The organism is Paenibacillus sp. CF095 (assembly GCF_900101225.1).
Classification (GTDB): Bacteria; Bacillota; Bacilli; order Paenibacillales; family Paenibacillaceae; genus Paenibacillus.
In genome coordinates this window covers 4,267,687-4,383,029 of record NZ_FMZN01000001.1, presented here as the reverse complement: position 1 = coordinate 4,383,029, position 115,343 = coordinate 4,267,687, and the positions used below count along the sequence as shown (strand labels likewise).

Annotated in this window: 84 protein-coding genes and 2 riboswitches (2 of these 86 only partly in view); of the genes, 61 read left to right on the top strand and 23 right to left on the bottom strand. The window is 47.3% G+C overall.

Annotated features, from left to right (window positions below; genetic code table 11):
- On the bottom strand, nucleotides 1–309 hold the 5' end (the start) of the coding sequence (locus BLS69_RS19310) for an ABC transporter ATP-binding protein (protein ID WP_091034707.1). 456 nt of this gene lie to the left of the window's left edge; the window shows 309 of its 765 coding nt (coding positions 1–309); it begins with the start codon at nucleotides 307–309; the stop codon falls past the left edge of the window.
- Between the two features lie 270 nt (nucleotides 310–579).
- A riboswitch (TPP riboswitch) is annotated at nucleotides 580–683 on the bottom strand.
- A 182-nt stretch (nucleotides 684–865) separates the two neighbouring features.
- Here BLS69_RS19310 and BLS69_RS19305 point away from each other — a divergent pair.
- Complete coding sequence (locus BLS69_RS19305) at nucleotides 866–1,741, top strand: radical SAM/SPASM domain-containing protein (protein WP_091034703.1); 876 nt, start codon at nucleotides 866–868, stop codon at nucleotides 1,739–1,741.
- 349 nt (nucleotides 1,742–2,090) lie between these two features.
- Entirely contained in the window at nucleotides 2,091–2,759 is a 669-nt protein-coding gene (locus BLS69_RS19300) for a pectate lyase (RefSeq protein WP_091034701.1), read from the top strand.
- A gap of 180 nt (nucleotides 2,760–2,939) precedes the next feature.
- Here the strand turns inward: BLS69_RS19300 and BLS69_RS19295 are convergent, their stop codons facing one another.
- Nucleotides 2,940–3,893 (bottom strand): copper amine oxidase N-terminal domain-containing protein, encoded by a 954-nt coding sequence (locus tag BLS69_RS19295; RefSeq protein ID WP_091034698.1) that lies wholly within the window; start codon nucleotides 3,891–3,893, stop codon nucleotides 2,940–2,942.
- A 160-nt stretch (nucleotides 3,894–4,053) separates the two neighbouring features.
- Nucleotides 4,054–4,164: riboswitch (TPP riboswitch) on the top strand.
- Nucleotides 4,165–4,521: 357 nt separating this feature from the next.
- On the opposite strand from BLS69_RS19295, the gene BLS69_RS19290 reads away from it, so the two are divergent.
- The 10 genes from BLS69_RS19290 (at nucleotide 4,522) to BLS69_RS19245 (ending at nucleotide 18,504) form a co-directional block, all read left to right on the top strand.
- Entirely contained in the window at nucleotides 4,522–5,115 is a 594-nt protein-coding gene (locus tag BLS69_RS19290) for an ECF transporter S component (protein ID WP_036672660.1), read from the top strand.
- Complete coding sequence (locus tag BLS69_RS19285; RefSeq protein ID WP_091034695.1) at nucleotides 5,116–6,687, top strand: ABC transporter ATP-binding protein; 1,572 nt, start codon at nucleotides 5,116–5,118, stop codon at nucleotides 6,685–6,687.
- Nucleotides 6,662–7,456 (top strand): energy-coupling factor transporter transmembrane component T family protein, encoded by a 795-nt coding sequence (locus BLS69_RS19280; RefSeq protein ID WP_091034693.1) that lies wholly within the window; start codon nucleotides 6,662–6,664, stop codon nucleotides 7,454–7,456. Before BLS69_RS19285 ends, BLS69_RS19280 begins: the two co-directional genes overlap by 26 nt.
- Nucleotides 7,457–7,556: 100 nt before the next feature.
- On the top strand, nucleotides 7,557–9,860 hold the full coding sequence (locus BLS69_RS19275; protein ID WP_091034688.1) for an outer membrane protein assembly factor BamB family protein: 2,304 nt from the start codon (nucleotides 7,557–7,559) through the stop codon (nucleotides 9,858–9,860).
- A gap of 131 nt (nucleotides 9,861–9,991) precedes the next feature.
- Nucleotides 9,992–10,801, top strand: coding sequence for a methionine ABC transporter ATP-binding protein (locus BLS69_RS19270; protein WP_091034685.1), 810 nt, complete (start codon nucleotides 9,992–9,994; stop codon nucleotides 10,799–10,801).
- Nucleotides 10,798–11,469: a methionine ABC transporter permease gene (locus BLS69_RS19265; RefSeq protein WP_091034683.1), complete on the top strand. Its 672-nt coding sequence runs from the start codon at nucleotides 10,798–10,800 to the stop codon at nucleotides 11,467–11,469. Before BLS69_RS19270 ends, BLS69_RS19265 begins: the two co-directional genes overlap by 4 nt.
- Nucleotides 11,470–11,514: 45 nt before the next feature.
- The gene (locus tag BLS69_RS19260) at nucleotides 11,515–12,375 is read left to right on the top strand and encodes a MetQ/NlpA family ABC transporter substrate-binding protein (RefSeq protein WP_091034682.1); all 861 of its coding nucleotides are present in this window, start codon (nucleotides 11,515–11,517) and stop codon (nucleotides 12,373–12,375) included.
- Between the two features lie 374 nt (nucleotides 12,376–12,749).
- Complete coding sequence (locus BLS69_RS19255; RefSeq protein ID WP_176872869.1) at nucleotides 12,750–14,708, top strand: methyl-accepting chemotaxis protein; 1,959 nt, start codon at nucleotides 12,750–12,752, stop codon at nucleotides 14,706–14,708.
- 71 nt (nucleotides 14,709–14,779) lie between these two features.
- The gene (locus tag BLS69_RS19250; RefSeq protein ID WP_036672654.1) at nucleotides 14,780–15,085 is read left to right on the top strand and encodes a PAS domain-containing protein; all 306 of its coding nucleotides are present in this window, start codon (nucleotides 14,780–14,782) and stop codon (nucleotides 15,083–15,085) included.
- A 194-nt stretch (nucleotides 15,086–15,279) separates the two neighbouring features.
- A complete protein-coding gene (locus BLS69_RS19245; RefSeq protein WP_176872789.1) occupies nucleotides 15,280–18,504 on the top strand; it encodes a hybrid sensor histidine kinase/response regulator in 3,225 nt (1,074 codons plus the stop codon).
- Nucleotides 18,505–18,524: 20 nt separating this feature from the next.
- On the opposite strand, the gene BLS69_RS19240 is transcribed toward BLS69_RS19245, so the two are convergent.
- Nucleotides 18,525–19,199: a response regulator transcription factor gene (locus BLS69_RS19240; protein WP_091034665.1), complete on the bottom strand. Its 675-nt coding sequence runs from the start codon at nucleotides 19,197–19,199 to the stop codon at nucleotides 18,525–18,527.
- A 134-nt stretch (nucleotides 19,200–19,333) separates the two neighbouring features.
- Nucleotides 19,334–20,197, bottom strand: a complete 864-nt coding sequence (locus BLS69_RS19235) for a helix-turn-helix transcriptional regulator (protein ID WP_091034663.1) — start codon at nucleotides 20,195–20,197, stop codon at nucleotides 19,334–19,336.
- Between the two features lie 138 nt (nucleotides 20,198–20,335).
- On the opposite strand from BLS69_RS19235, the gene fabF reads away from it, so the two are divergent.
- Nucleotides 20,336–21,574 (top strand): beta-ketoacyl-ACP synthase II, encoded by a 1,239-nt coding sequence (gene fabF / locus BLS69_RS19230; RefSeq protein WP_091034660.1) that lies wholly within the window; start codon nucleotides 20,336–20,338, stop codon nucleotides 21,572–21,574.
- A 146-nt stretch (nucleotides 21,575–21,720) separates the two neighbouring features.
- Here the strand turns inward: fabF and BLS69_RS19225 are convergent, their stop codons facing one another.
- A complete protein-coding gene (locus tag BLS69_RS19225; RefSeq protein ID WP_076213570.1) occupies nucleotides 21,721–22,950 on the bottom strand; it encodes a nitrate/nitrite transporter in 1,230 nt (409 codons plus the stop codon).
- 425 nt (nucleotides 22,951–23,375) lie between these two features.
- Here BLS69_RS19225 and nirB point away from each other — a divergent pair, with 425 nt between their 5' ends.
- The 8 genes from nirB (at nucleotide 23,376) to BLS69_RS19185 (ending at nucleotide 40,125) form a co-directional block, all read left to right on the top strand.
- A complete protein-coding gene (gene nirB / locus BLS69_RS19220) occupies nucleotides 23,376–25,490 on the top strand; it encodes a nitrite reductase large subunit NirB (protein ID WP_091034656.1) in 2,115 nt (704 codons plus the stop codon).
- A 21-nt stretch (nucleotides 25,491–25,511) separates the two neighbouring features.
- The gene (locus tag BLS69_RS19215) at nucleotides 25,512–27,644 is read left to right on the top strand and encodes an assimilatory nitrate reductase catalytic subunit NasC (protein WP_091035168.1); all 2,133 of its coding nucleotides are present in this window, start codon (nucleotides 25,512–25,514) and stop codon (nucleotides 27,642–27,644) included.
- 343 nt (nucleotides 27,645–27,987) lie between these two features.
- Entirely contained in the window at nucleotides 27,988–28,407 is a 420-nt protein-coding gene (locus BLS69_RS19210; protein WP_091034653.1) for a hypothetical protein, read from the top strand.
- A 24-nt stretch (nucleotides 28,408–28,431) separates the two neighbouring features.
- Nucleotides 28,432–33,402, top strand: a complete 4,971-nt coding sequence (locus BLS69_RS19205) for a DUF4132 domain-containing protein (protein ID WP_091034651.1) — start codon at nucleotides 28,432–28,434, stop codon at nucleotides 33,400–33,402.
- A gap of 662 nt (nucleotides 33,403–34,064) precedes the next feature.
- A complete protein-coding gene (locus BLS69_RS19200) occupies nucleotides 34,065–36,764 on the top strand; it encodes a beta-glucosidase (RefSeq protein WP_091034649.1) in 2,700 nt (899 codons plus the stop codon).
- Between the two features lie 146 nt (nucleotides 36,765–36,910).
- The gene (locus tag BLS69_RS19195) at nucleotides 36,911–38,479 is read left to right on the top strand and encodes a glycoside hydrolase family 30 protein (protein ID WP_256332358.1); all 1,569 of its coding nucleotides are present in this window, start codon (nucleotides 36,911–36,913) and stop codon (nucleotides 38,477–38,479) included.
- Between the two features lie 148 nt (nucleotides 38,480–38,627).
- A complete protein-coding gene (locus BLS69_RS19190) occupies nucleotides 38,628–39,092 on the top strand; it encodes an acetyltransferase (protein WP_371129054.1) in 465 nt (154 codons plus the stop codon).
- Between the two features lie 46 nt (nucleotides 39,093–39,138).
- Nucleotides 39,139–40,125, top strand: a complete 987-nt coding sequence (locus tag BLS69_RS19185) for a WXG100 family type VII secretion target (RefSeq protein WP_091034643.1) — start codon at nucleotides 39,139–39,141, stop codon at nucleotides 40,123–40,125.
- Between the two features lie 269 nt (nucleotides 40,126–40,394).
- Here the strand turns inward: BLS69_RS19185 and BLS69_RS19180 are convergent, their stop codons facing one another.
- From BLS69_RS19180 to BLS69_RS19160, 4 genes are all read right to left on the bottom strand, one after another.
- The gene (locus BLS69_RS19180; RefSeq protein WP_017690511.1) at nucleotides 40,395–41,183 is read right to left on the bottom strand and encodes a formate/nitrite transporter family protein; all 789 of its coding nucleotides are present in this window, start codon (nucleotides 41,181–41,183) and stop codon (nucleotides 40,395–40,397) included.
- A 74-nt stretch (nucleotides 41,184–41,257) separates the two neighbouring features.
- Nucleotides 41,258–41,776: a hypothetical protein gene (locus BLS69_RS19175; protein ID WP_143023597.1), complete on the bottom strand. Its 519-nt coding sequence runs from the start codon at nucleotides 41,774–41,776 to the stop codon at nucleotides 41,258–41,260.
- Between the two features lie 36 nt (nucleotides 41,777–41,812).
- Nucleotides 41,813–42,031, bottom strand: a complete 219-nt coding sequence (locus tag BLS69_RS19170; RefSeq protein ID WP_091034637.1) for a bacteriocin immunity protein — start codon at nucleotides 42,029–42,031, stop codon at nucleotides 41,813–41,815.
- Between the two features lie 393 nt (nucleotides 42,032–42,424).
- Entirely contained in the window at nucleotides 42,425–43,414 is a 990-nt protein-coding gene (locus tag BLS69_RS19160) for a quinone oxidoreductase family protein (RefSeq protein WP_091034630.1), read from the bottom strand.
- A 181-nt stretch (nucleotides 43,415–43,595) separates the two neighbouring features.
- On the opposite strand from BLS69_RS19160, the gene BLS69_RS19155 reads away from it, so the two are divergent.
- The 4 genes from BLS69_RS19155 (at nucleotide 43,596) to BLS69_RS19140 (ending at nucleotide 47,113) form a co-directional block, all read left to right on the top strand.
- Nucleotides 43,596–44,456 (top strand): LysR family transcriptional regulator, encoded by an 861-nt coding sequence (locus BLS69_RS19155; protein WP_091034627.1) that lies wholly within the window; start codon nucleotides 43,596–43,598, stop codon nucleotides 44,454–44,456.
- A gap of 53 nt (nucleotides 44,457–44,509) precedes the next feature.
- Nucleotides 44,510–45,610 (top strand): threonine aldolase family protein, encoded by a 1,101-nt coding sequence (locus BLS69_RS19150; protein WP_256332324.1) that lies wholly within the window; start codon nucleotides 44,510–44,512, stop codon nucleotides 45,608–45,610.
- 113 nt (nucleotides 45,611–45,723) lie between these two features.
- A complete protein-coding gene (locus BLS69_RS19145) occupies nucleotides 45,724–46,194 on the top strand; it encodes an SMI1/KNR4 family protein (RefSeq protein ID WP_091034621.1) in 471 nt (156 codons plus the stop codon).
- A gap of 31 nt (nucleotides 46,195–46,225) precedes the next feature.
- The gene (locus BLS69_RS19140; protein ID WP_091034619.1) at nucleotides 46,226–47,113 is read left to right on the top strand and encodes a LysR family transcriptional regulator; all 888 of its coding nucleotides are present in this window, start codon (nucleotides 46,226–46,228) and stop codon (nucleotides 47,111–47,113) included.
- Between the two features lie 235 nt (nucleotides 47,114–47,348).
- Here BLS69_RS19140 and BLS69_RS19135 read toward each other — a convergent pair whose 3' ends face one another.
- Nucleotides 47,349–48,338, bottom strand: a complete 990-nt coding sequence (locus BLS69_RS19135) for an aldo/keto reductase family protein (protein WP_091034616.1) — start codon at nucleotides 48,336–48,338, stop codon at nucleotides 47,349–47,351.
- Between the two features lie 105 nt (nucleotides 48,339–48,443).
- Nucleotides 48,444–49,478 carry a PocR ligand-binding domain-containing protein gene (locus BLS69_RS19130; RefSeq protein WP_091034613.1) on the bottom strand — a complete coding sequence of 345 codons (1,035 nt, stop codon included), beginning with the start codon at nucleotides 49,476–49,478 and terminating at the stop codon, nucleotides 48,444–48,446.
- A 305-nt stretch (nucleotides 49,479–49,783) separates the two neighbouring features.
- Between BLS69_RS19130 and BLS69_RS19125 the strand changes: the two genes are divergently transcribed.
- From BLS69_RS19125 to BLS69_RS19110, 4 genes are all read left to right on the top strand, one after another.
- A complete protein-coding gene (locus BLS69_RS19125; RefSeq protein WP_091034611.1) occupies nucleotides 49,784–50,926 on the top strand; it encodes a glycerol dehydrogenase in 1,143 nt (380 codons plus the stop codon).
- Nucleotides 50,926–52,695, top strand: a complete 1,770-nt coding sequence (gene dhaK / locus BLS69_RS19120; protein ID WP_091034608.1) for a dihydroxyacetone kinase subunit DhaK — start codon at nucleotides 50,926–50,928, stop codon at nucleotides 52,693–52,695. Before BLS69_RS19125 ends, dhaK begins: the two co-directional genes overlap by 1 nt.
- A gap of 228 nt (nucleotides 52,696–52,923) precedes the next feature.
- Entirely contained in the window at nucleotides 52,924–54,102 is a 1,179-nt protein-coding gene (locus tag BLS69_RS19115; protein ID WP_091034605.1) for an alanyl-tRNA editing protein, read from the top strand.
- A 106-nt stretch (nucleotides 54,103–54,208) separates the two neighbouring features.
- The gene (locus tag BLS69_RS19110; RefSeq protein ID WP_091034602.1) at nucleotides 54,209–55,513 is read left to right on the top strand and encodes a DUF1963 domain-containing protein; all 1,305 of its coding nucleotides are present in this window, start codon (nucleotides 54,209–54,211) and stop codon (nucleotides 55,511–55,513) included.
- 477 nt (nucleotides 55,514–55,990) lie between these two features.
- Here the strand turns inward: BLS69_RS19110 and BLS69_RS19105 are convergent, their stop codons facing one another.
- Complete coding sequence (locus tag BLS69_RS19105) at nucleotides 55,991–56,338, bottom strand: DUF1801 domain-containing protein (RefSeq protein WP_091034600.1); 348 nt, start codon at nucleotides 56,336–56,338, stop codon at nucleotides 55,991–55,993.
- Nucleotides 56,335–56,910, bottom strand: coding sequence for a GNAT family N-acetyltransferase (locus BLS69_RS19100; protein WP_176872787.1), 576 nt, complete (start codon nucleotides 56,908–56,910; stop codon nucleotides 56,335–56,337). Before BLS69_RS19100 ends, BLS69_RS19105 begins: the two co-directional genes overlap by 4 nt.
- A gap of 255 nt (nucleotides 56,911–57,165) precedes the next feature.
- Here BLS69_RS19100 and BLS69_RS19095 point away from each other — a divergent pair, with 255 nt between their 5' ends.
- The 6 genes from BLS69_RS19095 (at nucleotide 57,166) to BLS69_RS19070 (ending at nucleotide 63,518) form a co-directional block, all read left to right on the top strand.
- Nucleotides 57,166–57,621 carry a GNAT family N-acetyltransferase gene (locus BLS69_RS19095; RefSeq protein ID WP_091034597.1) on the top strand — a complete coding sequence of 152 codons (456 nt, stop codon included), beginning with the start codon at nucleotides 57,166–57,168 and terminating at the stop codon, nucleotides 57,619–57,621.
- Nucleotides 57,622–57,776: 155 nt separating this feature from the next.
- Nucleotides 57,777–58,058 carry a hypothetical protein gene (locus tag BLS69_RS19090; RefSeq protein WP_091034594.1) on the top strand — a complete coding sequence of 94 codons (282 nt, stop codon included), beginning with the start codon at nucleotides 57,777–57,779 and terminating at the stop codon, nucleotides 58,056–58,058.
- Between the two features lie 137 nt (nucleotides 58,059–58,195).
- Nucleotides 58,196–59,548, top strand: a complete 1,353-nt coding sequence (locus tag BLS69_RS19085; protein ID WP_143023596.1) for an amino acid permease — start codon at nucleotides 58,196–58,198, stop codon at nucleotides 59,546–59,548.
- A 290-nt stretch (nucleotides 59,549–59,838) separates the two neighbouring features.
- Nucleotides 59,839–61,164 carry a WXG100 family type VII secretion target gene (locus BLS69_RS19080; protein ID WP_091034592.1) on the top strand — a complete coding sequence of 442 codons (1,326 nt, stop codon included), beginning with the start codon at nucleotides 59,839–59,841 and terminating at the stop codon, nucleotides 61,162–61,164.
- Nucleotides 61,165–61,185: 21 nt separating this feature from the next.
- Nucleotides 61,186–61,518, top strand: coding sequence for a hypothetical protein (locus BLS69_RS19075; RefSeq protein WP_091034589.1), 333 nt, complete (start codon nucleotides 61,186–61,188; stop codon nucleotides 61,516–61,518).
- Between the two features lie 245 nt (nucleotides 61,519–61,763).
- Nucleotides 61,764–63,518, top strand: coding sequence for a methyl-accepting chemotaxis protein (locus tag BLS69_RS19070; RefSeq protein ID WP_091034586.1), 1,755 nt, complete (start codon nucleotides 61,764–61,766; stop codon nucleotides 63,516–63,518).
- A 114-nt stretch (nucleotides 63,519–63,632) separates the two neighbouring features.
- On the opposite strand, the gene BLS69_RS19065 is transcribed toward BLS69_RS19070, so the two are convergent.
- Nucleotides 63,633–64,544: a LysR family transcriptional regulator gene (locus tag BLS69_RS19065; protein WP_091034584.1), complete on the bottom strand. Its 912-nt coding sequence runs from the start codon at nucleotides 64,542–64,544 to the stop codon at nucleotides 63,633–63,635.
- 332 nt (nucleotides 64,545–64,876) lie between these two features.
- On the opposite strand from BLS69_RS19065, the gene BLS69_RS19060 reads away from it, so the two are divergent.
- On the top strand, nucleotides 64,877–65,920 hold the full coding sequence (locus BLS69_RS19060) for a 2,3-butanediol dehydrogenase (RefSeq protein WP_091034582.1): 1,044 nt from the start codon (nucleotides 64,877–64,879) through the stop codon (nucleotides 65,918–65,920).
- A 134-nt stretch (nucleotides 65,921–66,054) separates the two neighbouring features.
- Here the strand turns inward: BLS69_RS19060 and BLS69_RS19055 are convergent, their stop codons facing one another.
- Both BLS69_RS19055 and BLS69_RS19050 read right to left on the bottom strand, forming a co-directional pair.
- The gene (locus tag BLS69_RS19055) at nucleotides 66,055–66,567 is read right to left on the bottom strand and encodes a GNAT family N-acetyltransferase (RefSeq protein ID WP_091034581.1); all 513 of its coding nucleotides are present in this window, start codon (nucleotides 66,565–66,567) and stop codon (nucleotides 66,055–66,057) included.
- 129 nt (nucleotides 66,568–66,696) lie between these two features.
- Nucleotides 66,697–67,461: a helix-turn-helix transcriptional regulator gene (locus tag BLS69_RS19050; RefSeq protein ID WP_143023595.1), complete on the bottom strand. Its 765-nt coding sequence runs from the start codon at nucleotides 67,459–67,461 to the stop codon at nucleotides 66,697–66,699.
- Nucleotides 67,462–67,643: 182 nt separating this feature from the next.
- On the opposite strand from BLS69_RS19050, the gene BLS69_RS19045 reads away from it, so the two are divergent.
- The 4 genes from BLS69_RS19045 (at nucleotide 67,644) to BLS69_RS19030 (ending at nucleotide 74,210) form a co-directional block, all read left to right on the top strand.
- Nucleotides 67,644–69,965, top strand: a complete 2,322-nt coding sequence (locus BLS69_RS19045; RefSeq protein ID WP_091034578.1) for a beta-L-arabinofuranosidase domain-containing protein — start codon at nucleotides 67,644–67,646, stop codon at nucleotides 69,963–69,965.
- Nucleotides 69,966–70,618: 653 nt separating this feature from the next.
- On the top strand, nucleotides 70,619–71,350 hold the full coding sequence (locus tag BLS69_RS19040; RefSeq protein ID WP_091035155.1) for a hypothetical protein: 732 nt from the start codon (nucleotides 70,619–70,621) through the stop codon (nucleotides 71,348–71,350).
- A gap of 12 nt (nucleotides 71,351–71,362) precedes the next feature.
- Nucleotides 71,363–73,051 (top strand): vWA domain-containing protein, encoded by a 1,689-nt coding sequence (locus BLS69_RS19035; protein WP_091034576.1) that lies wholly within the window; start codon nucleotides 71,363–71,365, stop codon nucleotides 73,049–73,051.
- A 19-nt stretch (nucleotides 73,052–73,070) separates the two neighbouring features.
- Nucleotides 73,071–74,210, top strand: a complete 1,140-nt coding sequence (locus BLS69_RS19030; protein ID WP_091034573.1) for a toxic anion resistance protein — start codon at nucleotides 73,071–73,073, stop codon at nucleotides 74,208–74,210.
- Between the two features lie 121 nt (nucleotides 74,211–74,331).
- On the opposite strand, the gene BLS69_RS19025 is transcribed toward BLS69_RS19030, so the two are convergent.
- Both BLS69_RS19025 and BLS69_RS19020 read right to left on the bottom strand, forming a co-directional pair.
- Nucleotides 74,332–74,949 (bottom strand): hypothetical protein, encoded by a 618-nt coding sequence (locus BLS69_RS19025; protein WP_091034571.1) that lies wholly within the window; start codon nucleotides 74,947–74,949, stop codon nucleotides 74,332–74,334.
- Between the two features lie 156 nt (nucleotides 74,950–75,105).
- The gene (locus BLS69_RS19020) at nucleotides 75,106–75,699 is read right to left on the bottom strand and encodes a TetR/AcrR family transcriptional regulator (protein ID WP_091034568.1); all 594 of its coding nucleotides are present in this window, start codon (nucleotides 75,697–75,699) and stop codon (nucleotides 75,106–75,108) included.
- A gap of 192 nt (nucleotides 75,700–75,891) precedes the next feature.
- Between BLS69_RS19020 and BLS69_RS19015 the strand changes: the two genes are divergently transcribed.
- Nucleotides 75,892–76,650, top strand: coding sequence for an SDR family oxidoreductase (locus BLS69_RS19015; RefSeq protein ID WP_091034565.1), 759 nt, complete (start codon nucleotides 75,892–75,894; stop codon nucleotides 76,648–76,650).
- A 172-nt stretch (nucleotides 76,651–76,822) separates the two neighbouring features.
- Here BLS69_RS19015 and BLS69_RS19010 read toward each other — a convergent pair whose 3' ends face one another.
- Entirely contained in the window at nucleotides 76,823–77,857 is a 1,035-nt protein-coding gene (locus tag BLS69_RS19010; protein WP_091034562.1) for a LacI family DNA-binding transcriptional regulator, read from the bottom strand.
- Nucleotides 77,858–78,302: 445 nt separating this feature from the next.
- On the opposite strand from BLS69_RS19010, the gene BLS69_RS19005 reads away from it, so the two are divergent.
- The 4 genes from BLS69_RS19005 to BLS69_RS18990 all read left to right on the top strand — a co-directional run bounded on the left by BLS69_RS19005 (nucleotide 78,303) and on the right by BLS69_RS18990 (nucleotide 83,482).
- A complete protein-coding gene (locus BLS69_RS19005) occupies nucleotides 78,303–79,589 on the top strand; it encodes a sugar ABC transporter substrate-binding protein (protein WP_091034558.1) in 1,287 nt (428 codons plus the stop codon).
- A 218-nt stretch (nucleotides 79,590–79,807) separates the two neighbouring features.
- Nucleotides 79,808–81,163, top strand: a complete 1,356-nt coding sequence (locus tag BLS69_RS19000; RefSeq protein WP_091034554.1) for a sugar ABC transporter permease — start codon at nucleotides 79,808–79,810, stop codon at nucleotides 81,161–81,163.
- Nucleotides 81,160–81,996 carry a sugar ABC transporter permease gene (locus BLS69_RS18995; protein ID WP_017690474.1) on the top strand — a complete coding sequence of 279 codons (837 nt, stop codon included), beginning with the start codon at nucleotides 81,160–81,162 and terminating at the stop codon, nucleotides 81,994–81,996. Before BLS69_RS19000 ends, BLS69_RS18995 begins: the two co-directional genes overlap by 4 nt.
- Before the next feature lie 199 nt (nucleotides 81,997–82,195).
- The gene (locus BLS69_RS18990) at nucleotides 82,196–83,482 is read left to right on the top strand and encodes an MFS transporter (RefSeq protein ID WP_091034551.1); all 1,287 of its coding nucleotides are present in this window, start codon (nucleotides 82,196–82,198) and stop codon (nucleotides 83,480–83,482) included.
- A 157-nt stretch (nucleotides 83,483–83,639) separates the two neighbouring features.
- Here BLS69_RS18990 and BLS69_RS18985 read toward each other — a convergent pair whose 3' ends face one another.
- Complete coding sequence (locus BLS69_RS18985; RefSeq protein WP_091034548.1) at nucleotides 83,640–85,796, bottom strand: alpha-amylase family glycosyl hydrolase; 2,157 nt, start codon at nucleotides 85,794–85,796, stop codon at nucleotides 83,640–83,642.
- A 451-nt stretch (nucleotides 85,797–86,247) separates the two neighbouring features.
- Between BLS69_RS18985 and BLS69_RS18980 the strand changes: the two genes are divergently transcribed.
- The 3 genes from BLS69_RS18980 to BLS69_RS18970 are packed head-to-tail and all read left to right on the top strand — an operon-like array spanning nucleotide 86,248 to nucleotide 90,415.
- Nucleotides 86,248–87,627 (top strand): alpha/beta hydrolase, encoded by a 1,380-nt coding sequence (locus tag BLS69_RS18980; protein ID WP_091034545.1) that lies wholly within the window; start codon nucleotides 86,248–86,250, stop codon nucleotides 87,625–87,627.
- Entirely contained in the window at nucleotides 87,624–89,042 is a 1,419-nt protein-coding gene (locus tag BLS69_RS18975) for a cysteine peptidase family C39 domain-containing protein (RefSeq protein WP_091034541.1), read from the top strand. The genes BLS69_RS18980 and BLS69_RS18975 overlap by 4 nt, the downstream gene beginning before the upstream one ends.
- On the top strand, nucleotides 89,036–90,415 hold the full coding sequence (locus BLS69_RS18970) for an ANL family adenylate-forming protein (RefSeq protein ID WP_091034538.1): 1,380 nt from the start codon (nucleotides 89,036–89,038) through the stop codon (nucleotides 90,413–90,415). The genes BLS69_RS18975 and BLS69_RS18970 overlap by 7 nt, the downstream gene beginning before the upstream one ends.
- Before the next feature lie 358 nt (nucleotides 90,416–90,773).
- Here BLS69_RS18970 and BLS69_RS18965 read toward each other — a convergent pair whose 3' ends face one another.
- The gene (locus BLS69_RS18965; protein WP_091034536.1) at nucleotides 90,774–92,546 is read right to left on the bottom strand and encodes an alpha-glycosidase; all 1,773 of its coding nucleotides are present in this window, start codon (nucleotides 92,544–92,546) and stop codon (nucleotides 90,774–90,776) included.
- A 221-nt stretch (nucleotides 92,547–92,767) separates the two neighbouring features.
- Nucleotides 92,768–93,349, bottom strand: a complete 582-nt coding sequence (locus BLS69_RS18960) for a hypothetical protein (RefSeq protein WP_091034533.1) — start codon at nucleotides 93,347–93,349, stop codon at nucleotides 92,768–92,770.
- A gap of 425 nt (nucleotides 93,350–93,774) precedes the next feature.
- On the opposite strand from BLS69_RS18960, the gene BLS69_RS18955 reads away from it, so the two are divergent.
- The 13 genes from BLS69_RS18955 (at nucleotide 93,775) to BLS69_RS18895 (ending at nucleotide 113,794) form a co-directional block, all read left to right on the top strand.
- Nucleotides 93,775–94,788: an ABC transporter substrate-binding protein gene (locus BLS69_RS18955; RefSeq protein WP_091034532.1), complete on the top strand. Its 1,014-nt coding sequence runs from the start codon at nucleotides 93,775–93,777 to the stop codon at nucleotides 94,786–94,788.
- 97 nt (nucleotides 94,789–94,885) lie between these two features.
- The gene (locus BLS69_RS18950; protein WP_091034529.1) at nucleotides 94,886–95,899 is read left to right on the top strand and encodes a FecCD family ABC transporter permease; all 1,014 of its coding nucleotides are present in this window, start codon (nucleotides 94,886–94,888) and stop codon (nucleotides 95,897–95,899) included.
- Nucleotides 95,896–96,939: a FecCD family ABC transporter permease gene (locus BLS69_RS18945; RefSeq protein ID WP_091034526.1), complete on the top strand. Its 1,044-nt coding sequence runs from the start codon at nucleotides 95,896–95,898 to the stop codon at nucleotides 96,937–96,939. Before BLS69_RS18950 ends, BLS69_RS18945 begins: the two co-directional genes overlap by 4 nt.
- A 13-nt stretch (nucleotides 96,940–96,952) precedes the next feature.
- Nucleotides 96,953–97,774: an ABC transporter ATP-binding protein gene (locus BLS69_RS18940; RefSeq protein ID WP_091034523.1), complete on the top strand. Its 822-nt coding sequence runs from the start codon at nucleotides 96,953–96,955 to the stop codon at nucleotides 97,772–97,774.
- A gap of 537 nt (nucleotides 97,775–98,311) precedes the next feature.
- Nucleotides 98,312–99,334, top strand: coding sequence for an ATP-grasp domain-containing protein (locus BLS69_RS18935; protein WP_091034521.1), 1,023 nt, complete (start codon nucleotides 98,312–98,314; stop codon nucleotides 99,332–99,334).
- A 167-nt stretch (nucleotides 99,335–99,501) separates the two neighbouring features.
- Nucleotides 99,502–100,857 carry a diaminobutyrate--2-oxoglutarate transaminase gene (locus tag BLS69_RS18930; RefSeq protein ID WP_091034518.1) on the top strand — a complete coding sequence of 452 codons (1,356 nt, stop codon included), beginning with the start codon at nucleotides 99,502–99,504 and terminating at the stop codon, nucleotides 100,855–100,857.
- Between the two features lie 11 nt (nucleotides 100,858–100,868).
- Complete coding sequence (locus tag BLS69_RS18925) at nucleotides 100,869–102,284, top strand: MFS transporter (RefSeq protein ID WP_091035153.1); 1,416 nt, start codon at nucleotides 100,869–100,871, stop codon at nucleotides 102,282–102,284.
- Entirely contained in the window at nucleotides 102,262–104,049 is a 1,788-nt protein-coding gene (locus BLS69_RS18920) for an IucA/IucC family protein (protein WP_256332357.1), read from the top strand. Before BLS69_RS18925 ends, BLS69_RS18920 begins: the two co-directional genes overlap by 23 nt.
- Nucleotides 104,024–106,027 (top strand): IucA/IucC family protein, encoded by a 2,004-nt coding sequence (locus BLS69_RS18915; RefSeq protein WP_091034514.1) that lies wholly within the window; start codon nucleotides 104,024–104,026, stop codon nucleotides 106,025–106,027. Before BLS69_RS18920 ends, BLS69_RS18915 begins: the two co-directional genes overlap by 26 nt.
- The gene (locus tag BLS69_RS18910; protein ID WP_091034512.1) at nucleotides 106,024–106,800 is read left to right on the top strand and encodes an HpcH/HpaI aldolase family protein; all 777 of its coding nucleotides are present in this window, start codon (nucleotides 106,024–106,026) and stop codon (nucleotides 106,798–106,800) included. The genes BLS69_RS18915 and BLS69_RS18910 overlap by 4 nt, the downstream gene beginning before the upstream one ends.
- Nucleotides 106,797–108,188, top strand: coding sequence for a type III PLP-dependent enzyme (locus BLS69_RS18905; RefSeq protein WP_091034510.1), 1,392 nt, complete (start codon nucleotides 106,797–106,799; stop codon nucleotides 108,186–108,188). Before BLS69_RS18910 ends, BLS69_RS18905 begins: the two co-directional genes overlap by 4 nt.
- The gene (locus tag BLS69_RS18900) at nucleotides 108,148–109,995 is read left to right on the top strand and encodes an IucA/IucC family protein (protein ID WP_091034508.1); all 1,848 of its coding nucleotides are present in this window, start codon (nucleotides 108,148–108,150) and stop codon (nucleotides 109,993–109,995) included. The genes BLS69_RS18905 and BLS69_RS18900 overlap by 41 nt, the downstream gene beginning before the upstream one ends.
- Before the next feature lie 316 nt (nucleotides 109,996–110,311).
- Nucleotides 110,312–113,794, top strand: coding sequence for a glycoside hydrolase family 2 TIM barrel-domain containing protein (locus BLS69_RS18895; protein ID WP_091034505.1), 3,483 nt, complete (start codon nucleotides 110,312–110,314; stop codon nucleotides 113,792–113,794).
- Nucleotides 113,795–113,973: 179 nt separating this feature from the next.
- On the opposite strand, the gene BLS69_RS18890 is transcribed toward BLS69_RS18895, so the two are convergent.
- Nucleotides 113,974–115,343 carry the 3' portion of a stalk domain-containing protein gene (locus tag BLS69_RS18890; RefSeq protein ID WP_091034501.1) on the bottom strand. The gene runs 184 nt beyond the window's last position, so 1,370 of the gene's 1,554 nt are visible here — the last part of the coding sequence; the start codon falls outside the window, past its right edge; it ends in the stop codon at nucleotides 113,974–113,976.

Below are 115,343 nucleotides of genomic sequence, written 5' to 3'. Positions count from 1 at the left end.
CAGCTCGGCAGGCAGCATGCAGTTCTCCATGACGGTACGCCAGGATAACAGCAGGTCTTTCTGCGGCATATAGGCGACTCGTCCGAGCCGTTGTCCTTGCGGTACATCAGCAATATCGATGGTGCCGACGGTAGGCTCATGCAAGCCTGCGAGCAGCTTGAAAAGCGTGCTTTTACCTGATCCGCTTGAGCCGATGAGCGAGACAAATTCCCCTTGTTGAACCTGAAGCGACACATTGGAGAGTACGGGGGAATCCATTTTTTCCGGAAAAGCGAAGCTTATGTTGTGAATGGTTACATGGTTGGTCATCTGATCCTCACCCCCTTGATATCAGACTGCTGGAATAACAACGGCATCTTGTGCTTTGCAGAAGTAACATAAGAAAAACGTCTATCGACGTACTTTTCGAGAAGACAGACCGCGTTTAGCTGAAGTGGTTTTTACGATATCGATTGATTCAGCTTCGCTGAAAACTTATAAATCTACATAAAAAAGACCCACCCATTTCCGGAGAAATGAGTGGGTCTGTAAGTTAAATTCGCAATTTATCTTCACATACATTGAGAAAATTCCGCTTACTAAAAGGCCGCTCCACTTCCCTCCGCTGGTATGATCCAGATCAGGTTCAAAGGGTCCGAATAAGTCATATTCGTCTCAGCCGCAAGGCTCCCCTAGTGCAAAAGTTCAAGATATGCAGTTGTGTGTTCAGCATATATCACTTGAACATGAACTGTAAAGAGGCAGCATGATAACTGAACAATTTACCTCGGCTCAGGAACCCGATATAATAAGGATGGCCCGTATTGGCCGGATCACAAAATGCAGGTGGGATTGTTCTCCCTCCTAGGCAGAATGGGGACCCGAGTTGAAAACGTTCAAAAAAGTATATATTGAGATCACGAGTATCTGCAATCTGGCTTGCAGCTTCTGTCCGCAGACACAGCGTGCCAAAGGATTCATTGACCCTGAAGTCTTCAACAATATACTGGAACAAGTTAAACCACACACCAATCATATTTATCTACATGTCAAAGGCGAACCCTTGTTGCATCCCAAAATAGATCTGTTACTCGATTCCGCACATGAGAAGGGACTCAAGGTGAACATTACAACGAATGGTACACTGCTGCCCAAGACTCAGCATAAATTGCTTGGCAAACCGGCGCTGCGACAGATGAATTTCTCCCTGCACAGCTTCGATGGGCATGAAGGTTCAACCGACCGTGACGGATACCTGCGTCATATTTTGTCCTTTGTACACGAGGCCGTTAAGCACAATGTCATCATTTCATTCCGACTGTGGAATCTGACGCAGGATAACTTCACAAATGCTCAGATGAATCGAAATCGGGAGACCCTTGAAGTATTGGAACGTGAGTTCAATCTGGACTTCTGCATTGAGGAAAAAGTAGTTCCAGGCAGCGGGGTCAAAATTGCCCCGAATGTATACCTGAATCAGGACCATGAGTTCCAGTGGCCAAGTCTGGATGCACCTGAAGATGACGGCAAAGGCTTCTGCCATGCATTGCGTGGTCAGGCAGCTGTGCTTGTGGATGGAACGGTGGTTCCATGCTGTCTCGATGGCGAGGGTGTAATTAACCTGGGTAATGTGCACGAGAAGTCATTCTCGGAGATTATTGAGGGTGAGCGAGCGAACAATCTGGTATATGGCTTCTCCAGGCGGGAAGCTGTGGAAGAGTTGTGTCGAAAGTGCGGTTATCGTCAGAGATTCGGAGCCTGATATCTTATATCAGCAAGCCAGAAGACATTCAAGATCACACATTTGGAGATAAATGTTGTGGTCTTTCTTTGTTATCGGGGATTAAAGTTAGGGATACAAACGTTACAAATGAGCATACCTGAGGTTGATATCAGCATATTGCTTGAGGGACCTGGTATGCAAAAAATGCCGATATGACAGGGATTGTGCGATGTCATGATATATCTGATCTAATGATTATTCTAGTTACCTTCCTTATTTGGTAGGATTAGGTTGTGAGTTGGGCAGAGGTGCACCTCTGGCGAACTTCCAGTACAAGCCCAGACTTGTACACTACCAAAAAACGAGAGAATAAGGGAGGAATTAAGTTATGAAAAAAATATTGACGTTGTTGCTGTCCGCTGGTTTGGTTGCTTCTATATTTGGTGCCGTTCCGGCTGCGGCTGCACCTACCGTTGTAAATTCAACCATTGTGGTTCCAAAGGGCACGACCTATGACGGCCAAGGTAAAACATTTGTAGCCAATCCTTCCACACTGGGCGACGGATCTCAAGCTGAGGGTCAGAAACCAGTCTTCCGCCTGGAGGCAGGGGCCACACTCAAAAATGTAAATATTGGATCACCTGCTGCCGATGGTGTTCACTGTTATGGTAGCTGTAATATTTCGAATGTAGTCTGGGAGGACGTGGGCGAGGATGCTCTGACATTGAAGTCCGCCGGAACGGTTAACATTACCGGTGGGGCAGCGTACAAGGCCTATGATAAAGTGTTCCAGATGAATGCAGCTGGAACAATTAACATCAAAAACTTCCGTGCGGATGATATTGGCAAACTGGTTCGCCAAAATGGTGGAACTTCCTTTGCAGTTAACATGACGCTGGATAACTCCAACATTTCCAATGTGAAAGATTCGATTATGCGTACAGACAGCAGTACATCACAAGGCAAAATTACGAATACCCGTTATTCCAAAGTACCAACGTTGTTCAAGGGGTTTGCTTCAGGAAAAACGAGCCAGTCTGGGAACACGCAATATTAGACAGGAGATTGGATCCCTGGAGTTGGTAAAAGTTTAAGCTTTGCTTGTAACTCGAAGTTAAAATATAACGCCAAAAAGAGCGTCCCAAGGTCATTGCCACAATGACTTTGAGTGCGCTCTTTGTAATGCAGATGTCATAGTATAGTTTTGCTGAGTGATGTTTTATAGAGGATGCTCAAATTATTTCTCTCCCGGAACTTCAACGATGACTTTGCCTTTCTCGGGGACAACAGAACCGGTATCAATAGAGCCCAATTTGTTCATGATTTCGTAAAAGGTTTCTTCAAGCATGCGAGAGTACTTGAATGATACGAGTGTTTGACCTGCTACGGAAGGACGAGTCCCTGCTTCAGCAACGGCTTTGGTTTTAATAAAGAACAGGTCACCGATGGTTCCGGCACTTTTGCTGATGTTGGCCTGCCACTGTAGCAAGGCACTTCCATTTTTAAGGATATAATAACTGATCAGATCGTTATCCTCAACAACGAAGAAACGATCTTTTTTGTCTTGTTCAAAAATGTATTCAATGGATGAATCCACCGGACCCAAAGGGTTGCGAATGTCCAGACGTGCTTGTCCCAGTTCAGAAAAGCGGGGCAGATGCAGTGCGGCTTCACGCGCCACAGTCAGATCGGAACTGTTATATTCTTTTACAATCGTAGCATCGGTAGTGTAAATGTAGGCTTCCTTGGCCTTCTGGTTCCACTGCACCTTGGCACCAAAAGCTTCACCGATGGCACGGAGCGGAAGCATCGCTTTACCATTCACCAAAATCGGCGCGGAGGATAATGTCGCATTCTGACCGTTTTTCTTCATTGTTTTGCTGTTAGGTGTAAGGACATACTTATCGCTGCCTGTGTTAATGCTGATCTCTTTTGTTTTGTTATTGTAACCAAACGTATAGTTGCCGAGGAATTGAAGCTCCGTCAATGCCACGTACGTAATACCCTGCCGTATGACAACATCATATTGAGCTTGAACATTGTTAATATAAGCTGTCGGTTTAGGTTTGGTTGCTGCGGCTTCCGCCACAGTGGATGAGAGTAAGGCAGGTGCCGTGCCTGCGGTGAGTATCGAAGCGGCAAGGACCATTTTCCATGTTTTAAGCTGCCAAACAGAGTTGTAATCTTTCATCACTATCAATCTCCCTTCTAATGTTTAAGACGGACTACATAACCTAAATGTTTCATATTATGGAAAGTGAACCATCCGATGTCCTTTTCCCTGTTACCCCAAATAAAGCTTTTTCTAGGGATTGCCACAAATACCCATCTGATGTACATTAGAAGCAATGAAATAAGTGAACCGGGAGCTCAATGAAGTTGGGCTGAGAGAGTGGCCTTGTGCCGCTGACCGTACATCTGATCTGGGTAATGCCAGCGTAGAGAACATGGATTTGCGATATGTAAGGGTGAATTGTGGGAATGAACGTGGATGAACAACAGACCTCTTTGAACTGTGGTGATGTATCTGCCAGGGCGGAGGGGTGCTGGTTGATATTCCGTATTTATTTTCGACATCCATCCATTACATCATTGTGAGGATTGTACACTGTACGTAAGGCCTGCCCGGAACCGGGGAGGCTTTTTCGTTTATTTTTTAGAGGTTGTTCAAAAAGTCTGCTTTTGACTACGAAGGGTGCCTGACGGCATCATCAGCATCGAATATGGAATTTATCCCATCTTCTTGGTACTGAAAACCAGTCTTTTTGAACACACACTTTTACAACCCCCACAGGGAACAAAGGAAGGACGTAGAGAACATGGCAACAACAGCAGGCAACAAGCGATTGAAACTAACGGATATTCTGGTAACCATCGTGATCGCAGTGGTGTTTGGGGTGATTTACAAGATATGGGGACCTACATATGACTTGATGAAACCATTTGGCGTTCATGCGGAGCAGATGATCTACGGCATGTGGTTTATGGCGGGCACGTTTGCTTTTGTTATCATTCGTAAACCAGGCGTGGCTATTCTTGCTGAAGTTGCGGCTTCAACGGTAAGTGCTTTTCTGGGTAGTGAATGGGGCATGTCCACACTTGTATACGGTCTGTTGCAAGGATTGGGAGCCGAGATATTCTTCGCCGCATTTTTGTATCGAAAAACCAATCTGTTTGTCACCTGTCTTGCAGCCATAGGAGCCGCAGCGGCTTCGCTTTTGCTGGATTATCAATACGGGTATATTGATTCACTCTCGGCCTGGAATTATACGTTATTTATCGGATTCCGCTTCATTGGAAGCATCTTGATTGCCGGAGTGTTTGCTTATTATCTCGCCAAAGCATTGGAACTGACCGGTGTAACACGCTCCCTCAGACCGGTATCCAAACAGGATTATGAGGCGTTGGATTAGATGAGCGGAGAGGGGAATTCGCAAGCGGTAAGTGTGACAAATCTAAGATGCAAGTTCCCGGGAGAGAAAGCCTTGGTATTTCAAGGCTTGTCTCTTTCTGTGCGTCAAGGAGAGAAAGTGCTGTTGCTTGGCCCGAGTGGCTCCGGTAAATCGACGTTATTGCAAATTCTGAGCGGTCTGATACCACGTTCGGTTGAGATTCCGATGAAATGTGATGATATTCAGGTTCCCGCCAAAGCAGGAGTGGTCTTTCAAGATCCGGATACCCAGTTCTGTATGTCCTTTACGGATGAAGAGATCGCATTTGTTCTGGAAAACCGAAATATTCCGCGTGAAGAGATGCCTACTCTAATTGAATATTATCTGAAACAAGTGGGGTTATCCTTTGAACAGAATCGTATATTGATCCAGTCCATGTCTCAGGGGATGAAGCAGCGTCTTGCGATTGCTTCGATGCTTGCCATGGACCCGGAGGTATTGTTTTTGGATGAACCCACTGCACTGCTGGATGATGAGGGGACTTCCCAGGTGTGGGATACCGTCAAACGGATCGCCAGTGACAAAACGATCATCATTGTTGAACACAAAATTAATGAGATTGTGGATATGGTCGACCGAATTATTGTGTTATCACCTGAAGGAAAGATCGTGGCGGATGGGCCAGCACAGCAGGTATTTACGGATGAACGGTGCAAGCTGAAGGCTTATGGAATCTGGTATCCGGGTGTGTGGGATGAGCACGAGCAGGCAGCTAAGGAAGAAGAGGGAAGTGCTTTTGGAGAGCTTCAAGTGTGTGTGGATCACGGCATCTCAAACTTGGAAGCACAGCAACCGTCTGGCTTATCCGATACACCGGGTATATCCCCCATATCTCACGTCTCATCCTTATCGCCTGTATCACCCACCTATCAGCCTGCACTGGACTTGAAGCAGTTCACCGGATGGCGTGGGAAAACACCCTTCATTCAGGTGGAGCAGGCCGAAGTATGGCATGGAGACTGGATTGGTATTGTCGGTGCTAATGGAGCTGGAAAGAGTTCATTGTTGTTATCTCTGATGAATATCCTGAAAACAACTGGTCATTATGAGGTTGAAGGCCAGCCTTTTGGCAAAACGGAGCAGCTTGCAGATCAAATCGCGTTTGTATTTCAGAACCCGGAGTTTCAATTTGTGACTAACACAGTCGCGGAAGAAGTGGAATTCTCATTGCTGGGGGGCAGGCTTACAACGGAAGAAAGACTTGTCAGGACTGATCATATGTTGAATCAATTTGGACTAATCGACCTCTCCGAGCGCCATCCCTACCAATTATCGATGGGGCAGAAACGACGCTTAAGCGTTGCCTCTGCACTGGTGAGAGAGCAGCGAATACTGCTGTTGGATGAACCTACTTTTGGACAGGATGCCCGCAATACGTTTGCCATGTTAGCACAGCTGGAGCAATTGCGGAGAGAGGGAACAGCTATTGTTATGGTTACCCATGATCGTGAAATTGTCAAAAGATATTGCACCCGAATCTGGACGGTAGATGAGGGGAGGTTATCTGATGCAACTGTCGTTTCCTCACCGTGAAACCTGGCTTCATAACGTCAATCCGGGATTAAAGATGATCATTCTGACGATGATGTTTGTCATCGTTATCCTTATTCACAATCTGAATGTAATGGCCAACGTTGCGTTGGCGATGATGTTGTTACTGTGCTGGACAGGTCATCCGTGGTATAGATTGATGCTGTACGCATCACCATTCATTCTGGTGTTTATCTCCACGTCTACAGGCATGATGATGTTTGGTAAGGGCGAGACCACATGGTATAAGTGGGGACTGATCCACATAACCGAAGAGAGCTTTTATCGCGGTCTACACTTGGGTTTTCGCTCGCTGACTATGGCAGCGGCTGGGTTACTCTTTGGTCTTACGACGAAGCCGGTACGGCTGTTTTATTCCCTGATGCAGCAATGGAAGCTTCCTGCAAAATATGCCTATAGCTTTCTGGCCGCGATGCGCATGATCCCGATTTTGCTGGATGAATTCCAGACGCTCCGTTACGCTATTCGTATACGTGGAACACGGCAACGTGGCTCTCGCTGGAACGTGTATGGTACACTCAAGCGTTACGCTATTCCGCTGCTGGCACAGAGCATTCGCCGTGCACAGCGAATGGCGGTAGCGATGGAAGCGAAAGGGTTCATAGATGGCGCGAGCCGCACGTATTACATTCAGATTGGCTATTCGCGAGCTGATCTGTGGTTTGTATTTTATTATATCCTCACCTTAACAGCTGCTTATTACATCGGGGTTACCTTTCCTTATCATGCTACGATGGTGGATGTAAGGTAATACGGGGAGATAGAGAGAAATATATTGAGGTAACCGGTAACTTTTTCCTGTTTACGGCGTCTATATGGAAATAACTTCTAATGGATGGGGATGAACGAGAGTGAAGACGGGTCCTGACTGGCAGAGAACGGGGTACAAATGGATTACCATGACTGGATTATCAGCTATGCTGTTGACGGGATGGATGCTGCTGGATTCCAAAATGGTCGCCTTTGGAGGACAAGCTTTGGCTACAACGCCACAAGCCTTGGGTGCAAGTTCCCAAGCCTCATCAACACAGTTGGCCTACAAACAAGGAGATACCGTTACACTCATGAATGACATACCTTTGTTCAAAAACAGAAGGGACGGCAGTGTGGCTGCTGACCAGCTGGGGATTGAATACTACACAACAAAAAACGAAAAGTATACGTTGGCCTCGGTTCGAGGCGAGTGGGTGCAGCTTAAGTCAACCGATCATGGAGACTTCTGGCTGCCAAGTTGGTATGCACTGAAGGAGAGCAGAAGCATGATGGAAACAGCTCCCCAAAGCTTCACACTCCAATCAGGCAGTAAGCTGTATCTGGCTCCAGATAGTTCTACAACCTGGTCTTTTGAAGAAGCGCTAACGGATAAGGCTGTTATTGTTGCAAAGTGGAAAGGATGGTATGGGGTCTCCATTGCCCCACGAGTCTGGAATAAAGAATCCTTCACGTATCGGCCAGGACTCTTCTGGATCAAGGCACAGGCTATAGAACAGCGGATGAATGTGGCGGATGGTTGGTTCCAACAGGATGCATCGGTGCCAACTTCGGTTATACGCCATCTGGCAGATATTAAGCTGAACAAGGCAACCACCTCCAAACAAGTGGCTGGGTGGTTAGGCGAGCCGGATTGGAAAGAGAGTTCAAGCAATCTAAATTTCACGGGTTATTCAATGAGTATTGGACAGACCTGGAGATATGAGCGGGAAGATGCGCAATTTCTGGTCACATTCAACAAGAATGGCAGACTGGTCAGAACACGCTGGAATTTAGCACAGGATAATCGAAATGCTGTTGTTTCCGATTGGAACATCAGTCGGGCGGATGAATATGGGTTCACAACAAAAATCTATGGCACAACACTGCCAACGACAATCCCTTGGAAACCGGTATGGACCAACCAGGGGGATATTAACTACACTTTTTTACAAGTAGCCACGGATGATGTGCTCCTGATGAAAGGGGATGACGGTGGATTTAGCGGGGATTACTACGAAGGTTCCATATATGCCCTTGACCGACATTCCGGCCAGCAATTATGGGGGATCAATGGGGGCTTTGGAAGACAGCAGGCAGAGGTGGATGCAGAGCGTAAATACGTTACAATCTACACCGATTATGACCCTGATAAGAAAAAATACGTGGATCGTATTCGTCATCTGAACTTGAAGAACGGAAAGGTCACATGGACGTACACTCCTAAGCAAAATTTTAGACTAAATGGCATCACCGCTGCGAAGAACGTTGTGGTTGTGGATAACCCGGTTGTTGAGAGCTCAAGCAACAGTTGGTTAACGGTTCTGGACAGTGCAAACGGAAAAACATTGTGGACGCGAAAACTGGCTACGGGTTATGAATTATTGAACAAGAGTGCAGATGACCCCTATGTGTTGTATTGGGAAAAGAATAAGCTGGTTGCAGTCGATCCGCAATCAGCGCGAACCGTATGGAGCTTAAAGGGCAAACGATCCACCATAGAACAATTTTGGAATGATCCATATACTGGTGGAATTGAACGTCTTGATCCCTTTGCAACCACGAATGCTGAAAGATGGCTATCACTAGATAATCAGTGGTTTCTGCTTGATCTGAACACGGGGAAAAAGCTTGCCCAATTTCCTGCTCGGGTAGGACAGCGATTTGAGGAGTTGAATGATGGCATGCTGTTGATCCGTGAGAACAAAAACGGAAATCATTACGGCGAATATGAAGATTTTACAACCATCCTGTATGATGCCAAGACAGGCAAAACACGCTGGACACTCAAGGGCAAGATTGAACGAGGACTGGTGGAAGAGGATCAGTTGTATGTGATTAAGAATGGCTACCCGGCGGCTGTGGATTATAAAACGGGGGAGACGCGTTGGAATGCCAAAGATACGATTGCAACACTAAGGCATCCGACGAATCAGGGAAGTTATCTGGTCATTGATGATCAGTTGCTGTTGCCCATGGACGAGAATTTGCTCGTAATGAACAAAAAGAATGGAGCACTGTTAGGTCGTGTACATGATGTTGTGATGGGAAACCCGGAGCATCGCGACCGGGATGCGAAGAATGGAACGATCAACCGGATCGACAATGAAGTGTACGTGGGTTCGTCCAACGGACGTTTTCGTGTATATGAAGCCAGCCGCCTACAGGAGGCAATCTCACCTTAAAAGCTTGTCTCATCAGGGATGTTGATTTATTATAAATGAACAGGATTGCTCGCGCTCCGGTTATCGGCTGTGCGGGCTTTCTTCATGTGTTCTTGAAGAACCATGCATGATCATTCACGGGAGGACTCTCCATGATCTCATTATATGGTGTAAGCAAACGTTATAACGAGCGCGGTTCCCGTGCAGATCAGGGATTCGAAGCATTAAGCTCGGTGTCCCTCGAAGTGGGACAAGGCGAAATACATGGCATCATAGGTTCGAGTGGCGCAGGCAAATCCACGCTTCTGCGGATGCTCAATGGTTTGGAAAAGCCGGATGATGGTGAGGTTGTTGTGAATGGGCAGCACCTGACTCAGATGAATGAACAGAGTCTGCGTCAGGCAAGAAGATCCATTGGCATGATCTTTCAACACTTCAATCTGGTCAGTAATCGAACGGTGAGTGGCAATGTCTGCATGCCATTGGAACTGGCGGGTGTATCTCGTGCGCAGCGAGTTAAACGTGGACTTGAGGTACTGCGGTTTGTTGGACTGGAAGACAAGGCAGATCAATATCCTGCTCAGCTTAGCGGAGGACAGAAGCAGCGTGTGGCGATTGCACGAGCGCTGGCCAGTCGTCCGGATGTGCTGCTCTGTGATGAACCGACCTCTTCGCTTGATCCACAGACCACGAACGGTATCCTGGATGTGCTACGTCATATCAATGAAACGCTGGGCGTGACCATTGTTGTAGTGACGCATGAGATGGAAGTGGCTCGCAGACTATGTCACAGGATATCCGTCATGAAGGATGGGCGGCTCGTTCGTACGTTGTCTAAAGCGGAAGTGAGCAGTATCCCTGCTCCGCAGCCTGATCTGCTGACCTCCTTGCTTGCAGGTGACGAATACGGGATGGCAGGTTCGTCTTTGTTCCGTCAGGCAGAACAGGAGGACAAGTCATGAAGTTACCTGAGTCTGTGCTGAAGTATCAGCATGAGATATGGCAGGCGATCGGAGAGACTTTTGTCATGGTGGGCATCTCCATTGCGGCAGCTGTTCTGATCGGGTTACCTCTTGGTACACTGCTGTACTTATTCCGAAGAGGACAACGGTATCAGAATCAAACGCTGTCCTTTGTACTCGGCAGTGTTGTCAACATCGTTCGTTCGTTTCCGTTCTTACTGCTGGTTGTATTCATGATTCCATTCACACGGATTGTCGTGGGAACGTCCATAGGTACGCTGGCGGCAACCGTGCCACTCTCGGTTATTGCGATTGCCTACTACGCCAGACTGGTGGAACAAGCGTTGCTGGATGTACCGAGGGGAGTAGTTGAAGCTGCTGCTTCCATGGGGGCATCGACGATGCAACTTGTGGTGAAATTCTTGTACGTGGAGGCACGATCTGGCCTTGTACTGGGACTCACGACAGCTACAATTAGCTTCATCTCCTACTCGACGGTGATGGGCATTGTAGGTGGCGGAGGGGTTGGCGATTTTGCCATTCGCTACGGTTATCAGCGCTTCGAAACGGAGATTATGGTATTTACGATCATCATTATGATTATCCTGGTACAGATGATCCAATTCACAGGCAGCAGACTGTCCCACTGGCTGGATCGCAGATCTTAAGCGGATGACAGAGCAGTATCAAGAATAACCAATACAGATTATACGATGAGGGGTAGACATGAAATGAAAGCAAAAATGATGATGCTTATGTTGCTTGCAGTAATGCTGGTTGTAGCTGCTTGTGGCAAAAAAGAAGAAACACCTGCGGCTGAAGGAACGAAGGAAGACACACAAGCTGCACAAGAAGTTACGCTGAAAGTAGCTACGTTGATTCCGCCGATGACAGATGTGCTGGATATTGTTAAACCACTTTTGAAGGAAGATGGCGTCAACCTGGAAGTTGTTGTGTTGTCGGATAACGTTCAACCAAATACGGCACTCGCGAATAAGGAAGTGGATGCAAACTTCTTCCAACACGTGCCTTACATGACTCAGTATAATGAAGCGAACAATGCCAATCTGGTGGCTGTACAGCCTATCTATAATGCCATCTATGGCGGCTACTCCAAAAAGTACAAAACGATTGAGGAATTGCCAGAAGGTGCAACGATTGCAATTGCAAACGATCCTTCCAACATTGGTCGCTCTCTTGTGATGCTGGAGCAGAACGGATTGATTAAGCTGAAAGAGGGCGTAGGTTTTAACGCCACACAGGCAGACATCACCGAGAATACAAAGAACTTCAAGTTTGAGGAAGTGGACTTGTTGATGCTGGCTCGCATGATGGATGATGCTGATCTGGTAGCCATGACACCTGCATATGCGAGTCCGCTCGGTCTTACACCGAAAAAGGATGCACTGTTAACCGAGAAGGATGATTCCCATTTTGCGATTACCCTGGTTGCTCGTGAGGATAATAAGGATTCCGAAGCGATCCAGAAGCTGGCTAAACGTATGGCGGGTCCAGAGGTCAAAGCTTTCTTCGAAGAGAAATACGCAGATATTGCGATCCCGGCATTTAAATAGAGAATACGTTGGTCCAATGTAAATAACCTTTAGATCTGAGCGATAACGCTTGGATCTTTTTTTTGTCATCTGCATGCTTATTAATAAGTATTTAGAAAGTTAACAATTTGGTCATATCCCCGGAACACTTTATTTAATAGTTTTTTCGTATAATTTGTTTGAAAATAGTTCTTTAGGATTATAAATTAAGAGATTTGTTCGAGTTTCTTAGTGTAAAAAGTGTTTTTTACAAGAAGTGAGACCTAGTTTTTTTAAAAGATGGTTTACAATCTATGAGAGCTTTACAAGAGCTAGATCAAGTAAATCTAAAATTAATCTGGAAGAGGTAGAGAAATTTGTCCCAAAAAAATAGCAAATCGAATTGGTTCAACAAGATGCATAATAACTTTAAGACGAAGTTGATCGTGTCCTTTATTGCTTTCCTGGCCATTCCATCGTTCAGTATTGGAGTTTTATCGTATAACAGTGCAAAAGATGAAGTGGAGAAGCAAATTTTACATAGTGCGATGGAAAACGTGAACCTTGCCAGTGCAACGATTGATCTTTCGATCAATGCCAAGCGGAATCATATTGAATACTATGCGAATACACTTGCAGAGCAATTACGTCAAGATGATGCTGAGGTTCGGGTTGTGAACGAATTGAAGGGGTACGCTGCACAGAACACAGATATCATCACCATAGGTGTGGGCACAGAAGCCGGTGTGTATCTGATGTCCTCTGATGCAGAGATGCCCAAGGATTACGATCCCCGAGTAAGACCATGGTATACCGAAGCAATGGGAAATCCAGAGCAGGTCATTGTTACAGACCCTTATATTTCTGCCGAGACAAACGAGATCACCATCACCATCGCCAAGGCACTGGAAGACCAATCTGGTGTGGTCCAATTGGATCTCAATCTGGCGGACATTAGTCAATTGGTTAGCGGAATTAAAGTAGGAGAAAAGGGACATCTGATTCTGCTGGATGCCAGCGAAAAGTATATCTATCATCCGACGATGCAACCTGGAACAGATGCAACAGAAGATTTTTGGACACAAGTGTATACGAATGAATCCGGTAACTTCAACTATACCTTTGATCAGGTTGATAAGGTCATGTATTACGCCACGAATGCATCCACGGGATGGAAGGTTGCAGGTACCATGTTCTCTTCTGAAGTAGAGGATGCGGCTGCGCCTATTCTGAATCGAACAATTATGGTGATCGTTTCCTGTCTTGTCATCGGAATTTTGATCATCTGGCTGGTGATGCGATCGATTGTTAAACCGATTCGTCAGTTGAAGGATCAGGCGATTCAGGTGAGTGAAGGGGATCTAACCCAGACCATAACAAGTACAAGCCATGATGAGATTGGTGAACTGAGTGATGCCTTTGGCAAAATGCAGCACAATCTGCGTGTGCTGATTCAAAATGTGGAGAACAGCGCCAGTCAGGTAGTCATCTCATCGGATGAAATGACTCAGAGTGCGGAATCAACCAGTGCAGCCAGTGAGCAGGTAGCGCGAGCCATTCAGGAAATTGCGAGTGGAGCGGAGAAACAGACCGAAGGTATTGAACATAACCATCAGGCCATGAATGAAATTACGATTGGGATTACAAGAATCGCCGAACGTTCCATACATGTCGCTGATTTGGCGAAACATACAACCGTACAAGCAGAAGAAGGTGGCAACACCGTCAAGCAGACGGTGAGTCAGATGCAATCGATTCAAGAGACGGTAGAACAGACAAACCAATTGATTCAGGCGTTATATGAACGATCACACCAAATTTCAGCGATCACGGAGTTAATCGGAAATATAGCCAAACAGACAAACCTGCTCGCGCTGAACGCATCCATTGAAGCTGCACGTGCAGGTACACATGGCAATGGATTCGCCGTTGTAGCAGCAGAGGTTCGCAAGTTGGCAGAGCAATCCGGGCAGTCCGTCAATGAAATCACCGTGCTGACTACGGCGGTTCAGGAAGATATGGCTGCTTCCGTTCGCATGATGGAGAAGGTGACTTCAGAGGTTGGAGAGGGCATGGACATCTCCACAGAAGCGATTCGGAAGTTTGAACGTATTCTGGATAGCATGCGGGAAACGACACCTCAGATTGAAGAAATTGCTGCCACGTCGCAAGAGATCACAGCAGGTGTACAGGAAGTATCTGCTGTATCCAATGAGTTGGCAGGCATTGCGTCAGGCAACGCCGCAACTTCCGAAGAAGTGGCCGCTTCCTCAGAGGAACAACTGGCAGCGATGGAGCAGATTTCTTCATCGGCTCGTGGCTTGTCTACCCTGGCTGAAGAGCTGCAGCGCCTGATTAGACAGTTTAAGTATTAAACGGGATCGTAGAAGAGAGTATCACACAGCGACAGCATCATATCATGTTTCATTAGAGGGAGTGGACAACCATGCAACTGGAACTCAAAGCCTTCTTACTGCTAACGGATGCGGTCATGATTACAGATGAGGAGGGTGTGATTCTGGATGTGAATTCCGTTTATGTAACCAAAACAGGATTCTCACGGGAGAGCACCATAGGTCAGCCTGCCCGATTGCTAATGGATACCCACTGGAGAGGAAATCAGACCTGGTCCGGCGTAGCCAAACTGATGAAGGCCGATCAGGAAGTGTGGGAAGCCCAAGTTACGATTACATCGGTTCATTTGGATGATTCTCTTTTTTATATCAGCATATTTAATGATGAATTTTCATGAAAAAAAATCGTTGTTTGGTGATAAGGGTATGTTAGCTGAAAGTAGTAATTATTTTCAAAAAAATGGTCAATATCGTCAATTGAATAAGGGAGTCCGGCATACTATGATTTGTGTACTGGGGAACTGCGACCATGAATCTGACAACATTCATTGAATGCATGAAATCCTGAAGTCGTAATGTGGACGGTGACCATTTGCTACGCGATCTTGTATTAAATTTCACGCTAATTTTGATCTTTGTTTTCCTAATTCATCACTATCTGAACCATACAAATGCTACCCGTTCAACATCCATCACGACTCGGATCATTATTGGTATTACGCTGAGCATGTTGGGCACGGCGCTCTATTATTTCTCTATTGTGCTTGAGGATGGTACATTGTTGAATTTCCGGGCCAGTGTGTATCTACTCGCCGCTTATTTTGGTGGGACTGGCTCTGCATTCGTTACTTTTGCATTCATGTGGATGTTTCGGATTAATATGGGGCGTAATCCCTTGTTGGAGAACTGGCAGTATGCGTTGACAGAGTTGTTATTTGTTGTAGCCATATGTCTGATCTTTAAGTATATCAGGGGATTTATGCAGAAGTGGTTGTCCGGAGCGTTGCTGCTGATTACTGTGTATGAACTTTCTGTACTAAAGACACATTCCCCTTCTCTGCTAATGATGGGGCAGATTCTCCTTTTTCAATGTATCTGCCTGCTGTCCGTTATATTATTCCTGTATTATCTGAACCAAAATCATCGATATAGGAGATTGGTCATTCAGAGGGATCAGGAAATGCTGGAGATGCTTCGTATGCAGCCGGGTTTTACTTTTAAAATCCGAAAACAGAACGGAAAATTCGAGTATCTTGTGCTTGAAGGAGAGATGCTCTCCCAACTGGGCTTGGATATGAGTAGTCTGAAGCGAGATTACAAACTGGGCACATTGGATATTTTACCTCAGGAAAAGGTAGAATTTCTGCGAAAGCAGTTTAACCGGGCATGGGAAGGGGAATCTTTTTTTTACGAGATTGAGCATGAAGGGTACTATTCGCTGGTGAAAGTTCGCCCTCTGCGAGAAGAGGGTGTGGTGAAATATGTCGTGGGATATGGACTTGATATTACGGAACACAGAGCAGTTAAACGAATGATTCAAGAAAGTGAAGAGCGATATCGAACACTTGAGCGAGTGTCGGCAGACTGGTTTGTCGGTTTGGATAACAATAGAAGTATTGTGTCGGTTAATCAGAAATTTCTGGATGTTCTCGGTCTCGGCAGGCAGGAAGTGATTGGGCGTCAGCTTGAAGAATTGTTGTTCATTGAGCAGCTGGAGAACTGGTTGTTCGTTTTCCAAAAAGCCTTACATCACAATATAGCACAGGATACGGAACTGAGTTTCATTGTTGGAGAAGGTCATGAGCAGCATGTTCGGGTTCACCTATACCCTGTTAAAGTATTAAACTCGAGTGAGAAAATTAAGGCAGTCATTCGAGACATTTCGGATCACTATAGACGTGTTAAGGCCGACAAAGCAAGCCAGGCGAAGAGTGAGTTTCTCGCATTCATGAGCCACGAGATTCGTACCCCACTGAGCGGCATTATCAGCTTTTCGTTGTTGCTTCAACGAACAGATCTATCTCCACAACAAAAGGATTATTTGAGTAAAATCAACGCGTCTTCCCAAACCTTGCTTGCCCTCGTAAATGAAATTCTTGATTTTTCGAAAATTGAGGCAGGCAAGCTGATTTTGGAGAAGGTCTCTTTTTCACCAGAGGATGTGATCAAACGTGTGGCAGATCAGATCGGTGTAGCCATCGGGCACAAAGATATCGAAGTGATCTTTACAACCGATCCCGATCTGCCGTTAACGGTGATTGGTGATCCGTTCCGGCTTGAACAGGTGTTATTGAATCTGCTCAGTAATGCGATTAAATTTACGGAGCATGGATATGTAACGTTGCAGGCAGAGGTGCTTTCATTGGAGGCGGAGCGAGTTCAGATCCGTTTTGAAGTAGAGGATACGGGAATTGGAATGTCACCTGAACAATTGGAACGGCTTTTTGTCCCGTTTACTCAAGCGGAACCTTCAACGTATCGAACATATGGTGGTTCTGGTCTTGGGTTGGTCATCTGTTATCTTCTGGTGACCTCCTTGGGAGGGAACTTGCGGGTGGATAGTGTGCTGGGAGAGTACAGTCTGTTCTCATTCGACTTGATATTTGAACTTGCAGATTCGGAAGAAGAAAGTTCCTTCCTGCAAACATACCCTCTTCTATATTGTGCGGATGAGGTGGTTATCGTTGAAGAAGATGAACGGATGGGCGCAAATCTGAAGCAGATACTCTACTCATTCGGAATGAAGCCGAAGCTGTATCCTTCGTTGAACCATATGATGGAAAGTGATTGGTGTGTCTCTCATGTAGATGGGGCAAGTTCCATGTTGATGATGATGGATATGGATGCAGAGGACACCGTCAACGGATCGTTATGGGAAAGTTTCATGAAGCGATTGAACCGAACCAAATTTCAAATGGTGGGTTATACCCATGCCTTTAGTGAAAATGCCCTGTGGAGTGAAGAGAGATCCTTTCGCCCGGATCTCATGATGATCAAACCGATTACACGTCTGGGATTGTTCGAAGTGTTACTTGCACTTCAGGGTGAAGGGCCATTGGAGAAAAAGCGGATGATAGAAGGTGATGAATCTTATTTGCTTAAATCCAAAGGGCACATTCTGATCGCTGAAGATCATGAAATCAATCAACTGGTCATTCGGGCCATGCTGGAACATACCGGATTCAAGGTGACGCTGGCAGACAGTGGCACGGAGGTTTTGAAGAAATTGGATGAACAAACATGGGAACTGATTCTGATGGATCTCTATATGCCAGCTATGAACGGAATTGATGCAGCGCGACACATTCGCAAGATGAGGAAATATGATCGTACACCTATTATTGCGCTTACAGCGAATGGTTTAAAAAGCGAACATGAATTATATCTTGAAGCAGGCATGAATGCCATCCTGACTAAGCCTATACATGAACAACAGCTCGCAGACATTTTGGAAATATGGATTGATCTAAAAGGCATAAGGGAGATCAATGGAATTGATGCAGATAAGGCGATCAGACAGATGGACGGCAAGCCACATATTCTGCAATATGCGCTCACGAAATTCAGAATGGAGTATGGCTCGTTTCAGAAAAAACTGGCGATTCAGCTTCAGCAACAGCAGATTGCTGATGTCATTCGTAGTGTTCATTCTCTTCGAGGCGTAGCTGCGAATCTGCATGCAGTGGACCTGATGTGTGCGGTTCTCCAATTGGAATCGCTCTTGTCCCGTCCGTTATTCAAAGAAGAGGATCTGCGTTCGGCATTGGAGAAGGTACAACAGGAAATTGATAAAATTACCGAGTCCCTGCCATGGTGATCGAATGAAGCTGTGTGGTTTTAAGGTGTGAACTTATATCCGACCCCCCAGATGGTTTGAATGTATTGGGGGTTTTTTGGATTGTCCTCAATTTTTTTGCGAAGCTTGGTAATGTGCACATCGATGGTGCGATCATTAATGTACGCATCAATACCACGAATGGCTTCAATCAGGGCATACCTACTGTAGACCTTGCCAGGATTGAGAATAAACAGCTTCATGATCTCAAATTCGGAAAACGTCATCTCTACGCGCTGGTTATTCAACAGAACAGTTCTTCGGGCCAGATCGAGAGATATTCCGGATTCCTGTTCAGTGACAACAGAGCTGTTCAATATAGAGTAGCGGCGCAATACGGCCTCAATACGTGCCTTCAGCTCCTGCATGCTGAAAGGCTTACATACATAGTCATCAGCCCCATCTGTTAATGATCGAATCCGCTCAGAAACCTCGGTTAATGAAGAGATGACAATAATGGGGATTGCCGTATGTTGGCGCATGAGAGAACAAGGATTCTTATTACCCGAATCAGGGAGCATCAAGTCAAGAAGCAGGATATCAGGCCGCGCTTGAAGCTGTAGAAGACCATCTCTTGCGTTATCGACACGAATAACATCATACCCTTCACCTTGCAAATACAAGGATAATGTATCGCCTAACATGTTGTCGTCCTCTATGATAAGCACTTTCGTCATGATATTCCTTTCTGAACCCCCTTCTTGTAGAAGGACTAAGATCCATGAATTACTTAATATACCTGATATTTAAAACATGTAACATGAAGATGTCAAGACGCTAACATGACTCCAAGAAGGTGAGAGACTCCGATTTAATGCTTGCCAAGATGTGGATCAGCTTCACGCTCGATCAGGCGCATCAGTTTGCGCTCGGTAGCGCTCTCTGGCGCAGGAGTGTAGACACTGCAACGCAGATCGGAACTGCCCTGAACCTGCAACGAAGTCAGATCAAACAACATTTTGCCTGCTTTGGAATGCCTGAATTCGATTAATACGTCCGGGGCACTGCTGACACTGCTTTGTTTCCAAAGGGTATGAAAATCGGGATGTCTGTTCATCATGTCATCCAGAAATAAATTATACCATTCATCATCAACATACTGGCCATAGTAAGCACGAAAAATCGCCAGAAATCCGCTAACAAAATCCTCCCAGTTCACCGCGAGCCTGCGAAACTCCTTTCGATCAAATAACAGACTGATCATATTCCGCTGTTCGGGGGCAATCTGTTCAAAATCCATAAAAACATGCCGGGCTGCATCATTCCAGCCGACAATGTAACAACGCCGATCCGAGATCACGGTAGGGCAGTGATGAAGTTCTTGCAAAATTTTCTGCAAGGAAGGGTGAAGTTGAACCGGTTCTTCTTCCAGTGTGGGCAGCTCTGTATGATGCTCCATGGCGAGCGAAAACAGATACTTTCGTTCATCTGCAGTAAGCCTCAGTGCTGAAGCAATGTTATCCAACACAGAATGGGATACCTGAATATCCCGACCTTGTTCAAGCCAGGTATACCATGTTGTACTCACTCCTGCCAGTTGGGAAACCTCTTCTCTTCTCAGCCCAGGCGTTCTTCTCCGACTTCCAGTGGGTAAACCGACCGATTCGGGAGAAATTTTGGAACGCTGTGTTTTCAGAAAAGTGGACAATGCCTGTAACCTGACATCGTAGTTCAATCCATCACCTTCAATCCTCGTTATCATGGTAGTCATTATACTATTATAATTGACAACTTGTAATAGGATATTCAAAAGTGCACTATTAGTGGCAGAGCGTAAGATTAAGGTAGACAACAGCGCTGAAGGAGGATGGACATGGAACGAGTCGTGATTACAGGTATGGGGGTCATCTCTCCTTTGGGAAATGATGTACATACATTCTGGAATGGATTAATTGAAGGTAGATCAGGTGTATCACATATAGAACATTTTGATACAGCTTCGTACAAAACCAGAATCGCTGGTGTGGTCCGTGATTTTGATGGTGAAGAGCGTTTTGGACGCAAGGAAGCAAGGCGTATGGATCGATTCGTTCAATTTGCTGTTGCTGCTGCGGACCAGGCTGTATCGCAATCGGGTCTTGTGATGGATGAACTGGACCGTGAACGGGTAGGTGTATATATTGGTTCAGGCATAGGCGGAATCCAGACATTGATGGAACAAGGCAAGGTCCTGTCAGATCGGGGACCTGCGCGAGTCAGCCCAACACTGGTACCTATGATGATATCCAATATGGCTGCGGCTATGGTCAGTATGAGGTTTGGTTGCTGGGGACCGACATTATCGCCAGTAACAGCTTGTTCCATTGGAAATACAGCCATTGGAGAGGCTTTTCGGTTAATTCGTCATGGCGGAGCCGATGTCATTATTGCTGGCGGGACAGAAGCGGCTGTAACCGAAGTGTCGCTGGCAAGCTTTGGTAATGCGACAGCGTTATCAACAAGAAATGAAGCCTTCCAAACAGCAAGTCGTCCATTTGATGCGGGAAGAGACGGTTTTGTCATGGCGGAGGGCGCTGGAATTCTGGTTGTGGAATCACTGTCTCATGCACTGGGAAGAGGGGCGAATATTCTTGCCGAAGTGATTGGATATGGTGCCAGTTCAGATGCGTATCATATGGTAGCTACCCACCCGGAAGGACGGGGGGCATATCTGGCGATGAAAGCAGCACTGAAAGAAGCACAGATTGAGCCTGAAGACATTGATGTGATTAACGCTCATGCCACCAGTACGGAGGCGGGTGACCTCTCTGAGACGAGAGCGATTAAGCAACTTTTTGGGACAGGTGCCTATGATATTCCGGTCACAGCGAATAAGTCCATGACGGGACATATGCTTGGTGCAGCTGGTGGTGCGGAGGCGATCTCACTTATCCAAAGTCTGCGGCATGGCATCATTCCTCCAACCATAAACCAGGAGCAGAAGGACCCCGAATGTGATCTGGATTATGTACCAAATGAGGCAAGAAAAGCAGAGTTGCGGATTGGGATGTCTAATTCCTTTGGTTTTGGCGGTCATAATGCGGTTATTGTTCTTCAAAAATATTCTTCTTAAGCCAAAAAGAAAAAGCAGCTTTAAGCAGAAAGAAAGCCGTAACCAAAGAAACAGCGCTGCCTGATGGGGCTGCGCTGTTTCTTTGGTTACTTATGGATCACTCGAAAAACACTGTACCTTGGTTAGCGGCCAAGTGGTTGTACGCCTCAGGAAGAGAGGGATGTTGATTCCGCCATGCCTTTGTTACCTCGGCTCAGCCAGCTTACACGCCAGCGGGATTGCATGAAGAGAACCAGGAACAGGGAAGCTGCTGCAATCAGGCTAAGAATGACAAAACCTGGTGTATAAGATTGATAGCTGCTATACAGTTGACCGAGAATCAGCGGCAGTGCATACCCGCCCAATCCGCCAGCGGCACCCACAATACCTGTCATCAGGCCAATCTCATTGCCAAAACGTTGGGGAACCAGTTGGAACACGGAGCCATTTCCGGCTCCCAGACACATCATACCGAGGAACAACATGACTACTACCACAGGAAGTGGTGGCATGAAGGATACTCCGATCAACATGATGCAGGCTCCTGTGTACAGGAAAGTCAGCATGCGGGTTCCGCCAATTTTGTCTGCCAGGTAACCCCCGACAGGCCGGAAGAAACTGCCTGCGATTACACAGAAGGTGGTAATGTCTGCGGCACGAACAGGAGAGAGCCCATACTGGGTGTTGAAGAAGATGGTGAGATAGTTACATAATCCAACGAAACCACCAAAAGTTACACAATAGAAGGCACAGAATACCCAAGCATCTTTTTGTTTAAGCAGACTTCCGTATTGGGATAATTTCTTGGGTTCAGGCCGGTTAGGGCTATTCTTGGCAAAGATAGAAAAGAGGATGAATACAATAGCGATTGGTATAATAGCAAGTCCGAACACAACTTCCCAGCTGCCAAAATGCGTAGCCAAGCGATTGGCAAACAATGTCGCGAGTACGGTTCCACTGTTACCCGCCCCGGCAATACCCATGGCCAGACCCTGATGCTCCTTGCCATACCATTGGCCTGCCAGAGGTAGCGCAGCAGCAAAGGAAGCGCCTGCGACACCAAGCAAGAGTGCCACCACGTACAGTTGGCTTAAAGAGTCGACCCATAACCAGCCGAGTAATAAAGGAACTAAGGTGACGAGCATCCCGATCTGTGCGGTCAGTTTCGGACCAATATAATCAGACATGAAGCCAAGCACAAGGCGCAGGATGGAGCCGCCGAGAATAGGCAATGCGACCAGATTGGCCTTTTCCAGCGGAGTCATCGGATAATCCAACGCTATGACAACTGCGAGCGGACCAAGCATCCCCCATATCATAAAACTGATGTCAAAATACATAAACGCCCCGAAGAGGGTGGGCTTATGCCCGCTTTTCCAAAAACTTTTGCTCTCCATCATCCATCATCGCTCCTCATCCAATTGAGATCTTCGTGATTTGTCTATGTGCGTGTTAAGGCAGAAAAAGGCCGCAATTCGTCCAGTTAAGAACGATTTGCGGCCCCGTTGCCGACAGGCGGTACACGTCATTGTGTTCCCGCATCTGAGTTGATCACAGCACTGTGATTTTGATTCAAATTATAATCAAGAGAAAATAGGTATGTCAACAAAAATTACATGTAATTTTAAATAATTCATTTTTTATTGTATTCCGGAGTTTTGGTGTTAATTATGTTGACATTATATTCCGATTCCCTTAATCTGAATCTAATATGAATCCACACAAAGGCGTGTGGATTCCGGAGGCAACGGTGCCCTTTTCCGAATCATGGAGAAGGGATTTTTCTGTTTATTTTCAGGTGAGAGAGATAGGGGGGCAGCCCATGAGTAGAAGCAAACTGGTGATTATCGGGAATGGCATGGCTGGAGTGAAGTGTGTCGAAGAGATTATCGCACTGGAGCCTGATACGTATGAGATTGTCATCTACGGCAATGAACCCCGTCCCAACTACAATCGGATCATGTTATCGAAAGTGTTGCAGGGTGAGCATTCGTTACAGGATATCATTATCAATGATTGGACTTGGTATGCCGAGCATCATATACGGCTATGTACAGGTGAAACGGTACACCGCATTGATACCCGTGGAAAATATATAGAGACAGAATCCGGACTAAAAGAAACCTATGATGTCCTGATTCTGGCGACAGGGTCTTCACCTTTTATCCCACCGATTCCGGGGATTGATAAAGAGCGGGTCATGTCCTTCCGAACGATTGATGATTGTACGCGCATGTCTGATTATTCTAAAACCTATCGCAAGGCCGCCGTCATTGGTGGCGGATTACTTGGGCTGGAGGCTGCGCGCGGGTTGCTGCATCTGGGCATGGAAGCTGTGGTGGTCCATAACGCACCTTACATTATGAACCGGCAGTTGGATCAGAAGGCTGCCGCGATGCTTCAACAGGAACTTGAAGCGCAGGGCATGTCTTTTCTTTTGACCAAAAATACGCAGAAAATTACCGGGCGATCGCAGGCCCAGGGGTTGCTATTCACAGATGGTTCCAAGCTTGAAGCTCAGGTTGTCATTGTCGCTGTAGGGATTCGGCCAAATGTGGATCTGGCCAGACGAAGCGGGATCGCCACCAATCGGGCCATTATGGTAGATGACTATATGCGCACCAGTGTACCGGATATATATGCAGTTGGGGAATGTGCCGAACATCGGGGAATCAGTTATGGTCTGGTGGCCCCCTTATACGAACAGGGGAAGGTGCTCGCACGTACGCTCTGTGGACAGGAAACGCCTGAATACAAAGGATCTATTCCCTACTCACAGTTGAAGGTATCGGGGGTTGATGTTTTCTCGGCGGGTGAGATCAGTGGGGAAGGCATGCAGACCGCAATTCAACATCTGGATGGCATTCAAGGCACATACAAAAAAGTGCTGATGCAGGCTGGCAAAGTGCGTGGAGCCATTTTATTTGGAGATACAACCGAAGGAACGGCATTGCTTGGACTTGTGCAACGAGGTGCAGATGTGGCGGAATTGGCTCCGCGTGAAGGCGCCCCCGACCCTGCTGAGATGGCTGCTGCGGCATTATCGGCTCAGGAGACTGTCTGTGCCTGCAACAATGTGACCAAGGCTGCGATAATGAAGGCCATTCAGGAACTGGGTCTGGAAACGGCAGATCAGGTGAAGGAGCAGACCAAGGCGTCAGGTTCATGCGGTGGCTGTCGCCCGATGGTGGCTGCTCTATTGAAACATACGCATAACCTGAAAAATAACGGGGGTACTGGCGTGGTCGCCACACCGGATAAACCTGCTCCAATGCCTGTATGCAGTTGTACGGATCTTGGGCACGCAGAGCTGAGGGAAATCCTGGCTGACATCGATGTTCTGGAGACAGGGCTACCAGACATATCTTTGATCTTGCAAAAGCTGGGTTGGGGTTCGGAGCTTGGTTGCTCGGTATGTCGCCCCGTAATTCATTATTACTTACAGGTATCCGGTGGAACGATGATTGTTCGAGAGATCGAGGCTCACTCAGAGGTTCAGGTGCGCTGGGATGATCAGATCCCGATATCATCCTATGCGAGGGATGCGGGTGGCTTGGCTGCACAACTTCGTGCGCGTTGGATCGACGCAGCGATGCCGTCGCCGGTGAATATGGGAGTCGCACCAGGACCCGGGTCATTGGTGAGCGCACTAGTGCAGGATATCGGCTTGCTGGCTTCACCGGCTGGATGGGAGATATACGCAGGCGGTCACGCAGAACATCCGGTCAAGCAAGGTGGCTTGATTGGGGTGGCTGAAACAGAGATACAAGCGGCAGCACTCGCATCAGCCTGCCTTCAGTGGTATCGCCAAACCGCTTGGTATGATGAGCCGTTATGGGCATGGACGGAACGATTGGGGTTCATGACGATTCGGGAAACGCTGCTGGATGACCAGTTACAGAAGGAACTTGCAGCTACACTTCAAGCTGATATATAGATGAAAGGCGGGGATGGAAAGATGGGATTATCCGTGAGTTCAGAACCAACAGCCTCCAAGCTCTATGTAAAGGAAACCCAGTGTCCGTATTGCAGTGTGCAGTGCAAGATGACTGTTGAAGAACTGGCTGCACCTGTTGCAGGCCAGCATCGTGGTGAGTATAGGGTTCAGGGTGTCCCGAATGAAGCCTCTCAGGGCAGGTTATGTGTGAAGGGCATGAATGCGCATCAACATGCGCTCAGTGGTCAACGATTAATGCATCCGCTCATTCGTCGTAATGGCGAGCTTGAACCCTGTTCCTGGAAGGAGGCCATTCAGACCATCGCAGAGCGGTTTCAGGACTTGAGGGATTCATACGGAGCAGATACGGTCGGAGTCTACGGAGGCGGATCTTTGACAAATGAAACAGCCTATTTGCTCGGTAAGTTCGCCAGAGTTGCATTGGGGACAAAATATATCGACTATAATGGACGGTTCTGCATGTCAGCTGCGGCTTCAGCTGGCAGTAAAGTATTCGGGATGGATCGTGGATTGACGTTCCGTCTGTCCGATATTCCCAATGCAGGTTGTATAGTACTCGCAGGTACCAATATTGCAGAATGCCAACCTACCCTTCTGCCATACTTCAATCAAGCGAAGGAGAATGGAGCCTTCATTATCGTTATTGATCCACGTAAGACGGCAACCGCAGCCATTGCCGATCTTCACTTGCAGGTGAAGCCTGGCAAGGATGCCTTGTTGGCGGATAGCATGTTGAAGGTGATTATGGATGCCGGATTGGTGGCCCCTCATTTTATAGGCGAACGAACGCATGGTTACGAGCAATTGATACAAGGGTTGGCTGATCTGCAACTCGAACAGGCGGCACAAGCGTGCGGGGTTGATCTGGCGCTGATTCGTCAGGCGGCGATGGCTTACGGTGAGGCAGAGACAGGCATGATCATGACAGCACGTGGTGTGGAGCAGCAGACGGATGGGCATATGGCCGTCAGGCACTTTCTGAACTTGGTGCTCGCGACTGGCAAAATTGGTAGAAAAGGCTGCGGATATGGTGCCATCACAGGTCAAGGCAATGGGCAGGGCGGACGGGAGCATGGGCAGAAGGCTGACCAGCTGCCGGGCTATCGATCCATTGAAAATGAAGCCGATCGTGCCTATGTGGCATCCGTCTGGGGTGTGGACCCTGCAAGTTTGCCAGGCAAAGGGGTATCTGCCTACGAGATGATGGAGAAGGTCCATGATCAGGAGATTCGGGCGTTGCTTGTAATGGGCTCCAACCCGGTCGTATCCAACCCCAATGTGCGTTTGGTGGAAGAAGGTCTGCGCAAGCTGGACTTTCTGATCGTGGCAGACTTGTTTCTGTCCGAGACAGCGCGAATGGCTGATCTGGTTCTGCCGGTTACATCTTATATGGAGAATGAAGGTACATTGACCAATCTGGAGGGGCGTGTTCTGCTCCGTGAAAAGGGGCAGCCTGCGCCGGGAGAAACGCTCGATGATTGGGATATATTATGCCGGATTGCCGCACAATTGGGTAAAGCTTCTTATTTTGAATATGAAACTGCTGAGGATATCTTTAATGAGCTTCGGGTGGCGAGTCGTGGCGGAGTGGCTGATTACTATGGCATTACCTATGAGCGTTTGCGTAACGAGAAAGGGGTATACTGGCCGTGTTCTGCCCTGGAGGATCAGGGAGAAGGACTGCTGTTCGGTGAACGATTTGCTCACCCGGATGGCAAAGCGGCATTCACATTTGAATCCAGCCCGGGCTGGAGTGATATATCTTCGGAGTTCCCCTTAATTCTCACCAATGGGCGTGTGCTGCCTCATTATCTTACAGGGGTGCAGACACATCGCAGTCCGGCACTGGCAGCTCGTGAATTGGAGAACTTTGTTGAACTTCACCCGGCTACCGCTGCCCGTTATCGTATTCACGATGGAGAGTGGGTAGAGATTCAATCGACGTACGGAAGCTTCACGGTTCGTTCGCGCATCAAGGATTCGATTCGGGAGGATACCTTGTTCGTGCCGATGCATTGGGGCGGCATTCAGAATGTGAATCGGGCCACCAGACCAGAGTTAGATCCGTTCTGCCGGATGCCTGGGTTCAAGACAGCAGCTGTAACCATTCGACCGTTGCGTCTGGCGAGATGATTCATGCAGGTTTCAGTTTATAAAGGTTCTCAGGCGACATAAACTGTTCTAATGGTAGCTTAGCGGCTGCGCAGTCCATATTTATATGAGACTGTGCAGCTTTTTTTGCGTATATGTACGCAAGTAGGCCATAGTTCCGTGGTTCCACGTAAACATGAGGATTGGCTCATGAATATGGATTGAATTTTAGTTATGATGTTTATTAGGGGTACATATGTACGTATTTTTGATTATATTTTGAGGCCGACAACAGTTTCGAGTTTAGGTTATTACGCATCATGGTATAGATATCGGGGCTTATGGAAGCTTCTTCAAATAGGGCAGGACATAGGGAGGGAACACGGTGAACATATGGATAACGGTAAAAAGTCTGGGTAAGCGCAAGCCGGCACTTGCCAAACAAGCTGCCGAACTTCCGGAAACAACACATACGCTGAGGCAGCTCATTGAGAACATGGTGGCTCTGCAAGTGAAAGTCCTTCAGGACAAGAAGCAACAGGCAGAATTACTCGCCTTCCTCATGCCGGATGAGATTGAGACGCAGGGAGCGACGGGGAAAGTCGGGTTTGGCGCAGTATACAATGAGGGCGCTCCTGATCTGAATAGTGCGATGGAGACAGCTATAACCGCCTATGAGGATGGGTTGTACAAAGTGTTTCTCAACGATGAAGAATTGCAGGAACTGGACAATTCCGTGGTTATACAGGACGGCGACAACGTGGTGTTTGTTCGTTTTACAATGCTTGCCGGACGTCTGTGGTAGAGAACGATGAAGGAGGAGAACAGGATGAATCAGGAAGAACAAGTACAGGTGTATATGGATGAATTGCAGGATAGAGCCAAGTCGTTAACAGGGGTACAGCTTGAGCTGGCAAACTATGTTGTGGAGATCGCCGGGTCTACGTATTTGCGTGGAGATGAAAAGATGTTTTTGAATACAGAAAAATTGCTTGGAAGGCTGGCTGCAGAAACGCAACAACCATTATTCCAGCCACTATTGGATGTGCTCCAGCATCTGGCGAGCGAGTCATTGGTTGCACGATTCCGTTATATCGCTGAGCGTGCGACTCGTTTCCCATATAGTAACAACTATGAACGCCGACCTTTTCGCACATCCGATCCGGAGCAGCATGTAGCACAGGTCATCCGCAAACTGATGGGATTGTTCCGAATGGAGATGAAGAATTTCTCCCTGAGTGAATATGTGTCACTTCGTGAGTACAAGCTGGATTATCTGCATGAGATCCGTTGGGTTCTGGCGGATTGTATCGCATATGAACTGGATCATCAGGGCGGAGATATGAAGCAGGCATTGCACGATATTATCTATGGTGACAATCAGACGGCGCTGTTAACCTATGAAATGATCAAAGGCATATTCATGAGCGATCAGGCAGATGCCTATCAGATGGTGGGTGAGTTGCTCGTTGCAGCAAGGTTGCAGGAAGGGCTGCGCCAAAGCATTGTGGAGCGGATGGATGAAGGAACACTGGAAGCCTATATTTACATATTAAAAATCATCATCGACAACAACCTGATCCGTTTCAGTTCGGTGGTAAGAGCACTCGCCGTATGGACGGGAATTGGCATAGAAGCAGCCAATCAGCGTGTTGCTGCACAGCTGATTGAACAGGCGTATGAGGCGCTTGTGCAACCAGAAGTGCGCGAATCCTGGCAGCAGGAAGCGAACGCCAACAAGCTCTTTATCAGCCTGTGGGCGACAGCGGTCATTGAAGAGAATGAACTGACGAGCAAGATCATCGAGATTATGGATCAAGGCCAATTATATCAGAAGATTGTTGCCCAATACGTACTGGCTAACAGCCAGAACAGGGAGCTTCGTTTGCACATTGCACGTCGTTATCTGGAGGCGCAGGATACCGAGTTGATGCACTGGATTGTGACCAACTATGATGCCATGTATATGTACAACTGGAGTTTCGAGAATGGAGAGAATCAGCGTAGTGTCTACGTGTGGCCATTGCCTGCGCTTGAAGATAAGGCATTGAGACGTCAGGACTTTGATCAATTCAAACAGATGTTGGCTGTCATTCCAAAAGGCGGATCAGGTGGACCATCGGTTGTACTTGAGTATGTTCACTACCGGATTGATACAGATGATGTAGTGAAGAAAATGTTATATCTGGCCGCTTATGATATGGACCCGGAATGGATCGGCGAAGTCATCGCAATCAAGGACCGTTTGAGCCCAGAACTGCGCGGGGAACTGTTGTCCCAGTTTGTTCAGCATCCCGATAATGAGGTGCAAAGACAGTTTGTGTTTGAGAGTTTGTCTGATAAAAGCATCAGTAATCGGGAAAGTGCGCTCTCCAAGGCGAAGCAGCTCACGTTGACGGTTGAAGAGATGAAACAGATGGAGGCGCTGATGAAGCTCAAGACAGGCTCACTTCGTCAGAAGGTTATCCATGTATTGTTACTACAACCCGTGGACCAATTGACGGTTTCACTGAAGCGACTTTTGCAGGCCAAGAGTGAGTTGCAGCGTCTAGGCGCGCTCGAATTGTTGACCGAGATTGCGGCAGATCCGGATCGGGCAGATCAGCAGGAGCAATTGCAGCCATTGGCACAGCTGATTGAGACGCCAACCGCGAAGGAACAGAAGTTGCTCGACAAGCTGACGGATCAGGGGAGTCGCTATACGGCCGCTAATGGGTTTAATTTATTCGATCCGAAGCGACGTGAGCCATTGCTGGATGAGAAGCGTGACCTCAAAGGCCACAGTCCGAAGGATATCTTTACACTTTCTCTGGATAAGACCAGACCATTCCTGCAGGGGCTCGATGAATTAGTGCATGAACACAGGGATCATGAGTATGAAGTGGAGTACTATGCTGGCTATAAAGACACGTTGTTAGTCGGAGCGAGTCTTCGCTCCAAGGTTCCGTATGGAGAGCGGAATGAAATGAAGCAGATGGAACAGTTCCCGCTTCATGACGTATGGGAGAACTATATTCAACATGCTGGGTTTAGCAGTGTGGAACTGATGCAGTTGTATATGGGTATACAGCTCCGGGATTTCAATGGCAAATTGAGTGACCATTACAGTTACTTCCATGATCAGTATGACTATGAAGAACTGCAAAAGATTCCGTTATTGGAAGGCTGGCGCAAGTCGTTTGCCGACCAGATCTATCCTCTGGATGACATCGAAAAGCTACAGCAGATGCTGGATTCGTTAACGTATAAGGATCAGGTAGTGGCACTGATATCGGCGGCATTTCTGGATAGCGATCCGATCGACACGTTTGAAATAGCTGAGAAAACCTGGGCCTCCATCATCGCGAGTATGCCTGCTGATCGACTCGAGAAAGAGTCAGGCATGCTTCATATTCTGACTGGACCTTGGAATTATGTGGTTCGTGGCAAAATCCATGACGATAACAGCTTCAAACGTTTCTTCCAGACAGCCTACCAGTTCGCCAGTCTTGTAGAAAATAGTCAACCGTTGTCCTTGCTGTCACTTGAAGATTTCCTGCGCGCGTACCAGCTGAACCTGATTGATGAACAGGAGATATATCGACAGGTTCTGGTCGGTGGGAATCGTCTGTTGTTTATTCGGGACTTAACATCCACTCGTACAGAAGTGATCGCAAGTGATCCCAAGCTGATTCATTTACGGGATACGGTCGTTAATCGGATTCTGGAGATCGAGCTGACCCGGGGAGAACTCTCTACAGAAGTAAGTACACTTGCCATGAAACTGGAACGAATTGAAGGCATGGAACACTGGGTACATCTGGTCTCGGCGATGGATCAGGATACATTTGTCCGTGGATATATCTACAGTTATGGGGACAACACAACACGTAAAGAGACGTTTAGCTATCTAATTCAGAATTGTCATCCACGGGATGGAGAAGATGAGAAGCGTCTTGGAGAATTACTCCAGAAGTATCCGGTGAATGAGAAAAAATTGCTGGAAGCGGCTATGTACGCCCCGCAGTGGATGGAGATTGTTGCAAAACATCTGGGATGGGAAGGTCTCCGCAGTGCGGCATGGTACTTCCATGCCCATATCAATGAACGCTTTACTGCGGAGAAAGAAACCATCGTGGCCCACTATTCTCCAATCTCACCACAGGACTTTAATGAAGGTGCGTTTGATATCGCTTGGTTTGAAGAAGCCTATGCTGCTGTCGGGGAGGAACGGTTCAATCTTTTATACGATTGCGCCAAGTACATTTCCGGGGGAGCTAACCACCGCAGATCCCAATTGTTCGCAGATGCTGCACTGGGCAAGCTTCGATTGGACGATATGCGTGATTCCGTGTCAGACAAGAGAAACAAGGATCATTTGTTAACCTACAGTTTGATCCCATTCGCCGTAAATCGGGAACAGGATCTGCGTGAGCGATACGACTTCATTCAGAAGTTTCTGTTGCAGAGCAAGCAATTCGGTGCACAACGCCGTGCCAGTGAAGGTGTAGCATCACAGATTGCACTGGGCAATCTCGCTCGTAATGCAGGTTATGCTGATGTTACGCGGCTGATGTGGGACATGGAAGCACGTAAGTTGGATGAGATGAAATCCTTCTTTGAACCTCATGTATTGGATGCTGACACGACAGCACAATTGGTCATTGATGAGGAAGGCCAACCCGAAATGGTTATCGTTAGCAAAGGCAAGACACTCAAATCTGTACCTGCCCGGTTCAAAAAAGATGGATATATCGCTGAACTGAAAGAGCTCAAATCGGATCTGGTGGATCAGTATCGCCGGGCACGGCAGGAGCTGGAACGTTCGATGACTGCTGGAACATCCTTTACACGTGAGGAAATTACCAGTCTGATGCAAAATCCGGTTATACATCCGCTGGTAAGAACGCTTATATTCCAGTCAGGTGACAAGACGGGACGATTCGATGTATCATCCAATGGTTTGGTTGCTCCTGGGCCGGAGGGTACGAACCATGCACTATCGGAACAGGATCAACTGTTGATTGCTCATCCGCTTCATCTGTATCAGAGCGGAAGATGGAGTGAATTCCAGCGGGATCTGTTCACCCGTCAGGAGCGTCAGCCCTTCAAGCAGGTATTCCGTGAGCTGTATCTTCCTAACGAGGACGAATTGGCTAATGGTACGGTGTCTCGTCGATACGCCGGATATCAGATTCAACCGAAAAAAGCAGTAGCTCTGCTTAAAGGACGCCAATGGACTGTCAGTTATGAGGAAGGTCTGCAGAAGGTAAGTTACGAGCACAATCTGATTGCGAATCTCTATGCCATGGCAGATTGGTTCTCACCAGCAGATACGGAGGCACCTACCTTGGAGACGGTGCAGTTCTACGATCGTAAGAGCTACAAACCTGTAGCGCTGCAAGATGTGCCGCTGACGTTCTTCTCGGAAGTTATGCGTGATATCGATCTGGTGGTCAGCGTTGCACATGTGGGAGGCGTAGATCCGGAAGCCAGCCTGACAACAATCGAGATGCGTCACGTCATTGTGAACGAGTCGTTGCGTCTGCTGAAGATCGACAATGTACGTTTGGACGGGAATTACGCACGAATTGATGGTGAATTGGGTGAGTATGCTGTTCATCTGGGGAGTGGTAATGTGTTCAAACAAGCTACAGGTGCACTTCATATTGTTCCGGTGCACAGTCAGCATCGGGGTCGAATCTTCCTGCCATTCCTGGATGAAGATCCGAGAACAGCTGAGATTTTGTCCAAGGTGATGTTGCTCGCCGAAGATAAAAAGATCAAGGACCCGCAGATTCTTGCACAATTACAGAACTAGAAGTGATTGAACAGAAGTGAGCCGCCCCTCTTGGGGCGGTTTTTTATTTGCTACTCCGATTTTAATGTAACTTCGAATCTCAATATAACGAGTGTAGAACAAGAATCATGGATGGGAAGTGGACAATGTGGAGCAATTTCAACATAAAGGCAGCTGAAGAACCTGTTAAAAGGGACCTTAGTTGCTTTTATATTTTTGGATATTTCAATGGACCGGATTGGTTCCGTTTTCAAATAGACTTAGGACCCAGAGTGTGTCGACATATTCCTTAATCTGATAATTAATTGCATTAATTGGTTTATCGGGAGTGGGTCGAACCGACTGTTTTTAAAAGTAAAGAATTTGTTCGAAAGTAGTTACGGAAATGTAAATAATTCGTTTTCTTGTTTTGTTATCTGAATTGTTAATATGGTGATTCCAAAGAACTAGGCTTGTTCTAATCGGTCATTTACCAAATTTAAGGGGATGTAATTCATGATCATGTCGGCTATCGTTAGGAAGCGAAATCTGCTGACTTGCTTGCAGGCTGCAGTTTCAGAAGCCATGTGCAGGACGACCTGAATGCTTGAAAGACTGGGATCAAGCCAGTTTGCATTCCCTTGTATACATGTATTCAATATGTGCACAAGAAAAATGATCAAGAGAGAAGGAGAACTTACAACATGAACAGAAGACTCAATCTGATTTTCCTCAAACGATGGTTTATGTTATTAATCATCGTGGCGGTTGCGGCTATGCCGCTGCACGCCTTCGCCGCGGAGGCGGAATCTGGGGCCAATCGTCCTTGGATGAACAAATCCTTGTCTGCGGAGGAACGCACCGAGCTGCTGCTCAAGGAGATGACGCTGGAGGAGAAAGTTGGATTCGTAACCGGTAAAGTAAATAACTATTATGGTTTCTATAATGATGGATTGGAGCGCCTCGGCATTCCGGCATTACAGATGGCAGACGGACCTGCAGGGGTACGTGTGGCTAACCCGGATGTGCAGGACAAAAAGTCCACGGCACTGCCTGCACCCATCGCGCTTGCCGCTTCCTGGGATACCAATCTGGCCAAGAAATATGGCGATCTGATCGGTCAGGAAGCACACGATACAACACATAATGTAGTGCTCGGCCCTGGGCTGGATATTGCACGTACACCATGGGGTTCCCGGAACTTCGAATCTCTCGGGGAAGATCCGCTACTGGCTTCGGGCATGGGTGCAGCGTATGTGAACGGGATTCAAAGTAATCCGGTTATCGCTACAGCGAAACACTATATCCTGAACAACCAGGAGACGGAACGTTTCACGACCAATGCAACAGCCAGCGAACGTGCCATTCAGGAAGTCTATGCACGTCCATTCCAAGCGATGGTTGAAAAAGCGGATCTTGGTTCTGCAATGTGTTCATTTAACCAGGTGAACGGTACATACGCTTGTGAGAACAAGAAGATGCTGACCGATGTCCTCAAGGACCAGTTCGGCTTCGAAGGGTTTGTCATGAGTGACTACGGTGCAAACTTCAGCACAGCCAAATCCGCCAATGCGGGTCTGGATCTGGAGACACCTGGAGAGCCGTATGGCAAATGGGGAGACAAATTGCTGGAAGCCGTGAACAATGGCGAAGTCAGCGAGCAAACCATTGATGAGAAGGTTAGACGCATTTTGCTTCAAATGTTCGATAAAGGGCTGTTCGATAACCCTGTAACGAATACACAAATCAATGCCAAGAAAGACGGCAAACAGGCACGTGAAATTGCAGAAGAGAGCATGGTTCTTTTGCAAAACAACGATAATGTATTGCCGCTGTCCAAGAAAAACGTGAAATCCATCGCTGTCATCGGACCGGATGCAGATAACGCATCTGCTGCTGGTGGAGGTAGCAGTCTCGTTAATCCGACGTATACGGTGAGCCCGCTTGAAGGGATTCGTAACCGTGCAGGAAACGGTGTAGATGTGCAATATGCAGCCGGAACCGATCCAATCTCGGCAGGAGATGCGTTTAACGGACCGTCCGCGGTACCATCCACGCTCTTGTCTCCAGCGGGTGTTAACGAAAGTGGTTCAGACAATGCGAAAAACGGACTGCATGCCGAATATTGGACGAACAAGGACATGGAGGGCAATCCTGAACTGGTCCGCACGGATAATCAGGTGAACATGAATCTTGGATTTTACAACTATGAAGGCTTCAATGCACAGTCGTCTAAACTTCCGGTGACGCCAACGAAGTTTAATAGCAAAATGTCCGCTCGTTGGACAGGTTCCATTACGGCACCGAAAACAGGTGATTACAAACTGTCTCTGACCAGTCTGGGTTCTGCAAAACTATACGTGGATGATCAGCTGCTGGTAGACAATCAAGGTGCAACACTGAGCACTACAAAGAAAGAAATCACGCTTAAAGAAGGCGAGTCTCACAACATTCGGATTGAATATCGTACAGATTTCCCGGTACAAACCAGTCATGATATGGGAGCTCAGGTTCGTTTCGGCTGGGAAGCTCCAGAAGATGCTGTTGATGCCAAGATGCAAAAAGCAGTTGAGTTGGCGAAAAAATCCGATGTTGCCGTTGTGGTAACTCGCACGTATGACAGTGAAGGTTACGTAGACCGTTCCGACCTGGAACTGCCGAATAACCAGGAGCAGCTGATCCGCAAGGTAGCGGCAGCCAATCCAAAAACGATCGTGGTTCAAATGAGTGGTCGCGCTGTTGAAATGGATTCCTGGCAAAAAGAAGTGCCATCCATCGTTCAGGCTTGGTATGCAGGTCAGGAACAAGGTAATGCAGTGGCACGTGTTCTGTTCGGCGATGTGAATCCATCCGGTAAGTTGCCGGTGACGTTCCCATCAGATGATTCCCAAACTCCGGTATCCACTGCGGAACAATTCCCGGGTGTGAATGGGGTGGGCAACTACTCCGAAGGTATCTTTGTAGGGTATAAAGGATATGACAAAGAAGGCATGACACCGGCGTTTGCCTTTGGACACGGACTGTCTTATACCGATTTTAATTATCGTAATCTGCATGTGAAAAACACAGGCAAAGGCGACAAAGCAACCGTAGAAGTATCCCTGAACTTACGTAACACCGGTAAAGTTGCCGGTGCGGAAGTTGTACAGGTCTATGTCGGCAACCTGCCAACCAAAGTTGAAACGCCAGAGAAGCAGCTTGCTGGCTGGGCGAAGGTTGATCTGAAAGCAGGCAAGCAGCAACGGGTCAACATTCAACTGGATCGCAGCGCATTGTCCTACTGGGATGAAACATCGCATGAATGGGTAATGCCTAAGGGTAAAGTCCAAGTGTATGTTGGCAGTGCATCGGATGATATCCGTCTGACAGGCAGTGTGAATATCGGAAGCAAGTCCGGTAAATAAAATTGCAATCAGGGAGATTGGAAGGTTGTTCTCCCAGTGAAGTTATTTTCGTCAAATGCAGTTTGTTCTAATTCATATAGATTAGGAAAATGAGTCGTGGCCTAGTGGCCGCGGCTTTTTCCACAATGGAAGGAGAGTGAAGCGTGATGAACATAGGCTGGGGAGAGTATCCCAAACGATGGATAATCCTATTGATCGCAGCTGTTTGTTGTGTCGGTATAGGAAGCTGGCTTATCTTCAACCGAAGTGAACAACCCGCTCCGCCACCGGTTATGGACAAACAGAGAACGGCCGAAGTCTGGTTAACCACGGGAGATCAGCAAAATCTGCTTACACCACAGAAACCCATTCCAATTACAGATCAACATGATGCAGACACAAGCTCTTCAGATTCTACAACGCAGGAGTCTGATACTTCCCCGTCGGAGTTTAGCATACAGATTGATCCGGACAAGAACTACCAGACCATGGATGGTTTCGGCGCAGCGATGACGGGTTCATCTGCGCATCTGATTAATCAGCTTCCAGAGGAGCAGCAAGAGCAACTGCTGAAGGAACTGTTTACGACGAAAGGCTTGAATATGGATATGGTGCGTCACACGATTGGTGCCTCCGATTATTCGGTAGATGAATCAGGCGCGGCTTCAAGTTATACCTATGATGATATCGAGTCCGGCACGGATTATGACATGGAACACTTTTCGATCGATAAAGATCAGGAAGTTGTGAATATGCTGAAGAGTGTGACTGAGCTGAAACCGGATCTTAACGTACTGGGCACACCGTGGACGGCTCCGGCCTGGATGAAGTATGGGGAGAAGACCACGAACGGTTGGTATCTGGATTACAACGATCCTCAGGTGTACGAAGCGTACGCAAGATATTTTGTGAAATATATCAAAGCTTATCAGACAAAGGGCATTCCCATCTACGGGATCACGTTGCAAAATGAACCGGAGTTCACCTCGGACAAATATCCGAGTATGAGTATGGGAGCTGAAGAACAAGCGATGTTCATACGGGATTATCTAGGCCCTGCGCTACAGGATGCGGGACTGGATACGCGAATCATCGCGTATGATCATAACTGGGATCAGGCGGTTGAATATACCAGCAAGGTGCTCGGTGATGAGCAGGCTGCTGTCTACATCGATGGATCTGCTTTCCACTGTTATGCAGGTGATCCATCGGCCATGTCGGAAGTGCATGAGCGCTTCCCGGACAAAAATATCTATTTTACCGAATGTAGTGGTGGGGAGTGGAGTCCTGATTTTGGCGAGAATCTGAGCTGGCAGATGTCCAATCTCATCATTGGTGCACCTCGCAACTGGGCGAAAAATGTTCTGCTCTGGAACATCGTACTCGATCCGCAAGGTGGACCTACGAATGGTGGCTGTGAGAACTGTCGTGGGGTTGTGACAATTGACCCGGACAGTGATGAAATCACTAGAAATGTCGAGTATTATGCGTTAGGCCACATCAGCCGTTATGTACGTCCGGGAGCTGTGAGAGTTGCTTCCACGCAAGAACAGGGCAAGATCGAGAACGTAACCTTCCGCAATCCGGATGGAACGATGGTGCTAGTTGCGGCTAACACGGGCGAGGCAGAAGTTTCCTTTGATGTAGTCATAGATGGAGATTTATTTCGATATATACTGCCATCCCAATCGGCAGCAACCTTCCGTTGGAAGCCAAAAACGGAGGTAGAACGTTGACTCAAGATTGGAAATTATGGGTACAGATTGAATGATGGACATGGTAAAATAAACGTAGAGTTATTTCAAATTTGATCTATCAAACAAGTCCGATCCCAAGATCGGACTTTTACATAACCTTTTACTAGAAAAGGAGAATACGTTGGACATGTTAGTCGTTGCATATCGGGAACAGGATCATGACAAGTTGGTTGGAATCTGGGAGAGTGCTGTGCGGGCAACCCATACGTTTTTGGAAGAGCATCACATTCAGTTCTATAAAAAAGTGGTGAGTGATGTGTTGCAGCACAGGCAAGTCGAGGTTTGGGAAGCGCTGAATACAGAGCAACAACCCGTAGGTTTTATTGGTTTGGATGATAACTTTATCGAAATGTTGTTTGTAGATCCGAGTCAACACGGACAGGGTCTGGGACGTCTGCTCATAGACCATACCTTCAAAATCAAAGGCCGTCACCTCAAGGTGGATGTTAATGAGCAGAATACTGGAGCAGCCCGATTCTATGAAAAAATGGGATTTGTACAGACAGGTCGTTCCGAATTGGACGGTTCCGGTAATCCGTTTCCGCTGTTGCATCTGGAGATCCAACAGGAACAGGCTGAGAGATTGTCGTAATGGATAGACCATGAGTTATAAATGACCAGGATGAGGAGTGTGCAGGATGACACAGATCAAGGTGACACCGGAACAACTGGAGACGGTCAGTGGGCAGTTCGCTCAGGCACATCAGCAATTATCGAGATTCATGTCCACATTGGACGGCAAGATGAGTGTCATGCGGAGCAACTGGGATGGGATGGAACGGGAACGCTTCTATAACGATTATTCAACGGCTCAAGGCACGATGAAATCTGTTCTGGAACTGGTTCTGTCCATTCAGTCGGAGCTTAAGAAAATTGCCGAGCGTTTCCGCACGACAGATGAAGAGGCGGTGAGCCAGGCAATCATGACGGCGCTGACCGCAGCGCGGGCGCTATCAACCATGGGCAAAAATAAAGGCGATGATCTGGACAAAACGCCAGGTCCACCAAAGAACATGGATGAATGGGCTGAGAAGGATGCCGAGAAATACCAAAACTATGAGGAAATGCTGAAGAAAGCCAAAGAGATGGGGGACGAAGAACTGGCACAGCAGATTCAGGCCAGCATGAACATCATTCGGCTTCAGTATGAAGATGTAATCTATCAGACTGACCCCAATACGGGCAAGACGGTGAAAATTACCGAGGATTCCATCGTAGGTACGTATCAGGTGAAAAGCGACAAGGGCGAAACGACTACCATCAGTCTGGATAAACAGGGCAATGTGGTGGACTATAGCAAAGATACGGAAAAGTATAGGTATTCGGAGCAAACGCACACGACTAGTCAAGGCGAGCATCTCTTTGGCAAAGCAGCACAAACGGCTACAGCCTACGGCATTGGTCTGCTGCTCACAAGCAAGACGGGCTCTGCCTTCACGGAACATGCGACAGGACTAGGTTCATCCTTCGTCGCGGACAAATTCCTGTTCTCCGTGCCGGAGGAAGGCGAGACACGTACGATGATCTACCGTACCAATAAGGAAACGGGCAAAATGGAAAATATGATCGTGGTCACGCGTGGCGACAACGATATTGAATATACTCCGTGGCGGGATTACTTCTAAGCCACGGATGAGGTTGGCAAGCGAGCAACGCAGGGGTACCGGGTTGTGGCCTGCTTGCCGACCCACCGCCTGGAGCCATGTGGTTGGATAACACATGGCTATGCGTGTGGAGGGCAGGCAGCTTATCCGTGAGCCTGCCCATAGAGAAACACCCCGGCAACCTTCTCCCTGAGATGAGATGGGAAGGATGCCGGGGTGTTTATAGTTTTGCTTACCGATTCGCCACGGTCAATGGACCGGGCTGGAAGGGACTCTTTTTTTGCCAGAGATTAATGGGTCTCTTCATCCAGAAACGGTTTGTTCACCGCATAATACATAAAGCCCATCAGCAGCACACCACCAACCAGATTACCCAAGGTCACGGGAACCAGGTTGTGAAGCACACCTTCAAATGAGATCGTCCCCGGGTGGTTCAGCACAAGTGCAATCGCGAACGTACACATATTGGCGATGCTGTGCTCGTATCCCGAGATGAAGAAGCAAAATACAAAGAGCATCATGGCAAACATTTTGGCTCCATTCTCCTTCATGAACATCGGCACAAAGAACGCCATACATACAAGCCAGTTACACAAAATTCCCCGGAAAAAGAGCTGCATCGTCGGAACTTCCATCTTGTGCTCCACCACGCTTAACAGAAAACCATTCACCTGGGACGAGTCGAACAATCCCGTCAGGTAGATTAACAGGGCAAACACGGCTGCGCCCATCAGGTTACCGCTATAACTTGCAATCCACAGCTTGATAACTTCGAACCAGCGCAGTTTCTTGCGCAGCGCCGCATACGTGTAATAAAACGTATTGCCCGTGAACAGGTCACCCCCGCCATAGGCGATCAGAATGATGGCCGCTCCAAACGTAATTGCTGCCATCGGATAGGTAAACGGGGACTGCTCCATATAAAAGAAGTTACCTGTCTTAAACGCCACGATGACGCCGAATCCGATAAACATACTGGCCAGCATGGAGCGTGCAAGGTACCTAATTAAGCTTTGTTTGTAAATCTTGTGTTTCTTCAAAGCTAGTTGTTCCACGTTGCGTAAAGCTTCCGTTTCCATAATTCTCCTCCAATAGCATGGTGTCTTGCTTACCATTATAACGAAATTATGGAAATTGGGGAGGGGGACTTGGTTTATTGATTATAACTTCCTTGATTCGAATGCAGTACCCGCATTGCAGAAGAGCCAAAATCAGGATCGGATTGAAGCGATTCTAACGCGGATGCTGCACCATTAACTTGTTGATGTGCAACAAGAATAGCAAAGGCCGCTCCTCTGACTAATATGTAGGCATTTCCCTCCAGAACTTCCTGAGCCAATTGAATCTCGGCTTCTGTAATGGGCAATAGAGCGAGAGTTTGCAAGACGTAATTCTGTACATCCTCATCTTCTTCTGAGTCACGAACAAGTTGCGCGGCAGCATGAAGGATTTCACCCAGAAGAGCAGAGGAGCCTGCCATCCCTAAAGCTCGCCATGCTTCGATACGGATGAGATCCTCTTCATGTGTATCCATGCCAATAGCGAGAACTTGCTGAGTCAGGTGATCATCGGTTAGTTCGATCAGATCACGAAGTGCTTGTAGTTTTTCTTCTCCGCTAATTTCGTTAAAATCAGGGTGTTCATTGTTGTTACTATGATTTAAATCAGACATGTCAGACATATCCTACCGTTCACCTCCAGAGTTATATTATGGCTTGGGCGGAAGAATGATTGGACGGGCAGCCAAGGCTTCTTCCACAATCTGTTCAGGCGTCAGGTCTCGATCATCCCAGAAAATCAAATTGCTGATTTCCGCATGTGGAACCTGCTGCTGTAGCTCCGTCAATATGTCATCCAACTCGGCTTCCGTTCCTTCAGAGTCCATCAGTTTGCGAACCAATTCTACCAAATGTAATCTATTGTCCATATCGATACCTCCTGAATGATTCATAGCGTGAACCAACTAGTCTGTCATGGGCTGATTCAATGGATCATATATAATGAGCACCGGAAAAAATTTGGGCTCAAGCATCAGACTAATGCGTTGTTCGTCTTGATCAGTATATGAAATGATATAGTTCCCGAAATGAGACTCGTAGTTGAAGTCTTGGAATTGAAAGGAATGTTCAGGATACTTTATCTTCACATATAACGTAGTAACTCCTCGGGCTAAGGTTTCTTTTAACATAGGAATTTGGGCCACAATGATAATAGCAATAAGAAAAATTAGTATACGTTTAGCGAGACGGGTCAGATGGATTCACCCCATTATCGTAAATCAATTTTCAATAATTCATGAAAGCCCATCTCAAAATAGATGTCATTCAATCCGTATAGCCAGATTACCAAACTGCTCGCCTTTTTCCATACGTTTAAATGCTTTTGCTACGTCTTGCAACGGATATACGCCATCAATTACAGGATGTATGTCCTGTTGCTCCACCCATTGCAGCATCTGGACAAACTCCTCACGGCTGCCCATAGAGGTGCCGATCAGACTGATCTGCGGGAAGAAAATAGAGCGAATGGGTACGGTCAGATCATCCCCCGAGCTTGCACCATACATCACGATACGTCCACCTGGTCTGATTATATCAAAATATTTTGGGAACATGGCTTGTCCGATGCTATCCAAGATGATGTCCACAGGTTCCAGATCGTTCTGCAAACGCCAATCGGCATGACTATCCAGTGCATGGGTAGCACCCAAGCGCAGTGCCTCATTTCTTTTGGCTTCACTTCTGGAGGTGACGGTCACCTTGGCACCAGCCGCTACTGCCATGAGCAGGGCGTAAGTTGCTACACCACCGCCAATGCCGGGAATGAGCGCATGTTCACCTTGCTTTAATACGCCGCAAGTGAATAAGGCGCGATAGGCCGTCAGCGCTGAAAGGGACAGCACGCCTGCTTCCTCCCAGGATAGGTGGGCTGGCTTAGGCAGGGCATTTGCAGCAGGCAACGTTATATATTGCGCGAGCGTTCCATCCGTAGGGCCACCAACAATATCGGGTACGGTCGGCACTTCAGATGAATATTCCCAACCGAGTGTAGGATGGATAATGACTTCATCACCTATCGCGAACCCTCTTACGCCTTCGCCAATCGCTACGATAATACCTGCTCCATCGGAACCGGGAATGAGCGGGGTAGCCTGGGTTCCGCGTCCTGCCATGATGAATAGATCCCGATGGTTGATTCCAGCGGATTTTAGTTGGATCTGCACTTCCCCGGCTTCTGGTGCCCGAGATATTGACTCTTTATATTGAAGACCTGCAAGGCCGCTTTGGCCTGAATGGATAATAGCTCTCATGTTCAATATTCCTCCTGTCTGTGTAGCCAGATTTCACTACTGAGCCTCATTGTACAGACGGAGCAGATTCACGTAAAATGAACAAAAATGATTGTCAGTATCATTGAAAATAATAGATAAGCACTTTGCATGAATCGGATGATGCAGAATGCCGATATAACGACGAGCAGGTGATCAGGGTATGGATGCAGGTGATTTGAAAATATTTCAGGCGGTTGCCCGCGAAGGTAGTATCAGTAAAGCTGCACTCTCACTTAATTATGTGCAGTCCAATGTAACAACACGGATTAAACAGTTGGAGACTCAACTGCAAGTACCGCTATTTCATCGTTCCAATCGGGGGATGTCGCTTACACCAGCAGGCGAGAACCTGCTTGGGTATGCGGATAGAATATTGGAATTATTATATGAAGCAGAGCAAGCCACGCAAGTGGGTAACCCACCAGCTGGCATGCTTCGTCTAGGTGCCATAGAGACAGCAGCTTCCACTTTTCTGACGCCGCTCTTGGCTGAATATACTTCATGCTACCCGGAAGTACAACATTCGCTTGTCACGGGTGGGACCCATGAACTGAACCAGAAGGTCAGCCAACATGAATTGCATGGAGCCTTAATATATGGCCCGATTGATCATTCTGAGCTGAACTATATGAAGATGTATGACGAGGAATTGGTGTTGATCGCTGAACCTGGAGCGCATGAGATGTACACGTTATTGTCCAGGCCGATGTTGTTTTTTGAGATCGGATGCACACATCGCGATCAGGCGGAATCCTTTTTGAAAGATCAGGGTATCCACACGCTTAACATCATGGAATATGGAACACTGGACACGATTCTGAATGGTGTATCTGCCGGGCTCGGTGTATCATTGCTGCCACGTTCTTCGGTTACCAAAGCAGAATCAAGAGGTGAGATTGCAGTGTTATCTTTGCCCGATCCTTATTGCCGGTTGGAAGTAGGATTTGTGTATTCCCGTGGTGAACATATATCTAGTGCGCTCTGCGCTTTGGTTGAGATTATTACAGAACCAGAATTATAAGAGGTTAATCAAAAGTTCGCTTTTGAACACACATTATAAAGGAGTGAATGACTTTGGAGGATACTGTTTTAACGTTGGCTGATGCCTTTAATCAGTCAGACTTTATTGTAGGCGGTCACGGCAGTCGCCAAGTGAAGGTACTTCAGAACGTACTGGAGCAGATCGATGGGGAGTTGTTTAGTGACCACTACGGCAACGGCCCCCTCATTGAAGAATTTCAGCAACAGATGGCTGACGTTCTTGGCAAGGAATCGGCGGTGTTTTTCCCAAGTGGAACGATGGCGCAGCAGATTGCATTACGGATTTGGTGTGACCGCAAAGGGATAAAGCGAGTAGCTTATCACCCTCTGTGTCATCTTGAAATCCATGAGGAAGACGGACTGAAAGAGTTGCATCAGATTGAATCAATTTTACTTGCGGACAAGGATCGCTTGATTCGTTTGGAAGATGTACAAGCGCTTGATCAGGACATTGCCTGTCTGCTGTTGGAACTTCCGCAACGTGAGATTGGTGGGCAATTGCCAGCATATGAAGAACTGGAAGCGATCTCGGCCTATTGCCGTGAACTCGGGATTAAGCTGCATCTGGACGGGGCGCGTCTGTTTGAAATTACTCCCTATTACCAGAAGACTCCTGCGGAGATTTGCAGTCTGTTTGATACGGTGTATGTTTCCTTTTACAAAGGAATTGGAGGCATTGCGGGAGCCATATTGGCGGGAGATCCCGATGTGATGCAGGAATCGAAAGTATGGAAACGGCGGCACGGCGGTGATCTGATCGGTCTGTATCCGTATATTCTGAGTTCCCAGTATTATTTCAATGAACGGATTGGCAAAATGGAGCTGTATTACGAGCAGGCTCAAGAACTCGCCTCCCTATTGAATGCGTGTCACGGGATACAAACGTTGCCCGAGGTACCGGTATCGAATATGTTCCATGTACACTTTGAGCTCGCTGCTGCCGAAGTTGAACCCATTCTTGTGCAAATGGCTCAGCAGTATGGCATAGGAATGACTTCATATCTGAACAAAACGAGTGGGAACAGCTGTGCCTTTGAATTGTCTACGGGTGATCGTTATGAGAAAATTCCCCAGGATAAACTGCGTGCAGCACTGGAATGGCTGGATCAAGCGTTGCGTAAACAAGTGAGATAAGAAGTTGATTTTAGTGTTCGACTCTTTTTTGGGTAATGTGTTGCGCTTTAAGCAGGAATATTGAATTCAAAACGGCTGATCAGTGGGGAAAAGTATCTTAAGGGGGAGTTCAAGTGACGTCGATAGAATTGGAACCGATTCGTGATCTTTTGGTGAAAGCCTACGATACAACAATGGGAGAAGGATGTACTCCTGAGACGCAACAGAGCATTGAGGATTTTGAGCAAAAGCATAATGTGAAACTGCCCGGAGCGTATCGTGCACTTTTGCTTGAATTCGGTGCATGTAATTTCGGCGATCCTGCCTTGTATTCGGTGAAAGAACTGAGCTGGGCTTATCCTGAATTTCTGGAAGTGTACCATGAATATGAGGAAGAATATGAGTTGCCAGCTGACCTTCAACCTTTCCCGATTGGTGGATTTGGTGAAGGAAGTATGGCTATACTGGATCAGACCTCCGGCAAGGTGCTGATGTTGATACACGATGCAGGGGAAACTCCTCTGCGGGAAATTGCTGTGGACTTTAATGAATTGATGACGATGCTGGCTGAGTCGGCAATCTGGGTTCAGGAACAAATGAATTAACAGGGTAGACGGAAGGAAGCGCAACAGACTTATGGATATTCGAAAGTTAAGATACTTTATCACCGTGGCAGAAGAACTTCATTTCCACCGTGCAGCGGAAAAATTAAATATGACGCAACCACCGCTGAGCCAGCAGATTCAGAATCTGGAGGAAGAGCTTGGCGTAAAGTTATTGGAACGTACGAGGAAAATGGTTCGTCTCACCCCGGCAGGTGCCGTATTTCTGGAACAGGCCAGACTGATCATGGCCCAGCTCGAACGATCCATTCAGCTTACGCAAAAGGCAGATCAGGGCATCATCGGGCATATATCCGTAGCTTTCGTGGATTCGGCTTCGGGGAGCATTATGGTGGATGTCCTTAGGAAATTTCGTGCTGCGTATCCGCAGATTGAATTGACGCTGCGTGAGATGACTTCATCCCAACAATTGCAGGCACTGGAAGACGGACAGATCCATATTGGATTTTTGCGATATCAGGAAGATACCCGCCATGTCTCGTTCCGCCCCTGCCAGATGGAAACGTTGATTGCCGTGTTGCCAGATCATCACCCGGTGGCTTCTCAGACTCAAGTTTCAATTCGAGAACTGGCGGATGAAGATTTCATTTTATTCCCACGGCATCTGGGTTCTCCGTTCCATCGTCTCGTTCTGGATTATTGCAGGGAGCATGGCGTAGATCCTCGAATTACACAGGAAGCGATCCAAATGTATACGATTGTGAATCTCGTTGCGGCTGGCATGGGCATTTCCATTGTTCCGTCATCGGTGGATGTGTTCCAGCGGAAGGGTGTAGTCTTTCTTCCATTAGAAGAAAATCCGCCCTCCGTACCGTTGTATACGGCATGGCGGACGGATATGAATCAGGAAGTGGTTTCCCGCTTTATAAGCATTGTTGAGGGGGAATATGAGTTGCACTAAAGGTTATTTACACTTACACTGCGATGACAGAACAATCTTCCAATCGCTGTTATCCCCAGATTTTTTCGATCCCTTTTCTCAAGGGGAAAATCTGGTGATAAAGGCGAGGTGTATGCTTTCGAAGTAGCTTTCTTGCAGAAAGCTTTTAGCTCCGCTTTTTCAGGTTTTTCTGTCCTCTCCGTTATCGTGTAAATGATTAGTTCAACTTAGTATGGTCTGAGTAGTAAAAAAGAAACTATCCCGTCTTGGCTGGATCACGCTCAATCCACGGATTCAATATTTCATCAATATGAGACATGATCGCAGAGTCCAGTTTCACACCGGAGGCTTTTACATTTTCAAGTACCTGCTCTGGTCGGGATGCACCGATAATGACGGAACTCACATACGAATGTTGTAGAACCCACGCCACAGCGAGTTGAGGAAGAGTTAGACCAATCTCTTTAGCGAGTGGAACAAGCTGTTGCACAGCGGTAAGAACATCTTCACGTAACCACTGACCAGCCAGTTTATTGAAAAAGGGTGCTCCTGCCTCAGCAGCTGCACGTGATCCGGTGGGCAATGCTTCGTTAGGCGCATACTTGCCTGATAGTATACCCTGAGCCAGAGGAGACCATGTAATCTGCCCAAGTCCTGCTTGGTCGCTTGCAGGTACGACTTCTTGTTCAATCACACGCCATAACATTGAATACTGGGGCTGACTTGCAATGAAGGGGACATGAAGTTCCCGCGCCAAAGCGGCTCCTCTTGCAATCTGATCTGCGTTCCATTCGCTGACGCCAATGTAATGAACTTTGCCCTGACGGACCAGATCGGCAAACGCCAGAAACGTCTCTTCCAGCGGAGTGTTGTAATCATAACGGTGAGCGTAATAAACATCGATATAATCAGTCTGTAACCGCCGTAATGAACCATTGCAGGCTTCCATGATGTGTTTACGTGAAAGTCCGCGGTCATTATGACCTGAGCCAGTAGGGTGACAGACTTTGGTGCACAGTTCAATACTCTCTCTTCGTATATCTTTGAGAGCCTGTCCCAAGACAGTTTCTGCCTTGGTATTCGAGTACACGTCTGCCGTATCAAATGTGGTAATACCTGCATCCAATGCGGTTCGCACACAAGCTTCTGCTATTCCATCCTTGACTTGCGCTCCATGCGTAATCCAGTTACCGAGTGAAATCTCACTGACGGTTAATCCACTGTTTCCTAATTTGCGATATTCCATTCATGTCGCCTCCCTAAGTCATCTGGACTCCATTGTATCAATGGCAGATTAATAGGTGAAATATCTTTTAACCTCGTCTTTGATACGAAAAAAGTATCAGTGAATCTACATTTTCTCCTGGAGATATTTGCGATAGAGAGCGGGCGTAATTTCCTCGAACTTTTTGAATATTTTGATAAAATATCCCGATTCATTAAATCCCAGCTCATCACTGATCTGTGAGACAGGCATGTCGGTGACCTCTAGCAATTGTTTAGCCCACTTAATCTTGAGTTTTGCCAAGTAGGTTGTGAAGTTCTCACCGGTTTCCTTGGCAAACAGTCTGCTGAAATAACTCGGACTCAGGTGGCATAGATCGGCCATTTGTTTGAGTGAAACTTGTTCGCTTTTGTGACTGTGAATGTACTCAAAAGCAGGCTGGAGCACCGGGCTGGAGCTTTCCGCATCACTTGGGCTGTTCTTCAGATAAGCATCCGCAATGGCATTGGTCATCTCTTTTTTGATTGACTCGATATTGCGAATGGAGTACCCGGGCAGAATGGTGGAGAGGTTTAGAGACTCCTGATTGCCTGAAGCTTTCTCAAACATTTCAACTAACAGATTTTTGTTAAGCGCTTCTTCCACAATGTAGTTGCAGAGCAGGGATAACATGTTGGAGATTTTCACAATCTCTTCATAGGTCATTACAGGCAGCTGGGCGTAATCATCTTTTAATTCCTCCAGCTTGGCTGCATGCATGGGTACGTTTTTGGACGTGACAATTTGCTCCAATTCGCTACCCTTTTCCGGATCGGCGAGTTTCACTTGTCCTGCCATGACGGCGCCGATATATTTGCCATCAATCGTGATCGGAATCGCGATATCAATAATATTGAAATGGCATAGATATACATAAGGCTCATTCAACCGAACGGCTTCCAGACCACCGCGTGAATCACATTTTTGACAATAGGGGAGAAGCTCAGGGTCTTTACGCACATTCTGGCAGAAGGCCTGACAGCTGCTGTGACTGGTTACGGGAATGCCTTTATAATCAACGGTGAGGATCGCCAGTTTGGTTACTGTTGCGAGAGAATCTTGTAGACGCTTCCATTTATTAAGGTCGAGAATTTTGTTGATATGCAGATATTCTTTGATCATTGGTGCAACCTCCATAGGCTAACCTGAATCATAATTTAGGCCGTTAAAAGTTAGCAAGTTGTACATATTAAGATGTAATGATGACGGGTAATGTATAATGGGAGGTCAAAATTCAACCATCTCATGACAATAAGATACCATGATTGTGCCAAAAAGCAAAAAATTACGATTGTAAATTATAATAATTTGTTATCAAAGTCCACTGTAAACCTGCTGCTCATGCGTTATATTAAGGTCAATTGTAAGAAATTAAAATTTGATGTAATCACTACACTATTTCATATCCTTAGGAGGTATATATTATTATGAGAAAAGCATTTATCAGCCCAACCAAATATGTACAAGGCGAAGACGAGTTGTTGAACCTGGGGTATTTTGTTAAATCCTTCGGAGAATCTGCCTTGTTAATCGCACATCCGGATGATGTTCAGCGTGTCAAAGCAAAGCTGGATGCAACAGCGGAGAAATTCAATATTACGTTTGTTGAAAGCGGTTTTAAAGGGGAATGTTCCCGCGAGGAAGTTGCCCGTCTGCAAGCAATCGCGAAGGAAAAAGGATGTGACTCTACCATCGGTCTTGGTGGCGGTAAAGCGATCGATGCTGCCAAATGTGTAGCTGAAGGTGAAGCACTAATCATCTGCCCAACGATTGCGGCAACAGACGCACCGACAAGTCACTCCGCTGTATTGTACACACCAGAAGGTGCTTTTGATGACTATGCTTATTTCAAACAAAGCCCAAGTGTGGTTCTCGTTGATACAACGGTAATTGCGAATGCACCAACACGCTTCCTGGTATCCGGTATGGGAGATGCGCTCTCTACATACTTCGAAGCAAGAGCAACAGCGAAATCCTATTCCCGTGTAAACGCAAGTCTGCCAATGGGTTCCCGCGAAGGATATACCCCATCTGCAGTAGGTACCAATGCGGCACTCGCATTGGCAAAATTGTGTTATGAAATGCTGCTGACTGACGGTGCAAAAGCAAAAGTAGCCAGTGACAGCAACGTTGTGACTCAAGCACTGGAAAACATCGTTGAGACCAACATTCTGTTGTCTGGTCTTGGATTCGAAAGTGGCGGTCTGGCCGCAGCACATGCGATTCACAACGGCTTGACTGTTCTGGAAGGCACACATCACTTCTTCCACGGAGAAAAAGTATCTTTCGGTACGATTGCACAACTCGTTCTTGAAAATGCACCTACTGAAGAGCTGCACGAAGTCATGGACTTCTGTCTCGAAGTGGGACTGCCAATCAGCTTGGCGGACATCGGTGTAGATACGATTAGTCAGGAAGAGTTGTTGAAAGTTGCAGAGATCGCTTGTATTCCGGAAGAATCCATTCACGCCATGCCGTTCCCAATCACCGTTCCTGAAGTAGCTGCTGCCATTGCAGCGGCTGACCGTATGGGTCGGCAGTACAAAGCAGCTCGCCGGGAGGCCAAATAATGAAGAAAATTATTAACCAAGCCGAACATGTTGTTATGGAAATGTGTAACGGGATTGCGCTTGCACACCCGGAGCTGGAATTTCTGAAAAAATATAAAGTCATCAAACGCAGAGAGATTCAGGCTGATAAAGTCAGCCTGATCAGTGGCGGTGGCAGTGGACATGAACCGGCTCACGCTGGTTATGTCGGTAAAGGCATGCTGGATGCAGCGGTATGTGGAGATGTATTCGCATCTCCTTCCCAAATCCAGGTGTATCAAGCGATTAAAGCAACAGCCAGCAACAAGGGAACACTCTTGATCATCAAGAACTACAGCGGCGACATGATGAACTTCAAGAACGCAGCGCATCTGGCAGAAGAGGATGGCATCGACGTACAATATGTGCGCGTAGAGGATGACATTGCTGTACAAGACAGCTTGTATACCGTTGGACGTCGCGGCGTTGCCGGAACTGTACTGGTTCACAAGATTGCCGGAGCAGCAGCGGAAGAAGGCCGCAGTCTGGCAGATGTGAAATCCGTTGCCGAGAAAGCAGCTCAGAACGTACGCAGTATTGGTTTTGGATTCACATCCTGTACCGTACCAGCCAAAGGCACGCCTACATTCGAAATTGCTGAAGATGAAATGGAATTCGGCGTAGGGATTCATGGTGAGCCAGGAATTCGCCGGGAGAAAATCGTATCGGCTGATGAATTGGCAGGACGTATGATCGATGCGTTGCTCGAAGATATGAAGCTGGACAATGATGCATCCGCTGAGATTGCGGTGCTCGTGAATGGTTTTGGTGCAACACCACTGCAAGAACTGTACCTGCTCAACAATTCCGTTCAGCGTGAGCTTGCTGGACATGCAGGTCTGAAGGTCGCTACTACGTTTGTAGGCAACTACATGACAAGTATCGATATGGCGGGTGCATCGGTTACGATCCTGAAACTGGATGATGAACTAAAAACGCTGTTGTTCAAGGAAAGTGATACACCTGCATTTAAAGTATCTGGCCCTCCAGCAGCACAAGTGGCGTATTCCGAAGCGCTGGAAGCTGTTGTGGGTGAAGACGCTCCCGTATCTTACGAAGTGGAGACGGATGCATCAGCTGCGGTAATCGAAGGCAATCAATTTTCACTGGACAATGTCGTCTATCTGATCGATAAGATGGGTGAGATCATCATCAAGAATGAAGTACCTTTCTGTGAACTGGATTCCCATGCCGGTGATGGCGATTTTGGTATGAGTGTAGCAAAAGGCTTCCGCCAGTTAAAACGCGAATGGAATCACATCATTAACGAAGATAAAAAAGACATCGGATCATTCCTAAATGCATGTTCCTTGGTCATCATGGAATATTGTGGCGGCGCATCCGGCCCGATCTGGGGTTCGGCATTCCGTGCGGCTGGCAAAGCAGTAGGGGATAAACAGCAATTAAACGTTGCTGAATTTGCTGAGATGATGCATGCAGCTGTACAAGGGATTCAGTCTACTGGAGAGCGTTCCTTCGGACGTGGTGCCGTTGTAGGTGATAAAACCTTGATTGATGCGCTCGTGCCGTGTGCCGAGTCCTGGACACAAAGTGCGGAGTCTGGCGATGACTTCAAAACAGCATTTGCCAAAGGTGCAGCAGCAGCCGTTGAAGGCGCGAAGAAAACTGAAGACATCGTGGCGCGTATGGGACGTGCAGGTGCCGTCGGCGATCGTAGTCTGGGCTACCCGGATGCTGGCGCATATGCGCTGGGTGTTATTTTCACAGAATTATCTGAGTCGATGAAATAAAGTCGAGCCTGTCAGCATTTAAATGTGATATGCATTAAAAGTGAAATGGGTAATATAAGGTATAGGTAAGAAGACCGCTCTGGAGCATGGCTGACAGGGCGGTCTTTTTGATATGGAGATGCGATCTCGTGTGCCTTAAATTGGATTCGCAGTTCCAGATAGTGTAATCTGGAGGTTAGGTGCAGATCGGTAAAAACCATTTGAACGAGAAGGGATCGGGATGATTCAATGACGCAAAAAATCTATTATGACTCTGCTTATACAAGAGAGTGGCATACAACGATTACAGGCAAATTGGACAAGGAAGACGGCGTATATGTCACGCTGGCGGAGACTGCTTTTTACCCGCATGGGGGCGGACAACCTTGTGATCTGGGACAAATTGGCGGCATCACTGTTCTGGATGTGAACATCGAAGATGGTGAAGTATGGCATAAGGTGGAACGCGCCCCTGAACAGACTGAGGTACATTGTGAGATTGACTGGGAGCGCAGATTCGATCATATGCAGCAGCATACGGGTCAGCATTTGTTATCGGCAATCACTTTGAAGCTGGCTGAAGCGATGACGCTCAGTTTCCATCTTGGAACGGAGTATGACACGATTGATGTGGCTGCGCCTGAGCTGGGCGCGAATCAATTGACCGCCATTGAACAAGAAGTGAATCGTCAGATCTATCGTAACGCTCGTATCAACACTTCTTGGGTTACAGCAGAAGAGGCCGCACAATTGCCACTGGTGAAGCAACCTACGGTAACGGAGGACATTCGCATCGTCGAGATCGAGGGTGTGGAGTATAACGCCTGCGGTGGAACGCATGTGTCGGCGACAGGTGAGATCGGCATCATCAAACTGTTGAAAACCGAAAAAGTGAAGGGCGGCACCCGCATTTATTTCAAATGTGGAACAAGAGCTCTGAATGAATTCACATCCACACAAAACGTGCTCAATAGCATCATGGTTAAATTAAAGACCAGCAAGGACGAATTGTTGGAGCGCATTGAGAAAATGGAACTGGAGCAAAAACAGCTGCAAACTGAGCTGAATGCAGTAAAAACAACCAATGATGCCTATTATGCGGAGGAACTTCTGGCCGCTCGGCAGGGGCTGGTGATTGCTCAGGTCTTTGAAAACAAATCGCTCAAGGATATGCAGAGCCTGGCTACCAAGCTAACGGCAGACCATGAGGGGCTTGTACTTTTTGCCAGTATCTCAGAGGCCAAAGTTGTTCTGGCACAGAACGGACAACCGCCCGAATGGGCTTGTGGACCTTTCTTCAAAGGCAATCTTGGAGCCTACAATGGCAAAGGTGGCGGCAGTGAAAAGATAGCTCAGGCAGGCTTTGCCAGCAGTGAAGATGCGCTTGCCTTTTACGAATTCACCAAAGACCAGTTGGGACATCACTGATTCGCATTTTCCTTTATGAGACACCCAGGTATTGAAATATGAGTAATGACAAGCACGTCACATTGTGGCGTGTTTTCCATTGCCAATAGTTGAAGGAGGTTGGAATATGACAGAACGAATTCCGTGTATACGGGAGGGGTGTGCAAATACCATCTTGCCAGCAACGGCTGCCAGAACAGGTGGGTATTGCATGCCTTGCAAGCAGGAGATGGAACGCGAGGAGCGCCAGAGATACATTGAAGCGAATCGACGTGACGTGAACTTGTATGCAGGTATCACAGACCCGGTCGAAGTTTTGAAAATCATGCACAAACCTCAGGTTCGCGATCCACTAATTCGTTATACACCCTATGAACAATCCGAGGAACAAGTATATCTATCCTTGTCTGTAGAGCAACAAGATCAGATGAAGGATTACGCGATGCAACGGATTCGTACAGGTGATGAAGATACGGGCAAAGACGTTCTGGTATATCTGGTCTGCTACCATGATATATCGTTGACTGAGGAAATTCCTGAGCTGCTGGAACAGGAGATCTATTATCCTGCCATTTTGTATAAAAGTGCCTCGGGGGAGGTTCGTGATCGTCTCTTGCAGCAGGTGAACACCGATGATGAAAATCGGAATCACATATTGCTCATGCTGGCCCATATCGGGGATGATGTTGTCGTGCAGCAGTTCCGACAATGGAGACAGTCTCCGCCATCTTGGGCGAGTGAATTGTACGTGGCACCTGAGCATTACACCACTGAAGCTGGTTGGGAGCTTACGAAAGACGGGCAGCGCAGGGAATTATTCACCACCCCAAGTTATTCACTCTATAAAGTAAAAGAGAATGAAGGGCCTAACGTGGAGTCAACCGGAAATTCACTCTCGATGCTGACCTCAAGCACCAATTGCTGTCCATGGTGTGGCAATGCGTTAACCACCTTAATTAGTCTGGATGTTACGCATCCCGCTTTGAAGGACGTGTCTTGGTATGCCCAGCGACTTCAGTTACAGACTTGCGTGATATGCAGCAGTTACGGTGTGGTTTACATGGAGCTGGACGCAGCAGGGGAACCGTTATGGAGTTCACATAATGTCATGCCTGCGGGAATGGACGAGATTGACCTGGACGACTATGGTAAATTTGCACCGGATGTTGGCCGGCAGTTTCGGATTGCGAATGCATCGCGTCATGCATTCCATGCCAGTGAGTGGGCGATGGAGCCATCGCTATCTCAGTTCGGCGGCCATCCAGGATGGGTTCAAGATGCGGAGTACCCACCATGTCCACGCTGTTCCGCGAAAATGAAGGCTGTCGCACAACTGGATTGGGGCGAGGTTGAGGAATATGGTGAGGGTATGTATTATATGTTCATATGTGAGCCGTGTCAGATGACCGCCGTATCATACCAGCAATCTTGATGGTGGAAGCTAGTATGAGCTATTAAGTAATTATAAGCAGTTATCTTATTATAATATTACACCGCTGTTAAGGTTGGAATGACAGTAGTAGACAGACTATAACCAAGGGGTATCCCGAAGTTCTTGGAACTTCATGGGATGCCCCTTTGCCCTGCGCAGGATGGATGGGGACTTCTGCTACAGTTATCAGGTTATGTTATTTAGTCACCAGAGAGACAATGGGTTGTTTTTTCTACGTGCAGAGGCAGTTTGTCGTTCTTACATAGTCTAACGAACCTGGCACGTCTTATTGGGCGAATATGCAGCAGTGTAGTATTCTAACGAATCGTAGCCACGTTATTGCTTCTATTGGTAGGTTTTTATGAAGCAAATCGGAGGTTTTGTCTGTAATCCCCATACACACCACCCGCACCATACGTTCCGCACATTACCACCTAAGTTACTACTGAGGCGTATACGCCTCTTCAAAACATCCGTCTACAATTCCGCAGATGCCTGCTTCAGCAATCCCGCCAGCCATTCATAATCGGGTATATCTTTTTCCTTGAGCTTGATCGTTTTGCGTTCTTCCGGGCCTTCGAAGATCCCATCGGGTAGATCAAGTCCAGTTGCATGAAAGATGGTGAAGGACATGGCTTGTTTGGATGGCGAGATGACCGCAGCGTACTTTCCGTTTTTCAAAAAATGAGGTTTCTTGTATTGTACGCGTTCTTGTACGTCAGGGATGGTATCATGCACTAACTGGCGCAATTGTTCAGCGACTTCTACTTGCCAGGGGATCTGAATCTGTTCAATAAACGCAGTGACTTCTGCATTCTTGGTCATGCTTGTTCACCCTCCGTATGGATCTGATTGTGTGTTTCCCATTCTGGTCTTAGGATTCCCATCATCAAGCGGTCGTAACGCTTACCATCACGATATACAGCTGAGCGTGCCCGACCTTCCAACTGAAAACCAACCTTCTCATAGGAACGGATTGCTTTGGCATTGTAGGCGATGACATCGAGGCCAACCCGGTCCAGATTCATTTCATGGAATGCATATCGTAAAATAAGATTCAACGCTTCCGTACCATACCCCTTGTTGCGATGTTCGGCCAGTCCGATGCCAATGGCAAGCTGTCCGCAGCGGTTGTTCCATTCAATGCTATGAATGACGACAAAACCAATCAGCATATCCTCTTCATGCGTGCGAAGTCTGAAGTAAACTTCCTTGTTCTTCGTTTCGCCCTCATCTTCCAACTGTCTCTCTGAATAGGGAATGGCCAGATCAGTATCCACATTCCGAAGGTACTCCGGGTCTTCGTTCCATTGCAGCATGGTCTGCACGTCTTCAGAGCGTGGTGGCGTCATCTTTAATCGTTTGCTATAAAACAGGTTGTCCGTTGTTAGTGTCATAGGGGTCTCCTTTAAATTAAGTTAAGCTTGCTTCACCTTAGTTCCACGTTTAACTCTATGTATATTTCGCAATAGACCTCGCCCCTTTGGCATATGATAGCCTCATCATACTGGAAATTACAGGTGAATCACAATAGCGTATTTTAGTGGATAAAAGTAACCTCTTGTCATAAAACCTGACACGGTAGTAAGATGAAATGATTGATATACATTCAGTGATAGAACCAATAAAAATGTCGGCGGGAGTGGTACGTTTTGGAGATTAAAGTGGATGATTTGAGTGGAGTACAGGTTAAGGCATTAATCGCTGAGCACTTGCAAGGGATGGCAGCCGATTCGCCTCCAGAGAGTATTCATGCGTTGAATCTGGATGGACTCAAGAAGCCCGAAATTACATTCTGGTGTGCTTGGGAAGGAGACGACTTGCTCGGCTGCGGGGCTATCAAAGAACTTGATCCAGAGCATGCAGAGTTGAAATCGATGCGTACCGCTTCGGCTCATCTGAGAAAAGGCGTCGCGAAAACAATTTTGGCTCATATTATGGAGGTTGCCACAGACCGTGGTTATAAGCGAATCAGTCTGGAAACGGGCTCAATGGATTCATTTATCCCGGCACGGAAGCTGTACGAAGATTTCGGATTCGAATATTGCGAACCATTCGCAGATTATATATTGGACCCGAACAGCACGTTTATGACGAAAAAAATCTAAAGTGATCTACATGAGAAACCAGATTTCTGTTTTTTACAGGATGCTGGTTTTTTTATTTTGCAACATATCGTACATATTAAAAGTTGGAAAAAGAGTAGAATAAGCTCAATGACGCAACATGGACCACGCTATGAAAAGGGTGGAGGTAGTCTTGCATGATATATTGGTGGTTTGATCATATGAATCCGCTGTTTGCCGTATTGATATTATGTCCCATCATTGCTGTGGTGCTTGGAGTATGCAGTTATTTTGCCAAATGGTTTAGACTCTGGGGAGCGCTGATTATTTCTTTTATGCTGCCTTTGTTGTATATCGCGAGTGATCTTTCAACAATGGGTAGTAACATAGGCGCTTGGTTCATCTATGGGGCAGTGTACAGTTTGCTCAGCTGGATTGTACATAGATTGCTTCATGCGATTGTGGGGTATAAAACATAGGTTATGTCCATATATGTTTGGGATGAATTGGCCATAAGGAACTTCTGGGCTGATTGATGGACAATAGGGTATACTGGACATTATGTCTATGAAACAAGACAGCATTACAGACGTTTTTTACATCAGGAGGACTTGAATTGGCTCAGACAGAAGGAACACTACAGAAGAAGCTTAAACCAAGACACATCAGTTTTATGGCTATGGGTGGTGTAATTGGAACAGGAATTTTCAAAGGCAGTGCAGAGACGATTGGACTCGCTGGTCCGGGCGTTATTGTCACGTACATTTTTGCTGGATTATTGCTGCTGGTTGTTATGGCCGCGATGGCGGAGATGGCTACGGTGTACAAGAACAAAAATATGAAAGACTTCGTGCAGGAAGCATTCGGTAGCAGAGTATCCTTTGTTATGGGATGGATGTACTGCTTTCTATGGTTATCGGTGTGTGTCATTGAGGTGATTGCTGCCGGGAGCTTTTTGCAGTATTGGTTCAGTGAAGTACCGCTGTGGACGCTGAGTCTGGCTTGTGCGGCGTTCATTATACTGGTTAATCTTTTGAGTGTAGGTGTGTTCGGGGAATTTGAGTTTTGGCTGGCCGGGATCAAAATTGCCATGATCATTATTTTTATCTTCCTGGGTGCAGGGTTGATCTTTGGCATTATCCCAAGTGACAACACGCCATATCTGCAAAATTACACGCAAGCGGGAGGGTTCTTCCCGAACGGTTGGTCATCGATCTTCTCGGCACTGCTTGTGGTCATGTTCTCTTATGGGGGATCGGAGCTGATTGGTCTGACCCTGACCGAGACGGAAAATGCAGAAAAAGTGATGCCCAAAATCGTGGGCAATTTTATGCTCAGAATTATTCTGTTCTTCACCTTGCCGATTCTCATCATCTGTGGTCTCATCCCATGGAATGAGATTGGGCCGGAGAGCAGTCCGTTTGTACAGGTGCTTGCCTCCACAGGACTGCCGGGAGCAGCACACATAATGAACTTTATTTTGGTGACGGCAGTTCTTTCTGCTGCGAATTCAGGGATCTATGGTGCATCCCGGATGATGCACTCCATGGCAGTGGGCGGGGAAGCTCCGAAGGCATTGTCAAAGACGAATCGCAACGGTAGCCCTGTTAACACACTTCTGGTGTGCTCAGTAGTTTTGCTCGGAGGTTCCTTGCTTGGCCTGTTCGCGCAGGATCAACTGTTCCGCGTATTGCTCGCAGTTCCAGGGTTTGTCGTAATCCTTGTGTGGATCTGTATTGCCTCATCACAGTTGAAACTGCGGAAGAGATATCCGGTTCAACCGACCTTCAAAGTTTGGGGATTCCCTTATATAACTGGAGTCGTGGTACTATGTCTCAGTGTGATTGCGGTGATGTTTGTGTTTGATGAGGGTAATCGGTTCAGCATTAGCATCTGTCTTGCCGTGCTTGCGTTGCTGATTATCTGGTCCCTGATTCGATTCAGAAGGACGAATGGACAAACAGTTTAGTATGGATGGGTAGTATGCAAATATAGAACAACATGACATCTCGGCGCTTGCGCCGGGGTGTTTTTTTGTATGCACTAAAGGAACGATCTTATTTCGGAACTGGAAGATCTGTTTTTGTTATATCTGGGACAAATTAGGGGTAATACGAACTAGATAAATAAACCGACAGTCTCTACGAAATGATCTGTGTTCACTTTATAATAAAAGCCCATCTGTACATATAAAACTTATAGCATTCTAAACAACAAATATTCGTATAACAACGAAATATATTTAGAACGAGGTCTCACATGACAACAATAAAAGTAACACCTGAACAGTTGATATCTGTTTCGAAACAATTTGCAGCAGCTCAGAATCAGGTTTTTCAGATGAATAACATCTTGAAACAACATTTATTCGAAATCGAAAGGCAGTGGGATGGTAGCACGAAGGAAAGGTTTTATATTGATTTTATGGTTGTGCAGCGGGTGATGGATGACTTTGTTTCACTATCCTTATCCATCGCCAAGGAGCTCGAAGGGCATGCGGAAAAATTCAGACTTGCTGATCAGGAAGCTGTACAATCCTATGATGTGAATTGCGTACCACCACCGCCGGATGAATGCAGGGCACCATTAGCCGATACACGTAATGCTTTTCAGAAGTCTGCTGACAGTTTAGTCGAATTGGGACAAGCCTTTATGCAATCTGCGGATGATCGATATCAAAAGCGTTATGATAGTGTAGGTGGATTTCTGGATTATTGGACATTTGGTATTCCAAGTGGTCTTGTTCAGGGGTATGTAGACAGGGCGGATAAAGCATTCAACTCTCCGAATGATGCTGCCAACTGGCTCACGTTTGGTATCCATGGAACGATACGGGAAGCCACCTTTCCGACCAATGCCTGGTCCAGTGAACACTGGGCGAATATGATTGGGTTGGGAGGTCTAATGGTTGGAGGGGGTTATGCTTCCACGATGATCAAGCCGCATAATCTTCTGACTTCGTCAGGAGGCGGTGCGAAGATTAATTCATTCAATCGTCCGCCTGGTACAGGGCAGTTAACAGGTGGCTTTAATGGACTTCAAGATCAACGCCTTCGAGTTCTAGATAACATTGCTGAGAGTAAAAAGGCGAGAGAATCCTCTAAGTTTTCCGAATATCTGGGCAAGGAAAAAGAGGTTGGGACACGCTTAGATAATAGTAAAGATATGTTCAGAAAAGGTATAGATGATCCATTAAAAGAAGTTCTTGGCCCTGGTAGGGAATCTCATCCCGAGAAATGGAAAGAAATTATTGATAACTTGGAATCAAACGGTGTCGAAGTCATTCATAGAGGCGAGGATATGGCGTATTCTCCAAAAAAAGGGGGACCTGGACAGTTAATTATAAATGAGGATGCATCCATAGGGGCGCTTTTACACGAATACACACATTATCTAGACGATATGAACAAAGGTTTTCCGGGAATGAGTTATCATTTTCAGACTATGAATCGTGTTAAAATGGAATTAAATGCATACATGAGAGAAATAAAAATAGCTGATGAATTAGGTCGAAATGATATTGCAAATGCTCTGTTTGAAAATTATGTAAGAGAAAGGCAGACCCTTACGAGTCATTTGAAATAAAATTTAATGGGGGGTAGAAATATGAATTTAATAAAGAAAATTGAAGAAGGACAATGTTCAATTGATGAGTTGCAACTTTTATTAAATGAATCAAATCCAATAGTCTTGTATCATGTAATGACTTATATAGGCAAAGAAAAATTGGGGTCAACTGGTATAAATGAAAAACTGGAGGAACTTACATCGAGAAGAGGGCCATCAGATAAATTATTAGGTTATTATAAAGTCGGAGATTTAGCCATAGCTACACTCATCAAATTGGACAAAAAAACAGATGAAATAGCTATTTTTAAATCAATGGATGATTTTGATAAAAAAATGATATTTAACTTGATTGAAGAGTTAGAATGGTAAATCAAGTTACAGAATAAAGATAATTATCAATCTTTGAACATACTCTAATGCTTGCATTGGAGTTTTTTTGTTCCATCCAACAAAGCTATCACATCCATGATAGCGTTTTTATGTTAACCCAATATTTTCTTGCCTAATTCGACATATTCGTTTACTATTTTCCCATACATAGTGCTTCAAGCATGCGTTTTTTGGGTAGCGCCTAGTCAAAAAGGCTTGGGTTCACGGGAGAGGAAGAGGAGCGGATGATTGGTTTTTTTAGAAAACGTTTGGTGGTGCGCATTGTTGCAGTAGTTACGCTGGTCATTATGATTATAGCCGTTGGAAGCATGCTGTTACAGGTGGCCAATATGAAACTAGCTGCGCAGGAGGCCATTTCGAGTTACAACATCCAGATTGCTCAGAGTTATGTGAATCAGCTGGATACAGCATCTTATGCCGAGTTTGCCAAGGACCCCAAGGAGAATGACGAATTCGTGAAGATTCGTGATGAATTGGATGACTTTCGCGTAAGCATTGGTGCAATGTATGTGTATTTCGTCAAAATAGATGACAAAGGTACGCCACTTATTATGGTGGACGGCATGAAGGATACAGATAAAGCCTCGCCTATTAATGAAGTAACGGATGTCCCTCAAGAGGCTGTGCAGAAGCTGTTGCAGGGGCAAACAGCCAGTTCTTCGATTATTAACAATGAGGAGTACGGCGACTATATTTCCTCTTACGCTCCCATGCTGGATAGTAATGGCGCTGTAACAGGTGTAATTGGTATCGATACGGCGGTATCGGTCATCGGAAGCATTGAATCGGATATTATGAAATCGAGTATTCCCTTCTATGCCTTATTGCTACTAATTACACTTATAGGCATTGCTGTTGTCATGTGGTTTATCGTAAGAGGACTGCGACCACTTCAACCGCTGAAGGCGAGTGTGGAAAAAATGGCACAGGGTGAGCTTGCAGAAGCGAATCAAATTTTGACGTCATATCGTTTGCGGAGTGAAGATGAGATTGGAACCACATATCAAGCGATGATACATATGTCCGGTAACTTGAATAAGATTGTGAGTAACATGGTTGAAGGCGTAGCAGTAACCACAGATATTTTATCGGAATCAACGAAGGAATTTAATCGCAGTACCGAAGAGATGCTTGAGATGGGCAAGACGGTTGATCAATCTGTCGAACAGATTAGGCAGGGTGCACATACGCAGAAGCAGGGTGCAAGCGATAGCGCGCATGCGATGGAAGAGATTGCAAAAGGCATAACGGATATTTCCGAATCCTCGATGGTTGTATCGGATGCGGCAACAAGTGCGCTTTCTACGGCGGAGTCCGGTAAACAGAGCATGACACTGATGAAAACACAGATGGAGAGCATCTCAAATGTCTCAAGTGAAGTTGTAGCGATGGTCCAGGTGCTGAACAATTACTCCCAGGAAATTGGTGGTGCCCTGCACACGGTTCGTGATTTTGCGAGTCAGACGAAGCTGCTTGCGCTTAATGCATCCATAGAGGCAGCACATGCAGGAGAACACGGCAAAGGTTTTGCGGTTGTGGCGGATGAAGTTCGGAAGCTTGCTGAGGCCTCAAGCACATCCATGGAACGGATCTCCGACTTGTTGCTTCGTATTCAACAAGAATCACAGCAGATTGGCTCACAGATGGGGGTTACTGCAACCGAGATTGGACAAGGTGTTACGATTACCGCAGAAGCGGAGCAAGCTTTCGCTCATGTAGTTGATGCGTTCCAACTGGTGACCAGCCGCATTCAGGAAGTCTCCGCTGCGGCAGAGGAAATCTCGGCAGGATCGGAAGAGGCTGCAGCCTCCGTCAATACGATCTCGCAGATATCAGCTGGTGTGTCGGATCATTCGGATGAAATCTATCGCTTGATGCGTGAACAATCGGCCATGTTCAACAGGGTGGCGCAGACCTCCACAATGCTGGAGCAGCAGACGAACGAGATGAGTGAAGCCGTACGTAAAGTTAAAGTATAGTTTGAGTAAGGTGTAGTAATAGTAACGCAAAAAGTAGTTAGAAAAGTGTTCCGCTCTTGGAGAAGTTGGTGTTCATCCCAAACTTCCTTCAAAGGGTGGAGCACTTTTTTAGATCTAAACTTTTAAATGATCCAGCTCTATCGCCTGTCTGAAGCGTTGGGCGAATCGTTCTGCGGCTACGGCGGCCTCCTTGGACTCCGTCTGTACGAAGCCAATTTGCATTTTGGGTTGATCGATTCCAGCGATCTCCACCATCTTCACCAGACCTTCTTTCCATAAGAGGTTTTGGTGAAAGGAAAAGTCGTGACCAATGGTGGCGGCAATATCGTTTCTTAACACCATGTTGATGGCTTCTGAATTATTTGTTTTAAACAGAATGGACAGAGGTCCATGATCATAGGTGAATTCCTTGATGAAGTCTTCGATGAAACCATCTCGATAGAGTGCCAGCTTGTGTTCTTTTAATTGATCAGGTGATACACGGCTGTGCTTGGCAAGTTCAGACAGGTGATGCGTACCAACTACCAGCTTACCCGAGTACATGGGACTGAAGTGAAGTCCATCGAATTCCCGCAATTGTTTGGCATAGATCGCGATAAAGCCCAGATGGGTTTTGTTATTGCGAATATCCTCGATAATTTCCATGGACCCTTTCTCTTCAATGGAGATGTTAAGTTGCGGGTGCTCACGCTTCATATCCGCAGCAGACTGGACAAGATAGGGCATGACACTTGGAAAAGTAGCCACATGAAGCTCTCCGCTAAGAGAGGAGGCTTCTGCGTTCAGGGATTTCAATTCATCAATCCGCTGTAAAATGTCCAGTGCCTTGGCAATGAATTGTTTGCCTTCGGGAGTGGGATGAGTTCCCTGCCGCGAGCGTTCGAACAGGATGATACCCAATTCTTTCTCCAGACGATGAACCGATTGGCTGATCGCCGATTGTGTGACATGCAGATGCTCCGAGGCGGCGGAGAATGATTGCGTCTTTGCAATTTCAACGACATATTCGAGCTGTTCCAGATTCATGATTTCATCTCCGTTTAGCATTAATACAACTAATGTTAACATTAGTATCTATAAATATGAATAATACATGAACAGCGATATAATATATAGACAAGCGTTATAGTTTTTTACTATATAAGTAGAACCTTTCTTTTACACCAGAAACGCAGAGTGCAGAACCAATCTGAAGAAGCAGAGCGTGCGCCTTTATCACCGTATTTTTCCCTTGGATCAAGGGAGTGAAGAAAATCTGGGGATAAGAGCGATCGAAAGATGGTACTGCAACCAGCGTAATTAGGTGTAACATGTCTAGTTCAACTTATATAGACAATCATATAAAGGGGATGAACTTCATGAAAGCAGCAGTATGGTATGCCCATAAAGACGTGCGTGTGGAAGAACGGGAGGTTCCGGTTGCTCAAGCGGGTCAGGTCAAAATTAAAGTGGAATATGCGGGGATCTGCGGCAGTGACTTGCATGCTTATCATCATGGTGTGGGGATTCAAGAAGGCGAGAATCATCCGCTCTCAGGACAGAAAGCACCGCTGACACTGGGTCATGAATTTGCAGGAACCGTGAGTGAATTGGGAAGCAATGTAAGCGGTATCAGTGTAGGGGATCGAGTTGTGGTAGAGCCATTGTACCATTGTGGAAAATGCGAGTACTGTATCCAGGGGCGCTATAACCAATGTGCTCAATTTGGATTCGTTGGACTGAATGGTGATGGTGGTTTTGCGGAGTATGTTGTTGTTGAAGCATACATGGTTCATCCTATACCGGATAACGTATCTTTCGAAGAAGGCGCGCTCGTAGAGCCTACGGCAGTAGCCTTTCACGCGGTTCGTCACAGCAAGCTGAAAGTGGGGAACAAAGTAGCCGTATATGGAGCAGGTCCAATTGGATTATTGACCATTCTGTCTGCCAAAGCTGCAGGAGCCTCTGAGATCTATGCAGTTGATGTATTTGAGGAACGTCTGGACTTGGCAGCCAAGCTGGGAGCGATTCCGGTGAACAGTGCCAAAGTTAATGCAACAGAGGTGATCTTGCAACAATCGGGTGGCATTGATGTGGCTTATGAAGCAGCGGGTGTACAACCAACGATGGATAGCGCCATTGCGGTTGTCAAAAAAGGTGGAGAAGTTGTTGTCATCGCTGCGATACCAAATCCGCTTCAAGTGAACTTCTTCGATCTTCTGGTCAAAGAAGCGAATCTAACGGCAACGCTGGCATATCGCCACATTTTCCCTGAAGTGATTTCATTGATTGCAGAAGGGTCGCTCGATGTGAAACAGGTCATCACCAAGAAAATTAAACTGGACGACATCGTGCAGGAAGGACTTGAGCTGTTGATGAGCGACAAGAGCCATGCGAAGATTTTGGTGGAGATTGGCGGCTAAAAAATCAATAGCGATGTATCATTTCAAATGCTAATTGATCATCTATAAACGTAAAAAAGACCGTTCATGAAGATGATCGGTCTTTTTTACATTTCATTCTCTGTTCGCTGATCCCGGGTGGCTGTTACCCAACACTAGGAATCATAACGGTAACAGATCGCCTTGCCCCCGCCACTCTCGGAGCTGAATTCCTCATCCTCTGTAAATCCAAAACGCTCATATAAACGGATGGCATTGACCATCTGACCGCCCGTATATAAGTACACCGTATTTTTGCCCATTTCTTTGGCAGAATCTACGCATTGCTGGAGCAATACTCTGGCAATCCCGTGACCTCTCCATTTTGGATCAACACCCAACAGCCGAATAAACGGATAATCGATTGGCAATTCAAAGTTTGGATAAGCCTTGCGCGCTGTTTCGAATAATTGGACTGTACCGACAATCTGATCATCAATCTTCGCGATCCATAATTGTGTCAGGTACGGATTAACCACAGACTCTCGAATGTCTTTCAGGTAGGCTTCCCATCGTTCATTTTGTTCAAAAGTCTCCCGATACTCGGCATAACTTGCAACAAGGATATCTACAATCTCTGGATGGTCTGCTTCTGTGGCAGGATGAATCGTAACGGCAGCCGTTGTCATCTTATAATTCCCCTTCTCTTATGGGTTAAGTATGGAATATAGTTTTCTTGCATTTTACCATAACGGATTCAATCCGATTCATTCAAATTTTCTATAGGTAACTCAGTCATTTCTATTGATCAAAGCATATCAGCGATTGAGCTGTGTGGAATACAGATGATTGCGATATTCGGTTGGCGTATTGCCTTCGTACTGCTTGAACATGCGCAGAAACAGCTTGTAGTCGGAGAAGCCGCACTGTCCGGCAATTTCTTTTACACTGGCATTGGTGTTCAGCAGCAATTGTTTTGCCCGGCGAATACGTTCTGTGAGGATATAAGTTTTGAGTCCAGTACCTTTCTCGCGTTTCACCATTTTGGAGATATAGTCTTTATTAAAATTAAAATTTTCCGCAATCTGACTCACCGTGATGTTTGTATGCAGATGAATATCGACCCACTTGCAGATATGGTCCACAATTGCATTGTGCGGGCGATAATCCGCCTCTATATTCCGCTCCAGTTCTCTGAACAACAATAACAAAGCAGCGTTGGCTTCCTCGGGTGAGAAGGATGACACATGCAGCAATTGCTTGAATAACTGATTGGCCATGGAAGGCACCTGAATGGTGGCATGTGTCCTAAACTGGTTGAATTCTGCCGACATGGCATCATAGTGAACCCAGTAAAAGCTGACGGGGGCGTCGCTGATCTGGTAGCCATAGTGGGTGCGACCAGCGCGCAGAAACAACAGATCGTTGGCACGAACTACATATTGTTCCTCTTCTTCCGCGATGTACATCTCACCTTCCAGCATCAAAATAATCTCATGCACAGGCATGCTGCGTCTCATGTGGCTCCAGTTGCCTTCGGATATGAACTTGCCGCACAGGTAATGCTCCAGTGGCTTTTGCATAGGACGGATTTATCCACCTTTTCTTGGATTATGAGTCTGATGTAATTGTATTTTATTTGATAATATGAGGATATTCAAGCTCTAAAGTGGATTGATGAGTATTAGTCATATGGAACAGAACACGGATTTTACCCCTCAAGAATGAATGGATATCTATTACATCCCGAGAAGGAGTGAGTGTCATGATTGATACGAAAAAAGGATTTCTGGGACCGGAACATGTAGATTTGTTAAATGGTGTGTTCCAAACATCACAAGAGGTGGGGGAGCGTTACCTGTTATCGCTGGATATTGATCGATTCCTGGCTCCATGCTTCGAAGCTCATGGTTTACCTGCCCAAAAAGAGCGTTACGCGGGTTGGGAGGCACGTACCATCAGCGGACATTCCCTCGGACATTATCTGTCTGCCCTGGCTGTGACGTATCAGGCAACCGGGAATATCACGTTAAAAGAAAGACTGGATTATGCGGTTACCGAACTGGCGAGAATCCAGCAGACCACGGGGAGCGGGTATATCGGTGGTTTGTCCGAAGAACCTTTCCACATGGCTTTTCGAGCAGAGAATATCGGTGGATTCAATATCGGTGAATACTGGGTTCCCTGGTACAGTGTGCACAAAATCTATCGTGGCCTGATTGATGCGTATAAACTCACTGGCAATAGACAGGCACTTGAAGTGGTTACTCGATTTGCAGACTGGGCGGTAGAAGGTTTGCTCCCGATGACAGAAGAACAGATGCAGACGATGCTTCAAAGTGAACACGGGGGCATGAATGAAGTATTTGCACACTTGTACGGGATCACGGGCAAGGCCTTATACCTTGAGATCGCTAACAAGTTCACCCATCAATTGATCCTGAGACCCTTGGAGCACAAGCAGGACGATCTTCAAGGCAAACACGCCAATACGCAGATTCCTAAAGTGATCGGTGCAGCCGAAATCTACAACCAGGATCACTCTCGCGAAAGTTATCGGACGGCGGCAGAATTTTTCTGGGACACCACCATTCATCATCGTTCCTACGTATTTGGTGCGACGAGCATCTCGGAGCATTACGAAGCAAAGGGCATGGAGAGTCTGGGCATCAAAACAGGAGAGAGCTGTTGTACTCACAACATGTTACATCTAACGAAGCAACTCTTCGCCTGGAATCACGATAGTGCCTACATGGACTATTATGAAAACGCCATCTATAATCACATCCTCGGCGCTCAGGACCCCGATACAGGGAACAAAACGTATTTTGCATCAACGCTGCAAGGCCACTACAAAATCTATGGTACTCACGATACCGCTTGGTGGTGCTGCACAGGATCAGGCATGGAGAACCCGGGCAAATATGCCGAGGCCATCTATTTTGAGGATGAACAGGACCTGTACGTCAACCTGTATATCGCTTCCCAATTGGATTGGGCGTTACAGGGATTATCCCTGAAGCTTGAAACCGACTTTCCTTATTCGGAAAAGGTGACCCTGACGATCACCGGAGGCAACGCCTCGGCCCATCTAAGATTACGCGTGCCCTCGTGGCTGCAACAGCCAATGACGGCAACGGTTAATGGGGATACGGAACATCCGTATACACGGATGGAACCCGGTTATCTTTCCATCGACCGCACTTGGACAACGGGCGATGTCATCACAATCACACTGCCGATGTCACTCCGCCAGTACACTTCCCGGGATGATGCCCACAAAGTAGCCTTCTTGTACGGCCCAATTGTACTCGCTGGTGCACTAGGAAACGAGGGTCTTCCCGAGGATACGATTGTGGACGAAACAGCGCTGAATCCCAAGACTGCACCTGTACCTGTAATCTGGACGGAGCAGGAGGATGTACGAGAGTGGATCAAGGTTGTGGATGCAGATACGTTAACATTTGAACTTAGCAAAGATGTTACTTCCACAGGCGAAGCCGTGAAGCTCATTCCGTTCTATGATGTGCATCACGAATTTTATACCGTGTACTGGCCGTTTAACGATGAAGGGGATGCGCTGGAGAAAGAGTTGAACGATATCACGATCGACAGGGTTCAGGCTGACGGTCAGCAGGATGAGATTGGACATCAACTGGATAGCAACTGCCGTGGGGAGCATCACAACGGTTCAACCACAGATGGCCGTAAGAAGTTGCATATGTGGCGAGAGGCTTTTGGCGTCAGTGGGGCTTACTTCAGTTACCAATTGGCGGTAGATCGCGAGACAACCAATTATCTATGTGTGGCCTATTGGGGCGGAGATCATTCCCCGTTTGAACGGGAAGGTACGTTATATGACAGACAATTCATCATCTCTGTGGATGGTACCGTCATCGGAGAGCAGCGAATTCATATGAACAAAATCGGCGAAGTGTTCTATGTGACCTATGATATTCCTGAGGCGGTTACATCAGGCAAAGACAGCGTTACGGTAATGTTCCAGGCGAAGGGCGACAATGGTTGTGCCGGAAAAGTTGTAGAGGTACGCACCACGCGAAGAAAACCGGAATCCATCTTTTCGTAATAAGAGGCATGGTGTGAAAAGGCGCAAAACACATCTAACGAACCACACACACCTTATATCGGGAATTGATGTGGTGGGAAATGTAACGAATCTCAGTGACGCTATTTTATTCGAAATAGGTGATATACAACTTCTACGCACCTAAAACGCGAATATAACGTGTCTCAGGTTCGTTACATTTTCAGATGAGTTGAAATGCACCAAATAGCGTCACCTCAGTTCGTTAGCTGTAGAATAAGGCATCAAGATTCTATATAAGAACACGAAAAATAATGAACCAATGCATAAGGGACAAAACCGGATGATCTCCGATTTGTCCTTTTTGCATTGCTACTTTTTCAGACAAGTCTTATATAAAAAATGACACGCGTAGCTATTTTCCACGTATTACCTGATAACATTTCTTCTCCACAATCTGCTGTCTCGTAAAACTCACTTTTTATGGATTGACCACAAAATTTCCTGCCAAGTTCCACGTTGTCCCTGAAAATATGAAATGGGATAAGCCCAAACCACGTATATTATGAGTATCCAAATATCCAATCATATCCACCTGAGAGCGTTAACATCATGTACAATAAGAATAAGTTGAACAGGAAAATTACGACATGAAGCACCAATATATAACATGAAAGGAGGTCGGATGATTGAACATGATCAAGTACATAAAATTGTTGGGATTAATCCTCAGTATTGTGGCTGTGAATGTTCTGGCATTCTCACCCGGCTTTATCGGACTGAATTTCGGGGAGGGTGCATTCACAACTGCGTTATCCGTTACCCTGTTGTTCGGCAGTGCAATGGCACTCTTGTATGGGAGTTACACCTTGCTGTTCAGACAGCCGGTAGTCCTGCCCGTGAAGCATATCGAAACACATGAAGATTATGTGGAAGCCTTATCTTTTTATAGACGCATCAAAGTCCTCGAAGAAGATATTACGCTGGGGCTGTCCCAACTTAGTCGAATGAAAAAGAAAAAAGAAACCCTCCTGAATGTGCTTCATCAACGGTTTGATCCCGGGGAACTGAGCTACAAGAAATTTGCTTCGGTCACAATGGAAGTGGAGAAGTTGTTATACCTGAACATTCGGAGTGTGCTGAACCGGTTGAATGTATTCGATGAAGCTGACTATGCCAACATGATGAAATCCAAATCCTCCACACTTCCCCAGAAACTTTTTCAGGAAAAAAACAAGGTATACAACGATTATCTGTCTTATGTGAAGAATGCACTCCACACCAATGAGGAGATTTTGCTCAAGCTCGATCAGTTGTTACTGGAGATTTCACGTCTCGACAGCTTTGAAGCCGGAGATATTGAACAGATGCCTTGTATGCAGGAGATTGATCAGTTAATCAAGCACACCAAATTATACAGACAGTGAGGGGTTGCTCGTATGGCCAAGAAGGGAAAGTTTTTTTTCATATCGATTGTAATGCTGGTACTCGTATTTGGTCTGGTCTATGCAGGGATTACACTGACGTCGAATTTTGGCAAGTCAACCACACAGGTGAGCACAGAGAATGCAGGTAAGGAACTGGGGAAACTGTACGCGGACATTGCGCCAGCGACGGCGGAACCGGTCAAAGGACAGATTGATCTCGACCCGGTCGATGTGGCAGAATCACTGCCGGATATCTCCAAATTTGCGATTTCCGTAGAGAATACAACGAATGATTACGTCGAAATCTTCTCTTCCACAGAGAAGTCAGGCAGCGGGGTAGACGGCTGGTTAACCGAAGTGGGCGAGGAGTTCAACAAAGCAAATATCACCGTTGGTGGGAAACAAGTATCGGTCAAAATCCGCAACATTGCCTCCGGAACGGCTGCCGATTATATCAAGTCTGGCAAGTATATGCCGGATGCATTCACACCTTCCAATGAACTGTGGGGCGAGATGGTTGAGGCCAGTGGGGTGAAAACAGAGATGGTATCCGAGCGATTGGTCGGGAATGTTCCGGGTATTGTTATCTCCAAAGCCAAATATGATGCACTGGTTGATACGTACGGCTCCGTTAATGTGAAAACCGTAACCGAAGCCATTGCCAACAATGAACTCGCGATGGGATATACCGATCCATTTGCCAGCTCCACAGGACTGAATTTCCTGGTGACCGCACTGAATACGTATGACAGCGCCAACCCGCTTGGCGAGAAGGCTATTGAAGGGTTCGAAAAATTCCAGACGAATGTACCGTTTACAGCGTCAACAACGATTCAGATGAGGGAGGCTGCGAAGTCCGGCAGACTGGATGCCTTTGTACTCGAATACCAGACGTATGTGAATACCGCTGATCTGAAGAGTGGATACGTATTTACACCATTTGGTGTGAGACATGATAGCCCGCTGTATGCATTGGGACAATTGCCGCAGAATAAAAAGGAGATTATCCAGAAGTTTGCGGAATTCGTAACCCAGGCGAAGTATCAACAATCGGCGGAGGAGTTTGGTTTCAACGGGTTGCAGGATTACAAATCCGAACTGGCCACTGTGGATGGGAGCACGTTGCTGTCCGCGCAGAAAGTCTGGAAAGAGAAGAAGAATGGCAGCAAACCGATTGCCGCTGTGTTCGTGACGGATGTATCCGGAAGCATGGACGGCGAACCGCTTAACCGACTGAAGGAGTCCCTGCGCAAAGGTCAGAAGTACTTGGGCACAGACAACAGTATTGGCCTGGTTTCTTACTCCAGCGGCGTAACCGTGAATCTGCCGATTGCCAAGTATGATACGAACCAGCAGTCCATGTTTGTTGGAACAGTAGATAGTCTGCAAGCTGGCGGTGGTACGGCGACCTTTGACGGGATCGTGGTGGCGATGAAGATGCTGGAAGATTATATGGTTGCTAATCCGAATGTGAAGCCGTTGATCTTTGTCCTGAGTGATGGCGAGACCAATGAAGGTCATACCCTGAAGGATATCCGTGATCTGGTCGAAACGTACAAAGTACCAATCTATACGATTGGGTACAACGCGGACATCAAGGCTTTGGAGAGCATCTCCAGCATTAACGAAGCCGCAAGCATCAATGCCGATACCGACGATGTCGTGTACAAGATCGGAAACCTGTTTAACGTACAGATGTAATCTAAAGGGGGAACTGTAGATGTCATTTTCAATGGAAATACCGAGCCAGAAGGAAATTCAGAAGGTGATTGAAGAAGAGGTAAAACCCGTGCCCGCCGAGGTTGCGGAGCTTCAACAAGTGGCAAATGCCAACGTAGAAATGATCATGACACTGGACCTCGAATCCCTGGAGAAGCGCAAAGAGATTTTGCAATCCATAGACGGTTTTGGCATGAACACGATGAGATCCTCTTCTGAGAAAAACGCCTTGCTTCAAGTCTCCGTTGGACATCTGTCCAAGACGGGAGACGAGGGCGGTCAGGTCGCCAAAGGCTTGACCGAGCTGCATATGCAACTGAAGGATCTCGACCCAAGCGTGGTCGACTTTGCCAAGACCGGTTTGCTCGGGAAATTGTTCAATCCGCTTCGCGCCTATTTCCTGAAATATCAGAAGGCTGACGCGGTCATCGCTGACATCGTAACCTCTTTGGATAAAGGCAGATCCACTCTCCGGAACGATAATACGACCCTGGAGATTGAACAGCAGAACCTGCGGGAACTCACCAAACGATTACAAAAGGAGATTCAGCTTGGTGTGCTCATGGATGAATCTATCGACGCGCAGATTGAAGCGGCCAAGGTCCGCAATGAAGACCCTGAGAAAGTCCGATTTATTACGGAAGAAGTACTGTTCCCGCTTCGTCAGCGGGTCATGGACCTACAACAGATGTTGGTTGTGAACCAGCAGGGCATCATGGCGATTGAAGTGGTCATCCGCAATAATAAGGAACTGATCCGAGGGGTAGACCGGGCGAAGAATGTAACGATCTCGGCATTGAAAATTGCCGTTACTGTCGCAAGTGCTTTGTATAACCAGAAAATTGTATTGCAGAAGATTGAATTGTTGAACCAGACAACCAATGATCTGATTGCTGGAACATCCAAGATGCTCAAGGATCAGGGCATTGCCATCCAGAAGCAGGCATATGAAGCCAGCATCTCCGTGGATACCATGAAACAGGCGTTCACCGATGTGTTGTCAGCGCTCGATTCAATTAGTCTTTATAAGCAGCAAGCCCTGCCAAGAATGCGCGAGACGATTAACCAGTTCCGTGAACTTGCGGATACCGGGGAGCAGCAGATTCAACGGTTGGAGAAGGGGCAGAAGCTGGGGTTGTGATCAGGAGAGTGCAACAAATGCTACGTATTAGATTGTTATCATAATTCATAATTAGAAAAAGCGACCGTTCCTCATTAAATATGAGGAACGGTCGCTTTTTGGGCTTCTATGAAGATTGGTACTAATGTAGATACCCGATATTCCGTGCATAAGGGTAGATCTGCTGCTCGTATTGGTCAAGTAGAACGCCAGCCGCACGTACTTTGGCACGACCTTGTTGCAGTATCTTAGAATTCACTTTGTTTTTAGAAACGGCTTGTTTGTACAACAAGTATCCTTCCAGCTGAAGGTAGCTTCCCTTGACATAATAGGCATGTATTTTCTTAAGTTCAGGATTGGAAGACTTGATTTGTTTTAACATGGATACCGTTTTTGTATAATTAGGGATCACCGTATTCGTAAGTTTGAGGTACATGGACTTGCGATTGGTTGAATTCACCTCACCTCCCACACTACCCAACGTGTCGACTGCTTTACTCTCATAAGGTACCAGACGAGATATTTGTTCAAGGTATTTTTTGAAATCCTTTTGATCTTTAGTGAGCTCCTGTTCTGCATCATCTAATTCTAAGTCGTCCGCAAAATCTTCACTAAACTCACTCTCTTCTTCACTATAACTCTGATCTGAATATGTAGAGGTTGCTTCTTTGGCTGCATTGGCAGAAGTGGTTGGAGAGAGAAGCACCCCGCCAAGCAAAACAAAACTGGTAATCAATGATATCATCCACGAATTCTTCAAATGTAATGTCATCCTCCTTTGGTTTGTATTCCATTGGATAACCTAACATATCATTACCAGAAATTACAGGAATACATTTACATAAATATGGTGATAAACCTGTCTTGAAATCCCTCTCAATGACCATTTTATAGAGAAATGTGGCGATCTGGATTTTCAGTCTTTTAACACGACATTGTCAGGCTTGTAATGGATGATCTTGAACAATTCCTCGGCCATGTAGGTGGGGCTGTGCTTGAAATCCTGTCTGATCCACTCCATGATCATGCCAAATATCGCATGAGATTGGTAGCTTGCCAATATTTCATGGTTGATGTGCGGAGGGAAGATGTGGTTCAGATCCTGTAAGGCCAGATCCCGAAGAACATCACAGATCATGCGCTGGAAGTTGGATGAAGCCTCAGATTTCACAACCAGTGTGTAGAATTGTGCGTGCTGGTGTACATGCTCAAATATAGTGATCGCCGAAGAGGGCATCAGATTGACTTCGAACTTTTCCTCATCCTGATAAGGTTTACGAAAAGAAGTTACCAGATCCTGAATCACATCATCGATGATTTCGTTGAACAGGTCTTCTTTGTACTGGTAATGCCTGTAGAAAGTTCCCCGATTCAAGTCGGCTCGCTGCACAATATCCGTAATCGATATTTCTTTAAAGGGATGTCTTTGCATCAAATGGATGAGTGCATCCTTCAGTGCAGCTTTTGATTTTTTAATCCTTCGGTCCATCGAATTCATAGTTTCAGACATCTATTATCCTCCTCGCGAGTTCACTTTATTAGTTAAAGTACATTCGGGCTTATAAGTGTTGTTTAACGTACAACTGGACAAGCTTTTACTGATTGAAGTGAAACGCTATGACTTATTATACTAAGGATAGGTGTTAATGAACATTTGTTTGTTAACTTATTGTAAACGAATACATGAAGGAGGATACAAAGAATGAAACTTCAAGATAAAGTTGCAGTTGTTACAGGTGCTGGTTCAGGTATGGGGAAAGCAATTGCCACGTTGTACGCCCAAGAAGGCGCGAAAGTCGTGGTATCGGATATTAACGAAGAATCCGCACAAGCGGTAGTTAATGATATTAAGGCCCAGGGCGGAGAAGCGATTGTCGTTCTGGCCAATGTAGCCAAAGAAGAAGACGTGCAGAATCTGATCGATACAACGGTGAGCACATATGGTACAGTAGATATTCTGATTAACAATGCGGGAATTATGGATGGCATGGAGCCGGCAGCAGATGTAACGGATGAGAAGTGGGAGAGATTGTTTGCTGTGAACACAACCAGTGTGATGCGGACAACGCGTAAAGTATTGCCGATCTTCCTGGAAAAACAAAAAGGTGTCATCGTGAATATTGCTTCAGCAGGTGGATTGCACGGCGGACGTGCAGGCGCAGCCTATACAGCTTCCAAACATGCGGTCGTAGGTTTCACTAAAAATACAGGGTACATGTATGCTGAGCAAGGCATCCGCTGTAACGCGATTGCTCCAGGAGCTGTGGCAACCAACATCAGCACATCCATGGCAGGTATTAGCCATTTCGGTGCAGGGCGGCAGCAGCTTGGGATGGCAATCAACCCACGCATCGGGACGAGCGAAGAGATCGCCAAAGTGGCCCTGTTCCTCGGATCTGACGAGTCCAGCTTCGTGAACGGAACTGTCGTTACAGCAGATGCTGGCTGGAGCTCTTACTAATCCACTCATGTGCAGTCGAGCATGGAGTACGGAAATATTGTGTGAATTAAGGAAGCCGCATAAGTATATGCGGCTTCTTTTTTGCACCTATGCACCTTACGTACGGTGGATATCAGCATCATATTCCGTATAGGACAAACGTTTGCATTACTACACGGATACCCGAAATGAATCAATCTGAGGGTGGCTTTGGCTTGGAAAAGAGTGAGGATTCACGCACGATTAGACGATGGGGGATAATGACCGGATTATGAAGCTGTGGTTCCCCACTAAGAATTTTTAACAATACCTGAACGGCTGTATAACCAAGCTGATAAGTCCCGATGTCGATAGAGCTTAGGGGTGGAGAAGCCAGTTCCGATAATGCAATATTGTTAAAACTGACCACACTGATATCTTCAGGTACCAGATAATGAAGCTCGGCAAGAGCTCTCAATACCCCAAAGGCCACATTGTCATCGATGACAACAATTGCGGTGGGTCTGTCCGGCAAGGACATGAACAGCGACATCGCTCTGAATCCACTTTCCTGCAGAAATTCGCCTTCCACAATCCAATCACTATCCGCATCCAGCCCGGCTTGGGCAAGCGCTTTTTGGTATCCTAACATACGATCATGCGATAACGTAATGTCCGGAGGACCGCTGACAAATCCGATTCGCGTATGTCCCTGAGCGATTAGATGATGAGTAGCATCATAAGCAGTCTGCACATTATCGTTATCCACCATGGGGGCATTTGGATGAGCTTCACTGCGACCGATTAACACAAAAGGAAACTTTTCCGCTTCCAAAAATGAAATGATAGGATCGTCTCGCTTGGACCCAAGCAGCAGAATGCCATCCACTCTACGGCCATGCACAAGGCGGGATATCGCATGCAGTTCATTGTCTGATGATGTTTCAGTTGTTAGCAGCAATTCATAATTCATACGGGTGGCATGTGTAATAATACCTCGCAGCAGTTCCCCGAAAAAGTAATTCTGAAACAACTCTTCTGCAGGACGCGGAAGCATAATCCCAAGGGTATGTGTTGTTTTGGAAACCAGGCTCTTCGCGATGATGTTGGGATGGTAGTTCAATTCTTTCATGATTTGCTTCACTTTGAGAGATGTCTTGGTGCTGATTCTGGGATGGTTGGAAATCACCCGTGACACTGTAGAAGGGGAAACACCCGCCAATTTGGCAATATCCTTGATCGTAATCATGTAAAAAATCCCTTCTGAACAATCGTATAAATATTCTCCTATGGTAATCCAAAGGATACGAGAAATCAATTGCTAACTGCCGAGTAAGGGATACACGTGAAGTAAATTTAAGGAAGAAAGAGTCAGAACAAGGAAACAGGAAATTACTGTAGGTAGAAGAGAGGAAATGGTTAAAATTGAGCAAATATGGCTTGTGCAAACGTTTGTGCAAAGAAAGTACATTATTGTATGATGTGATTGTTATTGTAGCGCTTACATCGTTGGATTTACATACTTCTTGACTTTTTTACCCCTACATATTGAACGGAGAGGTCATCTTGTCTTCCATTTGAGCAAACGTTTGTACAAATGGGAATATGGGATGCAAAACCTGACAACATACGCAGACAAAAGGGTGAAAAGCGCGAACTTTGTTGGACCAAGCAGAGGGAAGGGGACATTTTACATGAGAAAATGGCAAGGGGCAACATTGTCCGTCATGATGGCTTTTACACTGGCTGCGTGCGGGGCTGGAGGCGGAAGTCCATCTCCAACTACGGCAGGTGAGAATCCGGAGGAAGTTGTAGAGCTGACATCCGAGAACCTTCAACCGGAAGAAGGGGCGACCCTGGTGATCTGGGAGGATAAAAATCAAAGCAGCTTTATTGAGCAAAGGGTCAAAAAATTCGAAGAAAAATATGGGGTAACGGTCAAAATGGAGGAATTACCTCCAACCGATCAGGTAACCAAGCTGACGACGGATGGCCCAGCGGGTCTGGCGGCAGATGTGGTTGTTTTCCCGCATGATAAGATTGGTAGCGCTTCAGAGGCGGGACTTATTCTGCCCAATGACATATTCGAAGCAGAGACCGTAGAGAACACCAGTGACAACGCACTGAAGGCAGTGACGTTCAAGGATATCCTGTACGGCTATCCGTACAGCGTGGAGACCTATGCCATTTTCTATAACAAGGCACTCTATCCGGAAGCACCGAAAAACTTCGATGAGATTATCAGTTTCGCCAAGACATTCAATAATGTGAAGTCCAATCAGTATGCGCTGATGTGGGAACTGCAGCAATTTTACTATAACTATGCGTTCCTGGCTTCACAGGGCGGTTATATTTTTGGAGACAACGGGATGGATAGCACGGATCTCGGTCTGAATAACGAAGGAGCCCAGAAGGGTGGACAGTTCTTGCAGACGCTGAAGTCGGAAGTACTGCCGCTTAAGATGGGTGACGTGAACTATGATATCAAAAAAGGATTATTCTCCAGCGGTAAGCTGGCTATGGACATTAACGGTCCGTGGACCATTGCCGATTATCGCAATGCAGGTATTGATTTTGGCGTTGCTCCGCTTCCGGCAATCGATGGCAACCCGATGACCTCCTTCTCAGGTGTTAAAGCCTATTATGTGAATGCATTTACGCAATACCCGAATGCGTCGAAGCTCTTGGCAGCGTTCCTTTCCAATGAAGAAGCTCAGATGGAGAACTTTGACCTGAACGGTACACTTCCTGCGAACAAAAATGTAGCTGCTGATCCGAAGTTGCAAGAGGACCCAATCAACAAGGCATTCCTGGAACAGTTCAATAACTCAACACCAATGCCTTCGCTTCCTGCCATGGACAGCGTATGGGGACCAATCACGTCGGCCATTACGGATATATGGGATACCGATAAGGACGTGAAGGCATCACTGGACAATGCCGTGAAACAGATCCAGGAAAGCCTTGCTACCGTCCAATAGGGACGAATGACGAATGCGAAGATATGCATAATTACTGCATAAATTGAACTACATATTTACACAAAAACGTAGAGGACAGAAGAAAGATGAAGAAGTGAAACTAAAAGCTTTCTGAAAGAAAGCTACTTCGGAAGCTTATTCAGTCATCGGAGTGGTCAGTGTAAGTACACTTTTGTTCAATGTATGCAGGTTAGCAATAGACGGGGAGGAGAGAGCGAATGCAACAGCAGCATGTCCCGGTGCCCGTTGGACCGAACAGGGAAAGGCAGCACCGGATGACAGCGGCTATATGTTCCATCATACTGCAAGGTCTTGGACAGCTGTACAATCGACAGTGGATTAAGGGAATTTGTCTACTGTTACTGGAGGGAGCAGGGCTTGCGTACCTGCTTCCTCGCCTGTCACAGGCCGTATGGGGCATATGGACACTGGGGGAAAATACACAGCGTTTTGTCAAAGTGAATGGGTCTACCGTACTTCAAAGGGGAGACCATTCCATCTTTTTGCTGCTTGATGGCATTATCGTATTGCTGGTGTTTTTTGTGTTTATTCTGATCTATATCCTGAATATCCGGGATGCGTACGTCACGGGACTTGCGAGGGAGGAAGGCAAGCAGACCCTGGGCGCAGTGGCTTCGCTTCGGAACATGATGGACAAAAACTTTCCGTATCTGTTTCTGTCCATTCCGGCACTGGGGATACTCTTCTTCACCGTTATGCCCATCCTGTTTACAATCACGATTGCGTTTACCAACTATTCGGCCCCGGATCATATTCCGCCAGCCAAACTCGTGGACTGGGTAGGCTTCAAGACGTTCAGCGATTTGATCCAGCTGAAATCCTGGAGCCAGACATTCTACGGCGTTCTAACCTGGACGGTCATCTGGGCCATCCTGGCTACAGTCACCACCTATTTTGGTGGCGTGCTTGTGGCACTGTTGATTGAACAGCGGGGCATACGCTTCAAGAAGCTGTGGCGGACGATTTTTATTCTGCCTTATGCCATCCCGCAGATCATCTCCTTGCTGCTCATGCGTAATCTGTTCAATGGTCAGTTTGGTCCGATCAATACGTACATGAGAGCATTTGGGCTGGAGGGATTACCCTGGCTGACAGATCCGTTCTGGGCTAAGGTTACCGTCATTGTTGTCAACATGTGGATTGGTATTCCGGTCAGTATGGTGCTGATTCTGGGTGTATTGACAGCCATCCCTCGTGACCTCTATGAGGCTGCCGAAGTGGACGGAGCATCTGCGTTTCAGAAGTTCAGGATCATTACGATGCCGTTCATTCTTTTTGCCACAACTCCGGTACTCATCATGCAGTTCGCCGGAAACTTCAACAACTTCAATGTCATCTTCCTGCTGACCAACGGAAATCCACTGCGGGGAGACTACCAGTACGCAGGGGCAACGGACCTGCTGGTGACCTGGCTCTACAAGCTCACACTCGACAATAACAAGTTCAATATGGCTTCAGCGGTAGGGATTATCATCTTCCTTATAATCGCTTCATTCTCTATCTGGAACTTCCGCCGATCCAAATCATTCAAGGAGGAGGACATGATTCAATGAAGACACGTAATAATCCGCTGCGTTTGGCCCTGAGTTATGTGCTGTTGTTGATCATCGCCGTTGTCTCCATCTACCCCGTACTCTGGATCTTTCTCTCTTCCTTGAGACCCGGCGCGGCATTGTTCAGTGAACGGTTGTGGCCGGAAGCTTTCACGCTGACCCATTACGGTGAGCTGTTCAATAACCCGTCCTTTATGTACGGCAGATGGTATATGAATACGCTGAAAATTGCCTTTTTCACGATGATCTTCTCCACATTGATGGTGACACTTGGGATGTATGCCTTGTCCCGCTTCCGCTTCCGTGGACGTAAAACGATTCTCTCCACCATGCTGATCCTCGGCATGTTCCCAAGCTTTATGAGCATGATTGCAATCTATATCATTTTGCTGCAAATTAAATTGCTCGACACCCACGCTGCGCTTATTCTGGTTTATTCTTCAGGGGCGGTACTGGGTGGATTTATCGTCAAAGGTTTCTTTGATACGATTCCCCGCAGTCTGGATGAAGCGGCCCGCATGGATGGTGCGAGTCACCTGCGGGTATTCACCAGCATCATCCTGCCTTTATCCAAGCCGATGCTGACTTATGTGGCACTAACCAGTTTCACCGGTGCGTGGATGGATTTTATCTTCGCCCGGCTGGTGCTGCGGACGAAGGAGAACTGGACGCTCGCGGTGGGCATGTGGGACCTGGTCAACCGTTATCAGGACAGTAACTTTACGATGTTTGCTGCGGGCGCGGTACTGATCGCTATTCCAATTACCCTGCTGTTTGTGTTCCTGCAGCGTTTCCTTGTTCAAGGGCTAACGGCAGGAGCTTCCAAAGGGTAAACGCAGACTCCAGGAAGAAACATTATAGGACTAGGGACAATATCATCAGCTAAGCTAACGACCGCATGATTAGCCTCGCTAGCGTAACACTCACTTAACTCAGGCACTTCCGTAATGTCATGTCTTTGTCGACTGACAGAACTGCGGAAGTGCCTGATTCTGTATGGTCTCGAATCATGATTAGGGAGGAACGTGATGTATGGGCATGAACCCGTCCAGTGAGCCCGAGATTATGGGGTACCAAGATGGACAAGCTGCATTGTATAATACTAAAGCTCCGCCAACACTTTGGCGTAATGTTACCTTTCGAAGGATTTTGTACGGCTACGGCATCTCGGTCTTCGGGGATTGCTTCAATGGGATTGCGATCAGTCTGTGGGTGTTACAGACCACAGGCAGTGCAAAGAGCATGGCGGCCGTACAGATCTGCAATATGGCCGTCAGTTTTTTATTTGGATCGGTGGCAGGTACGGTCGCAGATCGATTGGATCGCAGGAAGCTGATGTTGGCGTCTGATGTATTTCGCGGTGTGATGGCTGTGCTGATTGCGATTAGCTTATTCGGTTGGCATGCGCCGTTCCCGGTGGTGCTGTTGTTGCTCTCACTGTCCATGTTTTCAAGTTTGTTTCAGGCACCTGCATTCCACGCCTCTGTAGCAAGTATGGTAGGCAGGGAGCATATTCAACAAGCAACCGGAACCATTCATATGGTGGATAATCTAGCCCGAATCAGCGGACTAGCCGCGGCGGGAGTAGCTGTTGCTGCATTTGGAGGATTTGTCGCCATATTAATTACGGGGGCAACCTTTCTGTTGTCGGCAGTCTGTGTGCTGATGGCGGGTCGCTTTCCTGAGGTACAGCGATCCGCTAGTCAGCAGACCACGTTTGCTCAGGAATGGCGCAGTTCGTTTAGCTACATCTATCGGAATCGTCTGATTCGATCCATCGTATTGCTCAATCCGGTGCTGATTTTGTTTTTCATGTCAGCCATGATGCTGGTCCAAGTGATGGCGGTCAAGGTATGGGAGGCGAATCCGGTACAGTTTGGATTAATTGAAACCTGTATTCCACTTGGATATATGATTGGCTCTGCAATGCTGATTGCTTCGGGGAAACGATTGAAGCGAAGAGGGAGATGGGTATTTATCGGTCTGATTGTATTAGGACCACTCTATATTTTTTTGGCGAATGTATCCTCGCCAATCATGGCGTTGCCGTTCATCGTGGGTGGAGGTACGATGTTTGCCTGCTGTACGATGCTCACTCAGATTATGCTGAGGACAGCCGTTCCGGACGAGCTGCAAGGAAGGGTCTATGGTGTGGTTGGAACAATCACCAGTACAGCGCCTATTCTGGGATTGACGGTTGTCTCCGTATTGGCAGATCAATGGGGGGCAGCTTCTGTGCTGCAAGGCGTGGGCATATTACTGCTGGCAACAGGTATTCTGGCCGCTACAACACTGAAGTCGATCCGAACCTATCAATGACATTTTATGATACATCAAAATGATATGAATTGAACCCACACGTACACATTCAACAGAGAGAGGATAGAAGCAATCTAAGCAACCTGGCTAGGTACAGCAAAACCCGGAGCATACGCTGCGTTAGCGTAACTCCGGGTTAGCTTGTGGACTGAAAATTTTATTGCCAGTTTACATTTACAGTCGCAGTACCGCTGGTTGGTGTGGTGAACGTGTGGTTGGAACCACCTTCCCACGTAATGGTTGCACCATTTTTCTTGAAGAATTTGAACTCCAGTTGTTTCCCGGCTGGCACGCTCACATCATAGTACCAAGTTGGGTAGGCGTGGATGACCTGATTGAATGCAGGTCCAATAGCTGTTGTGCCCGTACTCCAGTTGCCTAGTTCTGCTACGTTACCCGTCAGATAGATGTTCTGACCCAGTGTGGTGGAAGCATTGTTAATGACAAATCGTACAGTGACCTGATCACCCGTAAGTATGGTGAAGTTGTTATACGCATTGCTGTTGACTCCATTCGCAGCTACTTTTACAGCGTAATTGCCTGCTGCAACCGCTGGGATCGTCACTTTGATCTGTGTATCTTCCCAGGATGTGATCGCAGCACCGGTAACGGCAGTTGTACCGAAGTATACGGTACCTTTGGTGGAGCCAAATCCACGTCCACTAATGGTAACGACATTACCCGGTTTGCCCATCACGGGACCTACATGTCCGATCGTTGGTGTTGTCTCGCTTGTTGTATATTGCCATACCGCGGTTGCTCCGGCTGCCAGTGTGAATGAAGAGACGTTGCCATTGGTGGAAGTGATGTTATTACCGTTCAGTGCACCGCCCAGTACATCGGTGTAGTTGCCTGTTGGCAGTGAAGTGCTTAGATTTGCAATGCTTGCTGGTGTGGAGAGATTACGGTTCACCGCAACAACAGCTACACTTTTGCCGAATTTGCGTTCATAGATATACACATCATTATTGATCCAGCGTTGCTGAGTGGAGCCATAGGCGATTGCCGGATTGGATTTGCGCAGAGGTGCCAGCTTGCTGATCACGTTAAAAGCAGTGGTTGTTTTGGAGAAGGAAGGCATTTTGGCCCGATTATCAGGGTCTCCGTTTCCAGTCAGATACTGCTCGGTACCATAATAGATAGCAGGTACGCCGCGTGAAGTCAGCGTGAAGGCCAGCGCCTGTTCCAGACGACGATTGTTGACGGCACTTGTTTTGAATCGATCCATATCATGGTTGTCGATGAACGTGACTTGGTCATTCACCTGATTGTAATCTGCCGCTGTGCCTGTAATCATCGAATCCAGAGCATACATGTTGGATGTGTTATCCCGGAAGACATCGCGCACAGCAGAGTTAAAGCGGAAATCAAGCAGGCTCATCCCGGATTCGTTGGCAAATTCCGTGTTATCCGCATCGGATGCAGCAGATCCCAAGAACCATTCACCAAAGGTGAATACAGGTTTATGTGCATAGATGGAGGACATCCAGCTCTTTTGCCAGCCGAGAGGCATATGTTTCACCGCATCAACGCGAATACCATCCACGCCCATATCAAGCCATAGCTTGATTGCATCTTTGAAATATTGATCAATGGTACTGTTATTGTGATTCAGGTCAGCGAGGTCATAGAGGTTTTTGTAGATACCATTCTCCAGGGAGGAAAAATCGGAGCCGCCGTTGTGATGGAAATATCCATTTGTATCATTCGTGTATCCGCCAACAAGATTACCATTATCGTACAACTTGCCATTCTCAGCAAAAGACGTATCGGTTTCCATGGCAGGAGACGTGTGATTTGGGGCAAAGTCAATCACGATCTTGATGCCTTTGGCATGAGCGGTTGTAATCAGATTTTGAAAATCAGCCATCGTTCCGAAATACGGATTGGTCTTCTTGAAATCACGTGCCCAGTAGCCATGATACGCTGTGTTGATCACGCCGCCGTAGTTGATTGTGGCGAAGATATTTTCGACCGGTTGGGAGATCCACAGTGCCGTAACGCCCAGATCGCTGAAATAGTTATCGTTGATTTTGTTGATCAAACCCTGCCAGTCGCCTCCGCAATACAACTTCAGGTTACTACAAGTGGCATCGTAGGCAGCTCCGGTAGGATTGTTGGAAGGATTGCCGTCCAGGAAGCGATCTGTAAAGATCTGATAGATGACGTCTGTACTAAAGTTCTGCTTGTTGGTAACCGCGGTATCCGCATCGGCATAGATCGCTGAAGCAGGCAGATAGGGAAGTGCGCCCCCTGCAAGTAAACTGAGTGTCAGTGTTGTGCTGAGGAGTACGCGTTTGGCCATTTGAAACATAGTAATCCACCCTTCTCGTGAATGTAGTAGTTTAGATAAACAACCAACTTGGCTCTTGAATAATAGCGCTTTCAATACAACGGAGTGTTACGCGGTGGATAGAAGACTTCCCTCCTTTTGACACGCTAACAACCCCGGCATCTCCTTCGGGAGTTACCGGGGTTGTCCTAAACCGCTCAGGTTTAAAAGCATGGCCCTCGAGTTATGATCACAACGTTATCGTAAGAAATATTGGATCTTATGTCAATAACTTTTTTGGGAGCATTTATTTTCTATTTTTATGTTTACAAAAGCATGTCCGGGGATTTAAACTATTCGCAGATTCACAATATAAGGGCTATGTATCCCGGAACACTTACGTGTGTTCTGGGACAACCCCGTCTCTTCTGAGGCGGGGTTATTTGTTTGTATTATGCAGTCGAATCGGGAGAAGAGAGGCGGTTGATGATCGTTGAGTACCCATTCTGTCATTGAATGTTTGGAAGGCATTCAGGCATCGCGGCTGGGCAATATCCGCAACATTTATGTGTACCTCCCGCCTGGTTACCATGAGCAGACAGCCCGGCATTACCCAGTTCTGTACGTTCATGCAGGGCAGCGGGCTTTTGGTCCATCCGGGCCAGGCAATGAAACATGGAATATGGACCAGGCAGCAGACGCTCTTATTTCCTCCGGGCAGATTGAATCCCTGATTATTGTCGGCATTACGCATGTCCGTCCAGTCACGCACAACGAATTCTATCACTTCATCGCTCCCGAGAGAGAGGCTGTGAGTGTGGGTTGCTCAGGTATCGCCTATGAGCATTTCATCATTCATGAACTCAAGCCGATCATTGATCATCGATACCGGACGTTGCCGAACAAGGAGAATACCGGGCTGTTGGGTTCATCTGCCGCGGCACTTTGTACATTGCACATGGGGATGCGAAATCCGGATGTTTTCGGAAAACTGATCATGATGTCGCCATTCTATGTGGATGTGCAGCTGGACGAAACATCGGAAAGTGGACTGTTGGAAGAGAACATGTATCGCTTGCCAGAAGAGGTACCCGACGTTCGAATGTGGATGGATATTGGAGATACGGAAGGTCTGTTTCTGCCTTCCCAGGTCAGAAGGGTAGCTCATCAATTACTTGAACGCGGAGTAGGATCGGGTGAGGAATTGGCATTTCTGGAACAGCAGGGTGCCTGTCATCAGGAGGGTGACTGGGGAGCACGCGTTCACCTCCCGTTACTGTACATGTTCGGCCACGTGGGTAAGCCCTCCTCGCTCGAACTGCTTGGAAGGGATGTCATCGGACTAGAGGGTGGAATGACCGTTTGTATCAATGCACAAATGCACTACGAGACTGGGTTGGTTCAGAGTCTGCTTCATGGGAATTATACTTCGAGTGACCCGAATGTACTTCAGGTTCATGCGAGTGGAGAGTTGGTGCCTGTTGGTATTGGATGTGCATCTATCACGCTGAATATGGGGGAACTGTCTGCTACACGCATCTACACGGTTGTTCCTGAATTGTCCACTCATGTGGAGGTCTGCATTCGTGCAGAGGTAGCTCCCGACGAAGACTCGGAGGAAACAATATATGGTGGCATGGGCATGAAGCTTGTCCGTTCCGGTAAAGGTCGATATGAAGGTTGTTACCGAGTCCCGCGTGATAGTGGTTTTTCCTTCCGATTTACTCGCGGTTTCCGTCGTTTCGAGACCGAAGTGGATGGCAAACCTATTGCCAATCGGGTATTTCGAGCGACAGATGATATGTCTGTGCATTACCTAATCCAATCCTGGGGCAGTACGTCAGCCAAAACGGGAACAGGAGGCCCAAAATGATCATTCCTTCATTCGCTCCAGTGCTGGACATTCCCTATTATTATCCCTGCAATTTTCCTCTGATTCATGAAGTGCTCCATAGACAAGGATCCATCACAAGTCTTGCACTGCTGGCGGCAAGTCGGTTGTACAGTCTTCCTTCGTGCGGGGATAACGGACTGGTGAAGCCTTATTTTCACAAACTGGATTATGTAGAGCCGATCTGGGAGATGTATGGTCAGCGGCAGCTGGACAGCTTCGAGGAAGGCGAGGCGGAGATCAGGCAGCATATCGGCGAAGGTGGGCTTTTTTTGGCTACAGGAACCAGTTATCATCTGCCTTACTGTGAGGATTATCAGAATCCCGAGTACATTCGCAAACACGTGAAGCAAGGCTCCCGACTGCATCTGGTAGATCATTGGATTGCCGTATATGGCTTGGAAGATGAGCATGTTCACGTCTACGATCCCGTGCCCTCCAAGTATAAGGGAAGGGTTACTCAAGCAGCCTTTCATGATTTCTGGAAAGGGAACCAAAGCATACCCGAGCTTGCTCAGGCCAAGCGCAAAGAAGAACTCCGAACGTATGGAACCATGGACATTCGGGCGACTGTAAAGCTTGACTCTGCCGGGTACCGAGACATGTTGACTCAGGCGTTAACAACGCAGATTGAAGAGTTTCTAACAGGCCGGACGATTACACAAGGAGAGCGGAATTATCATTTTGGACATGCGGTATCGCTGCAATTGTTACATGCACTGCATGTGGCGAATGAAGGGGAGCAGGCCAATGAAATGCTGATATCCAGTCTGCTGTTTGATATGCGATGGAGCCGGTATTTTCTTCGAGATCTTCTTCAGGAATCTGCCTTATGGCTCGGTTCTCCACTTGATCAATATGGGAGAGAATTCAGCGACATTATTGTACGTTGGGAGAAGGCCTACAATATGCTTCAGGTCAGTCGGATAAAGCAGCGTGAGCACTGGAAAGTACAGCTAACAGGTGTCATTAAAATGTTGGTCACGGATGAATGGCACTGGTATGAATCACTTCGGCAGTCCATATCTCAGGCAGATTGCTTCCCACGTCAGACTGTGTCGATGATTGGACAAGAACACAGGGAGGATTTGCTCCGTATCGTGCTGGATAGTTGCCGGGAGTTAAATGCATACCATAATACATCGATTCCGCTTGGTGAGGGTGGTAACGCTCCGCTATATGGACGAAATGGGCAACTAGATTCGCTGGAACTCGTGTCCTTGCTTGCAGTGGTAGAGCAGGGAATCGAAGATCGATGGGGGACGGGGATGGGAGCCGCACTGGCGGAGATGGCTGCTGCTTCTATGCCGGAAAGCCCGTATCAGACCGTGGGTTCACTTGTTGATTATCTCGCACAGCAATGGGCGCCTGCCGGTGAGGAGGATGCAAGATGTTGAACCAATTCTTGCTTGAACGATTCGCGGAACAGGGACAGCAACCTGCACTGATCTGGAAGGATCGGGAGTACAGCTACAGTTGGCTGCTGGAACAGGTTGACATCATGAGTGAGTGGATTACAGCAGAAGGGCTGACTGGGCAACTTGTAACGCTGGAGGAAGACTATTCCCCATATGCGGCGGCAGCATTGGTTGCTTTGCTCGGACAAGGGTGTATCGTGCTTCCCATGGATCGGTACCTGGTCGAAGCCAAACGACAGGAATACATCGAACTGGCACAGGTGAAATGGCGTTTGGGCGTTGAAGAAGGCAAGTTGTGCATTCGGCAAACATGTGAATTATCTGGAGAGGTTCCCGTGTTGTTATCCTCGCTGGCACAGGAGGGCGTAGGGGGCCTAGTACTCTTTTCATCCGGATCAACCGGAGTGAGTAAAGCGACTGTGCATCGTGCAGATCGGCTGTTACATCGTTTTCGGCGGCAGGTTCGGCCCTTGCGAACGATTCCATTTATGATGTTTGATCATATCGGCGGTGTGAATACAATGCTGCAATCCCTGTCCAGTGGGGGCTGTCTTTGTATCATTGCGGATCGATCTCCCGAAGAAGTGTGCCGAACGATTGAGAAGTTTCGTGTGCAGGCTCTTCCGGTCTCTCCAACATTCATGAATCTGTTGCTGCTGGGCAGAAATGATGAGGGGTATGATCTGTCGAGTCTCGAAGTTGTGTCATACGGATCGGAAGTGATGCCTGAATCCGTACTGGCAGCCTGGAACCGGAGATTTCCACAACTAAGGACGATACAAGCCTATGGCATGTCTGAACTTGGCATTCTGCCAACCCGCTCCAAAGAGCCAGGTTCTCTGCTGTTCTCCATTCAAGATGAAGAGGTCAAGTATCGGGTGGTGGAAGGAGAATTGCAGATTCATACAGCAACAGCGATGATCGGATATTTGAATGCACCATCACCTTTTACAGAGGATGGGTGGCTGCGAACTGGCGATGAAGCTGTGCTGGAGCAGGGGTACATTCGTATTCTGGGCCGCCGTTCCGAGATCATTAATGTAGGTGGACGGAAAGTGTATCCTGCCGAGGTCGAGGGTGTTCTGGAAGAGATGGAATGTATTGAAGCGGCCGTAGTTTCGGGAGAACAGAGTGGTATCACGGGTCAGAGGGTGAAGGTGACTGTCCGGCTGGCTGCGGAGTGTACTCTCACCGATCTGCGGCGGTCCATCTGGGAATATTGTCAGGACAAGCTGCCTTCATACAAGATTCCGCAGAAAATCGTAATTACACAGGAAGCTCTCGTAAGTTCAAGAATGAAGAAAATACGAAAACCGATGACTTCGATATCCTTCGCCTCAGCTGGGAAATAGGTCGCTGCCTCGAAGAGTTTCACCTCGCTTGAATGGCTATAGCTAACGAACCTCAAACATCCTATTGAGAGGATAATCAAGAAAAGTAAAACCTAACGAATCTCAGCAACGTTATTGCGTCGAAAACACGGCTTCTGCTCTCGAAAATCGACTTATTGGACGAAATAAGGTCTCTCTCTGATTCTTTAGACATTAAGCCCGCGTATAATGAAGCAAATAACGTGTGCTGGGTTCGTTAGGGTATGACGTATAAGATGCACAGAGACGTATAAGATACAGGAGAGGCTGTCCTTGGTCGTCAATATGACCAATGGGACAGCCTCTTTAAAGTTATTTTCCCTTGTTAGCCGTATTCATATCAGGCTTTCGCTGGTTGTTTGATCTCCATTTGCAGTAAGGAGAATCCGTATGCTTCCAGATCGAGGGTCAGTTTATTTTGCTGAGCTTCCACGGTGTTTGATGTGAACAGATTTCGCCAGATGTTACGATCTCCAAAGGGGAGTTCGAGGGTACACGGCTCATCACCAGCATTAAGAACAAGAAGCATACGCTCACCCGTATGCGAATCTAATCGTTCGATGGCAAGACAAGGGTCTCCGGCTTTTGCATATACAATCTTCAGTTCTGTGCTGCGCAGGGCAGGGTGCTGTTTGCGAAGGGCAATCGTTCGGGTGAAGAATTCCAGAAGCTCGCGATTCTGCTTGGTCTCATCCCACTCCATACACTTGCGGCAACCCGGATCATATCCTCCATCAAGTCCCACTTCGTCTCCATAATAGATACATGGCACACCTGGATACGTAAGCAACAACGTAACGGCAAGTTTCATCTTGCGCTCGTCTCCATCACATAAAGTCAGCAGTCTGGGTGTATCATGACTTCCAAGCAGATTGAAGGCCGCTTCTGTTACAGGCTGTGAATAGGCTGCGAGCAGTTTGCCGATCTCATTGGCAAATGCTAGGCCGTCGAGCTTGCCGTGCACCGTATAGTCCAATACCGAGTTGGTAAACGGATAATTCATCACGGCATCGAACTGGTCTCCCTGAAGCCACATGAGCGAATCATGCCAGATCTCACCAAGCAAATAGGCGTCAGGCTTGATGGCTTTTACCGTCTGACGGAATTCGCGCCAGAATTGATGATCCACCTCATTCGCCACATCTAGCCTCCAGCCGTCAATGTCCATCTCCTCAATCCAGAAACGTCCTACCTCCAGCAGGTATGCCTTCACTTCAGGGTGTTCCGTATTCAGCTTCGGCATGAGCGGCTCAAAGGCAAAGGTGTCATACGTTGGAATGCCATCCTCCACACGCGGCGGCCAATCTTTGATATAAAACCAGTCTGCGTAGGGGGAAGCGGCTCCATTCTTCATGACATCGACAAAAGGAGGGAACTCTCTGCCGGAATGATTGAACACTGCATCCAGAACGACACGTATGCCGCGCTGATGACAGGCGTCAACAAAGGCCTTGAACTGTTCATTGGTTCCAAAGTGAGGATCAACCTTCATGTAATCGCCAGTATTGTATTTGTGATTCGTCGTGGCCTCAAACAGCGGACAGAAATAGATGGCATTGATGCCCAGCTGGCTTATATGATCCAGATGATCAAGCACACCTTGGAGATCCCCGCCGAAGAAGTTCACCGGTGTAGGTTCTCCTCCCCAGGGTTCAGCATTGCTGGGACTGATGGAGGGATCGCCATTGGCATAACGCTCAGGGAAAATCTGATAAAACACGGCGTCCTTAACCCAGGCAGGCGGCTCAAAAATGTCGACCGGGTTCATAAATGGAAAATCAAAGAATTCAAGTGGATGATCAGGCAGCGCCTGCTCGAACCCACGCTCCGTCATCCAGACCGATTCCTCTCCCTGAATCAATTGGAAACCATACCGTAATCTGCGATAGGGAGGTGAAGTCTCGGCTTCCCAATAATCGAACATTTCATCCCGGGCAAAGATGTGCATGGGGATGTGCGTGATCGTCCGATCCCAGGCATATTTGTCTCCGGTAATGGCAATCACCGCATCCAGGTCCCCACGTTTGGACCGAAGTCGGAGGTGCATGGTCGAGCGGTCATAAGCATAGGACCAATTGAGTTTGGGGCGATGGTAAACGGCTTCAAGAATCATGTAAATCACTCCTCGTCAGATGATGAAATTCAGATAAAAGTGGCCATTAAACGCAAAAAAGGCACAACCTCAATTGTTCACGAGGTTGTACCTTTCGGCAGCATAGCCTTTTGATTATAGTGCTATTATACGAACTAACTCAGCAAAAGAAAACACTTTTTTTCCTTAAATTTCAAATTGTTTATTCGAAATGTAGGACGCATATCTGCAATTACTGTTTTTTATAAATCAAATCCAAGTTTATTGGCATATGCAGAGAAATCTTTGTGAAACTTCTCGATTTTTTTCTTCCCGGCATCAATTTTGGCATTGGCTTGTTTCAGGACAGCACTGTTTACCGTTGTTTTGGAGACCGCTTTTTTAGCGAGTTGGAATCCTTCCAGCTGTGTATAGCTACCTTTAATCAGGTTAGCATGGATTTTTTGCAATTCTGTATTTTGCGGTTTAATCAGCTTCAGCTTGGAAACATATTTGGTGTAGTTAGGAATCGCTGTGTTGGTCAGTTTCAAGAAAACGGACTTGCGATTGGATGATGTAATGTAAAATCCACCTCCCAAAGCATTGAAGGCTTTCTCCTCATATACCGATGCCATATCCAACTGATCAAGGTAGTTGAGGAAATCTTCTTCTTCGACTGTAGGGATCGGTTCTTGTTCTGACGTGTCAACTTCTTCATAGTATTCGTCTTCCGAATATGTAGTGGTTGAGTCATCCGCAGCAGAGACGTAGGACCCTGCAGGTGCAAATACCCCGCCAAGCAAGACAAAACTCATAATGATTGATAGTACCCATGATTTCTTCACGTGTTAATATCCCCTATCTATAGATGTGATTATATTCCAATGGATAATCTAACATAGTACGACAAGAAATTACAGGAATTGTTTTACAGTAAATTCATCAGTCAAACGCATATGAATGAATAATGATTCACGAGCAAAAAGGACATGTATTAGATGAAGCTAAAAGTAAGAAGAGAGATCTGTATATTTAGCAGGTAAGAAAAAAATTACATATATGGTTTATGTGGAGGCGTATTGTATCGATATATATTGTATTGGTTTAGTTAATATATCTTTATTTAATGTTGTTTTATGAAGTTACAGAGTTCGATAGGGAGTGAGAAGTTTTTCCAAATAAAATGCTTGTATAATGATTTCATCTCCATTACAATACAATTGATAATGAGATTCAATATCATTTAGATAAAAAAGGGGAGACGGATTTCATGTATAAAGTAAAGAAAAAGCTATACATTTATGCAGCACTTATTCTGATGATTTCACTACTTGCTGGCTGTGCTTCGGGTGGAAGTGTTGAGACAACGAATACATCCAGCCAAGCTGCAAGCAGCAATGAGAGCAATAATGAAAGTGATACAACTGCCAGTTCGACTGAAGATCAGACCCGAGTGATCAAACATGCCATGGGCGAAACCACAATCAAGGGAACCCCGCAAAAGATCGTGACACTGTTCCAGGGTGCGAATGATGTCGTTGTTGCACTTGGCGTGAAACCGACAGGCGTGGTGGAATCCTGGGTTCAGCAGCCAGTCTATGAATATCTGAGAGCAGATCTGGACGGAGTTCCACAAGTAGGACAGGAATCGCAGCCCAATCTGGAAGAGATCAACAAGTTGAAACCCGACTTGATTATTGCTACGAAGATCAGACATGAAGAGATCTATGAGCAATTGTCCCAGATCGCACCAACGGTAGTGACGGAGACGCTGTTTGACTGGAAAGAAACAGTGAAAACTGTTGGAGAAGCGATGAATATGGTTGAGCAATCGGATAAACTGTTGTCTGATTGGGATGGCCGTGTAGCTGATTTCAAAGAGAAAATGGGGAATCGTCTACCAATTGAAGCAACCATCACGAACTTTAGAGCCGATCAAGTTCGTATTTTCTACATGGGATATGCAGGTAAGATTCTGAATGAACTTGGGTTCACCAGACCCGCCGGACATGACGCAGACACATGGGGCGTTGAATTGACTTCCAAAGAGAACATTCCGGATATGAATGCAGACATGATCTTCAACTTCAATTCAGGCACAGAAACAGATGCCATTCAGAAAAATTATGATGATTGGACCAGCAGTCCACTGTGGAAAAACCTTGATGCTGTTAAGAACAACCAACTGGTTCAGGTCGATGAAGTGGCCTGGAACATGGCAGGTGGATACACATCGGCCAACATGATGCTGGACGATCTATATAAGCAGTTCAACCTGAACTAACTAACAGGAGCAGGACCTGCCATGCACCAGGACATTCGTTAACGAAGTGTATGGGCAGGCAGGTCTTTTGTCATTTTACAGATGAAAGAGTGAGAGTATGTTTCCCCTTTTTACAAAGGCAAGCGCCAAGATCTATGGACTGGTTGGTTTATTCATATTACTTCTACTTGCTTGCCTAGCCAGTATGATTCTGGGACGTACGCAGATCACGTTTCAGATGGCATGGGAAGCACTGCAATTCTATGACGAGAGTTCTGTGGAACATGTGGTTCTGCTGACGGAACGGTTGCCACGTACAGTTATTGCTGCTGTTGTAGGAGCAAGTTTGGCCGTGGCGGGTGGACTGATGCAGGCATTGACACGTAACCCACTGGCATCACCAAGTGTGTTCGGGATCAATGCAGGTGCAATCTTTTTTATTGTCATTGCCATTGTGGTATTGTCCGTATCTTCGCTCACCACCATGATGTGGTTTGGTTTTGCCGGAGCTGCGGTTGCCGCGGCGATTGTCTATGCACTGGGTTCCCTCGGTCGTGATGGTCTGACACCGATCAAAATTGTACTGGCGGGTACGGCTATCTCAGCGTTATTTGCCTCGTTCACACAGGCCATTCTGGTGCTGGATGGAACCGGATTGCAGGATGTACTGTTCTGGCTTGCCGGTTCAGTAAGTGGTCGGACGTTGGAAATGTTATATCCTGTTCTGCCATACATGTCAGCCGCAGCTATTGTCGCTCTGTTCATGGGCAGAGCCATCAATCTGCTCTTGACGGGTGATGATATCGCCAAAGGGATGGGACAGAATGTACTTTTGGTCAAGGTGCTCATGGGAATTGTTACGGTATTGCTGGCGGGTGGTTCGGTTGCCGTAGCCGGTTCGATCGGTCTCGTCGGTCTGGTTGTCCCGCATATCATGCGTGCACTGGTGGGCAATGATTACCGCTGGCTCGTTCCTTACTCTATTGTAGGGGGAGCGATTCTGCTGCTGTCCGCGGATGTGGTTGCAAGGTTGGTGATCATGCCGCAGGAAGTTCCACTCGGTGTCATGACTGCACTGATTGGCGGACCCTTCTTCGTGTACATTGCCCGCAAGGGGGTGACGAAGATATGAGGAAGCTGTTGACTATCCGCAACAAAAAAGACACCATCTCGGTGCAAATGGAACAAAAATCTTTGGTTGTCATCGGCATATGTATCCTCCTGTTCCTGGTGGCAGGGGTTGTTGGTACAAGTGTGGGCAGTGACTTTATCTCTCCGCTGGATGTGCTTCGAACGATATTTGGTCTGAATGAAGGGGAGCTTGACTTCGTCGTGCTGACCTTAAGACTGCCACGGGTGTTATTATCTTTGCTCGTAGGAGCAGCCCTCGGTATGTCAGGCGCGCTCTTGCAAGGTATTATCCGTAACCCGCTGGCCTCACCGGATGTCATCGGAATTACTGGTGGTGCAGCTGTTGCGGCTGTAGGTTTTGTTACATTGCTGGGCGGAGCGGTGAGCATCAAGTTGTTACCACTGTTCGCCATCGCTGGCGCAATTGTGACGGCATTAATTATCTACGTGCTTGCTTGGAAAAAAGGAGTCAGTCCGATCCGGTTGGTGCTGATCGGGATCGGAGTGTCAGCCATTACCGGAGCTGGAACGACCTTTATGCTGATCCTGAGTTCGTTCTACACTGCAGGTCAAGCCTATATCTGGCTGACTGGAAGTGTGTACGGAGCATCATGGACCGATGTTCGAACTATTCTCCCGGTTATCGTAATTGTTGTACCGCTGGCAATCTGGTTCGCCCGTAGCCTGAATGCACAGGAGTTCGGGGATGATCTGGCCACAGGCCTAGGGGTAACGGTCCAGCGGCATCGTTCAGCGTTGTTGTTATGCAGTGTACTGCTGGCGGGAATCGCCGTTGCGGTAGCCGGAACCATTGGTTTTGTTGGTCTGATCGCTCCACATATTGCCCGGAAGCTGGTCGGCCGGATGTTTGGCAGTATGCTGATTGTATCTGGACTGGTTGGTGCTCTGCTTGTATTTGCGGCAGATCTGATTGCCCGCACAGCCTTTCTACCACTTGATGTTCCCGCAGGGGTATTCACCGCAGGCGTAGGCGCACCATTTTTCCTGTATTTGTTGTTCAAGAATCGAAATCAGTTTTGAGGAGGAGAGAGCTGTGAGTATTCTGGAAGCCAAGGAGCTTACGATCTCCTATGGAGCAGATTCCATTATTGAAAATTTGAACCTGACCATTCCCAAGGGACAGATTACTGTCCTGATTGGCAGCAACGGCTGTGGCAAATCTACGCTGCTGCGTACGATGGCCCGGTTGCTGAAATCCAGCTCCGGTTCGGTGCTGCTGGATGGCGAAGAGATTGCAAAGCTGCCGACCAAGGAGATTTCAAGGCGTATGTCCATCCTGCCACAGGGCCCGACCGCTCCGGAGGGCCTGACGGTGAACCAACTGGTTAAGCAAGGACGTTATCCACATCAAACGTGGCTGAAGCAATGGTCACGAGAGGATGAGCGTATGGTCAAGCTGGCACTTGAATCCACACATCTGGCAGAACTCGCGGATCGACCTGTGGATGCATTGTCCGGTGGACAGCGTCAGCGTGCCTGGATTGCAATGACACTTGCGCAGGGGACTGAAACGCTGTTATTGGATGAACCTACAACCTATCTGGATATGACACATCAGATTGATATCCTCGATCTGTTGTTTGAGTTGAACGAACGGGAAGGACGCACGATTGTCATGGTACTTCATGATCTGAATCTGGCATGTCGTTATGCGCATCACATTGTGGCTGTTCACAACAAGTCCATCTACGCAGAAGGTAAACCGGAAGATATTGTTACACAGGACATGGTCCGTAAAGTCTTCCAGATGGAGTGTGAGATTGCAATCGATCCACTGTTCGGCACACCAACCTGTATCCCGCATGGACGAGGAAGGAAGCTGAATGGAGAACAGCGTTATACACAACTGGCTTGAGGATCAAAAAGTCCGCTTTTGATTACTTCAATAATGATTCAAAACTCCACATCAACTCCATTGTATGATCATGCAGATGACAAATTAGGCAAGCCGTTGGTAAAACCATGTCCCAGGCTTGCCCAGTTTGTTGTGCCTATTATTCGATAAAATCATACCTGAATCGACTCAAACCCACACTAAATAAGAACTTATTTTTCCTTAAAAGTTTATTATTGACAATATAACTCGAATTGCCATAAAATAGATTTTATATGATATTGATAATCATTATCAATATGTGATTACAAAAAAATTGATGAAGTATGAGCTATATAAGTTTAATTCAAATTTCACACGTTAACGGAGGGGGCAGAACAGATCTGAAGAAGCGTAGCGTGCGCCTTTATCACCGGATTTCCCCTTTGTAAAGGGGTTCAAAAAATCTGGGGATAACAGCGATCGGAAGATGGTTCTGACCGCGCAGTGATTTCGTGTGAAAACTCTATTCAACTTATATAGGAGCGAGTACCTTCATTCGATCGAGGAGGATTTTCAGTGTTTCCGAAAGGGATTCATAATCTGCAAAACCGACTCATTATAAGCAAAGCGAGAGAAATGGGCATCACCTGTGAGCCACTTCTTGAGGGATGCGAAGATTTTCTGAAGCTGTCTGTAGGGGACAAAGAGATCATCATTAACAAAACCAGATCTCATCGTCTGCCGTTAATCGCTGGACTGCTCGCGAAGAACAAGCAGGCATGTAATATGTTGTTGCATGAACAGGGAATGCCTGTACCATCATTTATCGTAATCCCAGAGATGGGAAGCGATGCAGCAGATTTTCTGAAAAGGCATGGCTCCATTGTAGTGAAACCGCTGGATGCGAGCAGCAGCATGGGCGTGACGCTGGATGTGCGTACCCCAGATGAACTGGAGGCAGCCATTAATCTTGCGAGTGTCCATGGCAGCAGTATTATGTTGCAGCAATATGTGACCGGGATCGATTACAGAGTGCTGATTATTAACGGTGAAGTGGCGGCTGTGAACCAGTATCGACCTGTCTATGTCGAGGGAGATGGAACTTCAACCGTTCGGGCATTAATCGAGCAGTTGAATCAGGATCGAATCGAGATGACGCACATAGGCGAGTATGAAGCTTTTCCTCAGGTTGATGCAGAAACGGAACGACTGCTGGAGGTATTGCGTGCACAAGGGACAACTCTGGATGAAGTTCCTGTCATCGGAAAAGAAATCGAGCTATACGATCTCCGCAATTCTGCCGCCGGAAAAATCAGTGAATTCTACAAGGATTGTACCGAAATTATTCATCCCGAAAATGCCCGAATGATCATTCAGGCGGCAAAGACTCTTCAGATTGATGTAGCAGGGGTCGATGTTCGTTGTCGTGATATCCGCACTCCAATCTCCAGAGAACAAGGGGGCATTCTGGAAGTGAACGCCTTGCCAGATCTGACGCACCACGTCTTTCCCCATGGTGGAACAACTCGTGATGTGGTTCGGTTATACCTGGAATACCTGTGTCAGGAGCAACTTGAATATAAAATGTATAGCTTATAACAACGTATAGATGACAATGTATAACGGATAACAGATGACGGATACCATCATGTATAATTCGGACCTTACATGATTTTGAACCAATACCATGTCATATGCAAAATGAAGAACAAGAATCACAGGCAGCAGGTTCAGCCTGAATCGATTATAAGGAGCGTTAGAGGGCTATGTCAGTAGAGGTGCAGACGGAATATCTGAAGATGCAAAATGAGAAGGAATCCAATGCAAGATCGTACCCCAGACATTTCCCGCTTGTCATTAGCAAGGCCCATGGAGTGAAGATTACCGATACGGAAGGCCGTGTATTCTACGACTGCCTGGCTGGTGCAGGAACATTGGCGCTGGGGCACAACCATGACACGGTGATCAACGCCATTCGCGATGTCCTGGATCAGCAGATTCCGCTTCATACACTGGATTTAGCAACACCGCTGAAGCTTGCATATATGCAAGAACTGTTCTCCATTCTTCCGGCAGAGATGCGAGACCAAGCCAAAATCCAGTTCTGTGGTCCAACCGGAGCAGATGCAGTAGAAGCAGCCATTAAGCTGGTCAAACATGCAACGGGTGGCAAATCGATTCTTGCCTTTCAGGGAGGTTATCACGGTTCAACACAAGCGACGATGTCGATGAGTGGCAACCTGAGCAAGAAACAACATCTGCAAAGCCTGCTGCCCGATGTTCATTTCCTGCCGTTTCCTTATGAATACCGCTGCCCATTTGGTGTTGGTGAAGGCATGACGGCCCGGTTGAGCGCACAGTATATCGAGAACCTGCTCGATGATTGCGAGAGCGGTATTGCCGCACCGTGTGGGGTCATTGTGGAAACGGTTCAGGGCGAAGGCGGGGCGATTCCGGCAGACATTGAATGGCTGAGGGAGCTGCGCCGAATCACAGCAGAGCGAAGCATTCCGCTCATCATCGACGAAGTGCAGACAGGCATTGGACGGACAGGGCGGATGTTTTCATTTGAACATGCCGGAATTGTACCTGATGTAATCATCTGCTCCAAAGCCGTTGGCGGAAGTCTGCCTATGTCTGTTGTCATCTACCGGGAAGAGCTGGACCAATGGCAACCTGGTGCACACACAGGTACGTTCCGTGGCAATCAGCTGGCCATGGCAGCGGGACTTGCGACACTTCGTTATATTCGGGAACAGGATGTTCTACACAACGTTCAACTGCGCAGTGAGCAGTTCATGAATCAACTGAATGCATTGAAAGAGCAGTATGCAGAGATTGGAGATGTGCGAGGCAGAGGACTGATGATTGGCGTTGAGGTGGTTGATCCAGTGGGACGCAAGGATCGTCTGGGACATTATCTGCCTAATGGTGCACTTGCTGAGTCTATTCAACGTGAATGTTTCAAGAATGGATTAATTGTAGAACTGGGCGGGCGTCATTCCGCCGTTGTTCGTTTTCTGCCGCCGCTGAATATTACGGAGCAAGAATCGGGTGCGATCCTGGCGATCTTTGAGAAATCGGTATCTGAAGCGATTGCCCTAGCAACGGCCGCATGCTGAAGTTATCCCTGTTGAAGAGGCATGCAGTATTACTCGCGATTCTGCTCGGTGCTTTTTCGCTGGTGCTGACCAACAGTGCATTTAACCTGTTGCTGCCTTATTTTGTGCAATACTATCAGATCTCTACCACAGCAGGCGGATGGATCATCGCGCTGTACATGCTCGCCATGACGTTAACGATGCCGCTGGCTTCCCTAATCGTGGACCGACTGGGGCGTAAGCAGACGTATATGCTGGGCATCAGTTTATACGGATTGTTCTCGGTGGCTGGTGCACTATTTTATCACTCTATTGAGGTACTGTTGCTTGTCCGTTTCATGCATGGGGTTGCCGCCGGGCTTATGATTCCGTTATCGCTTGTGTTGCTGTTTGATGTATACGGACCAGAGGTGCGAGGACGAATTACAGGAGCGTGGGGCTTGCTGCTTATGTTGGCTCCGGCTGCCGGGCCAACGCTGGGTGGCTTCATCATTCAGTATGGACGACTTGAAATGCTGTTTTGGCTTAATGTGCCGCTGGCTATATTCTCGTTCATCGGGTGCGGTCGAGTCATTCAGACCTATATCCCTGCCCGCAGGAAAAAATGGCATCCAACCAGTGTCATGCTGCTGATCTGTGCGGTAGGTGCCCTTAGTCTGGGAGTACAGTTGTACGCAAGTCCTGTCGTGGCAGTATGGGTACCTTGGCTGCTGATTGCGCTCGGTGTGGTGCTGCTCATTCGTTTTGTCCAGACCGAGAACGGTCGGAAGGAACCACTTATCCGGTACCAGTTGCTGCGACGTAATGCCGTCTTTCCGCTGACCGTATTGATCTCGACGATTCAGGATTGTGTCATGTTTGGCGTGATCTTTGCATTGCCGTTATTGTTCCAGGACGTCTTCCACCTGTCGCCGGCCTTGTCCGGTGCGTTGTTCATTCCCTTGTCGATCTGTACAAGTCTGTTCATGTGGATTGGCGGCAGCTTGCTGGATCGCGGTCGGTCCATACATTTTATCGCATGGGGGACGTTGCTGGTGTCCATATCGATCTTGTCGTTTGCAGTTCTGCCCATGGGAGCATCGATCTGGATCATCGGTATACTCATGGCTTGTCGTGGAATTGGCGTTGGTCTGTCAGGCATGAGTATCTCTGCAATTGGCCTGCAAGCATTACCGGACGAAGACATGCACGAAGGGTCGGTGTTATCAACCACGATTGAGCGTCTGGCTTCTTCGTTTGCGGTGATGGGCATGACCCTATATTACGATATGCGTTGGCAATGGCTTGCCGGGGCAGGAACGTCCATGGAGATGGCAAAATGGGGAGCACTCAAAGAGATCTGTATCGGACTTGGCTGCGCCATACTGCTTACACTTCCCCTGGTCTTACTTATAACCCGAAAGAAGGTTGGCATCATTGTTCGAGATGGAAAACAAGCTCCGGTCTGAAGCTGAGCAGCAGGCGCATGAACATTCGTGCAAACTGCTGCTGAACTGTTACATCCGTGAACTTGCGCTAGAGAAGAAAAGCGATATTTGGATCAATCCAAGTACGCTGACGTACGCTGTTGCTTTTCAAGCTAGTAGGGTGAAGGTGACAGGACGCTTGTCTTATTACTCTGCCATGGGGGAGCATGAATACCTCAGCATGGAATCTGGCGGGGAAATAGTGCATTATGGCGACCTGGTTCGTTGGATCACATCTGAGCTAAGTGGGAATGGGGAACAGGGAGCGAGTTCGGATCAACATGGAATGAAGAAAAGTGTGATGGAAATGAAGCGTTCACTTGAGCTGGAGAATGTACATCCATTGGGTGAGAATACGAATCGCGTAGAGCTGGCGTATGCCAAAGATTTTGCACAAAAGGTAGATAACAGTGTCGGTAACCTTACGTTGTATATCGAACAAGCAGCCGGTCTCGACATCCACGACTATCGCACATCGGAACAGTCATTGTTGGTTGGTCATCCGTTCCATCCGTTCCCGAAGAACTCCAAAGGCTTCAGCGAGCAGGATGTACAGAAGTACAGTCCGGAGTTACGGACATCATTTCAACTCTGTTATATCGCCGTGAGGCAGGATGTCTACGTGCAGGAATGGGTGGATGACGAGACGGCAATGGATTTGCAAGACTTACTGTGGAGCCATGTGGAGCCTATTTTAAAAGAAAAGAGTGAAATGTATGAGCTGTTGCCAGTCCATCCATGGCAATACGCATACATATCACGGTTGTCCGAGGTACAGCACTATATTCGAGATGAAAAATTAATCCTACTCGGTAGTGCGGGGCCTACCGTCTATCCAACCTCTTCGGTCCGTACAGTTTATGTTCCCGAATGGAACTGTAATATCAAGCTGTCACTGAACATGCAGATCACCAACATGATTCGCACCAACAGTGCTGAACAGATGCGCAGAACACTGGATGCCTCCAAGTACGTCAGGCAGCATGACTGCTTCGGTGCTGAACCGAACACGCACATTGCGTATGAGACAGGTGTAGCCACTTGTGCTTTTGAAGATGAAGAGTTAACCAATCTGTTTACGATAGCTTATCGGCCCATTGAGTTTGATGTTGAGAATACGTATGTCATATCCAGTCTGGTTGAGTCACCACTTCCCGGGATGCGGTCGAGACTGATGACGATGCTGGGTGGTGGACGTGACATAGCTGAGCGCTGGCTGGATCGATATCTGCAATGTTCTCTGCTGCCGATTGTACGAGCGGCGGGAGAGAAAGGCATTCACTTTGAAGCCCATTTGCAGAATACCCTTGTGACCTTAAAGGATGGGATGCCTGTGGAGTTTATCGTCCGCGATCTGGAAGGGGTCAGTGTAGATGAGGAACTTATAAGTGAGCAGGATCGTGCTGCGTCCGATTTATTATTTTATTCGCGAGAGAAAGCCTGGGCGCGGACATCGTACTATTTTATCGTCAATCATCTGGGGTCTCTGATTCATGTCCTGGCGCGAGATGTGAACGTCCCGGAGGAGCATTTCTGGAAGCAGGTACGTGAGGTACTTGTGGAGGAACTGGAACGAACGGGCAATGCATATGTGCAACATCTGCTGACAACGGATGCATTTCTGGCCAAACAAAATTTGGTGAGTTGTCTAAGGGGGATCAGCCAGACCCCGGCCTACGTGCCGGTGAGCAATGTAATGAAACGAATAGGGAGTGAAGTGCGTGGGAGTCGTGGGATACAGGGCTGAAGCAGGCGGCAGGACAGAAGCAGTATACGTGGGTGTACAGGAACGGATTATGCGTCAGACGTTGGAGGCGATGTGGTTCGAAGGCATTCTGGACAGTCATGTAAGTGGGAGCGAATGGCGAACCAGCGGCCTTACATCTTCCGGCGATTCTGTGGCGTACACGTGTGAAGCGGAGCGAAAGTTTTCATTTGGCCGGGTGAAGGTGAAGAAGGGTTCGATTCAAAGGGAAGGCGTACTCTGCACCGATCTGGATCTGTTTTTGGAGGAAATTGTGCTGAACCCTTTGAAGGGTGTAAATGTGACGGCTTTTATCCAGGAACTGCTCGAAACGATGGCAAAGGACAGCCAGTGCCGGGCTATATTGCCCTTGAACATTCCGAGTGAAGATCGGCATTATGATGCGCTTGAAAGTCACATGACCGACGGTCATCTGTACCACCCGAGCTACAAGTCGAGACTAGGATTTTCTTTGAAAGACAATCTCGCTTATGGCCCTGAGTTTAACACGGAAGTTGCTTTAGTCTGGGTTGCTGTGAAAAAAGAATTTGCTCAGACCGCTGTATCCGCGGGATATAGCTCTGAAGAACTGGTGGGGCAACATCTGACCGTAGAGGACGCACAGCGATTTCATCAGATCCTGCAACAACAAGGTCGAGGGGATATGAATGAGAAATCACAGGCGGGTGCAGACGGGTATCCAATCGATACAGAAGTTCGTGGGACCATTCGTGGAAGTGTTGGGAAGACCAATCATGAAACAGCTCATGGAAAGGACAGCGAAGCAGTCTGCGGCCCTGGAAGTGAAACAGGCAAGGTTGGAGAAATAGGTTCTGACGCAGGTGATCGATATGTGTTCATTCCGGTTCATCCATGGCAGTGGGAGCACCAGTTGGAATCGGTATATGCCCGTCAACTGATGGATGGGGACATCGTATATCTCGGTCCATCGTCTTCGCCTTATCGTGCGCAGCAGTCGATCCGTTCGCTGTCGAACAGAGTGAAGCCGGAAGCCCCTTACATCAAGCTGGCCCTAAGCATTACCAATACGTCGAGCACCCGTATTCTGGCACAGCATACGACCCAGAACGCGCCATTGATCAGCGATTGGCTGAATGAACTTGTTCGTGAAGATGAGCTGTTGCAGCAGGCGCAGTTTGGCATTTTAAAAGAAATCATGGGACTGTCGTTCCGTTATGAGCAGTTACCTGCAACTCAATATGGACGGGCCTACGGCACACTCGGTGCGATCTGGCGAGAGAATGTATCGGTTCACCTGAAGCAAGGTGAGACGGCGTGGCCGCTGAATGCACTGATGTTGGTACAACCGGATGGTGTTCCGTTTATCCAGGATGCTGTAGAACGACATGGTGTGGAAAAGTGGAGCGAGGCCCTTGTTCGCGCGGTAACTCTTCCGATTATTCATCTGCTCTATGCACACGGGATTGCGCTGGAATCTCATGCTCAGAATATCATTTTGGTACTGGAAGATGATTCGCCGAAACGAATCATTATCAAGGATCTGCATGATGGTGTTCGCTATGTACCGGATCAACTGTTGCACCCGGAACGGGCACCGAAGCTGAACCCCGAGCCGGAAACCCATCGCAAGTTCAATCGGTATTCCTTCATCTATGCGGGAGATGTGTCGGAAGTCCGTGACTATACGTATGATGCATTCTTTTTTATCTGCATGACAGATATTGCGCTGGCTTTGGAGAAGTTTGGGTTGTCGGAGGCAGCATTCTGGCAGCTGTGCGCAGGTGTAATTGTAGATTATCAGAAGCAGCACCCGGAATACGCAGAGCGGTTTGTTGCATTTGACCTTTTTGCCGAAGATGCACTGATCGAAGAGATGACCAAGCGCCGCCTGTATGGGGATGGGGAGTTGTATTTCCGAAAGGCGAGTAATCCGCTCAAGATATCAAAGGATGCACTTGAATCCAAGGGAACGCCCGAATTAAAGGGAATCGTCGAATGAGAATCAACACGCTGAAGGAAAAAATTGCACGCAAACAGCCTGTCTATGGTCTTTTTGTATCCATACCACACCCGGTCATCATCGAGATGATTGGACATGCAGAATATGACTTTGTCATTATTGATCGGGAACATGCCCCAACATCGATGGAATCTGTAGAAGAGTTGGTTCGTGCGGCTGAGCTGGTGGGCCTAACCCCATTGGTTCGGATTTCGAAAGTGGAGCGAGCGGAGATTCTTAAAGTGCTGGACTGTGGCGCCCAAGGCATCGTCATTCCGCATGTCGAGCAACTGGAGCAGGTGGAAGAAGCGGTTCGCCACGCTTACTATCATCCGGTTGGCATGCGTAGCTTGAATAGCGGTCGTCCCGGTGTATTTGGGAAATATCCGCTCACTGAATACATTGGGGAAGCGAACGAACAAGTGATGGTTGTACCCATGATCGAAAGTGTGGAGGGCGTGCGGCAAAGTGCACAGATTCTGTCTCACCCTCAGGTGAGTTTTGTATTGGAAGGTGCGGCTGATCTGTCGCAATCTCTCGGTGTGCCATGGCAGACAGAGCACCCGGATGTGAGACGTGCGCTGGATGAATTGCACGCTACTGCGCAACAGTGCGAAGTACCTTATGCAACGGTCATCAGAGGTGTGGAAGACATGTCACTCTGGGATGAGCGAGGAGTCCATATATACGTGCTGGGTGATGATCGGAATACTGCGTTTCGGGCGTATGCCCAAAAACGGAATGACTACAGGAATGCGGGTGGGCAGATATGAAACCTAGTGTATGGCAGGTGATTGATGAACTACAACGCGGATTGGAAGACCCGGTATGTGCGTATGTCTACGATCTGGCCGGCATTCAGGAACAGGTAGGTCAGATGCTGGGCAGCATGCCTGGGAACACACAGTTGTTCTACGCCATTAAGGCAAATCCAGATCCGCGGATCATTGAGGCGTTGCTTCCATTGGTAAAGGGCTTTGAAGTGGCTTCGATTGGAGAGTTACTCAAGGTTAGAGCGGTAAGTCGAAAGGTTCCGATTCTGTTTGGAGGTCCGGGTAAGAAGGAGAGCGAACTGCGGCAGGCGATTGAGAATGACGTGAGTTACATCCATGTGGAGAGTCTGTTGGAACTTCGGCGCATCATTGCAATTGCGAAAGAGCGAGAGATGGAGCAGGAGCAGGTGCAGGAGAGCAGGCAGAAGCAAGAATGGGAGCAGAACCCGGAGCAGAGATATACGCAAGCATACGGCGAGGAACTGATGCAAGAGCAGAAGCAAAAACAGAAGCAAAAACAGAAGCAAGCGCAGGAGGTGCGCATTCTGCTCCGAATCAATCTGCGAAGCAGTACGTTGCCTCGGACGAAGATTGTCATGGGCGGTGGGCCGAGTCCTTTTGGAATCGATGAAGAGGCGGTGGAAGAAGCCATTGAACTCATTCGTGTGGAAGGCGCGGGTGTGGTTCGGTTAAGCGGCTTCCATTTTCACTCTTTGTCCAACAATATGGATGCAAGGCTGCACACCGAGATGATCGAGCTGTATTTGCAAAAGGTGGAGCAGTGGCAGCAGCAGTATGATCTTCCTATAGAAGTGGTGAATGCAGGAGGCGGATTCGGTGTCACGTATGATGGCAGTCCCGGATTCGACTGGCCGTTGTTTACTTCCTTACTTGAACAAAGTGAAGCCAGACAACGCCTTGCTTCACGCGGAGGTCAGCTGTATTTTGAATCGGGTCGGCTGCTGGTGGCAGACCACGGGTATTACGCGGCAGAGGTTACGGATATAAAAACTTCTCATGATCAGTATTTTGCCGTGTTAAGGGGAGGTACGCACCATAATCGACTGCCTGCTTCATGGGGGCATAACCACCCGTTCCAGATTATGGAGACGGACCGTTGGAAGCATTCATTTGCCCGGCCAGAGGTAAGAGGTCGTCGAGTTCATGTGGTAGGTGAGCTATGCACACCCAAGGATCGCATGCATTCCGATGCGGAGGTAGCACTGCTGCGCGTGGGAGATATTGTTTTGTTTGAAAAGTCTGGGGCTTATTGCTGGACCATCTCGCATCATGATTTCCTGGGGCATCCGCACCCGGCATTCCATTATCTAACGGAGGACAATAATCATGTCAACACTGATGAAGCGTTCCAGTCTGCAAGCCGCTGAACGCCGGATTATGGCGGATCTGATGAATTCATTTTTGTCGGAGCAATTACTCCCACTGGAGGATAACCCATTCATTGATTTTGCCGAAGCACCTGCACCGTTCCGTCGATTGTACAAGGGATATGACAGCGGAGAGCATAATCAGAATGTAGCTTCTCGCTATAGATTGCACACTCAAGGTGTACTGTGTCTGGTTGAAACAGGAGTAAGACAGGGGACTCAGTGGGTTCAGGGTTCACCGATCTACGAGGAGAAAACAGATGGAAGCTGGGTTCTCCTCGATTCTCCAGCAGAGGTTGGACGTGCAGTGTTACAGAGGGCTTTGTCGGATGAGGCCTATGCGCAGCCCGGAGTGGCGGAATTCCTGACTAGTCTGGATATTGCTGTGGAGCAGTTTGCTTTGGGCTGGGAACAAGTCCAGTATCTGTCCGCCAACGTTCCGGCATCTGCTTATGAATGGTTTATCAAAGGCGAACGTGTTGCTGCATTGCGGGATCGTCCATTTCACCCATCATCCAAAGCCAAAGTGGGATTCAACGCAGAAGATGTCACACGGTATGCAGCAGAATTCGGGAAGGCGATTTCGCTGCGCTGGGTGGCTATACGGCTGGATGCCGTGCAGCAAGGGTGTGAAGATGGATTGTCCATTTTGGATGTGTTAGACGATGTTCAGCGCAGAGAGGTGGAAGCCGAGTTTGCCCGGAAAGGAATTACGTTGCACGAATACCTGCCGATGCCTGTCCACCCGTGGCAATTGGAGCATGTAATTCTGCCTCGCTTCACTGGAGAGGTCGAAGAAGGTAGCATTGTGGTATTGGATGTGGAAGTGGGCGACGTACAGGCCACATCATCTCTGCGCTCGATGGCTCCATCAACCGAGTCCACCCGGATGCTCAAGCTACCGGTTAGTGTGCTGTCACTGGGGGCTGCTCGCTATCTTCCCGTAGTCAAGTTGCTGAATGGTCTTGCTGGAGAACGGATGTTAAGACAGGCCGTTGCTTGTGACGAGACGTTGAAGGACAAGGTGTACATGTGTGAAGAGCAGAACTGGTGGGGCTTTATGCCAGAATCCATGGGACTGTTCGATGATCATCCCCGGCATCTGGCTGCACAGATTCGTGTGTATCCCGCTGAATTGCTTAATGAAGCCTACAAAGTAATCCCAATGGCCGCACTGGGTGTGAATCTGGAAGGGCATCATCTATTAACCGAGATTCTGGGGGATAACCTGAGTAGCGCGGATGTCCTCGACTTTTATACGAGTATAGCTACTACGTTTTATGATATCGTAATGCGTCTGTTCAAGGTGGGCGTTGTACCTGAGATTCATGGTCAGAACTGCTGTCTGGTTTTACGGGATAATCAGGTAAAAGGTCTCTTGTTCCGCGATCATGATTCCGTGCGTTTGCATCAGCCTTATCTGGACAAGCATGGCATTGCAGACCCTGCCTATCATATTCGTCCAGGCTACTCGAACAGCCTGTATAACGAGACGATCCAGAAGTTGATTTTCTATGTGCAGTCTTTGGGGACGCAGGTGAATCTGGCTGCGATCATGGAGGCACTGAGCGAGGTGTATCACATCCCGGAAACGAAGTTATGGAAGATCACCGAGCAGGCTTGGAAGGAAGCGCTGCATCAAGTGCAGCTTCCCGAATCTGATCGGGCCGCGCTTGCTCATGCGATATTCGAGAGCGAGGAGTGGCCCGTGAAGTTAGTTGTCCGTCCGCTGCTTGAAGCAGACGGTGTGCCTGGCGCGATGCCATCGGGCAAAGGCAAAGGGTGGAACCCTTTTTACAAGGGATAGAGGTTTAGGTGTTGTTGGTATAGGAGTATATAGAGAAGAAGTGGCGTGCTAAAGGAGAGAACAGAGAAGGTGACCCGGTTGACGGGTTGCCTTTTTGGTTTGTTGTCATCGAAAGTTACAATGCTTTGAGGGAATAAAACGTTCATCATTATGGCTAAAAAATCTTATGAAATGGAGGTATAGTAAAGAGACTGATGGTATAATCGGGTTATGTGTTATAGTCATACTTGTGTATTACCGAAAAGGTTTTCGGAAAAAGAGACATCTATTGTTGTAACCGCAATCATAATTTACTTGAAGAAAGTGAGAATCTACCATGAATCAGAAGAGGCTTTTTAATGATGGATGGCAATTTGCGAAAAGCAAGCTGGATGTTACGGAACCTGCGGGTCTGGTATATGAACCTGTGGAGCTTCCCCATGATTGGCTGATATATAATACGCTTGAACTGTATGAAGACAGCATTGGATGGTACCGCAAGACGTTCCATTACACGAAGGATGAGCAGCAGCTTTTGCTTTGTTTTGATGGCGTATACATGGACTCTTCGGTGTATGTGAACGGGCAGCTTGTTGGGGAGTGGAAATATGGATATTCTGCTTTTGAACATGAGATCACGAATGCACTGGTGGAAGGCGACAATGAGATTGTTGTCAAAGTAGTGCATCAGAGCCCGAACAGCAGATGGTATTCCGGGGCCGGAATCTATCGCCATGTGTGGCTGAAGACGAGAGACCGTAACCATATTGTTACGGATGGAATCTATGTATCCATCAAGCAACAGACGGATGGCTGGCAGGTGGAAGTGGATACGGAGCTGAACCTGGAACAGAATCAGCAAGCAGAGTTGGTGCATACGATCTTGTATGAAGGTCAGACGGTGGCATCCAGCCAAGCGAATGTTACGGCTTCGGTGGGTGAGAATGTGGTGGTATCGGCAGATAGCCAACAGATCATTGTAGAGAATCCAAACCTGTGGAGCCCGGATGCACCGCATCTGTATGAAATGGTGACGGAGCTGCGATTGACCTCGGATGATCAGGAAGAACGGACAGTTGAATCGGTATCACAGCGTATTGGATTCCGGGATATCAAGCTGGATGCCAAGGAAGGGTTCCACCTAAACGGAGTTAAGTTGAAGCTGAACGGCGTGTGTGAACACCATGATCTCGGGGCACTGGGAGCTGCGTTTAACCTGACGGCATTGCGTAGAAGATTCGTTTTGCTCAAAGAAATGGGTGTTAACGCCATCCGCACCGCGCATAATATGCCTGCCAAAGAGTTCATGGAACTTGCGGATGAGATGGGTATGCTGATTGTGTCTGAAGCTTTTGATATGTGGGAACGTGCCAAAACGCCATACGATTATGCGAGATTTTTCCCGGAGTGGGTGCATACGGATGTGAAGAGTTGGGTGAAACGCGACCGTAACCATGCCAGTCTGATCATGTGGAGTATCGGGAACGAAATCTACGATACCCATGCGGATGAGCGTGGACAGGAAGTAACTCGGATGCTGATGGATTATGTACTGGAATTTGATCCAAAAGGTAATGCTGGCGTGACGATTGGTTCGAACTACATGCCTTGGGAAAATGCACAAAAATGCGCTGATATCGTGAAGCTGGCAGGGTACAACTACGCGGAAAAATATTACGACAAACATCATGAAGAGCATCCGGACTGGATTATCTATGGTAGTGAGACGTCTTCGGTGGTGCAGAGTCGTGGGATCTATCACTTCCCTTTCGAACAGCCGATTCTGGCAGATGACGATGAGCAGTGTTCGGCTTTGGGTAACAGTACGACCAGTTGGGGCGCGAAGTCAGCAGAATACTGCATTCTGGCAGAGCGGGATACACCGTATTCGCTGGGGCAGTTCCTGTGGACCGGATTCGATTATATCGGAGAGCCGACACCGTATCATACGAAGAATTCGTATTTTGGACAGCTGGATACCGCAACGTTCCCGAAAGACTCTTATTACATCTACCAAGCGGCTTGGACGGATTATAAGAAAAGCCCGATGGTTCACCTTTTCCCTTATTGGGATTTCAGCCCGGGTCAGATTATTGATGTACGCGTGTGCAGCAACGCGCCGAAGATTGAGCTGCAACTCAACGGTAAAACCATTGGCACGTACGATATCGATCATGCCAATGGAACACAGCTATCCGGCTGGTGGAAAGTACCTTACGAAGAGGGCGAGCTGAAAGCGATCGCTTATGATGAGAACGGTGAGATCATTGCAACCGATGTGCAAAGATCCTATACGGATGCGAAGAAAATTCGTCTGCAAGCGGATCGGGAGCAGTTACAAGCGAATGGCACAGACCTGATTTTTGTAGAAATTGATGTTGAAGATGAAACGGGTAATCCAGTTCACAATGCAAACAACCGCGTACAAGTTCAGGTGACGGGTGCAGGAAGATTGCTGGGTCTGGATAACGGGGACAGCACCGACTATGATCCATACAAAGGATTGAGTAGAAGACTGTTCAGCGGCAAACTGATGGCGATTATCGGAGCAACAAATGAACCTGGAACAGTACGGATTGAAGTTTCTTCTGAAGGGTTGGAAGGGGCTGTAGCTGAGTTTGAATCGCGTATTGTGGATACGGAACTGGTTGATGAGAAGCAAGTGCAAACTGTCTTCATGAACAATGAACAACGTCCGGTGCTGACGGGGAACGCTCAGGAGATTCCTTTGCGGAAAATTGAGATCATCAGTACTGCAGGACAGTTGCTCGATCCGTCCAACCCGGAGTTAATTGTAACCGCCAAGCTGTATCCAGAGAACACTTCCTATCGCGACATCGAGTGGGCTGTTGTAAATGATGCGGGGATTGAGTCCAACATTGCCAAAGTGGAAGCTGTTCAAGCGGAAGCGGGCGATAATGTTGAGCACCAACATGCGGTAAAGGTATCGGCTATAGGTGACGGGGAGTTCCGACTTCGCGCAACCAGTACTAATGGTACGGATAAAACGAAACTCATCTCCCAGCTGGAGTTCAAGGCGGACGGTCTCGGCACAGCTTACAAAGATCCATACGGCTTCATCACGGGCGGACTGTACGATTACACCAAAGGTGAGGTTGGTAACGGTAATGAGCGTGGGGTAGCGACAAGTCGCGACGGGGAAACGCACGTAGGCTTCCGTAATATTGACTTCGGACCGTACGGCTCCGATACGATTACCATTCCGATCTTTACGTTGTCCACTGAGGATTACTTCATTCAGATCTGGGAAGGTATGCCGGATGAAGAAGGAAGTACGATGATCGCAGATGTGGTGTATGACAAAGAGTCCATTTGGAATGTGTACCAAGAAGAGACATACCAATTATCCAAACGTCTTAGCGGAATTACGTCGATTTGTTTTGTGCTGAAGCAGAAGATTCATATTAAAGGCTTCTCATTCGAGCGCCAAAGTCGGGCCTTTGAAAAGAATGCGGCTGCATCCTGTGATCATCTCTACGGAGATACGTTCAAAATCGAGGGTGATCGAGTAGAGGGCATCGGGAATAATGTATCGTTGGAATTTGAAAACATGGACTTTACGGCAGAAGGCACATCCAAGCTCGTGATCTACGGTCATTCACCGATTGATAAAAATACGATTCATATTCGCTTCGCAGGTGCGGACGGGCAGAGCAACCAGCTGGTTGAGTTCACCCAGTCGGGTGGATATGAGGAGCGGGTGTTTGAGCTTGAGCAGGTGACAGGTGTGCAGAAAGTAAGCTTTATCTTCCTGCCAGGCAGTCAGTTTGACTTCGGTTGGTTCCGATTCGAGAAATAGGACGATACTTGGAATAAAATAATATCCTCCATCGCTCCGTTGAGCGGTGTGTTGTTAAACAGATTAATCCTCTTCAAATAAACGATGTTCGTTACGAACAAGCCGTTTACTTGAAGAGGATTTTTTATATGTTAAGGGGATTCAGATGTTGTAAAAGCGTTCGTTTAGAGCCCTGACTTTTACTTGTCCACATCATCAATGGATAGCCTGGCTTTCTCTGGATCCCAGGACACGTTCAAACCCAAACTACGCAATACTTCAAAAGGTACAGTGGTTGCTCCTGAGTAGTTATTGATGGGTTCAGATAGCTCTATGAGTTGCTCTCCAGACTCATCCATGGAAGTTTTTTGATAATGTGCTTCGTTAGGGTAGATCGTAATTGTTCGATTGTTATATTTTAACGTATAGTAACTAAGGCTACCTTCCGCCTTATGAACCTCAAATTTTGCTCCGAGTACTGCGGCGATTGCTTTGATTGGTAATTGTACGGTCTTGGGCGTTTCCACCGCGGGATACATCGACTGGAACAGCTCACCGTTCAGATAAACATCTGTGCCGAGCTTGGCCTGAACCGGTTTGTAGACCATGCCTCCAGAAGATGTTGCAGGTCCTCCCGCTTCCTGATATTTATCACTTCCCCAGCCCCAGACAGTCCCTTCGGAGGATAATGCAAGACTATGGTGATATCCCGCTGAAACATCGGTAATGCCAGACAAATGGTTTAATTTTCCTTCTTTGCCGGTCACTGTCCTTCCATAGCTATACACCTGACCAGAAGTAGTAAGTAACAACGTATAACTTGAATTGGCATCCATCTTCTTCACTTTGAGCTCGTGATGAAAGGGGGTGACTTTGCCCCCTAGGTCTAGCTGCCAAGCCTTTCCCTTCTTATCCAATGCAAGTAGAGATGCATCTGCACCGGTGATCGAGGATATGTTGTACAAATCTTTTAATTTGGTTGGTTTGGAAGGGGCTTTACCGGGTTCGTTTGGCTCGTTCCATGTCCATACGGAGCCATCTTTTTTCAGAGCATAGCCGTGCAGGCCAGCGGATTCAACTTGAATGATATCTTTTAGTCCACTGATCGTCTGTAGCTTACGTGTCTGTTCCAGGGCTACGGCTTGAGGCGGGTTTTGCCAAGACCGAACGGTTCCATCCTGGAGAAGGGCGATGGTTGAGAAAGCCCCTATGCTAACATTCGTGGCAGAGGTAATATTAGGCACTTGACGTGGCATGTTGCCGTTACCCCACTCCCAGATGGTTCCATCAGCTTGAATGGCTGCGTTGTTCCCACCACCGGAGGATGAAATAACTGTTACATTGGATAGTTTGGGAATACGAATCGGACTAAATGTATGACGATATCGAACGTTGTCGCTCACACCAAGTTCTCCCCAGAGATTACGGCCCCAGGCCCATACGGAACCGTCACTTCTCAATGCAACTGTGTTATAATAAGCACCCTGTACAGCGGTATAGTAAAGTTTCTTCTCTACACTGCTTGATGAAGTCGGTTGAACAGAGGTGTTACTAGTGGAGGGGGACATGT

What these genes read in the sequence shown, in the direction of transcription:
- BLS69_RS19260 (WP_091034682.1), top strand. Translation starts at nt 11,515, where the DNA reads ATGAGGGGTAGACATGAAATGAAAGCAAAAATGATGATGCTTATGTTG.
- BLS69_RS19105 (WP_091034600.1), bottom strand. Translation starts at nt 56,338, where the DNA reads ATGACCAAGAATGCAGAAGTCACTGCGTTTATTGAACAGATTCAGATC.
- BLS69_RS19180 (WP_017690511.1), bottom strand. Translation starts at nt 41,183, where the DNA reads ATGGAAACGGAAGCTTTACGCAACGTGGAACAACTAGCTTTGAAGAAA.
- BLS69_RS19115 (WP_091034605.1), top strand. Translation starts at nt 52,924, where the DNA reads ATGACGCAAAAAATCTATTATGACTCTGCTTATACAAGAGAGTGGCAT.
- BLS69_RS18900 (WP_091034508.1), top strand. Translation starts at nt 108,148, where the DNA reads ATGTCAACACTGATGAAGCGTTCCAGTCTGCAAGCCGCTGAACGCCGG.
- BLS69_RS19040 (WP_091035155.1), top strand. Translation starts at nt 70,619, where the DNA reads ATGATCAAGTACATAAAATTGTTGGGATTAATCCTCAGTATTGTGGCT.
- BLS69_RS19030 (WP_091034573.1), top strand. Translation starts at nt 73,071, where the DNA reads ATGTCATTTTCAATGGAAATACCGAGCCAGAAGGAAATTCAGAAGGTG.
- BLS69_RS19240 (WP_091034665.1), bottom strand. Translation starts at nt 19,199, where the DNA reads ATGACGAAAGTGCTTATCATAGAGGACGACAACATGTTAGGCGATACA.
- BLS69_RS18955 (WP_091034532.1), top strand. Translation starts at nt 93,775, where the DNA reads ATGTATAAAGTAAAGAAAAAGCTATACATTTATGCAGCACTTATTCTG.
- BLS69_RS18965 (WP_091034536.1), bottom strand. Translation starts at nt 92,546, where the DNA reads ATGATTCTTGAAGCCGTTTACCATCGCCCCAAACTCAATTGGTCCTAT.
- BLS69_RS18945 (WP_091034526.1), top strand. Translation starts at nt 95,896, where the DNA reads ATGAGGAAGCTGTTGACTATCCGCAACAAAAAAGACACCATCTCGGTG.
- BLS69_RS19035 (WP_091034576.1), top strand. Translation starts at nt 71,363, where the DNA reads ATGGCCAAGAAGGGAAAGTTTTTTTTCATATCGATTGTAATGCTGGTA.
- BLS69_RS19280 (WP_091034693.1), top strand. Translation starts at nt 6,662, where the DNA reads ATGCAACTGTCGTTTCCTCACCGTGAAACCTGGCTTCATAACGTCAAT.
- BLS69_RS19195 (WP_256332358.1), top strand. Translation starts at nt 36,911, where the DNA reads ATGAACATAGGCTGGGGAGAGTATCCCAAACGATGGATAATCCTATTG.
- BLS69_RS19125 (WP_091034611.1), top strand. Translation starts at nt 49,784, where the DNA reads ATGAGAAAAGCATTTATCAGCCCAACCAAATATGTACAAGGCGAAGAC.
- BLS69_RS19250 (WP_036672654.1), top strand. Translation starts at nt 14,780, where the DNA reads ATGCAACTGGAACTCAAAGCCTTCTTACTGCTAACGGATGCGGTCATG.
- BLS69_RS18930 (WP_091034518.1), top strand. Translation starts at nt 99,502, where the DNA reads ATGTCAGTAGAGGTGCAGACGGAATATCTGAAGATGCAAAATGAGAAG.
- BLS69_RS18975 (WP_091034541.1), top strand. Translation starts at nt 87,624, where the DNA reads ATGATCATTCCTTCATTCGCTCCAGTGCTGGACATTCCCTATTATTAT.
- BLS69_RS19070 (WP_091034586.1), top strand. Translation starts at nt 61,764, where the DNA reads ATGATTGGTTTTTTTAGAAAACGTTTGGTGGTGCGCATTGTTGCAGTA.
- BLS69_RS19160 (WP_091034630.1), bottom strand. Translation starts at nt 43,414, where the DNA reads ATGAGAGCTATTATCCATTCAGGCCAAAGCGGCCTTGCAGGTCTTCAA.
- BLS69_RS19200 (WP_091034649.1), top strand. Translation starts at nt 34,065, where the DNA reads ATGAACAGAAGACTCAATCTGATTTTCCTCAAACGATGGTTTATGTTA.
- BLS69_RS19205 (WP_091034651.1), top strand. Translation starts at nt 28,432, where the DNA reads ATGAATCAGGAAGAACAAGTACAGGTGTATATGGATGAATTGCAGGAT.
- BLS69_RS19190 (WP_371129054.1), top strand. Translation starts at nt 38,628, where the DNA reads ATGTTAGTCGTTGCATATCGGGAACAGGATCATGACAAGTTGGTTGGA.
- BLS69_RS19080 (WP_091034592.1), top strand. Translation starts at nt 59,839, where the DNA reads ATGACAACAATAAAAGTAACACCTGAACAGTTGATATCTGTTTCGAAA.
- BLS69_RS19300 (WP_091034701.1), top strand. Translation starts at nt 2,091, where the DNA reads ATGAAAAAAATATTGACGTTGTTGCTGTCCGCTGGTTTGGTTGCTTCT.
- BLS69_RS19065 (WP_091034584.1), bottom strand. Translation starts at nt 64,544, where the DNA reads ATGAATCTGGAACAGCTCGAATATGTCGTTGAAATTGCAAAGACGCAA.
- dhaK (WP_091034608.1), top strand. Translation starts at nt 50,926, where the DNA reads ATGAAGAAAATTATTAACCAAGCCGAACATGTTGTTATGGAAATGTGT.
- BLS69_RS19175 (WP_143023597.1), bottom strand. Translation starts at nt 41,776, where the DNA reads ATGTCTGATTTAAATCATAGTAACAACAATGAACACCCTGATTTTAAC.
- BLS69_RS19045 (WP_091034578.1), top strand. Translation starts at nt 67,644, where the DNA reads ATGATTGATACGAAAAAAGGATTTCTGGGACCGGAACATGTAGATTTG.
- BLS69_RS19020 (WP_091034568.1), bottom strand. Translation starts at nt 75,699, where the DNA reads ATGTCTGAAACTATGAATTCGATGGACCGAAGGATTAAAAAATCAAAA.
- BLS69_RS19055 (WP_091034581.1), bottom strand. Translation starts at nt 66,567, where the DNA reads ATGACAACGGCTGCCGTTACGATTCATCCTGCCACAGAAGCAGACCAT.
- BLS69_RS19075 (WP_091034589.1), top strand. Translation starts at nt 61,186, where the DNA reads ATGAATTTAATAAAGAAAATTGAAGAAGGACAATGTTCAATTGATGAG.
- BLS69_RS19010 (WP_091034562.1), bottom strand. Translation starts at nt 77,857, where the DNA reads ATGATTACGATCAAGGATATTGCCAAATTGGCGGGTGTTTCCCCTTCT.
- BLS69_RS18985 (WP_091034548.1), bottom strand. Translation starts at nt 85,796, where the DNA reads ATGTTTCAAATGGCCAAACGCGTACTCCTCAGCACAACACTGACACTC.
- BLS69_RS19090 (WP_091034594.1), top strand. Translation starts at nt 57,777, where the DNA reads ATGATATATTGGTGGTTTGATCATATGAATCCGCTGTTTGCCGTATTG.
- BLS69_RS18910 (WP_091034512.1), top strand. Translation starts at nt 106,024, where the DNA reads ATGAGAATCAACACGCTGAAGGAAAAAATTGCACGCAAACAGCCTGTC.
- BLS69_RS19140 (WP_091034619.1), top strand. Translation starts at nt 46,226, where the DNA reads ATGGATATTCGAAAGTTAAGATACTTTATCACCGTGGCAGAAGAACTT.
- BLS69_RS19130 (WP_091034613.1), bottom strand. Translation starts at nt 49,478, where the DNA reads ATGATCAAAGAATATCTGCATATCAACAAAATTCTCGACCTTAATAAA.
- BLS69_RS19015 (WP_091034565.1), top strand. Translation starts at nt 75,892, where the DNA reads ATGAAACTTCAAGATAAAGTTGCAGTTGTTACAGGTGCTGGTTCAGGT.
- BLS69_RS19255 (WP_176872869.1), top strand. Translation starts at nt 12,750, where the DNA reads ATGCATAATAACTTTAAGACGAAGTTGATCGTGTCCTTTATTGCTTTC.
- BLS69_RS19215 (WP_091035168.1), top strand. Translation starts at nt 25,512, where the DNA reads ATGGGATTATCCGTGAGTTCAGAACCAACAGCCTCCAAGCTCTATGTA.
- BLS69_RS19100 (WP_176872787.1), bottom strand. Translation starts at nt 56,910, where the DNA reads ATGACACTAACAACGGACAACCTGTTTTATAGCAAACGATTAAAGATG.
- BLS69_RS19000 (WP_091034554.1), top strand. Translation starts at nt 79,808, where the DNA reads ATGCAACAGCAGCATGTCCCGGTGCCCGTTGGACCGAACAGGGAAAGG.
- BLS69_RS18895 (WP_091034505.1), top strand. Translation starts at nt 110,312, where the DNA reads ATGAATCAGAAGAGGCTTTTTAATGATGGATGGCAATTTGCGAAAAGC.
- BLS69_RS19265 (WP_091034683.1), top strand. Translation starts at nt 10,798, where the DNA reads ATGAAGTTACCTGAGTCTGTGCTGAAGTATCAGCATGAGATATGGCAG.
- BLS69_RS18950 (WP_091034529.1), top strand. Translation starts at nt 94,886, where the DNA reads ATGTTTCCCCTTTTTACAAAGGCAAGCGCCAAGATCTATGGACTGGTT.
- BLS69_RS19285 (WP_091034695.1), top strand. Translation starts at nt 5,116, where the DNA reads ATGAGCGGAGAGGGGAATTCGCAAGCGGTAAGTGTGACAAATCTAAGA.
- BLS69_RS18995 (WP_017690474.1), top strand. Translation starts at nt 81,160, where the DNA reads ATGAAGACACGTAATAATCCGCTGCGTTTGGCCCTGAGTTATGTGCTG.
- BLS69_RS19135 (WP_091034616.1), bottom strand. Translation starts at nt 48,338, where the DNA reads ATGGAATATCGCAAATTAGGAAACAGTGGATTAACCGTCAGTGAGATT.
- BLS69_RS19270 (WP_091034685.1), top strand. Translation starts at nt 9,992, where the DNA reads ATGATCTCATTATATGGTGTAAGCAAACGTTATAACGAGCGCGGTTCC.
- BLS69_RS19225 (WP_076213570.1), bottom strand. Translation starts at nt 22,950, where the DNA reads ATGGAGAGCAAAAGTTTTTGGAAAAGCGGGCATAAGCCCACCCTCTTC.
- BLS69_RS19050 (WP_143023595.1), bottom strand. Translation starts at nt 67,461, where the DNA reads ATGCAAAAGCCACTGGAGCATTACCTGTGCGGCAAGTTCATATCCGAA.
- BLS69_RS18990 (WP_091034551.1), top strand. Translation starts at nt 82,196, where the DNA reads ATGGGCATGAACCCGTCCAGTGAGCCCGAGATTATGGGGTACCAAGAT.
- BLS69_RS19170 (WP_091034637.1), bottom strand. Translation starts at nt 42,031, where the DNA reads ATGGACAATAGATTACATTTGGTAGAATTGGTTCGCAAACTGATGGAC.
- BLS69_RS19005 (WP_091034558.1), top strand. Translation starts at nt 78,303, where the DNA reads ATGAGAAAATGGCAAGGGGCAACATTGTCCGTCATGATGGCTTTTACA.
- BLS69_RS19295 (WP_091034698.1), bottom strand. Translation starts at nt 3,893, where the DNA reads ATGAAAGATTACAACTCTGTTTGGCAGCTTAAAACATGGAAAATGGTC.
- BLS69_RS19060 (WP_091034582.1), top strand. Translation starts at nt 64,877, where the DNA reads ATGAAAGCAGCAGTATGGTATGCCCATAAAGACGTGCGTGTGGAAGAA.
- BLS69_RS19185 (WP_091034643.1), top strand. Translation starts at nt 39,139, where the DNA reads ATGACACAGATCAAGGTGACACCGGAACAACTGGAGACGGTCAGTGGG.
- fabF (WP_091034660.1), top strand. Translation starts at nt 20,336, where the DNA reads ATGGAACGAGTCGTGATTACAGGTATGGGGGTCATCTCTCCTTTGGGA.
- BLS69_RS19110 (WP_091034602.1), top strand. Translation starts at nt 54,209, where the DNA reads ATGACAGAACGAATTCCGTGTATACGGGAGGGGTGTGCAAATACCATC.
- BLS69_RS18920 (WP_256332357.1), top strand. Translation starts at nt 102,262, where the DNA reads ATGGAAAACAAGCTCCGGTCTGAAGCTGAGCAGCAGGCGCATGAACAT.
- BLS69_RS18970 (WP_091034538.1), top strand. Translation starts at nt 89,036, where the DNA reads ATGTTGAACCAATTCTTGCTTGAACGATTCGCGGAACAGGGACAGCAA.
- nirB (WP_091034656.1), top strand. Translation starts at nt 23,376, where the DNA reads ATGAGTAGAAGCAAACTGGTGATTATCGGGAATGGCATGGCTGGAGTG.
- BLS69_RS19290 (WP_036672660.1), top strand. Translation starts at nt 4,522, where the DNA reads ATGGCAACAACAGCAGGCAACAAGCGATTGAAACTAACGGATATTCTG.
- BLS69_RS19155 (WP_091034627.1), top strand. Translation starts at nt 43,596, where the DNA reads ATGGATGCAGGTGATTTGAAAATATTTCAGGCGGTTGCCCGCGAAGGT.
- BLS69_RS18905 (WP_091034510.1), top strand. Translation starts at nt 106,797, where the DNA reads ATGAAACCTAGTGTATGGCAGGTGATTGATGAACTACAACGCGGATTG.